This is a genomic window from Paenibacillus sp. FSL K6-1318 (genome assembly GCF_037976905.1).
Lineage (GTDB): Bacteria > Bacillota > Bacilli > Paenibacillales > Paenibacillaceae > Paenibacillus > Paenibacillus amylolyticus_A.
Map to the genome: position 1 here is coordinate 1,700,586 of NZ_CP150270.1, position 114,315 is coordinate 1,814,900.

Annotated in this window: 140 protein-coding genes, 1 pseudogene and 1 riboswitch (2 of these 142 running past the window's edge); of the genes and pseudogenes, 125 read left to right on the forward strand and 16 right to left on the reverse strand. The window is 42.5% G+C overall.

What is annotated here, in order from left to right; all coding sequences use genetic code 11:
- The 13 genes from NYE45_RS07435 to NYE45_RS07495 form a co-directional block, all read left to right on the forward strand.
- Positions 1–496 carry the 3' portion of an oxidoreductase gene (locus tag NYE45_RS07435; protein ID WP_340016209.1) on the forward strand. 110 nt of this gene lie to the left of the window's left edge, so 496 of the gene's 606 nt are visible here — the last part of the coding sequence; its start codon lies off the left edge, out of view; it ends in the stop codon at positions 494–496.
- 676 nt (positions 497–1,172) lie between these two features.
- On the forward strand, positions 1,173–1,859 hold the full coding sequence (locus NYE45_RS07440; RefSeq protein WP_340016210.1) for a hypothetical protein: 687 nt from the start codon (positions 1,173–1,175) through the stop codon (positions 1,857–1,859).
- 129 nt (positions 1,860–1,988) lie between these two features.
- Entirely contained in the window at positions 1,989–2,399 is a 411-nt protein-coding gene (locus NYE45_RS07445) for a hypothetical protein (protein WP_340016211.1), read from the forward strand.
- 85 nt (positions 2,400–2,484) lie between these two features.
- Entirely contained in the window at positions 2,485–2,793 is a 309-nt protein-coding gene (locus NYE45_RS07450) for a hypothetical protein (RefSeq protein ID WP_340016212.1), read from the forward strand.
- A 31-nt stretch (positions 2,794–2,824) separates the two neighbouring features.
- Positions 2,825–2,968: a hypothetical protein gene (locus NYE45_RS07455; protein WP_340016213.1), complete on the forward strand. Its 144-nt coding sequence runs from the start codon at positions 2,825–2,827 to the stop codon at positions 2,966–2,968.
- Between the two features lie 89 nt (positions 2,969–3,057).
- Positions 3,058–3,387 carry a hypothetical protein gene (locus NYE45_RS07460; protein WP_152683023.1) on the forward strand — a complete coding sequence of 110 codons (330 nt, stop codon included), beginning with the start codon at positions 3,058–3,060 and terminating at the stop codon, positions 3,385–3,387.
- 356 nt (positions 3,388–3,743) lie between these two features.
- Complete coding sequence (locus NYE45_RS07465) at positions 3,744–4,244, forward strand: hypothetical protein (protein WP_340016214.1); 501 nt, start codon at positions 3,744–3,746, stop codon at positions 4,242–4,244.
- A gap of 439 nt (positions 4,245–4,683) precedes the next feature.
- Positions 4,684–4,851, forward strand: a complete 168-nt coding sequence (locus NYE45_RS07470; protein ID WP_340016215.1) for a hypothetical protein — start codon at positions 4,684–4,686, stop codon at positions 4,849–4,851.
- Positions 4,852–4,963: 112 nt separating this feature from the next.
- A complete protein-coding gene (locus NYE45_RS07475) occupies positions 4,964–5,344 on the forward strand; it encodes a hypothetical protein (protein WP_340016216.1) in 381 nt (126 codons plus the stop codon).
- A 13-nt stretch (positions 5,345–5,357) separates the two neighbouring features.
- Positions 5,358–5,813, forward strand: coding sequence for a hypothetical protein (locus tag NYE45_RS07480; RefSeq protein WP_340016217.1), 456 nt, complete (start codon positions 5,358–5,360; stop codon positions 5,811–5,813).
- Between the two features lie 47 nt (positions 5,814–5,860).
- Entirely contained in the window at positions 5,861–6,316 is a 456-nt protein-coding gene (locus NYE45_RS07485; protein WP_340016218.1) for a hypothetical protein, read from the forward strand.
- 110 nt (positions 6,317–6,426) lie between these two features.
- Entirely contained in the window at positions 6,427–6,801 is a 375-nt protein-coding gene (locus tag NYE45_RS07490; RefSeq protein ID WP_340016219.1) for a hypothetical protein, read from the forward strand.
- A gap of 111 nt (positions 6,802–6,912) precedes the next feature.
- Entirely contained in the window at positions 6,913–8,718 is a 1,806-nt protein-coding gene (locus NYE45_RS07495) for a serine hydrolase domain-containing protein (RefSeq protein WP_340016220.1), read from the forward strand.
- A 188-nt stretch (positions 8,719–8,906) separates the two neighbouring features.
- Here the strand turns inward: NYE45_RS07495 and NYE45_RS07500 are convergent, their stop codons facing one another.
- Entirely contained in the window at positions 8,907–9,293 is a 387-nt protein-coding gene (locus tag NYE45_RS07500) for a hypothetical protein (RefSeq protein WP_340016221.1), read from the reverse strand.
- 331 nt (positions 9,294–9,624) lie between these two features.
- Between NYE45_RS07500 and NYE45_RS07505 the strand changes: the two genes are divergently transcribed.
- From NYE45_RS07505 to NYE45_RS07550, 10 genes are all read left to right on the forward strand, one after another.
- Positions 9,625–10,323: an FRG domain-containing protein gene (locus tag NYE45_RS07505; RefSeq protein WP_340016222.1), complete on the forward strand. Its 699-nt coding sequence runs from the start codon at positions 9,625–9,627 to the stop codon at positions 10,321–10,323.
- Positions 10,324–10,490: 167 nt separating this feature from the next.
- On the forward strand, positions 10,491–11,207 hold the full coding sequence (locus NYE45_RS07510) for a hypothetical protein (RefSeq protein WP_340016223.1): 717 nt from the start codon (positions 10,491–10,493) through the stop codon (positions 11,205–11,207).
- A 224-nt stretch (positions 11,208–11,431) separates the two neighbouring features.
- Entirely contained in the window at positions 11,432–12,304 is an 873-nt protein-coding gene (locus NYE45_RS07515) for an aminoglycoside phosphotransferase family protein (protein WP_340016224.1), read from the forward strand.
- Positions 12,305–12,984: 680 nt separating this feature from the next.
- On the forward strand, positions 12,985–13,254 hold the full coding sequence (locus tag NYE45_RS07520; protein WP_340016225.1) for a hypothetical protein: 270 nt from the start codon (positions 12,985–12,987) through the stop codon (positions 13,252–13,254).
- Between the two features lie 191 nt (positions 13,255–13,445).
- Positions 13,446–13,640 carry a hypothetical protein gene (locus NYE45_RS07525; protein ID WP_340016226.1) on the forward strand — a complete coding sequence of 65 codons (195 nt, stop codon included), beginning with the start codon at positions 13,446–13,448 and terminating at the stop codon, positions 13,638–13,640.
- Positions 13,641–13,660: 20 nt separating this feature from the next.
- Entirely contained in the window at positions 13,661–14,206 is a 546-nt protein-coding gene (locus NYE45_RS07530; RefSeq protein WP_340017332.1) for a hypothetical protein, read from the forward strand.
- A gap of 151 nt (positions 14,207–14,357) precedes the next feature.
- Complete coding sequence (locus tag NYE45_RS07535; protein ID WP_340016227.1) at positions 14,358–14,909, forward strand: hypothetical protein; 552 nt, start codon at positions 14,358–14,360, stop codon at positions 14,907–14,909.
- A 144-nt stretch (positions 14,910–15,053) separates the two neighbouring features.
- Entirely contained in the window at positions 15,054–15,707 is a 654-nt protein-coding gene (locus NYE45_RS07540; protein ID WP_340016228.1) for a hypothetical protein, read from the forward strand.
- Between the two features lie 147 nt (positions 15,708–15,854).
- Positions 15,855–16,838, forward strand: a complete 984-nt coding sequence (locus NYE45_RS07545) for a hypothetical protein (protein WP_340016229.1) — start codon at positions 15,855–15,857, stop codon at positions 16,836–16,838.
- A 185-nt stretch (positions 16,839–17,023) separates the two neighbouring features.
- Positions 17,024–17,893, forward strand: a complete 870-nt coding sequence (locus NYE45_RS07550; RefSeq protein WP_340016230.1) for a hypothetical protein — start codon at positions 17,024–17,026, stop codon at positions 17,891–17,893.
- 99 nt (positions 17,894–17,992) lie between these two features.
- On the opposite strand, the gene NYE45_RS07555 is transcribed toward NYE45_RS07550, so the two are convergent.
- The gene (locus NYE45_RS07555) at positions 17,993–18,238 is read right to left on the reverse strand and encodes a helix-turn-helix transcriptional regulator (protein WP_222216031.1); all 246 of its coding nucleotides are present in this window, start codon (positions 18,236–18,238) and stop codon (positions 17,993–17,995) included.
- 164 nt (positions 18,239–18,402) lie between these two features.
- Here NYE45_RS07555 and NYE45_RS07560 point away from each other — a divergent pair, with 164 nt between their 5' ends.
- Together NYE45_RS07560 and NYE45_RS07565 are read left to right on the forward strand one after the other, a co-directional pair.
- Complete coding sequence (locus NYE45_RS07560) at positions 18,403–18,588, forward strand: hypothetical protein (protein ID WP_047842110.1); 186 nt, start codon at positions 18,403–18,405, stop codon at positions 18,586–18,588.
- 36 nt (positions 18,589–18,624) lie between these two features.
- Entirely contained in the window at positions 18,625–18,927 is a 303-nt protein-coding gene (locus NYE45_RS07565) for a hypothetical protein (RefSeq protein WP_340016231.1), read from the forward strand.
- A gap of 124 nt (positions 18,928–19,051) precedes the next feature.
- On the opposite strand, the gene NYE45_RS07570 is transcribed toward NYE45_RS07565, so the two are convergent.
- The 3 genes from NYE45_RS07570 to NYE45_RS07580 form a co-directional block, all read right to left on the reverse strand.
- Entirely contained in the window at positions 19,052–20,731 is a 1,680-nt protein-coding gene (locus tag NYE45_RS07570; protein WP_340016232.1) for an ABC transporter substrate-binding protein, read from the reverse strand.
- Positions 20,732–20,876: 145 nt separating this feature from the next.
- Positions 20,877–22,487 (reverse strand): response regulator, encoded by a 1,611-nt coding sequence (locus NYE45_RS07575; protein WP_340016233.1) that lies wholly within the window; start codon positions 22,485–22,487, stop codon positions 20,877–20,879.
- Between the two features lie 309 nt (positions 22,488–22,796).
- Positions 22,797–24,608, reverse strand: coding sequence for a histidine kinase (locus NYE45_RS07580; protein WP_340016234.1), 1,812 nt, complete (start codon positions 24,606–24,608; stop codon positions 22,797–22,799).
- 275 nt (positions 24,609–24,883) lie between these two features.
- Between NYE45_RS07580 and NYE45_RS07585 the strand changes: the two genes are divergently transcribed.
- The 4 genes from NYE45_RS07585 to NYE45_RS07600 all read left to right on the forward strand — a co-directional run bounded on the left by NYE45_RS07585 (position 24,884) and on the right by NYE45_RS07600 (position 28,247).
- Positions 24,884–25,741 carry an ABC transporter permease subunit gene (locus NYE45_RS07585; RefSeq protein WP_179087181.1) on the forward strand — a complete coding sequence of 286 codons (858 nt, stop codon included), beginning with the start codon at positions 24,884–24,886 and terminating at the stop codon, positions 25,739–25,741.
- A gap of 16 nt (positions 25,742–25,757) precedes the next feature.
- Positions 25,758–26,630, forward strand: a complete 873-nt coding sequence (locus tag NYE45_RS07590; protein WP_340016235.1) for a carbohydrate ABC transporter permease — start codon at positions 25,758–25,760, stop codon at positions 26,628–26,630.
- Positions 26,631–26,882: 252 nt separating this feature from the next.
- Complete coding sequence (locus tag NYE45_RS07595) at positions 26,883–27,122, forward strand: hypothetical protein (RefSeq protein ID WP_340016236.1); 240 nt, start codon at positions 26,883–26,885, stop codon at positions 27,120–27,122.
- A gap of 483 nt (positions 27,123–27,605) precedes the next feature.
- Positions 27,606–28,247 (forward strand): FusB/FusC family EF-G-binding protein, encoded by a 642-nt coding sequence (locus NYE45_RS07600; RefSeq protein ID WP_340016237.1) that lies wholly within the window; start codon positions 27,606–27,608, stop codon positions 28,245–28,247.
- A 97-nt stretch (positions 28,248–28,344) separates the two neighbouring features.
- Here the strand turns inward: NYE45_RS07600 and NYE45_RS07605 are convergent, their stop codons facing one another.
- Positions 28,345–28,932: an NAD(P)H oxidoreductase gene (locus NYE45_RS07605; protein WP_340016238.1), complete on the reverse strand. Its 588-nt coding sequence runs from the start codon at positions 28,930–28,932 to the stop codon at positions 28,345–28,347.
- A gap of 245 nt (positions 28,933–29,177) precedes the next feature.
- On the opposite strand from NYE45_RS07605, the gene NYE45_RS07610 reads away from it, so the two are divergent.
- The 16 genes from NYE45_RS07610 (at position 29,178) to NYE45_RS07685 (ending at position 39,250) form a co-directional block, all read left to right on the forward strand.
- Positions 29,178–29,576, forward strand: coding sequence for a helix-turn-helix domain-containing protein (locus NYE45_RS07610; RefSeq protein WP_340016239.1), 399 nt, complete (start codon positions 29,178–29,180; stop codon positions 29,574–29,576).
- Positions 29,573–30,067 (forward strand): NUDIX domain-containing protein, encoded by a 495-nt coding sequence (locus NYE45_RS07615; RefSeq protein ID WP_340016240.1) that lies wholly within the window; start codon positions 29,573–29,575, stop codon positions 30,065–30,067. The genes NYE45_RS07610 and NYE45_RS07615 overlap by 4 nt, the downstream gene beginning before the upstream one ends.
- A gap of 60 nt (positions 30,068–30,127) precedes the next feature.
- The gene (locus NYE45_RS07620) at positions 30,128–30,517 is read left to right on the forward strand and encodes a hypothetical protein (protein ID WP_340016241.1); all 390 of its coding nucleotides are present in this window, start codon (positions 30,128–30,130) and stop codon (positions 30,515–30,517) included.
- Between the two features lie 185 nt (positions 30,518–30,702).
- Positions 30,703–31,566, forward strand: a complete 864-nt coding sequence (locus tag NYE45_RS07625; RefSeq protein ID WP_340016242.1) for a DUF4085 family protein — start codon at positions 30,703–30,705, stop codon at positions 31,564–31,566.
- 36 nt (positions 31,567–31,602) lie between these two features.
- Positions 31,603–32,040 (forward strand): oxidoreductase, encoded by a 438-nt coding sequence (locus NYE45_RS07630; protein WP_340016243.1) that lies wholly within the window; start codon positions 31,603–31,605, stop codon positions 32,038–32,040.
- Positions 32,041–32,058: 18 nt separating this feature from the next.
- Positions 32,059–32,346: a hypothetical protein gene (locus NYE45_RS07635; protein WP_340016244.1), complete on the forward strand. Its 288-nt coding sequence runs from the start codon at positions 32,059–32,061 to the stop codon at positions 32,344–32,346.
- A 22-nt stretch (positions 32,347–32,368) separates the two neighbouring features.
- A complete protein-coding gene (locus NYE45_RS07640) occupies positions 32,369–32,587 on the forward strand; it encodes a hypothetical protein (RefSeq protein WP_340016245.1) in 219 nt (72 codons plus the stop codon).
- A 77-nt stretch (positions 32,588–32,664) separates the two neighbouring features.
- Positions 32,665–33,528, forward strand: coding sequence for a phosphotransferase (locus NYE45_RS07645; RefSeq protein WP_340016246.1), 864 nt, complete (start codon positions 32,665–32,667; stop codon positions 33,526–33,528).
- Positions 33,529–34,098: 570 nt separating this feature from the next.
- A complete protein-coding gene (locus tag NYE45_RS07650; protein ID WP_091033235.1) occupies positions 34,099–34,515 on the forward strand; it encodes a MerR family transcriptional regulator in 417 nt (138 codons plus the stop codon).
- A 25-nt stretch (positions 34,516–34,540) separates the two neighbouring features.
- On the forward strand, positions 34,541–35,512 hold the full coding sequence (locus tag NYE45_RS07655) for an aldo/keto reductase (protein ID WP_340016247.1): 972 nt from the start codon (positions 34,541–34,543) through the stop codon (positions 35,510–35,512).
- A 189-nt stretch (positions 35,513–35,701) separates the two neighbouring features.
- Positions 35,702–36,238, forward strand: coding sequence for a hypothetical protein (locus tag NYE45_RS07660; RefSeq protein WP_340016248.1), 537 nt, complete (start codon positions 35,702–35,704; stop codon positions 36,236–36,238).
- Positions 36,239–36,894: 656 nt separating this feature from the next.
- Complete coding sequence (locus NYE45_RS07665; RefSeq protein ID WP_340016249.1) at positions 36,895–37,167, forward strand: hypothetical protein; 273 nt, start codon at positions 36,895–36,897, stop codon at positions 37,165–37,167.
- A 60-nt stretch (positions 37,168–37,227) separates the two neighbouring features.
- Complete coding sequence (locus NYE45_RS07670; protein WP_340016250.1) at positions 37,228–37,719, forward strand: hypothetical protein; 492 nt, start codon at positions 37,228–37,230, stop codon at positions 37,717–37,719.
- Positions 37,688–38,476, forward strand: coding sequence for an ATP-grasp domain-containing protein (locus NYE45_RS07675; RefSeq protein ID WP_340016251.1), 789 nt, complete (start codon positions 37,688–37,690; stop codon positions 38,474–38,476). Before NYE45_RS07670 ends, NYE45_RS07675 begins: the two co-directional genes overlap by 32 nt.
- Positions 38,477–38,507: 31 nt before the next feature.
- On the forward strand, positions 38,508–38,891 hold the full coding sequence (locus tag NYE45_RS07680; protein ID WP_340016252.1) for a hypothetical protein: 384 nt from the start codon (positions 38,508–38,510) through the stop codon (positions 38,889–38,891).
- Between the two features lie 62 nt (positions 38,892–38,953).
- Positions 38,954–39,250: an SHOCT domain-containing protein gene (locus tag NYE45_RS07685; RefSeq protein WP_339785242.1), complete on the forward strand. Its 297-nt coding sequence runs from the start codon at positions 38,954–38,956 to the stop codon at positions 39,248–39,250.
- 138 nt (positions 39,251–39,388) lie between these two features.
- Here NYE45_RS07685 and NYE45_RS07690 read toward each other — a convergent pair whose 3' ends face one another.
- Positions 39,389–40,360, reverse strand: a complete 972-nt coding sequence (locus tag NYE45_RS07690; protein WP_340016253.1) for a cation diffusion facilitator family transporter — start codon at positions 40,358–40,360, stop codon at positions 39,389–39,391.
- A gap of 293 nt (positions 40,361–40,653) precedes the next feature.
- On the opposite strand from NYE45_RS07690, the gene NYE45_RS07695 reads away from it, so the two are divergent.
- From NYE45_RS07695 to NYE45_RS07730, 8 genes are all read left to right on the forward strand, one after another.
- Positions 40,654–41,331 (forward strand): response regulator transcription factor, encoded by a 678-nt coding sequence (locus NYE45_RS07695; RefSeq protein ID WP_340016254.1) that lies wholly within the window; start codon positions 40,654–40,656, stop codon positions 41,329–41,331.
- Positions 41,328–42,704, forward strand: a complete 1,377-nt coding sequence (locus NYE45_RS07700) for a HAMP domain-containing sensor histidine kinase (protein ID WP_340016255.1) — start codon at positions 41,328–41,330, stop codon at positions 42,702–42,704. Before NYE45_RS07695 ends, NYE45_RS07700 begins: the two co-directional genes overlap by 4 nt.
- 67 nt (positions 42,705–42,771) lie before the next feature.
- Complete coding sequence (locus NYE45_RS07705) at positions 42,772–43,902, forward strand: ABC transporter permease (RefSeq protein ID WP_340016256.1); 1,131 nt, start codon at positions 42,772–42,774, stop codon at positions 43,900–43,902.
- Complete coding sequence (locus NYE45_RS07710) at positions 43,899–44,576, forward strand: ABC transporter ATP-binding protein (protein WP_340016257.1); 678 nt, start codon at positions 43,899–43,901, stop codon at positions 44,574–44,576. The genes NYE45_RS07705 and NYE45_RS07710 overlap by 4 nt, the downstream gene beginning before the upstream one ends.
- A 163-nt stretch (positions 44,577–44,739) precedes the next feature.
- Complete coding sequence (locus NYE45_RS07715) at positions 44,740–45,279, forward strand: NUDIX domain-containing protein (RefSeq protein ID WP_340016258.1); 540 nt, start codon at positions 44,740–44,742, stop codon at positions 45,277–45,279.
- A 48-nt stretch (positions 45,280–45,327) separates the two neighbouring features.
- On the forward strand, positions 45,328–45,837 hold the full coding sequence (locus NYE45_RS07720) for a DUF4275 family protein (RefSeq protein WP_340016259.1): 510 nt from the start codon (positions 45,328–45,330) through the stop codon (positions 45,835–45,837).
- Positions 45,838–46,037: 200 nt separating this feature from the next.
- Positions 46,038–46,286 (forward strand): hypothetical protein, encoded by a 249-nt coding sequence (locus tag NYE45_RS07725; RefSeq protein WP_340016260.1) that lies wholly within the window; start codon positions 46,038–46,040, stop codon positions 46,284–46,286.
- A 50-nt stretch (positions 46,287–46,336) separates the two neighbouring features.
- Positions 46,337–46,630 (forward strand): RNA polymerase alpha subunit C-terminal domain-containing protein, encoded by a 294-nt coding sequence (locus NYE45_RS07730; protein WP_340016261.1) that lies wholly within the window; start codon positions 46,337–46,339, stop codon positions 46,628–46,630.
- Positions 46,631–46,649: 19 nt separating this feature from the next.
- Here NYE45_RS07730 and NYE45_RS07735 read toward each other — a convergent pair whose 3' ends face one another.
- Positions 46,650–47,588, reverse strand: a complete 939-nt coding sequence (locus NYE45_RS07735) for a hypothetical protein (protein ID WP_340016262.1) — start codon at positions 47,586–47,588, stop codon at positions 46,650–46,652.
- 357 nt (positions 47,589–47,945) lie between these two features.
- Between NYE45_RS07735 and NYE45_RS07740 the strand changes: the two genes are divergently transcribed.
- The 38 genes from NYE45_RS07740 to NYE45_RS07925 all read left to right on the forward strand — a co-directional run bounded on the left by NYE45_RS07740 (position 47,946) and on the right by NYE45_RS07925 (position 75,497).
- A complete protein-coding gene (locus tag NYE45_RS07740) occupies positions 47,946–48,452 on the forward strand; it encodes a DUF2569 domain-containing protein (protein ID WP_340016263.1) in 507 nt (168 codons plus the stop codon).
- Positions 48,453–48,573: 121 nt separating this feature from the next.
- Complete coding sequence (locus NYE45_RS07745) at positions 48,574–49,188, forward strand: histidine phosphatase family protein (protein ID WP_340016264.1); 615 nt, start codon at positions 48,574–48,576, stop codon at positions 49,186–49,188.
- A gap of 507 nt (positions 49,189–49,695) precedes the next feature.
- The gene (locus tag NYE45_RS07750) at positions 49,696–50,271 is read left to right on the forward strand and encodes a GNAT family protein (RefSeq protein ID WP_340016265.1); all 576 of its coding nucleotides are present in this window, start codon (positions 49,696–49,698) and stop codon (positions 50,269–50,271) included.
- A gap of 294 nt (positions 50,272–50,565) precedes the next feature.
- Complete coding sequence (locus NYE45_RS07755) at positions 50,566–51,522, forward strand: radical SAM protein (RefSeq protein ID WP_340016266.1); 957 nt, start codon at positions 50,566–50,568, stop codon at positions 51,520–51,522.
- Between the two features lie 302 nt (positions 51,523–51,824).
- A complete protein-coding gene (locus NYE45_RS07760) occupies positions 51,825–52,838 on the forward strand; it encodes a phosphodiester glycosidase family protein (protein ID WP_340016267.1) in 1,014 nt (337 codons plus the stop codon).
- Positions 52,835–53,848 carry a bifunctional glycosyltransferase family 2/GtrA family protein gene (locus tag NYE45_RS07765; RefSeq protein WP_340016268.1) on the forward strand — a complete coding sequence of 338 codons (1,014 nt, stop codon included), beginning with the start codon at positions 52,835–52,837 and terminating at the stop codon, positions 53,846–53,848. The genes NYE45_RS07760 and NYE45_RS07765 overlap by 4 nt, the downstream gene beginning before the upstream one ends.
- Positions 53,849–53,984: 136 nt before the next feature.
- Positions 53,985–54,311, forward strand: a complete 327-nt coding sequence (locus NYE45_RS07770) for a DUF962 domain-containing protein (protein ID WP_145146610.1) — start codon at positions 53,985–53,987, stop codon at positions 54,309–54,311.
- Between the two features lie 88 nt (positions 54,312–54,399).
- Complete coding sequence (locus NYE45_RS07775) at positions 54,400–55,110, forward strand: AAA family ATPase (RefSeq protein ID WP_340016269.1); 711 nt, start codon at positions 54,400–54,402, stop codon at positions 55,108–55,110.
- 68 nt (positions 55,111–55,178) lie between these two features.
- Positions 55,179–55,673: an isochorismatase family cysteine hydrolase gene (locus NYE45_RS07780; protein WP_340016270.1), complete on the forward strand. Its 495-nt coding sequence runs from the start codon at positions 55,179–55,181 to the stop codon at positions 55,671–55,673.
- A 483-nt stretch (positions 55,674–56,156) separates the two neighbouring features.
- The gene (locus NYE45_RS07785; protein WP_340016271.1) at positions 56,157–56,678 is read left to right on the forward strand and encodes a GNAT family N-acetyltransferase; all 522 of its coding nucleotides are present in this window, start codon (positions 56,157–56,159) and stop codon (positions 56,676–56,678) included.
- A 24-nt stretch (positions 56,679–56,702) separates the two neighbouring features.
- Positions 56,703–57,113 (forward strand): hypothetical protein, encoded by a 411-nt coding sequence (locus tag NYE45_RS07790; protein ID WP_340016272.1) that lies wholly within the window; start codon positions 56,703–56,705, stop codon positions 57,111–57,113.
- A gap of 307 nt (positions 57,114–57,420) precedes the next feature.
- Positions 57,421–60,144: an S-layer homology domain-containing protein gene (locus NYE45_RS07795; RefSeq protein WP_340016273.1), complete on the forward strand. Its 2,724-nt coding sequence runs from the start codon at positions 57,421–57,423 to the stop codon at positions 60,142–60,144.
- 197 nt (positions 60,145–60,341) lie between these two features.
- The gene (locus tag NYE45_RS07800; RefSeq protein ID WP_340016274.1) at positions 60,342–60,824 is read left to right on the forward strand and encodes a hypothetical protein; all 483 of its coding nucleotides are present in this window, start codon (positions 60,342–60,344) and stop codon (positions 60,822–60,824) included.
- A gap of 71 nt (positions 60,825–60,895) precedes the next feature.
- A complete protein-coding gene (locus tag NYE45_RS07805) occupies positions 60,896–61,360 on the forward strand; it encodes an NUDIX domain-containing protein (protein ID WP_339183250.1) in 465 nt (154 codons plus the stop codon).
- A gap of 44 nt (positions 61,361–61,404) precedes the next feature.
- Positions 61,405–61,782 carry a hypothetical protein gene (locus tag NYE45_RS07810; protein WP_340016275.1) on the forward strand — a complete coding sequence of 126 codons (378 nt, stop codon included), beginning with the start codon at positions 61,405–61,407 and terminating at the stop codon, positions 61,780–61,782.
- A gap of 40 nt (positions 61,783–61,822) precedes the next feature.
- Entirely contained in the window at positions 61,823–62,458 is a 636-nt protein-coding gene (locus NYE45_RS07815; RefSeq protein WP_340016276.1) for a hypothetical protein, read from the forward strand.
- 53 nt (positions 62,459–62,511) lie between these two features.
- Positions 62,512–62,790, forward strand: coding sequence for a hypothetical protein (locus tag NYE45_RS07820; RefSeq protein ID WP_340016277.1), 279 nt, complete (start codon positions 62,512–62,514; stop codon positions 62,788–62,790).
- A gap of 132 nt (positions 62,791–62,922) precedes the next feature.
- Positions 62,923–63,375, forward strand: coding sequence for a hypothetical protein (locus tag NYE45_RS07825; RefSeq protein WP_340016278.1), 453 nt, complete (start codon positions 62,923–62,925; stop codon positions 63,373–63,375).
- Between the two features lie 33 nt (positions 63,376–63,408).
- Entirely contained in the window at positions 63,409–63,912 is a 504-nt protein-coding gene (locus NYE45_RS07830; protein WP_340016279.1) for a DUF4188 domain-containing protein, read from the forward strand.
- Between the two features lie 39 nt (positions 63,913–63,951).
- Positions 63,952–64,440 carry a hypothetical protein gene (locus tag NYE45_RS07835; protein ID WP_340016280.1) on the forward strand — a complete coding sequence of 163 codons (489 nt, stop codon included), beginning with the start codon at positions 63,952–63,954 and terminating at the stop codon, positions 64,438–64,440.
- Between the two features lie 168 nt (positions 64,441–64,608).
- Positions 64,609–65,007 carry a hypothetical protein gene (locus NYE45_RS07840; RefSeq protein WP_340016281.1) on the forward strand — a complete coding sequence of 133 codons (399 nt, stop codon included), beginning with the start codon at positions 64,609–64,611 and terminating at the stop codon, positions 65,005–65,007.
- Between the two features lie 29 nt (positions 65,008–65,036).
- Complete coding sequence (locus NYE45_RS07845; protein WP_340016282.1) at positions 65,037–65,429, forward strand: hypothetical protein; 393 nt, start codon at positions 65,037–65,039, stop codon at positions 65,427–65,429.
- Between the two features lie 168 nt (positions 65,430–65,597).
- Positions 65,598–66,317 carry a methyltransferase domain-containing protein gene (locus NYE45_RS07850; RefSeq protein WP_340016283.1) on the forward strand — a complete coding sequence of 240 codons (720 nt, stop codon included), beginning with the start codon at positions 65,598–65,600 and terminating at the stop codon, positions 66,315–66,317.
- Between the two features lie 25 nt (positions 66,318–66,342).
- A complete protein-coding gene (locus NYE45_RS07855) occupies positions 66,343–66,804 on the forward strand; it encodes a hypothetical protein (protein WP_340016284.1) in 462 nt (153 codons plus the stop codon).
- Positions 66,805–66,866: 62 nt separating this feature from the next.
- Positions 66,867–67,706, forward strand: coding sequence for a hypothetical protein (locus NYE45_RS07860; protein WP_340016285.1), 840 nt, complete (start codon positions 66,867–66,869; stop codon positions 67,704–67,706).
- Between the two features lie 220 nt (positions 67,707–67,926).
- Positions 67,927–68,085, forward strand: coding sequence for a hypothetical protein (locus NYE45_RS07865; protein WP_340016286.1), 159 nt, complete (start codon positions 67,927–67,929; stop codon positions 68,083–68,085).
- A 58-nt stretch (positions 68,086–68,143) separates the two neighbouring features.
- Complete coding sequence (locus NYE45_RS07870; RefSeq protein ID WP_340016287.1) at positions 68,144–68,710, forward strand: histidine phosphatase family protein; 567 nt, start codon at positions 68,144–68,146, stop codon at positions 68,708–68,710.
- 95 nt (positions 68,711–68,805) lie between these two features.
- Complete coding sequence (locus tag NYE45_RS07875) at positions 68,806–69,321, forward strand: nucleoside deaminase (RefSeq protein WP_340016288.1); 516 nt, start codon at positions 68,806–68,808, stop codon at positions 69,319–69,321.
- 30 nt (positions 69,322–69,351) lie between these two features.
- Positions 69,352–69,894: a GNAT family N-acetyltransferase gene (locus NYE45_RS07880; protein ID WP_340016289.1), complete on the forward strand. Its 543-nt coding sequence runs from the start codon at positions 69,352–69,354 to the stop codon at positions 69,892–69,894.
- A 20-nt stretch (positions 69,895–69,914) separates the two neighbouring features.
- A complete protein-coding gene (locus NYE45_RS07885) occupies positions 69,915–70,580 on the forward strand; it encodes a Type 1 glutamine amidotransferase-like domain-containing protein (protein WP_340016290.1) in 666 nt (221 codons plus the stop codon).
- A complete protein-coding gene (locus NYE45_RS07890) occupies positions 70,573–71,469 on the forward strand; it encodes a PhzF family phenazine biosynthesis isomerase (protein WP_340016291.1) in 897 nt (298 codons plus the stop codon). Before NYE45_RS07885 ends, NYE45_RS07890 begins: the two co-directional genes overlap by 8 nt.
- A gap of 15 nt (positions 71,470–71,484) precedes the next feature.
- Complete coding sequence (locus NYE45_RS07895) at positions 71,485–71,937, forward strand: GNAT family N-acetyltransferase (protein WP_340016292.1); 453 nt, start codon at positions 71,485–71,487, stop codon at positions 71,935–71,937.
- Positions 71,938–72,041: 104 nt separating this feature from the next.
- Positions 72,042–72,374, forward strand: a complete 333-nt coding sequence (locus tag NYE45_RS07900) for an HIT domain-containing protein (protein ID WP_340016293.1) — start codon at positions 72,042–72,044, stop codon at positions 72,372–72,374.
- Positions 72,375–72,551: 177 nt separating this feature from the next.
- Positions 72,552–72,695: a hypothetical protein gene (locus tag NYE45_RS07905; protein ID WP_165790066.1), complete on the forward strand. Its 144-nt coding sequence runs from the start codon at positions 72,552–72,554 to the stop codon at positions 72,693–72,695.
- 108 nt (positions 72,696–72,803) lie between these two features.
- Entirely contained in the window at positions 72,804–73,583 is a 780-nt protein-coding gene (locus tag NYE45_RS07910; protein ID WP_340016294.1) for a hypothetical protein, read from the forward strand.
- Between the two features lie 135 nt (positions 73,584–73,718).
- Positions 73,719–74,399 carry a zinc dependent phospholipase C family protein gene (locus tag NYE45_RS07915; protein WP_340016295.1) on the forward strand — a complete coding sequence of 227 codons (681 nt, stop codon included), beginning with the start codon at positions 73,719–73,721 and terminating at the stop codon, positions 74,397–74,399.
- An 87-nt stretch (positions 74,400–74,486) separates the two neighbouring features.
- Positions 74,487–74,909, forward strand: coding sequence for a hypothetical protein (locus tag NYE45_RS07920; protein ID WP_340016296.1), 423 nt, complete (start codon positions 74,487–74,489; stop codon positions 74,907–74,909).
- Between the two features lie 54 nt (positions 74,910–74,963).
- A complete protein-coding gene (locus tag NYE45_RS07925) occupies positions 74,964–75,497 on the forward strand; it encodes a GNAT family N-acetyltransferase (RefSeq protein WP_340016297.1) in 534 nt (177 codons plus the stop codon).
- A 102-nt stretch (positions 75,498–75,599) separates the two neighbouring features.
- On the opposite strand, the gene NYE45_RS07930 is transcribed toward NYE45_RS07925, so the two are convergent.
- The 5 genes from NYE45_RS07930 to NYE45_RS07950 all read right to left on the reverse strand — a co-directional run bounded on the left by NYE45_RS07930 (position 75,600) and on the right by NYE45_RS07950 (position 80,535).
- Positions 75,600–75,923 carry a YxeA family protein gene (locus NYE45_RS07930; protein WP_340016298.1) on the reverse strand — a complete coding sequence of 108 codons (324 nt, stop codon included), beginning with the start codon at positions 75,921–75,923 and terminating at the stop codon, positions 75,600–75,602.
- Positions 75,924–75,938: 15 nt separating this feature from the next.
- Positions 75,939–77,867: an ABC transporter permease gene (locus NYE45_RS07935; RefSeq protein WP_340016299.1), complete on the reverse strand. Its 1,929-nt coding sequence runs from the start codon at positions 77,865–77,867 to the stop codon at positions 75,939–75,941.
- Complete coding sequence (locus NYE45_RS07940) at positions 77,864–78,643, reverse strand: ABC transporter ATP-binding protein (protein WP_340016300.1); 780 nt, start codon at positions 78,641–78,643, stop codon at positions 77,864–77,866. Before NYE45_RS07940 ends, NYE45_RS07935 begins: the two co-directional genes overlap by 4 nt.
- A 166-nt stretch (positions 78,644–78,809) precedes the next feature.
- The gene (locus NYE45_RS07945) at positions 78,810–79,847 is read right to left on the reverse strand and encodes a sensor histidine kinase (RefSeq protein WP_340016301.1); all 1,038 of its coding nucleotides are present in this window, start codon (positions 79,845–79,847) and stop codon (positions 78,810–78,812) included.
- Positions 79,848–79,857: 10 nt separating this feature from the next.
- A complete protein-coding gene (locus NYE45_RS07950; RefSeq protein WP_340016302.1) occupies positions 79,858–80,535 on the reverse strand; it encodes a response regulator transcription factor in 678 nt (225 codons plus the stop codon).
- Positions 80,536–80,710: 175 nt separating this feature from the next.
- Here NYE45_RS07950 and NYE45_RS07955 point away from each other — a divergent pair, with 175 nt between their 5' ends.
- The 8 genes from NYE45_RS07955 (at position 80,711) to NYE45_RS07990 (ending at position 88,057) form a co-directional block, all read left to right on the forward strand.
- A complete protein-coding gene (locus NYE45_RS07955) occupies positions 80,711–81,208 on the forward strand; it encodes a PH domain-containing protein (RefSeq protein WP_340016303.1) in 498 nt (165 codons plus the stop codon).
- 5 nt (positions 81,209–81,213) lie between these two features.
- Positions 81,214–82,767: a PH domain-containing protein gene (locus NYE45_RS07960; RefSeq protein ID WP_340016304.1), complete on the forward strand. Its 1,554-nt coding sequence runs from the start codon at positions 81,214–81,216 to the stop codon at positions 82,765–82,767.
- An 82-nt stretch (positions 82,768–82,849) separates the two neighbouring features.
- A complete protein-coding gene (locus tag NYE45_RS07965; protein ID WP_340016305.1) occupies positions 82,850–83,626 on the forward strand; it encodes a Cof-type HAD-IIB family hydrolase in 777 nt (258 codons plus the stop codon).
- Positions 83,627–83,734: 108 nt separating this feature from the next.
- Entirely contained in the window at positions 83,735–83,905 is a 171-nt protein-coding gene (locus NYE45_RS07970) for a YHYH domain-containing protein (RefSeq protein ID WP_094030640.1), read from the forward strand.
- 36 nt (positions 83,906–83,941) lie between these two features.
- Positions 83,942–84,604 carry an HAD family hydrolase gene (locus NYE45_RS07975; protein WP_340016306.1) on the forward strand — a complete coding sequence of 221 codons (663 nt, stop codon included), beginning with the start codon at positions 83,942–83,944 and terminating at the stop codon, positions 84,602–84,604.
- 257 nt (positions 84,605–84,861) lie between these two features.
- Positions 84,862–85,386, forward strand: coding sequence for an NUDIX hydrolase (locus NYE45_RS07980; protein ID WP_340016307.1), 525 nt, complete (start codon positions 84,862–84,864; stop codon positions 85,384–85,386).
- Complete coding sequence (locus NYE45_RS07985; protein ID WP_340016308.1) at positions 85,373–86,044, forward strand: DUF3298 domain-containing protein; 672 nt, start codon at positions 85,373–85,375, stop codon at positions 86,042–86,044. Before NYE45_RS07980 ends, NYE45_RS07985 begins: the two co-directional genes overlap by 14 nt.
- A 225-nt stretch (positions 86,045–86,269) precedes the next feature.
- Positions 86,270–88,057, forward strand: a complete 1,788-nt coding sequence (locus NYE45_RS07990) for a cellulase family glycosylhydrolase (protein WP_340016309.1) — start codon at positions 86,270–86,272, stop codon at positions 88,055–88,057.
- 136 nt (positions 88,058–88,193) lie between these two features.
- Here NYE45_RS07990 and NYE45_RS07995 read toward each other — a convergent pair whose 3' ends face one another.
- Positions 88,194–89,351 carry a glycosyltransferase family 1 protein gene (locus tag NYE45_RS07995; protein WP_340016310.1) on the reverse strand — a complete coding sequence of 386 codons (1,158 nt, stop codon included), beginning with the start codon at positions 89,349–89,351 and terminating at the stop codon, positions 88,194–88,196.
- Positions 89,352–89,564: 213 nt separating this feature from the next.
- Here NYE45_RS07995 and NYE45_RS08000 point away from each other — a divergent pair, with 213 nt between their 5' ends.
- The 7 genes from NYE45_RS08000 to NYE45_RS08030 all read left to right on the forward strand — a co-directional run bounded on the left by NYE45_RS08000 (position 89,565) and on the right by NYE45_RS08030 (position 97,313).
- A complete protein-coding gene (locus NYE45_RS08000; protein WP_340016311.1) occupies positions 89,565–90,134 on the forward strand; it encodes a hypothetical protein in 570 nt (189 codons plus the stop codon).
- 26 nt (positions 90,135–90,160) lie between these two features.
- Positions 90,161–90,445: a hypothetical protein gene (locus NYE45_RS08005; RefSeq protein ID WP_264930305.1), complete on the forward strand. Its 285-nt coding sequence runs from the start codon at positions 90,161–90,163 to the stop codon at positions 90,443–90,445.
- A 221-nt stretch (positions 90,446–90,666) separates the two neighbouring features.
- The gene (locus NYE45_RS08010) at positions 90,667–91,122 is read left to right on the forward strand and encodes a PTS sugar transporter subunit IIA (RefSeq protein WP_340016312.1); all 456 of its coding nucleotides are present in this window, start codon (positions 90,667–90,669) and stop codon (positions 91,120–91,122) included.
- On the forward strand, positions 91,122–91,439 hold the full coding sequence (locus NYE45_RS08015) for a fructose PTS transporter subunit IIB (RefSeq protein WP_017689749.1): 318 nt from the start codon (positions 91,122–91,124) through the stop codon (positions 91,437–91,439). Before NYE45_RS08010 ends, NYE45_RS08015 begins: the two co-directional genes overlap by 1 nt.
- A gap of 29 nt (positions 91,440–91,468) precedes the next feature.
- Positions 91,469–92,587, forward strand: a complete 1,119-nt coding sequence (locus NYE45_RS08020; RefSeq protein WP_036610325.1) for a PTS fructose transporter subunit IIC — start codon at positions 91,469–91,471, stop codon at positions 92,585–92,587.
- Between the two features lie 27 nt (positions 92,588–92,614).
- Positions 92,615–95,293 (forward strand): mannosylglycerate hydrolase, encoded by a 2,679-nt coding sequence (gene mngB, locus NYE45_RS08025; protein WP_340016313.1) that lies wholly within the window; start codon positions 92,615–92,617, stop codon positions 95,291–95,293.
- 52 nt (positions 95,294–95,345) lie between these two features.
- On the forward strand, positions 95,346–97,313 hold the full coding sequence (locus NYE45_RS08030) for a BglG family transcription antiterminator (RefSeq protein WP_340016314.1): 1,968 nt from the start codon (positions 95,346–95,348) through the stop codon (positions 97,311–97,313).
- Between the two features lie 336 nt (positions 97,314–97,649).
- On the opposite strand, the gene NYE45_RS08035 is transcribed toward NYE45_RS08030, so the two are convergent.
- The gene (locus NYE45_RS08035; protein ID WP_340016315.1) at positions 97,650–98,423 is read right to left on the reverse strand and encodes a sporulation protein; all 774 of its coding nucleotides are present in this window, start codon (positions 98,421–98,423) and stop codon (positions 97,650–97,652) included.
- 183 nt (positions 98,424–98,606) lie between these two features.
- Between NYE45_RS08035 and NYE45_RS08040 the strand changes: the two genes are divergently transcribed.
- From NYE45_RS08040 to NYE45_RS08105, 14 genes are all read left to right on the forward strand, one after another.
- A complete protein-coding gene (locus NYE45_RS08040) occupies positions 98,607–99,284 on the forward strand; it encodes a class I SAM-dependent methyltransferase (RefSeq protein WP_340016316.1) in 678 nt (225 codons plus the stop codon).
- Between the two features lie 6 nt (positions 99,285–99,290).
- Positions 99,291–99,731 carry a hypothetical protein gene (locus NYE45_RS08045; protein ID WP_340016317.1) on the forward strand — a complete coding sequence of 147 codons (441 nt, stop codon included), beginning with the start codon at positions 99,291–99,293 and terminating at the stop codon, positions 99,729–99,731.
- A gap of 17 nt (positions 99,732–99,748) precedes the next feature.
- Positions 99,749–100,294 carry a hypothetical protein gene (locus tag NYE45_RS08050; RefSeq protein WP_340016318.1) on the forward strand — a complete coding sequence of 182 codons (546 nt, stop codon included), beginning with the start codon at positions 99,749–99,751 and terminating at the stop codon, positions 100,292–100,294.
- The gene (locus NYE45_RS08055; protein WP_340016319.1) at positions 100,291–100,833 is read left to right on the forward strand and encodes a GNAT family N-acetyltransferase; all 543 of its coding nucleotides are present in this window, start codon (positions 100,291–100,293) and stop codon (positions 100,831–100,833) included. Before NYE45_RS08050 ends, NYE45_RS08055 begins: the two co-directional genes overlap by 4 nt.
- A 48-nt stretch (positions 100,834–100,881) precedes the next feature.
- The gene (locus NYE45_RS08060) at positions 100,882–101,406 is read left to right on the forward strand and encodes a YfiT family bacillithiol transferase (protein ID WP_340016320.1); all 525 of its coding nucleotides are present in this window, start codon (positions 100,882–100,884) and stop codon (positions 101,404–101,406) included.
- Positions 101,407–101,440: 34 nt separating this feature from the next.
- Positions 101,441–101,959 (forward strand): GNAT family N-acetyltransferase, encoded by a 519-nt coding sequence (locus NYE45_RS08065; RefSeq protein WP_340016321.1) that lies wholly within the window; start codon positions 101,441–101,443, stop codon positions 101,957–101,959.
- Between the two features lie 51 nt (positions 101,960–102,010).
- Positions 102,011–102,092: riboswitch (ZMP/ZTP riboswitch) on the forward strand.
- 337 nt (positions 102,093–102,429) lie between these two features.
- Positions 102,430–102,903, forward strand: a complete 474-nt coding sequence (locus NYE45_RS08070) for a GNAT family N-acetyltransferase (protein WP_340016322.1) — start codon at positions 102,430–102,432, stop codon at positions 102,901–102,903.
- A 175-nt stretch (positions 102,904–103,078) separates the two neighbouring features.
- The gene (locus NYE45_RS08075; RefSeq protein ID WP_062833361.1) at positions 103,079–103,462 is read left to right on the forward strand and encodes a VOC family protein; all 384 of its coding nucleotides are present in this window, start codon (positions 103,079–103,081) and stop codon (positions 103,460–103,462) included.
- A 217-nt stretch (positions 103,463–103,679) separates the two neighbouring features.
- Positions 103,680–104,399 carry a class I SAM-dependent methyltransferase gene (locus tag NYE45_RS08080; protein WP_340016323.1) on the forward strand — a complete coding sequence of 240 codons (720 nt, stop codon included), beginning with the start codon at positions 103,680–103,682 and terminating at the stop codon, positions 104,397–104,399.
- A gap of 48 nt (positions 104,400–104,447) precedes the next feature.
- Complete coding sequence (locus NYE45_RS08085) at positions 104,448–105,212, forward strand: SDR family NAD(P)-dependent oxidoreductase (protein WP_340016324.1); 765 nt, start codon at positions 104,448–104,450, stop codon at positions 105,210–105,212.
- 186 nt (positions 105,213–105,398) lie between these two features.
- Positions 105,399–106,088: a response regulator transcription factor gene (locus NYE45_RS08090; protein WP_340016325.1), complete on the forward strand. Its 690-nt coding sequence runs from the start codon at positions 105,399–105,401 to the stop codon at positions 106,086–106,088.
- Complete coding sequence (locus tag NYE45_RS08095) at positions 106,085–107,089, forward strand: sensor histidine kinase (RefSeq protein ID WP_340016326.1); 1,005 nt, start codon at positions 106,085–106,087, stop codon at positions 107,087–107,089. The genes NYE45_RS08090 and NYE45_RS08095 overlap by 4 nt, the downstream gene beginning before the upstream one ends.
- A 116-nt stretch (positions 107,090–107,205) precedes the next feature.
- Positions 107,206–107,961, forward strand: a complete 756-nt coding sequence (locus tag NYE45_RS08100; protein WP_340016327.1) for an ABC transporter ATP-binding protein — start codon at positions 107,206–107,208, stop codon at positions 107,959–107,961.
- Positions 107,958–109,883 (forward strand): ABC transporter permease, encoded by a 1,926-nt coding sequence (locus NYE45_RS08105; protein ID WP_340016328.1) that lies wholly within the window; start codon positions 107,958–107,960, stop codon positions 109,881–109,883. Before NYE45_RS08100 ends, NYE45_RS08105 begins: the two co-directional genes overlap by 4 nt.
- Before the next feature lie 87 nt (positions 109,884–109,970).
- Here NYE45_RS08105 and NYE45_RS08110 read toward each other — a convergent pair.
- A pseudogene (locus tag NYE45_RS08110) lies at positions 109,971–110,249 on the reverse strand (SRPBCC domain-containing protein); the annotation flags it as partial.
- Positions 110,250–110,456: 207 nt separating this feature from the next.
- Here NYE45_RS08110 and NYE45_RS08115 point away from each other — a divergent pair.
- The 5 genes from NYE45_RS08115 to NYE45_RS08135 form a co-directional block, all read left to right on the forward strand.
- Complete coding sequence (locus NYE45_RS08115; RefSeq protein ID WP_340016329.1) at positions 110,457–110,894, forward strand: GNAT family N-acetyltransferase; 438 nt, start codon at positions 110,457–110,459, stop codon at positions 110,892–110,894.
- Between the two features lie 36 nt (positions 110,895–110,930).
- On the forward strand, positions 110,931–111,365 hold the full coding sequence (locus NYE45_RS08120) for a GNAT family N-acetyltransferase (protein ID WP_340016330.1): 435 nt from the start codon (positions 110,931–110,933) through the stop codon (positions 111,363–111,365).
- Between the two features lie 108 nt (positions 111,366–111,473).
- A complete protein-coding gene (locus tag NYE45_RS08125; protein ID WP_340016331.1) occupies positions 111,474–111,896 on the forward strand; it encodes a hypothetical protein in 423 nt (140 codons plus the stop codon).
- A 173-nt stretch (positions 111,897–112,069) separates the two neighbouring features.
- A complete protein-coding gene (locus NYE45_RS08130) occupies positions 112,070–113,290 on the forward strand; it encodes an RtcB family protein (protein WP_340016332.1) in 1,221 nt (406 codons plus the stop codon).
- Positions 113,291–113,539: 249 nt separating this feature from the next.
- Positions 113,540–114,315, forward strand: the 5' portion of a protein-coding gene (locus NYE45_RS08135) for a DUF4272 domain-containing protein (protein ID WP_340016333.1). It continues 403 nt past the right edge of the window; the window shows 776 of its 1,179 coding nt (coding positions 1–776); its start codon is at positions 113,540–113,542; its stop codon lies beyond the right edge, outside the window.

The following is a 114,315-nucleotide window of genomic DNA, read 5'->3' on the forward strand; positions in this document are numbered from 1 at the left end:
AAAAATGAATCATGGAACTGAAATTGGTATAAAAGAATCCATCTACAATTTAGATAATGTGATAAAAAGCTTAGAGGACGGCTCTTCCAAGGAAACAGTCATACATGCCTTAGGAAATGTGGCGGTATCTTTGAAAGTCGGTGAAGAATCATTCGTCTTTCTGAATTCCGACTTCAGGGAAGATCAATTATCATCAACTTATTTAATCTATAATGTGTTTAGAGATATGTATACGCATATAAGAGTAGAAATCATAGGCGAAATTTTATCGAATAAGATATCGCTAGAAAAAGAATCGAGAAATCAACTGATTAAGGATATAGGAGTGCTTAAACAAGATTTGGAGTATATCGATAGTCAATTTAACGAGGATATTCTGAAAGAACAAAGTCCTAAGTGGATTGAAAATAAATGGAAAGAGTTAATTGGAGAGATTGTAAATCGAGATACGGAATATAAGTTATATGAAAGAATGAAAACGAAATACAATCTATAAGTGTTTTGTGGAAGATAATTGACATCTAAATAACAACATATCTACGCTATGTTGCCTCCACTTCTTTGTATACCGAGGGTTTCGAAGAAGTGGAGGTAGCAGGTAACCCTGAACTACCTTATTGAATTGCGACAAGTCGCTGCACTCTTTAAGGTAGTGAGGGTTAGTAGATATAAGAACACTTTATGAAATTCTCGATAAAACTTTTTTGGGGAGAACTGATGAAACCATTACAAATTATCAAAATGCCTCCATACTTTAAGATTCTAAATTGTAATATCACCGAGGTTCCTAGATGGATTACTAATAGAAGATAATTCTATTTTATTTTTAGACATTTACCATGAAGAAGATCTCGATACCTACTTATCTAAAAATAAAGTATTAAAGTTAGATAATGTGATACAAATAATAGATAACTCAAATAAGATGAGTTTTATACCATATATCAAATCCAAGAAAGATTTAATAGATCAATACAGGTATCAAGACTGGGACTTTTCTTGTATTGTCTTTGATAAAAATTTAAAGTGTCTTTTCTACATAAGAGGAATAGAGGACACAGGAGAGAATGGAATTAGAATAAAAGAAATGGAGCCAAACTTATATAATAAATATTTTTATAATTATCAAGAATAGAAAGTAACTCTTATGTAGATGAGTAAGGAGGGACATTATGAAGCTTTTTCGTGGAAAAGAAGCCTTAATTCAAGGTACTGATCTTATAAAACCTTCAATATATACGACTCTAGGAACAATTGAACTTTCTCTTGCTGTCTCCAGCGAATGTTATCTTCCTACTCACTGTGCTCAGCTCAAACATGGCGGCACACTATACCAGTATTACTACGACTCGTTTGATTGCGAGTTATTGCTCTGTAATCTGGACCATAATCTTTCTTTACCTCAGGAAGTAGACGAGTGCTGGGGAGCCGTATTTAGAATCAAACCCAATGCGTATAATCAGATAAGCACGTGTAGCTTTTCTGCTTCGTGGAAAGAGGGATATAGCTGGGAAGATTACGGAGCTGACACTGGAGAAAATCTTGAAGCTGTAGAATATGAGAATGAACAATACCGTCTACACATAGGAACTCAAGAAAAACCACTGATAGTGCGAAAACGAAACCAAGGTGATATGATTCCTAAATCTCTTGCTTTAAACTCTGATTTTGAGAAGTATAGTTTTGTCTTACATTCTGATCAAGGTATTGAAGTATCTATGACAGAGATGGATTGCCGTGAGATATGCCAAGTACATTTTTTGATAGCGTGGAAGAGAAAAATAGAAGAGGATATTTCTACTTGGTTAGCTGTAGATCAACCTACGAAAGAAATCTTAAAGGGAGAAGATATTTGGTAAGTTTGCTCGAATTGATCATAGTCTATCGCATTATTACGTTCCGTTCGTCCTGAATACTAGCAGTCGGTAGGGGCTTGAATACAAGGAACATTTGATCAATACCTACCACATAACCTATAAGGAGAAACTATGAACGAAAAAGTTAAAGGGAAATTAAAAAAGCAATTGCTACTCATCGTTTTATTTATTTTTATAATAGGAATTCAATTAGCTACTAGATACTTGGCATATCATCCTCCTGCATGGACAACTGCATTATCAATTTTTAGTTTTCTTATATTTTGTATACTGGGCCTTGTAACTTATCTTGATCTCAAGAAAAAAGAGCAGTTCATAACGATCGGACAAATTGTAGATGTGAAGAAGAATAAAAATATCATTATAGTTAAAGGATTGGGACGAGGTAATAGCAAAGTTTTAATCAAAGATAGTCCTACTCTGAATATGATGCAGCCAAATGATCTGATTGAAATCACTAGATTAAAATATACAAAAATGATAACGAGAAAAGTGTATAAGGACCAAGAGATACAATTTTGAGCAAGTGATGGAAGAGTTGTAGTACTTTACATAAAAATAGAGGATGAATTTTGATATACGTCTAAGGTAGAAGGAGAGAATATAAATGAACAACATAAACTCTCATAATTGCAACCTAAATATAAGGTATGATCTGCCTGATGAAGTGTGGGATAAAGTTTTTAAAGTATATGAGACTATGCCAGGGTGGATTGGTTATAAAAGTGGAATTCCATATTGGTTTGGAACTGAAGAGGATGATGTTTTCATTGAAGCATCCGTTGAGCCTAGTGGATTATCATTTTATGCACAGATGAATAGCGATGTATGGATGTCTTGGATAGAAACGTTTAAGTTGGAAGCGACAAAAGTGTTGGGTTTTGATGTTGGTGAACCTGAAGATGGGTATGTGTGATGAAAGAAGGAGGGGGTAAGATTCATGGGCAGTGAATACCGCCGCAGGATGGCATAGGTGTCTGGATGTGTTGGTGCAGATCATCAATGGTAAGCCCATTCAGTGGCAAGATAACTCAACTGAGCTGCGTAAAATCTATAGTGAAGCATTTAAGGTGGAGGATCTAAACCAATAAAATGATCTAAAAAGGATAAAAAGAAAAAAATGATAAACTCTATTAGCATTGATGAACGGAATGGGACCACATTTAATGAAGAGATCGTTATGAATCCTACATGGGCAGACAGTTTACGTTTTTTGAGAAAGCTCGATGGAGATAAATTTACATTAGTTTTTTTTGAGGTATTAGACACAGGTTCAGCATTAGTTGGAGGCGGACCGGAATATTTTGTAGTGTCTATTACAATGGATGAACATATATATACGCTTATGAACGATAAGCAGGGAAATAGTGAAATTTCTCTAGTTATCGGTGGTCAGTTAGGAAATTATTGCGATAACATTTGTATAGAATTAATACCCATGCTGGAAGTGCTAAAGTATTTTTATGAAACTGGTAAACTACACGAATCACATCAATGGAAGAAAGAATAGTATTGACTTTGAAAGTAACTTGAAGAAAATTGGTTTTATCTAACATTAAATTCAACATATTCGGTTGAAAATGCATTTCTAAGGAGCAGATTCACCGGGGAGAGTAGCGGATGCAGAATAATTGCCAGATAAGTCGGAAACATCACACTGTATTTTTAGGTAGATCATAAAGTAATTGAAAATTTTTCGAGTGAAAGCTTTGTTTATATGAAATGACTTGGCTTGTTTTACTGAAGAACAAATCAAGAGCAAGACCGATAACTTGGAGAACGACAAATCATCTTAGCAAGTACTACTCAACACAGGAACGTTATCTGAATTCCAGAAAACTATACATTCATGAAATGAGTGATTTTATGAATATACAAGATTTAAGGGATTGGTCGGACAAGCACAATGCAAGAAACCGGGCAATCGAGGCTTTTTGGCATAACTTAGAAACCTATAGAGTTGAAGATCCTGAGGAGTTTACAGAGGTATTCTGGGATTATGACAAGAAGTATTTGAAGATTTGGATAGAGGATATATCAATCCATATCAAGAGTTTGGAGTACCTGGACCCAAGTAATAAAGAGCATGAATATATTGAAGTGAAGGTCAGAATTGAATATCGAGCAAATCATATAGGTTATTACAGAATTATTTTCGGTATAGACGGCCAGGTGGAAGATGATTATTTTATTTCGGATTGGACCGGGCTAAGACTATATCAGACAAGGAGCTTGTTAGAAGATATGAGAGAAGAGATCGAAAACGACCTAATCAATGGGGAAATAAAAGAAAAAGAAGCTATGAAATTAATGAAAATCATAGAAGAGAAGAAAGAAAAAATTCGAAACAGCTATGATGAGTCGTGAGCATAGGACGTTATTGATATCATAACGGGAGAGCTTAGCTCAGCCGGAGGTGCAGAAAAATATTAGTTCTTTTTACCTTTAGCACCCTGAGCTCGGCATTAGAAAGATATTTTTCAATTATTTAGATTACTCTGGATATTTCCTTGAGGAAGGTCGACTGATTCCTTGTGGGATGAAGAAGGGCCTTCCTTGTTTGTTTTTGTCATCACAAAGAAAGGTTCCTTTGATTCACTTCATATTCGCATCCCATACAACCCAACATATACTGAGCGTTTAAAAAAAACATTGGACCATATGGACATGTGAGATTAAGTATCCTAATAATTATCCCATAAGATGGTTTTTCTCTTTATTTCACTTACAGAATTTTGGCGTAAGTGTTGAATATCCGGACACTGGTGGAGAAACGCCTGCAGAACTAGATAAAGAGTCAAATAACGTGAGTAATAAACTGATTAAACTGTTGGAAGAATTCTTTGAAGGGTCAAATGTTAAAACTCATAGACTGGTAACAGAGATTGAATGGAAAGATGAGTTTGATTGGGAACAGATTTATTTTGCGATAGGTGATGATGTATTTATTTTAGATTTATATCAGTGGGGTTAACGGACAACCTTACAAATCTCAGTCTGTCGAACGATTCCCGTTAGTTTTTAGTAAGCGTTACAGGAAATTAACAAGTCAAAAAAAATAAAATAATGATAACTTGCGAGGCATTATGAAACTAATAAAATTAAAGGGCAGTAGAACTGAAGAAGATATAAGAAGAGAATTAGTAGGATCGCATGAGTCATTATTTAATGATGAAATAAGATCAGGATTACTCTCTGTTATTAAGAGGTTTTTTCCACAAATGAAAACCGCTTATATACTATTCTGGACACCTGAACAAGGGGAAGACATTTTTTTGTTGCTGATTAATAACGATATAATTGCAAAAGTAGAAATCGATCGTTACGACCACGATATTGAACCTATAATTGAAAGCAAACAACTAGACAATACCTATTTAAAAGGACTTAGGAAATATGCACGGATTAGATTAGCGATTGCACTTGAACTTGCAAATATAGATCTTAAAAATGAAGAGAAAAATTAAAGGAGTTCCTGAATTGAAGAATCAAAAGCATGCAATGATTTTAATATTTCTTTTAATGATACTAGCCCTAAGTGGTTGCATTTCATACAGTGTGAAGACGGATAAAATTGTTGAGGGCGGGTTGATAATTAACTCAAGTTCATTTGGACTGGGAGAGAGCGAAGAAGATGCAGGTATTACAGTCGTAACATACAATTTCAATCTTCGAAATAGAACCAATAAATCAATAATGTTAAAAACAGTTGAACCGATCTTAAGTAAGGATATTCAGGAGCGATTAATTGATAGAGATATTAAATTGGATATAAATATGAAAATTGATGGTAATAGCTCGGAAGAACTGACAGGTACTTTTAAATTAGATACTAAAGGGCTGGATAAAGAAGGAATAATCAATTTAAACATTAATGTTAACGAATTTAATGTAGCAATTGAACAAGTCATAGGAATGAATGAAGTCAATAACTAATTTGAGATATCTCCAAGAAAACATATCAAACAAAGAGGTGTATCTTTATGGAAAGAAAAAAAGATGAAAACAATGAGATGGCTGTAATTCCAGAGCACCATAGCCCTGTTCGACATATCCTTAATGAAGCAAATGGACAACCGAACAATCAGTTTATAGATAGTTTTAAGAAAGCTCTGGATACTCCAGATGCATATGTAATTATGGAGGGTGATTATGGAGGACAAATCTATTTGTCTTGCCCTATGAAACTAGTAAACTGCAGTGAAGAGACATTACATACTCTATTAAAAGATTTAGATACCATTGCATGGGGCTGTAATGAGGGAGAAGGCCGAGGAATATATTTCGAAAAACACTTTCCTGGTGATGGAATTGGTGGAGGTATGGGGGGAGGAGATGTTGAGGAAGGACTATGGATTCATAACGAATTTATAGATTTACAATTATATGATGAAATTCATGAAGTCATATCAGGCAATAAAGAAAGATTAACAAAGTAATAAAATGAATGATCATAAGGCCTATCAACATCGGATAACAAAGTGTTCATGTGGATGGGCAAACTGTTGAAGTACTGCATACAGAGGAAAAGAAATATGCGAGGTGAGTTATGGGCGAAAGAAAAAAATATAAACGTAAAATTGTTCGCTCCAATCGATTATTTTATTGGTATGTTGAACCGGATATAGACGATGAAGGGATAATCAAATTACATATCGTTTCTGAGGATAAGAAGTTAATCGTCACTTATGAAGTGGGACAACACAGTATTAAGAACAAGATCCCATTTATAGTCATTATCGGAGAAGAATTCGAAGGCTGGACGACAGAATATATAGGATACAGAAGAGTACTAACACCGCAATGGAGCGATGAGATCATAACGCCAAAATTGATAGGTGAAATCATTGATTGGTGCCTCTTGAAAGACAAAGAAATAAACATCGTTAATTGGAAAGGTGAACTTCTTCGATCTCTCTCCTGAATGGAGTGTGATTGCATTTGAAAAAAATTTAGATTCGTGTGGACTCTTTTGAAAACGCATACGCGAAAACAAGAAATTTAATTAACATTTAATATAAAAGGAGAGAAGCTAATGCAGATGAATTGTAGACATCACACGGTAAACAAAGTAATCGCTTGTGTTCTGTCATTCATATTTATCATGATGGCAATAGCGGTACCCGCCCACGCTAAAGAGAAACAGGTGGAGACTACACCATCCAGGATTCCTTTATCCAAGTTAGAGGAAACGATTGATGCTTATGTTGCCTCATATGAGAAGTATACCGCTGCCGTTTCGGTTGTGGCTATCAAAGACGGTGAAACTATTGTGAATAAGGCATATGGTTATGCAGATATTGAGAATCAGCGAAAGGCGGATACCTCTACTGTGTTTGAATGGGCTTCCATCTCTAAATTGTTAGTCTATACGAGTGTGATGCAGCTTGTCGAACAAGGAAAGCTTGATTTGGAGACGGATATCCAAGAATATCTGCCAGAGGGATTTTTTAAAAAGCTGAAATATGATGATCCGATTACGCTAATGAACCTGATGCATCACAATGCGGGTTGGGAAGATCAAACAGCGGCCGAGGTATTTTATTACTCCGAGAATGAAACGTTAGAATTAGGAGAAACGTTGCGTAGAAATGAGCCGAAACAGATCTATAAACCGAATAGCATAGTGGGTTATTCGAACTACGGCGTTGGCTTAGCCGGTTACATCGTGGAAGAGATAAGTGGCCAACCTTTTTATGAATATGTCAATCAACATATATTTAAACCGCTTCATATGAACGACACCTCGATTCATCCAACGGGGCAAGATCATCCAGACCTAGTACAAAGAAGGAATGAGATTGAAGGGTATACGAAAGATCTGAAACTGATCCCTGAGAATAGAGGATACGTAACATTTTATCCTGCCGGTGCAGCGATTGGGACAGCAGAAGATTTAGGCAAATTCCTTGCAGCGTTGATGCCAGTAGATGATAGCAATGTATTATTTAAGAACAGGGATACGTTAAACGAAATGTTGTCAACAAGTCTATATTATGACGGGACTTCTACTCCGCGATTTGCGCATGGGTTCGTTGAGATGGAATACTGGGTACCTACACTGATGCATGAGGGGAATCTGAAAGGGTTTTCCAGCAAACTTGTCTTTGATCCCGAATCTAAATTTGGAATGGTGGTCATGACAAACCAGTCTTTTGAGGAAATTTATTATTATGGACTTATTAAAGAAATTTTCGGTGATAATGCCAATTCTAATATAGTTACTTCGGAGGGGGGAGGATATTTTCAATCCGCACGACGGGCAGCATCTAGATTTACTAATTTATTTACGGCCCTTGATATCAGGAAATTCACAAAAGCTGAATTAAGTAGTTCTTATCATGTTGTCGAGCATAATGGTGTTGTTGATAAAATTTCCTTTACTCCTTACATTGATTACTTGCCTATATCGAATGTAAAGGTAAACTTGATAAAGATATCTTTTATTCCTGCTGTGCTTGCCGCCATTTTCACTATAATTGCTTTGATCGGCTATGTAATCCGGCAGCTTCTTAACAAACTAAATAAACGAAGAAAATCTACCACCAATTTTAATAAATACCATCTTGCAATTAACTTTGCAGGTGTGGCACTCCTTCTTAATCTTTTCATCTTACAAACGAAGTTGAGGTTTCCAAATTATCCTGGTTATTCTTCGATACGCATCAATTTAATGTTTAACCTACTATATGTGGTTCTAGCAGTGGTGTTTCTTGGCTTGCTTATCTACAAATTGCGGAAGAGCAGTTACAGCAAAAAGCAAAAGGTGATGTACATCATGTCTGGCATCTCGGCGTTCATCTTGGCTGCTTTTGTTGTGGGATGGCATTTGTATGTTTAGAAGGGCAGAAGCTAAATATAGATATTTCAAACATTACAAAGGCTTGCGGATGACTCCTATATATCATTGATATTATAAGTGGGGAAAATTAAAAAAATAAAGGCAGCAGTTCCTTATGTGGGACTGCTGCCTTTGTGTTAGTATGCCCTTTGGCAACTTGTGCCTCGGCATATTGAAGAAGATCAAGATCATCCTATTTTTTTGTCTCTCAAAATAAATAATTTAATAGAACCGTAAATGATTACTAGAATATTCAATAATAATAGACCTATATATCCATCCGTTAACTTTGTTCGTTCAATCCACTTGTTCACTAACTCTCCCGAGAGAGCCTGTTTTCCTAAATATTTGTTTATATCATTTTGATGTATCTCATCCATATATATAAGTGGAAACTCCATGCTGTTGGAAGAAGCAGCTAGCGGCGGATAGAAATCTACCCATTTCTGACCTGCCCATCGATCATACTTATAATGAAAGTCTGCGCTGGATTCAAGATTGTCCCATCTGAGAAAACCCAATATGAGTAGAATACAAAGTGTAATGACGCTAAATATTAACTTCTTGTTATTCAAATAAACCCCATCCTTATGTTTTTACTATTAACAATACCGTAGCATGAAAACAACTTCATCATTCGTATATTCTATCAGCATTTCCGTTATCTGTAAGTAGGTTGTTTCATTGCAAATGAAATGAGCGTATTCAAAGCCCATTGGACGTATGGACATGGGTAAATGATAGAAAACTGATAAATATCCCTTATTCGGCAATTTTTTCTTCGCAAATATCACCGCATAGGTTATCATATACGTAATTCAGATATCACGCGGGGTGTGTGGTATTTACGAAGTACATAGATTAGATGTTAGCTAAAACTACTCTAAATCAAAAGGAGCGATAAGAATGAAAGAAATACATATAAAAAATTTTAACGAACTGCATAATGTATTTTCAAACTACAGAAAAAATAATTTATGGCTTTTTAGAGGTCATAGCAATGTATCTTGGGAGTTAATTCCCAAAGCAGGACGAGAACCATATTGTCATATCGATGATAAACGCTTTTTTGAATCTTGGAAAAGACGAGCTGTTGAGTTTATTGATTTACATACAGAAAACGAATGGGACTGGCTTGCAGTTGCTCAACATCATGGACTAGCTACAAGATTGCTTGACTGGACCTTTAATCCATTAATCGCTGCTTATTTTGCTGTCGAAAATTATGAAGAATCGGATGCAATAATTTATGCTTACTTATTTAATAGGTCTATAGAAACTAATATTGTTAAAACATTTGAGTATGAAGGGATTGGAAGGGTTAAACCCAACGGAAGAATTCAACGTATTGTGCGTCAAGGTGGGATCTTTACAATTCACAATCCACCTACAACTAAACTGGATGATAACATTACTGGTGAAATGAGACTCGATAAAATAATAATAGATAAATCTTATCGGCAAGAATTAAGATTTGAGCTATCACATTATGGATACAACAGGCTAACTTTATATTCAGATTTAGACGGTTTATCAAGTCACGCAAACTGGTATATGGAGAATAGAAATTATTGGAATGGGGAAGAAATTGACTTTTTGGAGTAATTCTTTAACACATCCTAAAGAGATTCAAAGCAGTAGCATCAGCTAACATAATATTCACGCTGCGGACATACGTCCTTGGTCCGGCATTCGCCAGACACCCAGCATACGCCTGGGTCGTGAATACGGTAACGTTATCCGAAACATTATAATAATGAAGGGTGAGGCAATTGAAAGACAACATCAAAAAATATTTTAAAGAAAATACTCTGAAAGTACTTACCACACTCATTTTGGTTTTGTTGATTTTTCCTTTTTTGTTCAAGCTATCACAAGGAACAGAGGGAGGTTTTTGGGGAAGTTATCTAGGAGGAATACTTAGTGGCCTTGGTACACTGTTTGCGGTTTATATCACAACTATAGAAACCAGAAAAATTCAAAAAGAGACACGTGAAAATTTAGAAAATGAGAAGATGATTCGTCTTCAATACCAACGAAAAATATTTACAAACGAAGTCGAAAAATTGATTGCTGAATATATAACTGATTCTACAGAGTATTACTTCGCAAATCGTTACTATCCAATGGTCAAAGCTGAATTGGATAGATTACAACAGGATATAGATAAAAAAGACAAAGAAATAAATGAAAAACCCGAATTGATTGAGTTGTTAAAAAATGAAAAAGAGACTTTGTTATTTAGATATAAACAAAAAAAGGATGAACAAAGTTTATGGACTCATAAAAGAACGATAGCGATTCAAAATTTCAACTTATTAAAAATTAAACTCTATGGAATTAGAGAGGCATCAGAATTAATTGGACAAGTTAATAAAGTGCATAATACTTCATCTCAAGAAACAGAGTATGTTGAAGATTTCACTAAAGAAACAGAAGAATTAATGAGAACGTTAGCTTTATTTTCCGAAAAACACGTAAAAACTTAAATTTTTTATTTGAAATATATAATGGTTTGAAACAAGTGAATTTTGTAAGTTTCTAGGGAAAGCAGATGCATCGGATAACATCATATTCACGCTGCGGACATTCGTCCTGGGTCCGGCATCCGCCGGACACTCAGCATACGCTGAGTCGTGAATACGGGAACGTTATAGGAAATCAGCTAAAATTCAAGAAAGTAAAACATTTATTATCGAAGGAGCTTGTATATATGAACTCTAATTATGTTCGACGCATTCAAGAAGTTTACTCAGATTTACATATTCAAGATGTTAAACAAAACGAGATCGGTCAAAATAATGACGTATTTATTCTTAATCAATCTCTTGTCTTTAGGTTTCCTAAGTATAAGCAAGGATTAGAAAAATTAAAGCTTGAAACAGAGTTATTAGAAACTATTAGAAAGACTGTAACAATGCAGATTCCCTATCCAGCCTACAAATCATTTGATGAGCTGGAGGTGGGTAAGACTTTCATGGGCTATAAGCTGATTGAAGGCACTCCTTTTTGGAAGGAAGAATTAATAACTATTAAAAGCCAAAACCTTATAGAAACAATTGCCTCACAACTTGTTACTTTTCTTATTGAACTCCATTCTATGGACATACCGAAAGCGGTAGTTTCTCAGAAACAACATGAAAGTGTACATAGAATTATAGAAGATCTGTTTATTAATATAAAAGAGAAACTCTTTCCATTTATGCGATTAGATGCACAAGAAAAAGTAGTAGATAACTTTAATACATTCTTAAATAATACTCATAATCAGAATTTAGAGAAAACCTTTATTCATGGAGACTTCGGAGCAGGCAATATCATATGGAATCGAAAAGATAAAAGAATTACAGGAGTTATTGACTTCGGAGGCTCAGGACTTGGGGACCCAGCATATGATTTAGCAGGAATTCTTTCCAGCTACGGAGAAGAGTTTTTTGAAACATGCACTAATCTATACCCGAATGGAAGACAAATTTTAGAAAGAGCCCATTTTTATAGAAGCACCTTTGCTTTACAGGAAGCTCTACATGGAATAGATCATAATGACCCAGAAGCTTTTGAAGATGGAATTAAAGAATTTAGATAGAACAACTTAATTAATTATTCGTATTAGTGAATAACTTAGTGAAAGTGATTAATATTTAGTGTTTCAAAGAAGAGCTGACATCCTATAACACCATATTCGAACTGCGGTCCATACGGCCCTTGATCTGCCAGAAGTATGTTCGAGAAGAGTAATCAGGCAGATACATCCATTCCCCTAAGATAAGAGCTATCTAAAGGGAATGGACGTCGTGAATACAGGAACGTTATAGGAAATCAGCAGGAATAGAATAAATCTTAAATCACAAGATCCTACCATTGAGAGGGAGTTCTGAATGACTTTAATAGCAACAGCATATGCACATGAATGTATAGTTATGGGAACTGATACCTTGCTCCAGCGGACGGAAAACTATCAGACAAATAAAATAATCGGTTATGGCTCAATACAGAAGTTGTTTTTTATTCGAAAAACCGGAACAGGGATTTCTGTGAGAGGGAGAGCTTCATGGGGAGAAAAGACAATTAAACAAATTTTACAAAATTTCACCCACACAGTGGAATCTAGCATGCGACAGTGTGATGTAGCTGACGCTCTTCAATTATATAAAGTCAAATTTCCCACAGCTCGAAACGTCCTACCATATAGCGGGATATCAAGATACTGAGCCATTTATATATGATCTAGATTTTGATAGTGGACTCAATCTAGTAAGGGAGAACGTGGATCGTAAAGGCTTTTTAAGATATAGTGTGCTAACTAGAATTGATGATACGGAAGTTCGTAATCAAGTGTTACCATTGCCCGATTTTAGTAAGATGCTAGAAAACCAAGTTTTTGACTTCATGGAAACACTTTTTAAGCTAAAAATTCAAGCGGAGAACTTAAAACCAACACCATCTGTTGGATATCCAATAGATTATCTATTCCTTTCCCACGATCAAAGCAAGTTTGTGTCAAACAAGATTGCCAGTGATTTCTTATTGGATTGAATGTCGTATTATTGTGTGATTCAAAGAAGTCGATGACATCCTATAACATAATATTCAAGCTGCGGCTCCTGTCGGAGCCTTGGTCTGCTGGATGCATTTCGAGGAGGGATTTCAGCAGACAACCCCGTTGGGGTTCATGAATACAGAAACGTTAGCTGAAATCACTCAAATGAAATCAAGGAGATGAAATAATGGATTTCACTATGATACAAGCGGAAGAGCTTTTTGAAGAGCCTTTTTTGTCAGAGTATAAAGAAGAATTAAAATTCTTCTATTCTGAACTTGTACATCTTAATACGCAGTTATTCATTATAGAAAAAGTAATTCAATTTAGATTTGATTTATTTACCAATCCCAATCAGAGAATTTTTTTGACACTGTATTAAGTAGCTTTTTTGAGACGAGTATATTACGCATAGCACGTTTGGTAACCGATTCTAAAGACAATTTTAGAATCATAAAGAGTTTTAAAAACAAGATTAGGGATAGTATGAACATAGAATATAAAGAATTTTTCCAAAATACACTCAAAGAAAATAATTTCGAGAAGAATACGAGAGAATTGCAAAATAAAATTAAAGCTAGAAGAAACCAACGTATCGCACATATGATTCGTAATGTTGATGAAGATGAATTGCGTAATTCAACAATTTACCTGAGGGATTTATTCCATTTGCGAGATCAACTAAACTTATTACTTTCTCAGCTATCGTTCGGGACAACAAGGCTGATGCTGCCATTAGCTTACAGTGATCGTGTTGAACACCCAGTAGGTGTTGATAGTAGAACAGATATTGAAAGAATATTAGACCAAATAACATTTGAAAGTGAGCTTATAAATCTTGCGGAAGCTTGTCCGATAATGTGGGAAGCTCGAAAGAAAAAATTGGAGCAGCGTGATGTAGAAGAAATAAATAGATATAGAGCAAAGAGAGGATTACCTGATGCGTAAGTAACTCGAAGATGTAGGTGACTCCAGCTAACATAATATTCACGCTGCGAGCATTCGCTCTGGGTCCGACATTCGTCGGACATCCGGCATGCGCCGGGTCGTGAATACGGGAACGTTAGATGAAACTTAATAAAAGATGGGGTGCTTAATGATGAAGGATCTAAATACAATTTTGAAAAAGATAAATTTATTCTCAAACGCTTATAGAGAGCTTGATGAAATACAAAGGAAATCTAAGTTTCTTCCAGTGGGAGATCAGAAAACAGGAATAATTGGCGAATTATATGTGCTTGTTTACTTGAAGCATCTTCATAATGGATATGCTGATGTTTATTTAAGTCATAATCCTAGTAATAAAGTTTGGGACATTTGTGTGAAATATTTAAAAAACTCAACAATGGAAAAAATACAAGTTAAAACAGTTTCTGAATTCTCTGAATCTCGCTCAACTTCTCCAGTACACTCAGGTTGGGATTATATATATTTTGTATTATTAGACAAAGAATTTGTACCATCTGCTCTTTGGATAGGAGAAAAAAACGAGCCAGGCTTTCAAAGCAGTTTGCCCAAAAGGTTTACATTACCAAATCTAAAAGATACAAAAAAAGTAGGCTCAGAAGTATTTAAAAATAGAGAAAATGAATATTTGAAATTAATACACTCAATGGATACTTCAACATATATTTCAAATATTATTCTTTGATGACACAAAGATTAAGCATCATCTAACATAATATTCACGCAGCGGACATTCGTCCTTGGTCCGGCATTCGCCGGACACCCGACATACGTCGGGTCGTGAATACAGGAACGTTATATGAAATCCTAAAGATTGAGGCGAAAAGAAATGACAACACAATTTAATTTCAATAATTTGAATAACCTTTATGCAGAAGCTATCGCATCAGATGATAAAACGTTAATTTTTGAAGCTCAAATCGGAAAAGGAAGATTCTTATTTATGATGTTTTTATCAGAAGAAGATAAAGATTCAAAAGATAAATTATTTATATACATGAGAAATATCAATCTTATAAGGCCTATAAAGGTATACGGTAATCATAGTAGAGGGCAGTTTGAAGTGTACATAAAAGATGACTTAAAAGAATCTATGATAAAGGAATTACAGCTAAATTCGAGTACAGGTTCTTTTAACTTTATTGAATTTCTTCAACAGCTAAATAGCAAAATTCCTCAAAGCATAAATCGGAATAACAAAATTATAGAATTGAGAAAAAATAAAGATTTAATAAGCGAGTTAGGCGTAGTAGATGAAGCTGATAAAACAGTTTTAAAATGTGAAATGAGACTTCCTGAAAGCAAAAAACCTCAAGATAAAACACTAAGAAAATTATATGTTTATACTGATGGGAATGTTGAAGATATAGCCGAATTAATTCAATTACTTAAGAAATTTAATATGACTGTGGCCTGGACAACAAAAGACAAAAAAAATAACACTTCAAATGTGAAAGGACTGTTAGGCAAGTTGAATAACTAAACGGACTTCATATAACATAATATTCACGCTGCGGGCATACGCCGGACACCCGACATGCGTCGGGTCGTGAATACGGGAACGTTAGCTGAAATTACCGGAAGATCTCTAAAAGGCTTATTTGAGTATTCAAAGGAGAAATTTATTCTAATGAAACAGAACATTAAGAAAATTATGAGAATTTTATTGATTTTTAGTAAGTATGTTATTACAGAGATTTTGGTGAAGTTTATTTTTTGTTATTTAATTGCCGTAGTAGGAGTTGTCTGGGCTTTATCAATGGATGGGGGGAGCTTATTAAGAGGACTGTTAATAAATGTAGCATCTTCATTAGTATCTTTACCATTAGTGTTTGTTTTTTATGATTTATATAAAACTGCGCTTTCATTTAAGTCTACTAAATTGGTTAATGAAGTGATTGAAAAGGATATTAATAATATTTTTTTAAAGTTCACCTTTTTCACTACACATTTTTACAATGAATTCAGTTCTGAAAATAAAATCAATGCATATGAACTAGACGATGAGCTTAAGAAAAATGAGGAAGATATTTTTAAAAATATCTCTTCAAATATACATCATGGTTATTTTATTTTTAGCATATTTGATGATTTTGGTAGAGATATTAATGAAGTACTAAATTCTAATAGTAATATTAGATGGATTAATTTACAGGAACTATCTCTACTTCAGCAATTTATTAACGATTATATGAAATTAAAACGGTGCTTCAGTTGGATTACAAAAGATGATTTTATTAAATACGTAGAATTAAAAAATATAACTATTAAAGAGAGTGAATTTGCAAGTTCTACAAATGAAGATGAAATTTACTATGATATTAAGGAGAGGCTACAACCAGATAAAACAGTTACTTATTATTCTGCTAAGTTTAGTCTTTATGAAAGTCATGTATTAGCTACTGGATATAAGCTCTCAGGTAATAAAGCCAAAGAAATATCTAAATTGTTATTTCAACTATATTCAAGTATTAATAGATGGAAAAAGATTAGAAATATAGAGCAATTGAAATTTGATAATTGCTTTATATCTGCAAACAGACTCTATGTAGATGATAACATTACATTTAATGAGCATATGAAAAATAACTTCTCAATCCATGGTCATTTTTAATTTGAATGTCATTAGATTATTCGATGAAGCTGGTAAAATTAGCTAACATCGTATCTACACTGTGGGCCATGCGGCCCTTGGTCTGCAAGAAGTGTTTCAGAAAGTAATTTCAGCAGATAACCCCTTTGGGGTTCATAAATATAGAAATGTTATCAGAAACACTAAAATGTAAGGAGAGTATGCTTATGATGTTTGTTAATATAGATCCATTTGAAAGAAAAAGTAATATTATTAAGGCTCATCCAGAATTCGATAATATAATAAGATTATTTGATTATTATATTAAATTTATAGATAGAATTACTGATCTTATTGATAATACTATAGTCATGTTCATACTTAAGGAGAAAACGTATCTCTACCAGCACGATCATTTAGAGTCAGCTATGTATACATTGAAAAGTATAAAAGAGTGTGTTAGCATAGGTAATTTTTCTGATGCCAATATATTGATTAGAAAACTAAATGATGATTTGTTTTTTTATTTATTTGTGTTAGAGCTAGACAATAATCAACAAATACTATTTAGTGATCAAGTAGACAAAATAGAACATGAGTTATTCATGAAGAATATTAATTTTTTTATCAAGTGGAATAATGGCAACTTAAAAGATTTTTATATTAGTAGAAATGCATTATCATACATCAAGAATAATAACACTGTTAACGATTTAATCATCAAATATAAACTTGAAGAAGAATGGAAAAGAATAAATAAAAAGCTTAATAATTTCGTGCATAATAATGGAAAAAATTATTGTAGACAAAACTATAAAATTCTTAGTTCTAATGAAATAGATCAAGTATTTTTAGAGTTACGAAAGAAGATTAGTTTCATTTTAAATATAGTAAGTGTCTTAATTGTACTAATTAAACCGCATTACATTATGTCTATTGATCATATTATGTTTTTAGATTTAAATATAACACCACCCGAAGATAGTCAGTATTGGGTAGCTAGTTTTATTCAAGAATTTTTTGATGAACATCTAACACAATACAACCCTGAATTAAAGATATTTTTGAAAGAAAATACGTACATGGAGATATTATAGTGTGACTTCTGATAACAAAATAATCCTGTTATGTCGCGAGACGAATAGGTATTCATTTGAAACATAGAATTTCATCTTTAAATCAAAAACTAGTGGAGGTTATTCTTCCCCAAGCAAATATCCCACAGAAACCTCCAAAGCCTTAGCGATTACCACTACTTCGTAATCTTGAACAAGACGATATTGCCCCTCCAATCGTGAGAGACTCGTTTGACTGATATCCAAACCCAATGTTTGCAGTCTTGCTAGAAATTCTCGTTGTTTGATTCCTTTACTTTTACGAATAGCTACGACTCGGGAGCCGATGATGTTTTTGTCGCCAGGCGGTTCTTGTCTATGCTTCATTATGTACACCCCTCATTTCAACCAAATTGTATGAAAAATAACGGTTGTTTTAATGCGTATATCGAATTAAAATAAAATAAACCGATAATCGCATTAAAAATGACTGCTCACGTCTAGTGTTACCAAGACATGAAACAGTTTAGACCCATCAGAGAGGTGGATGTATGAGCCGGTTGCTTGACTTATTGGAAGAGGAACGGCGCAAGCTTAATCAGCTTGGTGAGGCATCCTTGAAGCAAGCGATTCCGTTGTGGGACAACCCCGAAGTGCAAGAACAGAGCCGAAGGGTGGACGAACTGGTGGCCCGAGTGGGTGAAATGAAGGCGAGACATAACCGAGTTGTACGATGATGAGTGAGGTACATAATGCGTAGGGGAGGAGAAGCAATGGATTTTCCACCGTGGTTGCAACAAGCGATCCAGGCAAGGTTAGATGAAGTATCTGCCCGAATCGAGCATGACCCTGAATTGAGTCGTGTACGTGAGGAAAAGGACGAAGCGTTCCAAGTTTTGTTTGCTGGCAAGGATATCGAGCAGACACCTGAATATGCTGAGTGGGAGAATCGTTACATTGTCAGCAAAAGCATAGAGAATGAGCAGTTGTACATGCAAGGACTGAGGGACGGCATTCAACTCACAGTATCCTTGCTAGGTGTGTCGATTCCGGAGGAGATTGATACGAAGGCTTGATCCACTAAAGCGAACGTATAAATCAGGGAAAGCGACCTTAATCTTCTACCTGAAAAAACCAGCCGAAGCGTGTAACTATCGCTTCGGCTGGTTTTTTAATCTCTACTTTTCCAAAATCCAAATCTTACTTCGCACTTACCGACTTAAACCAATCATTCACTTCTTGCGTGATCTGATCTCCGCCATTGGATTTCCAATTGGCGACGAATTGGTCAAAGGCATCAATTGGCAGATTGCCGTAGATGATTTTGTTGAAGGTTTCCATCTCAGACTGGCGAAGCAGGTTCCATTTGGATACCATGGTTGGTGTTGCAGCGCCAGTGAAATAGTTTTGTTTACGGACGTCGATCTGGGACATCACGACTTTACCTGCATACCAGTTTTCCGGTTTGCGGAATTCGGCCATTTGTTTCTCGTAAGGTGTTTCAGGCTTCTCGCCGTTGGCCAGCTTCACGAGTGTTTTCATGTACAGATCCGGGATACGTGCTGGGCCGGTCAGGAAAGGGAATTCGTTGGAGAAGTCTTTGATCTTCTCTTTGTCACTGGTCGGTTGTCCGTCAATGATATCCCAGTCGTACCCTTTGGCGAAGCCGTATTCATACTCACTGCCCGCTTTCGGGTTAGCAAGGTTATCGAGCAAATAGTTATAGTACAGGAAGATGGCTTCTGGATGCTTCGCATCTTTGTTGATCATGATACTTGCGTTGACACCAGAGTTCTGCCATTTCGTACCGATCTTGCCGTCTGGGCCAGCTGGAACAGGGTAAGCTTTATACTTTGATCCAGGTACGTTCTTCAGCAGGTCAGGTGCAGGCCAGTCCGGTACCCAGTTTGCGCCAGGCAGAATGCCCGCTTTGCCAGCTGTCCAGCTTTCAGCGGATTTGCCTTCGTCCCACAGAGCGGAGTCAGCGTGGATATAACCTTTATCCATCCATTCAGCCAGCTTGGCAAGGGCTTGTTTGGCACCCGGGTTAACGGAGCCGTACTCGAGGTTGCCGTTTGCGTCTTTGTTCCATTGCTCCTCGATTGTGCCGTATGCACCGAACAACCAGTCAAGCTGACCCATCCAGGTGTTGGTGTTATTTTTCAGCGAGATTGCCAGCGGGAATACTTTGTCTGGAGACAGACCGTCCGGGTTCTCGTTTTTGAATTTGTCCATGATGTTCTCAAGGTCTGCAATGGTTTTCGGAGCTTCCAGGTTCAGCTTCTCCATCCAGTCCTCGCGGAGCCAGAGCAGTGTATCGTCGTTATCGGTGTACTCCATGATCGGCATGTTGTATTTCTTGCCGTCCTTGGTGAACGGATACCACAGTTCAGGATGTGCAGCTGCGTGATCTTTCAGGGTCTGACTCGCGTACTTGTCGAACAACTCATCGATGGCGATGAATTGACCGGAGTCGATCAGCTGATTCGTCAATACCGCATTGGTGGGTACGGTGACGAAATCTGGCAGCTTCTCGCCAGAGGCGATCGCCAGTTGCAGCTTTTGTCTGTATTGATCGTCATTGGCCGGATACCAAGTATCTTTATGCTTCATACCCAGCGTTTCGAGCATCCAGCGATCGTGCACGTTATTTTCTTTGGTATCTCCTTGCACGTATTTCTTCGGCATCAATACCGAACTGAACTCGATGGGTGGGTCATATTTTCCTTTGGCAAAAGCAGCTTCTGCTTCAGCTGAGCCGACAGTTCCCGGCGTATTATTTCCATTGTCACTGCCTGTCTCGCCACTGCCGCACGCAGTGATCGTGATGAGCGCGATAACCATGAGCAGTGACCACCATGTTTTTTTGAATTTGATCATTGTTCAATCCCCCTACGATGTATGATCTTTACAGTGTAACTGTACCAATTTGTGCGGGAGTGCATCTATATGAGTTTGTTAGTTTCCATAGGACTCTATTAGTGAATGTTCAAATGAAGTTCGAAAAATTCGGTTTTCAGTCATGTTATTTGTGCTGGTCTCTGTATTCCTGCGGCGTAACACCGAATTGACGCTTGAACACTTTGATAAAATAAGCCGGGTCCATATAACCAATCTCCATGCTGATTTCATACACTTTTTTGGTGGTCGTGACCAGCTTGTGGCAGGCCCGATCCATACGCAGGCGCGAGATGTAATCACTGATGCCTTCGCCCGTTTCGATCTTATAGATCTTGGACAGATGGGTTGGGTGCAGGTTCACATGATCTGCGAGCACACGCAAAGATACATCCAGATGCAGGTTCTTATCTGTAAAATCCTGAATCTTCTTCACATACTCGGAACGAATGTCCTTGATCTCGTTGGACGTGCCTTCCTTGAGTTTGCCAAGCACACTGAGCGACCATTTCCGCAATTTGCTGATGGTAGCGAAAACTTCCCCACTTTGCAAATCCTCAACATCATTGCCCATTAAAGTAGTCAGAGTCAGCTTGTTCCGGTGGGCGATATTGGTGAACGAAGCCGTAATAAGAAAACCTGCCTCCATGCAGTGCTCCCAGGATTCCGACCATTTTTCATCCAGCTCAGCGCAGACCGCGAGGATTTTCTCTTCGGCGGCATCCCACTGTCCGCTTTCTAACAGGCTAATGAAGGTGGGCGGGGTGTACAGTACATCCAAAGGACCTTGTGCCGCAGGTGTCTCGACATCGCTGACACGCATGACAAATTCGCGTTCGTCGCCAACGATCTGCCGGAAATAAGCGGAAGCCTGACGGAAGCGATCGTAAAGCTGATCCGGAAAGGTGAACCACTCGGTGATAACGATGGAGAGTGAGCCTTTCAGAAACTGTTTTACTTTGGATTGAAGCTGAATGGACAGCTTCTCCAGAATGGTTTCTTTACCAATATCGCCTTTCCGTTCTTTCATTTGCAGTAGAAACACCAGATATCCGTGCTCCTCCTTCACGCCCCACACTTCCATAAACTCACCCATAATCTCTTCCGCCATATTGATGATCGCATATTCGATCAGGGTCTGATCATTGCTATCATAGTGTCCGAATTCTTCTTCCAAACGAACCAGCATTAAAGCAGCATCCCCGGTGTGAAAGGGGAGATTGTAATTAGCGAGCTTCCGATCCCATTCCGCAGCGGCGATTCGTTGTCCCTGTAAAGCCCCTAGGAGCAGTCGTCCCTGCAAATGGGGTAGATTCTCTCGCAACGTAAACTGCGTTCGTGTCAGTGAACTGACAAGTTCCCATTCGTTGTTCAATTGATCGATGGCTTTCTGCACAGCCCCCATTAATTCATCGTCTGTCGGCGGCTTCAGCAGATAGTCCACGGCTTCGAACTGGATGGCTTTTTTGGCGTAATCAAATTCGGAATACCCGGATAACAGAATACATTTTATCTTTTTGTCCCGGATGCGGATGCGTTCGATCAGTTCAATTCCCGTCATTTCAGGCATCTGAATGTCCGAGATCACGATATCGATGGGGTGGGTGTCGATCATTTGTAGTGCTTCGTGTGCCGAGTATGCTTTATGCACATGTTCGATTCCCAGCGTGTGCCATGGCTTGGTCATGGACAGGTTATCGACCCAGTGTGCTTCATCGTCTACGATCATCATGTGCATTATAATGTCTCCCTTGGTGGTTGGTATATAAGGCCAATAATTAAAATCAATGGATGCTTCTTGTGAACGAGGTCGCTACGGATTTGAAGGGTTCTTTCGATCGCTGTTCAAGCCCCATTTTCTGAATTAGATGATTATAAGGTTAAAATGGTGCTTGAAAGGCGAACACTTCGTTTCTACAGAATCCCTTCAATCCTTCGCTTGAGTTCACGTAAATTCTAATCATTTATTTTAAACAAGGCCTTATATAAATGTTCACGTGTAAATGGTTCGTTCAAAATCAAATATCAACTTATCGTTAGTATCGTATCAATTCGTATCGGTATTATCTTTATCGGAATTCGTGTCCTCTTTCGGTATCTCCCAGATGATTTCGGTTCGGAATCCGCCAAGTGGGGATGGGCCAAATAGGAGGTAGGAATGACTGCCGAACAGGTGCGTGATTCGTTGGTGCGTATTCCAAAGACCGCAGCCCATTTCTTCTTGTAAAGGTTCCTGCATCTTCAAGTTCAGCGCTTCGTACTGTTCCGGGCTTAGGCCGGGGCCGTCGTCGTCGATGTATATTCTGCCAAAACCATTCAAGCGCTCCCCGGTAATTCGGATTTCCCCGGATGAATAGGACTTCGCTACACCGTGAATCACGGAATTCTCGACCATCGGTTGAAGCATTAAACGTGGCACCGACTGAGAGAGCATATCCTCAGGGATATCAATGTGATACTCAATACGACCATTGCGCAGCTTCTGGATATCCAGATAGTTGATCAGCAGCTTGATCTCTTCTTGTAGCGACGACGTCTCCCGTTCCATACGGGTGGTGTAGCGATAATACGCACTTAGGTTATGTGCCATGGAGACGACGGCTTGCTCGTCCTTCATCTGGGCCATGTTGATGATATAGCCAAGACAATTATATAGGAAATGCGGATTGATCTGGGCCTGCAACTGCTTTAGCGTTGCTTCCCTGGCTCTAATTTTCTCATGGAATACATTCTCGATCAGATCCTGAATCTGATGGGACATATCGTTGAATCGGCGGAACAGGAATGAGAACTCATTCTGGGTTTTGCTATGCAGTCGGACAGAATAATCCCCTTGCTCGACGCGGCGTAAGCCTTTGATCAGCTTTTTGATCGGATATTGCACATTCCGGTACAGCAAGATTGAAGCAGAGATGCCCACCACCAACAGTAAAATCATACAGGTGTAGAACAGATTCTGACTCAGCGAGATGGGTTTCAAAATCTGATACAACGGGATCACGTCCACCAGGTGCCAATCCAGATAAGTGGACTTCACAGAGCTAACCAGATATTTCTTCCCGTTCAGCTTCACGACATCTTGCGTGGTATCTTCTGGAGAGTGTGTATCCAGATACTGAATGAGTTCTGCGGATAACTGCTTGTCCGCGCTGCGATTCAGAATGGGTGAATTTCCTTTGTGATATAAGAAAGGATCGCCTTGTCCGCCCGCCTTATACGTATCCAGCATATTTTGAATGTTCTCATAACTGAAGCTGGCTTCAATCACCAGATTACTTCCCGTGAGCATCCCCGGCTGTGCCAAGGAATCGGTATAGAACCAATAGAAGGATTGCAGCTTGTCTTTTGATTCCGCACCCTGGTCCCCATAGGTCCATTGTCCGCTCATATTCTTTTTCAAATACGCCTCATCATATCCTGTGGTTCGATTGTAGTTGGCGATGACATCTTCATTCTGCTGTGAATGCACCGCATATCGGGTGGGCCATATATCCGTAACGCCAGTTTGCAGCATCATCTTCTCTTGTATCACATAACGGGTCTGCATCCGGTCATATCGATCATCCCACATGTTAAGGCCGTTGAATGCTCTGACATTGGGATCTCGGGAGAGAATCAGGCTGAAATCCATCATCTGATTGATACGGGAGTCGATCTGACTGGACAGAAACGTGAGCTGCTTCGTGTTGGAGATCTGCAGTTCTTTGCTGACGACATCATAGGTGACGTTGTTCGAGTAGGTGTACATGATCAGAATGGGGATGAATAAGACCACAATTAACAAGTTTATTTTGGCAAAAAGACTGAATCGGGATCGAGTCTTGCTTTGAAAAGGGTTGAAGCGCTTCCATATATGCATAAAAAGTCTCCTTCTAATTCGTGTGTAAACAACCTCTTCCAATGATGTCCCTAACAAAACACTATCAAGCCTAACAATGTTATATAGCAGACCTCAGAATGGCTTGATACTATTTATATCAGAGAACCCGATCACACACAAAAACTTTTTTTGGGAACAGGAGAAGCGCTATGGAGGCTAAATTGGAGGGTAAGCGGATCCCACAGGCAAACGTTGGGAACAAGCTGGATAAAAAGAGAAAAAAACGCTACAAACAGCCATGGATTCTGCACTTCATGGTGTTGCCGGCGGCCATTATGGTCTTTATATTTTCATACATTCCGATGTCCGGGATTTTGATGGCATTTCAAGATTATAAACCTGCCCTGGGATTTTTCAATTCCGAATGGGTAGGGCTGAAGCACTTTAGGTATATGTGGGAAAATGATTACTTCCTGCAAATTACGTGGAACACGTTGTTCTTTGCCTGTTCCAAGATTGTCATGAATCTGATCATTCCGTTTGTCTTCGCCTTATTGCTCAACGAGGTACGGAAGATGGCGCTGAAAAGAACGATTCAAACGCTCGTGTATCTTCCACACTTTCTGTCCTGGGTTACGTTATCAGGCATTCTGATCGACATTCTGGCCCAGACGGGTATTGTCAATCAGTTCCTGGTTTCCGTATTTGGTATCAAGCCGATCTTCTTCCTGGGGGATGGCAGCTGGTTCCGGTTCACGATTATTGCGAGTGATGTCTGGAAAGAGTTTGGATTCAACACGATTATCTTCCTCGCGGCACTGTCCGGCATTAACCCTGCACTCTATGAAGCAGCTGAAGTGGATGGAGCAGGACGCTGGAAGCAAACGATGTATATTACCATCCCGGCACTGATTCCCATTGGGATCGTAATCGCAACGCTGGCACTGGGTAATGTGCTTAACGCCAACTTTGACCAGATATTTAACTTATATAGTCCGTTGATTTACCAACAAGGAGATATTATCGATACGTTTGTGTATAGAGAAGGTCTGCTTAGTGGGCAGTTCAGTTTCGCTACCGCTGTGAATCTGTTCAAATCGGTCATCAGCCTGATCCTGATTGTGATCTCGTACCGACTGGCTTACCGATTCGCCGGATACCGAATTTTCTAGAAAGGATGACTAATGAATGTACCATAAAACGATGCCTTACCGCATATTCAGCATATTCAACAATGTGTTCCTGACCATCCTTTCACTGCTCTGCTTGCTGCCTTTGTATCACTTACTGATGGTATCACTTAGCGCATCTGCACCTGCAAATGCGGGTCTCGTAACATTTTGGCCGATTGGATTCACACTGGAGGCGTATGCGAAGACATTTGCCAATACCAACTTCCTCTCCTCCTTATGGGTATCTGTGGAGCGGACGGTGCTAGGTACTGGACTTGCGTTAATCGTTAATACGATTGCAGCTTATGCACTCTCCAAGGAGACGCGGGTGTTCCGCGCACGTAACATCTATCTATGGTATTTTGTCATCACAATGCTGTTCAGTGGTGGCCTCATTCCGGGGTACATCCTGATTCTGAAGCTGGGACTGATGAACACATTGCTGGCCTTGATCCTGCCAGGATTGGTTGCAGTGTTTAACATTATTCTATTGCTGAATTTCTTCCGTACCGTTCCGAAGGACCTGGAGGAAGCTGCATTTATCGATGGTGCAGGACACTTTCAGACGTTTATCAAAATCTACCTGCCTGTCTCCGTACCCGTTATTGCAACGGTTTCGCTCTTCATGATGGTGGGGCATTGGAACGCATACTTTGACGGAATCATCTACATTCGTGATGCGGAAAAGCTGCCACTCGCGACATTCATGCAGACGATCATCGTGCAGGCTGACATGTCGAAGCTTGATCCGGAAGCAGTGGCGAACCTGTCCCAACGGACGATTCGGGCTTCACAGATCTTTATCAGCGCACTGCCGATCCTGCTTGTGTATCCATTCCTGCAACGTTATTTTGTAACGGGAATCGTGGTTGGGGCTGTGAAAGAGTAGTTGAATGTAGGGGTTAGAATAGGGTTGTAAAATGGAGTCACTGAACTGGGGAAGGCCAGGGAGGTGGCTTCTTTGTGTTAATAGGCGTTTGAGTAGAAGCATCAAAAGCCTTTATAAAGACTCTATTTACGTTGAATATTGAATTGGATAGTATTCTATTTTTCAATAATGACTAAAGGACAGATGAAACTTCAATGATTGGTGTATGTTTACTAAGTGGTATAATATCATCAAACGATAGGAGGAATGACTATGAAATGGCAAGAGGTTCAACAAATTTTCCCGAATCAATTCGTGAAGTTTGAAGTTCTTCATTCTGAAGAGACAGAAAATCAAGAAGTTATAGATGAGGTCGCTGTGATCGGTCCTGTAAGCGATGAAAAAGCAACCCAAGAATTACTGAATAGCCGGGATAATACCTTGGTCTATCATACTTCTAAAGATCAAGTCATTGTTAAGGTACGGAAGAATGTAGGTTTAAGTTGGCGGTAAGGAACATGCTTTTAGTAAGCGTGTCGAGGGAATACAGGTGGGAGATTTTGTTTTAAAGGATATTCCAATAGATTTTACTTCATTTAAATATCATAATATTAACGGTTTATTAGGACTGGACATACTTATAGAAGGCAAATTCAATGTAGATCTAGAAAAATTTAAACTATATCATCTATAAATCTAAGATAAAAGTATATTTTTATAATTGGAGATTGGAACGAAGCCCGTTGCCTATACTATGTGGCCCCTGCTATAATTCCGATATATCTATCGTATTGGGGGTTATGACGTGGCAATATGGATGATGCCGGATTGCTCGTTCGCTAGAAAGCCTTACGCAAAGCCTGAATAGGGGCGGACTTTGTGTAGGGCGCGACAAAATGAGATCGTTTGCCCTGGAATCAACATCAACATCATGGTTCAACCCGCAGACTTTGCACCTTACTTTATTTTTCTAATAAAAATAAGGGGCTGAACGCCATGCAAACACCATTTAGTCAGAATCATCAATTCAATTACATTCAAAAACAAGCTGATTTCCTGCTCAAAACGCTACGCTCGGTCGTGGACCCCAAAGTGTTGGATACGGTTCGTTATACCGTTAGCACGAATGCCATTGGCATCTTTAATGAACTCACTCCGGAGCAGAAGCAATTGCTGGAACAGCTATCCACGTATGAGACGACACATGAGTTGCAGACCTATCTGAACCAGCTGGAAGCATATCTGATTCCATTTCCGCAAGTATCCGCGAAGCAGATTCAGAAGCTGTTTCCCAAGGTAAAGAAGCTCAAGGTGCCGGATCTGGAATCCATCGATTACGCACGTACAACTTATCTGAGATGGACCGATATTGCTACCGATCGCTTGTTCATCGTGTATCCGTATGAAGGCAGGTTCCTAGGGATTGAGGGGCGAATTACGGCGACGAACAAGAAGGGATACTGTATGTTCTGTCATCGCCATCAGGAGCTCGGATTCTTCAACGTGAAGACCAAGAGTTATACGCCAGACAATATTTCTTCTGTAGCCCAGTACGTATGCATGGATAACACAGCTTGCAACCATAGCATCACCGATACCAGTATGTTGGAGAAGTTTCTTCTCTCGACAGTAAAATAATGCAAGACACACAAGTAGGGTCGCTCTTCGGAGCGACCTTTTTTGGCGTGTTCAAGCGGAGTTGGGGCGTTATAACCATGCAGCGCTATTAATATCTTTACAGCGTCGGAATGTCGTTGGCATAGTTCAGTCCCAAGTGATGTGCATGGTTCAGCAGTGCCTCATAATGCTCAGGCTTGGATTCCAACGTTTCATATAGAAACTCAACCTTCGATTGGGACACGCCGCAGTAATCAGCAATCCCCACATTAAGCAGATTGGCGATCGATTGCCCATAGTTGCGTTTATGCATCTGTTCTTCCGTTACGCCCGACAGAGCAATCCACAATATCTGTTGATGAGGAAGTTTGTTCGTGCCATAGGCAAACCCGTTGTTCATGACACGATCCACATAACCTTTCAACATGGCTGGCAGATGCCACCACCAGAGAGGAAACACAAAAGCCACAGCGTCGTGCTTCTTCAATCGCGCCATCTCCGTTTCAACCTCAGGCGAGAACACCTGATTTTCTTGGGTATAGTCTGGTTCATCCATCTCTCGGAGAATTGGGTCGAAGCCAATCCCATGCAAATCCAATATCTCATAACCGTGACCGGCCTCAGTAAGACCCTGTGCAAAACGTTGAGCTACCTGAAAGGTCAAGGAATCTTTTCTTGGGTGGGATACTACAACAAGTACGTTCATCTTATCTTTCACTACCTTTCTGGATTGCGGTCTTGTAGCCATAAATCAATGGCTGATGCTATTATAAACAGGTATGAAAACATCTGGAAGTACGCACTTTGATGTTCTATAGGAAGAATGAAGTGCCATAGGAACATTAAAGTACCCTAAATGAATGCTCGAAATGAGCTTAATAATATAAAGAAGAACAGCAAAAAGTTTATATTTTCACTTGGGATACAGCCTGATTATGGAGGGGTTCAAAAATGACGGAACATGGAGAAACAAGCATTCCAAAGAAATATAAAGTTGGTGTAGAAGCGGCCTTGGAAGTGATGGGCGGGAAGTGGAAGCCTTTGATTATTTACCACTTGATGACCGGACGTAAACGCACATCGGAGCTTCGACGATTGATACCGGACATTACACAGAAGATGCTGACAACACAGCTCAGAGGACTGGAAAAGGACGAGATTGTGCAGCGCAAGGTATATTCAGAGGTGCCTCCCAAAGTGGAATATGAGTTAACGGACTACGGTTGGGGACTCAAGCCTGCCCTGGATTATCTGTGTTATTGGGGAGAAGATCATCTGGACAAAATCCACGGGGATAAGTTTAAAGTTTTGGAGGACTTCGATTCTGAAGAGAAGGGGGCGAGAAATTGAATGGTACAGAGCACGTGAAACAGGCAGTTCCCATTCGTTGTGAAGGCGTGGCTGTAGTTCTGTTGAAGAAAAGCCTCGATCAATACCGTGTACTGATGCTGAAGCGGGCTAGTCGTATGTTGCATAACGAGTGGTGTTATGTGGGCGGCGGGATAGAAAAGGGCGAGAAGGCATGGGAAGCTGCACTTAGAGAAGTTCATGAGGAAACAGGTATTACGGAAGTCCGGTTGTATTCTGCGAATCAATTCGAACAATATTATTCACCCAAGGAGGAGTATATCTATATTGCTCCCGTATTCGTAGGCTATGTGGATGAAGACCAGCCTGTCCGGTTAAATCATGAACATACCGAGTACCAATGGATGACGTTTGACGAAGCCAGAGAAAACGCGGCATTACCCGGAATTGATGACATTTTGGATTTTGTTGAAAAGCATTTTGCCAGAAAAGCCCCTTCCGAGTGGCTTCGGATTAATGGAGAGAATAATTAGGAGGTGGAACTCATCACATACAAGACGATTTATCCAAGAGCATGGTTGAGCCTACTATGTATGTTGGTCATTGAAGCTATGTTTTTCAGAAATATTATTTATGATGAAAATGGTATTATGAAGTACTTCCTGATCGTTATATTGACCTTTATTCTCGGTTATATCGTTTTTCTGGTCTTGCGTTTATTTTTCACTAAACCCAGTATTACGCTGGAGAGCGATCATGTGATTTCAACGAAACATCAGAGATATGATGCATCTCAGATTGAGTGTATTTATATGAACTACAGACGGATTGGCATCAAACTCTATGGTAAACGGTTAGTGCCGATGGATCTATGTTTTTATTTTCAACGAGGTCAGGAGTCCGCAGGCCTAGAAGCTGTGCATGAATGGGCGGCGCGAAACGACAAAGAAATAAAACACAAATTGTTTCAAACCTTGGGGTAGACCAGTACGTTTGTTGAATATAAGGAATCGTTGAGGCTGAAGATTTTGGAGGAATAGCGGTGAAAACAATAGAGCAATTTCTAACGAGCTCGATCTGAAGTGGTCGAGGTGTTAGGATTTACGAGATCTGTTATCGCTAAGACGATTATTGAAGTAGATTCTAAAAATCAGTAGGAGAGATGCATATGAGATATTTAACGAAAGAATGGTATGAGCTGTGTCAGCAGACACATCTTCATTTTGGTTTAAGAGTACATAACGGAGCTTACGAGTTCGATGAGAATCTATTTTTAAGGCTGTATAAAAGAAAGGAAAAAGCGCATGTGAAGCAGGAGCGAGAGCTATATAACCTGGACCCACGTTTCATGCTGGAGCATGATGGTCAAGTGCTCACTCGCGTAGACAAAGCTTTCGGTGAGGAAGAAGTGACTGAAGAGGATCAGATCGTTTACCACATGCCTCCGGAAGAACGAGCGCATATCGAGAAACTCATTGCAGAATATGATATACGCCCTCCTTTTGATGAGAAGAAATGCAAGGAAGAGTACAAAGAATCGATGGAGTGGACTTTTCAATACAAGGCGGAGAATTTGCCACAGGAAATCGTTGAACAAATTGCGGATATTCGTGTGTTTACGTTGGATTATTGCACGAGAGAGATTTTACAGCAATTAAAGAAACAAAGTGCGGAAAATAAGAGACATGTGGATCACGCAGCGAAAGAATTTAGAGAGGTGATGATGGCGCAGGATATTCCCGATGAGATACATGGCAGGGTTCAATATCATGATTGTACAGTGACAGAACTGCTGACGGGTGATGAAGTGGTCTTCCGTTTTGACACCCGTGGGGGCTTTACCAATATAAATAAACTTACGCTGGTTGCACCCGAAATCATCAAGCAAGAGGGAGAGATTGTCGGCAGTTACTGGCTGTATCAAGAGCTGTATCGGATCGATAATGGATATGAACTTCATGTTCTATTTGGTGGAGAGAATATGCCTGAATTGATTGTTCGTTGTGCTGATATTCTTGTAGAGGAAGAGTGAGAGTGAGCCCTAAAGGCTGATTATGGAGGAATTGTAGTGAAAATTAGCATCTTAGAAACCAAATTAGCTTCAAGATACGACGAGTTCGATCCTGAACAGGACGGAAATAAAAACACGAAATTTGCTGACATCATTATTGATGGTAGATCCCTTTACCAAAGGCTGAAAAAACATGAATTGGTACCTTGTCTGGGATGGGGTAGCGATGAATATCAAAGACTTCTTATTGATTGTTTTTTACTTACGAAGCCACATGAAACTATGTATTATAGATATCCAATTTTAGTGTGTCCTTGGTGTGGGGATGAAGAGTGTGGATATATTTCTGTAAAGATTGATAGAGAGGATGATGTTGTGATTTGGAGAGACTTCTTATTGAATAAGAAGAAACTACAGGTAGGCCCGTTTTATTTTGATTGGGAAAATTATAAAGAAGCCATTGAAAATACGTTTGGTACAGCCGGAATTCAGTAAGGAAAAAGGAGGCTGATTATGGAGGAAATAGAGATGGAATGGACTACCAGTACCTTTGGTTATTTATCTACTCCCGTATTTGTCGTCGGCATTGCATTTTACTTCTTTCCTGACCTATTATACAAAATATTTGTTCTGATGAGATATCGAGAAATTAAACCGAATCACGAGTTTGAAGATAACCCTCCCAATAGTGATATCCCTAAACATATAGAAATAATATTAAAAGTGCTAGGAACCATTATGGTTATCCTGGGGATTATATGGTTTTGGTTTTCGGAAGAGTTTTACTATTTATTATTTTGACAGCAAGGAGTGGAACAACAATATGGAGTTTTTATGGGCGTTAATCATCGTATCACTTATAAGTTTTATTGTGGTTCTTATCTTTGCTGCAATTGTACGTTATGCGATAGATTCATCCAAAACATCGAAAAAGCTGGATGTATTGATCAAAGAAGTGCACCATCTGAAAACTGAAATCAAAAAACAGCAGTTCGATAAGCAGCGGGATGATAGCAAACATATTATTGATGAGAAAGTATAGAAAACAGAACGGAGGTACACCTGTATGAGCATAATTTACCAGATGGATCAAGATCCTAGTTACATGAGGAGAAGCATATGTTAATTAATCCAACGAAAAAAGAGATCAATGACCTATTCAAGATGCATCATATCAACGAAGAAATCACTGAAATTCAAAGTTTGTCAGGTACCACCGCCGGACGTGTTTATCGGTTGAGTACGAAACTGAATAAACAATACATTCTGAAATCGGATGAACTTGAGCAGATTCATATTGCCCAGCAGTTTCTGCACACGTATAAGAATTCTCAGTTATTGGCTGAAGTTTTGTTGACTGATCGGGACAACACATATTTTATTTATACCTATATGGAAGGCACGACCCATTTCAACCGTGGACAAAAAAGAGACTGGTTATCTCGTCTGGTGAAAGAGCTTTTCAATACATATGTACATTCTTCAGATACGGAATCATGGGGCAGAATAGAGCTCCCACAGAGGACCTGGAAAGAATTCAATCAGATTAGCGTTCATGAAGCAAAGATCAATCTTGGAAGTATTTTAACGACAGATGATTATAATCTGGTTCAATCTATAGTGGATCGCCTGTTTCATGAGCAAGAAGAGAAGTTTCTTTTGCATGGTGATACGGGTGTTCATAATTTTGTGTTTGCTCAAAATGAACTCATCGGCGTCATTGACCCATCTCCAATGGTTGGACCTATCCTCTATGATTTCTTATATGCTTTTAGCTCTTCGCCGGATGATATCAACACCGAAACATTATTTGCTGCGTTCGAACTTTTAGAGCAAGTAGATATGGATAAATCCAGATTGATAGAGAAAGCTCTGGTCCATCTATATTGCCGAATTGGGCTGAGTAACAAGCATCATCCGGATGATCTGCCTGAGTATTTAAAGGTATGGAATGAATGGAAGAGACTTTGTCAGGGATGTTAAAATAGTAAAGTTTTCACCCATATGACGTATTAGATCCAGCAGATGTGTATGTCATTAGTATGCGCACAGGTAGCCACTTTTGGTAATTTGTATTTCCGAAGTTTGTATTGTTACAGCGAGATATCATATCGAATCAAGACAAAGGTGGCAAGCGAGCCATACGTGTATATCCGCCTTGGGGCAATCCAACAAGTAAGCAGGCTCTCAAAACGCAACAGTGGCAGCTTGAATACTTCATGGATAGACTTTTTACAGAACCATTAAACTGTGATCAATCCAGGGTACTTTATGGCAATCAACAATTAAAGTAAGTGAAATAATTGCTCAGATCCCCTAAGTTTTTTTCTCCGAATCCTAGCTTTTCACCCGATCTTTTCGACATATCTCCTCTATTCGTTATTTCCCAGTACCGAAGCGTGTGCTATGTCCTCCATTTGTTAAAAATAGTGAACGTCAGTGAATTTAATTTTTTTTGAAATTAGTGCTTGCCTTAATGTGAACATTAAGCCTTAGGATGTAAAAGAACCGGCCAATACATCCACAAATGAATATAAAGGAGGAGTCAGCATTATGGCTTTCTCGATAAAAGAAGCTTCGGAGCGGCTGGGTTGTCCTGCACATAAAATTCGTTACTACGAGAAGGAGGGACTGCTCCCTTACATTCAACGGGATCAACATGGAAATCGGATGTTCGAGGAAGAACATCTGGATTGGATGCGACTGATGTCTTGTTTCCGGGCAACGGGGATGAAAGTATCTACACTGAAACATATGGTTAGTCTGGCGCTGGATGGTGACTCAACGATTCCACAACGGAAAGCGATCCTTCACGAATATAAAGAGGAATTACATCGCCGCCAACTTGAAATTGCCGAAGCACTTGCAGCGGTGAATAACAAATTGACCATCTATGAAGACATAGAAACAGGAAAGCTTCCATCAGAGAGCAAGTTGCTAGACCAAATGGAAAGCATCGGTAAAGACTAATATTAACGGATGGAGAGATGGAGAAATGAAGCAAAGAGTGCTGGGAAATAGCGATATCGTCGTATCTTCGATTGGACTGGGAGTTATGGGCATGTCTCCGGGGATGTACGGGGAAACCAATGATGAGGAGTCAATGAAGACCATACATCACGCGCTGGAGATTGGCGTTACACTGCTAGATACAGCAGATGTGTATGGGAACGGTCATAATGAGGAACTACTGGGGAAAGCGCTGAAGGGACGTCGGGATCAGGCCATTATTGCTACCAAATTTGGATACACTCCGAACTATGAAACGTTGAATGGCCATCCGGATTACGTGAAAAAGGCTGTAGAAGCAAGTCTTTGCCGGCTGAATACAGACTATATTGATCTGTACTACCAACACAGGGTAGATCCTCAGATTCCGATTGAGGAAACCGTTGGTGCGATGGCTGACTTGGTTAAAGAGGGAAAAGTCCGCTGTCTAGGCTTGTCGGAAGCATCGGCTTCCACTTTACGTCGGGCACACGCCATTCATCCGATCTCTGCGTTGCAGAGTGAATATTCCCTGTGGAGCCGGGATATTGAGGACGAGATTCTACCGACTGCGAGAGAATTGAATATTACTCATATTGCATACAGTCCATTAAGCAGAGGGTTTATCTCAGGTGAGATACGGACATTCGAGGATTTGGATGTTAATGATCTGCGCAGATATATGCCGAGGTTCCAAGGAGACAATTTCGCCAAAAATGTAGAAGTTGTGGATAAAATCAAAGAGATCGCGCTGGAGAAGAGTTGTACGCCTGCGCAATTGGCTTTAGCTTGGACCATGGCTAACAACGCATTGCCGATTCCGGGAACGAAACGAATCAAATATTTGGAGGAAAACGCGAACGCTGCAACGATTGAACTGACACCTGATGACTTAGCTCGTATTGAAAAGGTAAGCCCCAAAAATGAAGTCCATGGAACACGTTATATGAAAGAAATGATGACTCAGCTTAATGGGTAAATAATGTTTTTATAATTTGTTATTAGTAGTGAAGTAGTTGCTCAGTAAAATACAATATATAATACAAATAGAGACTTTCCTTTAGTGAAAGTCTCTATTTGTATTCATTTCCAATCACTCTTCATTTACATTTACAATGGAAAGACATCGTAATATGAAGGCATGACTGAAGAAAGAGGAGGTGAATTCATGAATATTTATAGTCATATTAAGAAGGCTAACGAAATACTTGCGACGTATGTAATATTTGAACAGGGGACGGTAAACCCATTGAAAGTTATCGAGGGGATACAACAATCCTGGCTTCACATCGAGAAATTTATAAAGAATACATATCCGGATTGGACAAAATGGCTAAATGATCAACTTATGCAGATGAATATTGAGGAATTAGTATTTTCAGACGACATGGTTGAGGAATCCAAAAGGTTAATCGCGAGAATGCAGATTGAACGAGAAGTGAAATATTATTCCCATCTGTATATTTCTTTGATTGGGAATTTTCTTATATTCCATAGATCATATGAAGAAGGGTGTGATGTTTGCGAGGGTGAGCTTCGATATTACACAAACTTAGGGAATGGTCATGTGGTTAAAGAGTGTAGAACATGCCGAATGTTTTATAGCGGACAGACAGGAGAACGAATTGGATTGCCCAATGACGTCGTCCTAAGACCCTCAAGAAAAAGTGAACTCGTAAGAGAAGGTATTATCGAAGATAATTAGAATGAGGTGATTAGATTTAGATGGTGATATCATATAATACGATAGATTTATTAAAACGGAAATATTCAGGTACGAGCAGTTTTTATTTTTCGTTATTTCGATACTCGAAGCCAATGGATTTTGCATCACACCAAAAGAACACAGATTTGCTGAAATGCTTGATATTAAGCGACGAGTTCATAGAAGAGTATTCTGACTTTTTGCCGATTAACGACGATAGACTGGACCAAGCAGTAGTGTTGAACAGGTATGAGTTTGAAGGTTCATTAATCAGCATGTTCCTCCAAGGAACGTGTACCGACCAAATAGTATCCAATGAGATAGAAGCAAGAGAATTAACAAAAACGCTACTTTCCGACCTTAAAGTTGATTTGGATCAATTGTTAATTTTTAAATTGGAAAATATAGATTGGTCAAAATTTACTATGGAAGCAACATTATCATGCTTTTATATTGTGTTTTACTCAGCACGAAGATGCTGGCTGATCCTAGGGTTCGATGATGTTTATTAGACAGATTCCGCTCAAGGTAGATTCATCAAAGAGCGGTTGCAAGAGCAACTCCAGCTGTTCCTATTGTGTCAGTTGTGGAATTGCTTACTGGATAATACGATTAACGAAATATGCAAACGATCATATGAATGGAAAACAGAGAAAATGTCGTATGATACGGCGGAATATCCTGCTGGCTTGGCTGAAGCTGAAGGTAAGGGCATCCTGGCATTCATGTCGGTTGCCGACGTTGAACTTTATCGGAATCCATACGATTCGAATGATAAGAGATTGGGAGCGATTCTGGGTGGAGGCACCGAATGGGACGCTGAAAATGGCATGGAGATCGTGATACTTGGCGATAAGGTACTTGAGGTGCGTGAGTATTTGGGTTACGGAGAATTTGCAATCTGGGCTGAAACGGATGAAAACGAATAGGAGCGGAAAAGAGGGCTGAGTACGGTGAACAGTATATCAATGCCACGGAATCTTGACCATATGTTTGAATCAATACGCATGTCTAACGGATTAATGTCAGTTTTTATAGAGGTGCTAACGATCAGTGGGTCAATGTTAGCCAAGTCGAATCGGGAGAGAGAAATGACGATCTGGCTGGCACAGCGAGATCAGTCTGTCGTGGGGATCGGTACGGTTGGTTTCGATATTGATGAGATACCATGGACTATAGACACCTTTGATGAAGAAAAAGAGTTTATGCTGCGCATGATTACTAATGCAATCACCGAAACAGGGTGGAAGAAATTAAGTTATGAACCACGTAAAGACTGGGTCATACAATGTTTGGAGCAGTTTAGGGTGATGATTTATGCCTTCGAAAAATATAATGTTAATCTGGATCATTATCTGCAATGGTCTGAGATTGAAGAGGATGATGATCAACCAACTATCCCGAGAGGGTACCCTAAATGTGGAAAACATGAAACCTATTTGTCATGCCATGGCTGCATTTTATGTAACAATGAAAGTTAGTGAGGAGGAGAATCCGATGAGAGCGTATATACAAACAAATAACAATGGGGACTTCTATAATGTCAATGCGTTTATTGCTAATGAAGGCTTTAGTTCATTGGGTTGGGAAACTATTAAGTTTTTTGATTTACGAGAGATCCAGGATAATAGCCCCGAAAGCCTACTGGTGGGAGGCATAGGCAATGTAAGAAAGCGTCTAGAACAATTAGGATGTGGAAGAACACAAGGAGAAATAGATTATCCAAATGCCTTAGCAGGTTACCTGGGAAGAAAAGTGTGGAGTACAACGATTAATGAACTTTTTCAAGATAAAGAAAGTTGGAATGTGTTCATCAAACCAAAGGATACGACCAAAAAGTTTGCAGGAACAGTGGTGAAAGAATACATCGATTTTATTGGACTTGTGGAGGAGAATGAGGATACTAGCATATGGTGTTCTGAGATTGTCGATTTCAAAACAGAGTGGCGCTGTTTTATTCGTTACGGAGAAATTCTGGATATCAGGCGCTATAAAGGGGCATGGGATTCAACGTTGGATGCTAGCGTTATCGAAAAAGCAATTACCGATTTTAAGGATGCACCGGCTGCATATGGAATGGATTTTGGCGTGGATCAAGAAGGGAATATGAAACTGGTAGAGATCAATGATGGCCATTCTCTAGGATCCTATGGAATCAGTTCAGTAAACTATGCGAAATTCCTCTCAGCCAGATGGTCAGAATTAACGAGTACCACAGATTATCTAAGAGCTTTATAACCAAATGGAAATTGCCGGAAAGGAAGAGAACATGCGAAGCAACAAATTCACACCGTATTTAAGTTTTATAGGTTTTGGTTTATTCATTCTGACTTTGAGTGTGAATGTAAGCTTTAAGCTAGGAATCGAGAAAGGTTTGGATGAAGGTTCCCTTATGCTGTTGTCAGTTGCTAATGCAGTACTACTGGTATATCCATTGGCATGGGGAGTATTTGCTATACTTGAGTTCTACATGTTATGGAAAGAAAAACAAAAGATGAAGTCCAAGCTGGAACGCGGAAAAATGAACAAAGAGGATTTATTAGATCAGATCAAGAAAGTTAAGACCAGCTTGGCAATCAACATCAGTTATATTGTGATTCTGCTGTTTCAGCTTGGATACGTCATAGTAAACTGGGACGAGGTTAATGTTTAGTCTTCTGACCGACCTTTCTGAAGTTTGAATAGAACATACATAACATTTAGGAGGAACATTCATTGAAAGCATTATCGATCGTTAGCCTTATTGGGTTCGTACTCAATTTTTTATTAATCGTAGTTTTTATAGATGGTTCGCAAGAAAGTGCGGAGGTAGCGGCAGGTTTGGGGATTTTGGGTGTCCTGTATGGTCTGCTTTTCTCAATTGTAGCTCTAATCATTTCTAGCAAGAGAAAAAAGGCCCCTGTAAATGTTCATGAACAACTGCTACAGTTGGGTGAATTAAAAGAGAAAAATATCATTTCGGAATATGAATTCGATCAGAAGAAAGAGAAGCTACTTTACAGATACAAGTAGTCCAGATTGCGACAAGGTAAAGAAGATATTCCATTCTCTGCTCATGCAAAAAGCTGAACTTCTGCAAACAAAAACAGGGCGTTCCCTTCACCGGGGAATCTGCCCTGTTTCTGTTTGCAGCTATATTTCATACAGATCTCAATGGTGATGATGCGCGTGGGCATCTGGTGCGTCGCCTTTGACGGTACATAGTACCGAGGTATCGTGCAGATGTTTTTCGGACTCGACTTGGAGCGTCACATGTTTGATTTCTTTATGCTCCAGCATATGTTCGATCTTCTGAACCAGGATCTCGGATGCATAGACATCCATCGTTCCGGCTACCACGATATGTGCGGTCAGCGCATTCAGGTTACTGGTGATGGACCAGACATGCACATCATGAACGCCTTTGACGCCATCGACTTGTTTGATGGTCTGCACCAGTTCATTCACATCGACATTGGCGGGAGTACCTTCCATCAAGATATGGAGGGATGACTTGGTGACATAGAAACCACTTCGCAATACCAGTGCCGCGACAATCACACTTGCAAGTGGATCGGCCCAACCCCAGCCAAAGAACATCATGAGCAGTGCCGCCGCAATGGCCCCAACCGATCCCAACATGTCACTGATGACATGGAGATAAGCACCACGCATATTCAGGTTATTTTCCGTATCGCTACCACGCATCATGATCCAGGCCACCAGAATATTGATGAGCAATCCAATGACGCTGATGATTAACATGCCTACGGTTGCCACTTCTGGCGGGTTGATAAAACGACCAATCGCTTCGTAGAAAATATAGAGTGCAATGGCGATTAACGTAATTCCGTTTAACGTAGCGGCCAAAATTTCAAAGCGTCTGTAGCCGTAGGTTTTGCCGGTATTTACTGCTTTTTCACCAAAAGTGAACGCCAGCAAGGCAATCCCGAGCGCAATGGAGTCGGACAGCATATGACCTGCATCCGAGATGAGTGCGAGACTGTTGGTGATGAATCCACCAATGGCTTCAACGATCATATAGATGGTAATAATAATGAAGGAAAACAGAAGTACTTTCTTATTATTGGTGGTGTGAGCGTGGTTGTGCCCATGGTTATGACTGTGATGATGTCCAGACATATTAAATCCTCTCCTTTGGAGCGAGGCTCCGTTATGTAATATGATTTCTAAAGTGGCTATAATTGATCCTTAGCGATGGTTAATCACTAACGAATGAATATATGAGCGCTTGTTCATATGTTATGAGTTTATTATAGTTGCGCCTCATAATAGTGTCAACCAGATTCATGGAAATGTAAACATGGCCGCGGTGTTTCAGGGAATGTATGCTGGCGAATGAGATTGCTTTTATGCTACCATCTGTGCAGGATCAAAGTGAGATGTACTCGTTACATAGAAGGGCGGACAAACTTATGAAACATCTGCTGCTGGCAGACGATGATGCCAATATTCGAGCACTCCTGCGGCATGTCATGACCAAGGAAGGATACCGGGTTCATGAAGCGCAGGATGGATTGGAAGCGGTCAAAATGATGCAAGAAACGCCGATCGATCTGGCGATCCTTGATGTCATGATGCCAGGCATGGACGGACTGGAATTATGTGATTTCATTCGGCAGCATTACGACATTCCAATCATGTTGCTGACGGCTCGAGATCAGCTATCTGACAAGAGAGATGGTTATTTGAAAGGAACAGATGAATATGTGACCAAGCCGTTTGAACCGGAAGAATTAGTCTACCGGGTAAAGGCGTTATTTCGTCGGTACCATCGCACATCCAGCGATATCATCCGTATGAACCGGATTGTTATTGACCGTAACAATGTGGAGGTTACCGATGGGCAGTCCATTCTCTTTTTGCCGATGAAAGAATTTGAATTACTCTCACAGCTTGCCCAGTTTCCGGGCCGTTTGTTCTCGCGGGATGAGCTCATTCGGCTCGTTTGGGGAGCAGACTACGAAGGAGATGACCGTACCGTTGATGTGCACATCAAGCGGCTGCGTGATCGTTTTGCCGAATATACGGACGATTTTGTCATTCAGACTGTGCGGGGCATTGGTTACAAGATGGAGGTGAAAGCACCTTGAGGACCTTGTACGTCCGGGTATTCCTCATTACGATTGCGGTGATTATGGTCAGCGGCATGCTCGGTTTTCTTTTGTCCAACATCTATTATCATACAAAGCTCAAGGATTTCAATGATGAGAAGCTGGTGGGCATCGCGACGCAAATGAAGCAATTTGTGGAACAGCAACCTGGCACGATGGAGCAGTATCTGAACAATGCCGCCGCACTCGGGTATGAAATCTATGTGACGGATGGAAAAGGCAATGACCAATTCTACGGCCGTGAATTCCGTGAAAAAGATCTGGACAAGCAAGCTGTGGAACGGGTGCTGAATGGTGAGGTATACCATGGCGTCGCCCAGTTTCCAAGTAAACCGTTCATTACCGGCTTCTTCGATAATCAATTAAGCAATACCGTGGGTGTTCATCTACAGCTAGGCAATGCGAATTACGCCCTCTTTATGCGTCCGGATGTAATCCTGCAATTCGGTGAGCTGCGGATCTTTTTTGCGCTGATTGGAGCATTGACGGTGGGCATTAGTATTCTGATCTTTCTGATCAGTACCCGCTATCTGGTCAATCCCATTGAACGTCTGTCCGAGGCGACCAAGCGCATTGCGCAAGGAAAATATAATCTGAAATTGCCTACCGCAAGGCGGGATGAGATTGGACAACTGGCCCAGCATTTCATGACCATGAGTCGTGAATTGGAAAGGGTAGATCAGGCGCGACAGCAGTTTGTATCGAATGTCTCGCATGAGATTCAATCGCCGCTGACCTCAATTCAGGGGTTTGCCCAATTGGTGGCGGATCGGGATCTCCCTGAACAGGAACGAGAGCATTATGCATCGATTATTGAGGAGGAGAGCCGTCATCTCTCTTTGCTCAGCAAACAACTGCTTCTCCTGTCCTCCCTCGAACAAGGAAACGAAGATCTGACCAAGGTAAAGTTCTCTCTGCGAGATCAATTCCGGCAAGCAGTTCAGGTGCTGCAATGGCAACTTGAAGAAAAAGAGCTACTGCTTCGGATTTCGGTGCCCGAATCCATCCAGCTGGTCGGCAATGAAGTGCTACTCATGCAGGTGTGGATGAATCTGCTGGGTAATGCAGTGAATCATCTGCCACAGGGAAGAAGCATCGAGATTCACGCGGAGCAGACAGATAACCAGTGTATGATTCAGATTAGGGATACAGGAGACGGGATTGCTGCCGAGCATCTGCCTTTCCTGTTCGATCGATTCTATCGGGTGGATCGTGCGCGGGAACGTTCTTCTGGACGAACCGGGCTTGGACTTGCCATTGTGCAGAAAATTATCCGAATTCATGACGGTACAATCGAGGTTTCCAGTTCACCTGAGGGTACGGTCTTTACCGTGACCCTTCCGCAGATGTAATCTGTTATTCATTTGCCGTTCATTTTCGCCTCCTATACTTGGGTTATCAAGAGGGAGGTCACAGAACATGTACTTGGCTATTCGGGAAATGAGGTATGCCAAAGGGCGGTATGCCTTAATTGTTACAATCATGGTACTGGTTTCATTTCTGGTGCTGTTTGTTACAGGTCTTGCACAGGGGCTGGCTTATGATAACGCAGCTTCGGTCAAAAATATGGCAGCAACCCACTTTGTGCTGGAACAGGATTCGAATCATCGGTTTACCCGGTCACAAGTGGATCAGGATCAACTTAATCAAGCTCGCTCCGTGGTAGGGGAAGAGAACGCTGAGCCGCTGGGTGTGAAAATGACAACCGTCAGTCCAACCGGCGACACGAAAAAGATCGATGTCACGCTGTTCATGGTGAACCCAGAAGGTTGGCTCGCCCCAGCGGTTACGGAAGGATCTCCGATTACAGATCAGATGAACGGGCAAGTTGTGGTGGACCATAAGTTGTCTGAATCTGGCGTCACGATTGGCACCGTTCTGGTCGATCAAGCTTCGGGAACGGAGTGGACTGTGGGTGGATTTGTTCAAAATGAGTCCTTCAGTCACTCCCCGGTGGTATTCCTGAATGAACAGGAATGGTTTACGCTTCAAGGAGGTTCACGAACTTCGCAAGGATCAGCCGACACCAATGCTAATGCTCCTGTGTACAATGCCATTGCGATTAAGGATGCAGGCGAGCAGGTAGACGGCCTGAGTGCTGCATTGCCTAATACAGAAATCATTACGAAGTCTGATGCCGTATCGGCCATCCCTGGATATAAGGAAGAGCAGGGATCGTTGCTCATGATGATCGCTTTTCTATATGTCATCTCGGCGTTTGTGCTTGCGGTATTCTTCTATGTCATCACGATTCAGAAAACGAGTCAGTTCGGGATATTAAAAGCCATCGGAACGCGGAATGCTTATCTGGCGGGTAGTGTTTCGTTACAAGTTTTGGTTCTGTCGGTTGGCAGTCTGGTGATTAGCGTACTATTGGTTCGACTGTTCGAGTCCATTCTTCCTGCATCGATGCCGTTTCAATTAGGCTTGTCCACCCTTGCTCTGACCTGTGTGTTATTCATACTCATGTCTGTGGCGGGTTCGTTATTCTCGGTGTGGAAGGTTACCAAAATTGATGCACTTGATGCGATTGGGAGGACAGCAGCATGAGAAACCGATTGGTATTACAGGGAATTACACAGACCTTTGAAGATGGTGGCAGTAAACGGACGATTCTGGACAAGTTGCACCTTGAGGTTGCTGAAGGGGAACTTGTGGCTGTGATGGGGCCTTCCGGCTCGGGCAAAAGTACATTCCTGTCCATTGCTGGAGCACTTCTTGAACCAACGGAAGGACAGGTTTTTCTGGACGGGGCTTCTATTATGGGCAAAAGCAAACAAGATATATCCGATGTACGGCTTCAGCAACTCGGTTTTATCTTTCAAAGTGCCAACCTCATTCCGTATCTGAAAGTAGAAGAACAACTCATGGTCGTTGCAAAGCTCGCCGGAACGGATAAAAACAAGGCGGAGAAACGAGTGGATGAGCTGTTGGATACGGTAGGGTTGACCCATCGGCGGAAAGCGTATGCGGAGAAGCTGTCTGGCGGAGAACGTCAGCGGGTCGCCATTGCACGGGCCTTGATGAACGATCCGGCTGTCCTGCTCGCGGATGAACCAACAGCGAGCCTGGATGCGGAACGTGGGCTGGATATTGTCGGCATGATTGCACGGCTCGTGAAAGAGCAGGGCAAGAGTGCAGTGATGGTTACGCATGATGAGCGGATCTTGCCGCTCTGTAGCCGGGTTCTTTTTTTGGAAAACGGAAAGCTGGTGCAGCATTAGAACGAGAATGGTCTGAGAGTCTGGAGAGAACACCGATCCAAGGCTTAAGGGCAGAGAGTATAAGAAGAGGGTCACGTATTCCCGGTGGGAAGGTGGCCTTCTTTCTGTGTTTTCGACTATAATTGGAAGAATAGTGGAATTAGATAGAGAGGAACGGGTGCGGATGAGTAGCTTAAGTTCGGAATTATTTCCGGCGCTGAGTACGTCAATTCATTGGGGAATTATTGAGGCGGAGTTCAGATTAAACGAGATCGTGGATGAAACGCTGGTGAGCAATATTAGCATCATTCCATTTGTTGGGGATCAATGTGTCGTCTTTCAACTGGATAATGGAGATTGGGAGCTGCCTGGAGGGACGCTTGAAGCAGGTGAACAGTATATGGATGGACTGAAGCGCGAACTGATGGAGGAACTTGGGGCAGAAATGCGGTCCTATCAGATTTTCGGTCAATTCCACTGTACATCCAGTGCGTTGGAACCGTATCGACCGCATATCCCGCATCCCCATTTCGTACGAATCATCGGATATGGAGATGTAGAACTTGTCGGTGATCCGCTGAATCCGGAGGATGGCGAGCGGGTGGTTGCAGTTGAAGTGGTAGAGATTGATGAGGCGATCCGAAGATTCCAGGAACAGAACAGGCATGACATTGCAGAAATGTACAAACTGGCTCATATGCTGCGAGAAGAAGCTAAACAGTGAGAGGCAAGGACCAGGTATTCTAATTCCAGATAACTTACGGAGGTAATGATGATTCGAGATAAAATTAACGAGCTGCTGGACACTTTACCCGAATTGGAACTGAACCAAGCATATTGGGGGATTGAGCGTATCCATCAGGAATATATGTTCAAGAAGAAGTTGCAGAATAAGGGAGTTATCGTGTCCGAACTGTACGAGGAATCCGAAGGGATTGTACAGCAATGGGACAGCGTATTTGCCCATAATATCGATGATGTGCTCAAAGAGTCTATCCATTATAGCCAGTACAAGTGGCATATGTTCAGTTATGAACAACAGAAATGTCAGACAAATGATGAAGCACGAGATGCTTTCGATGCCGAGCCGAAAGATGAAGTATATGTGATGTATGAAAGTGGTGGTTGGGTGCTTTTATACGAAAACGCGAATCGGGTCATTGCAGCGGATTTTGATTCGGAGCAGGATATCTATATCTTCGACCGAGCGTTTACATGGACGTACGTGTATACGCACGAATCCATGTGTGGCCCTTATTTTTATAAAATAGAACGAGCATGATTCTGAACAAAAGGGGAGTGATATCTTATGCAGAACCTTTTTAGGAAGATCTTCAATACAGAAGTCAAACCCGTAGTTGCCAAACACGGTTATTCCAAGAAAAATCTGAATTTCTACAAAGCGGATGGAAACCTCACATATAAGATCAACATTCAAAGAGCAAAGGTTAACACCAGTAGTCAAGTCTAGTTTTATGTTAATTGTGGTGTTCATTCCACCGAGCTCCCGGAGTTGCATTCCGTGGGATTGAATGGAGACATATTGGAGTACGTATCTCATTTTACCTGCCGAATCAGAGAAATAGCCCCTTCCGCTTCCTGCTAAAAGCCGGCGATACGGAAGTAGCCAAGTATTATTTACAGGAACTGCACGCCGAATACGGAGCCGAAAAGCGCTGGGCGATATTAGAAGAGAAATATTCAGCCGTATTTGCCGAGTATGGATTGTAAGCTTATCCAAATGTAGCATAGCAATACTTAATTCAGAAGGAGACATCCACATGGCAAACGATAAAGGAACACTCAGAACATGCGAACAAGGACATTCGTATTATAAAAAAAGTGACTGCCCAACCTGTCCGACGTGTGAAGCTGAACGTAAACCGACAGAGGGATTTCTAGCCGTGCTGTCTGCTCCTGCCAGACGTGCCTTGGAGAATGAAGGCATTGCGACACTAATGCAACTTGCGGAGTACACGGAGAAAGAGATCTTGAAACTGCACGGAATCGGACCATCTGCCATGCCTAAACTGCGAAACGCATTGGAAGAAGAGGGATTATCTTTTAAGAAATAACCCTCTTCACTCCTTTCCTTTAATCCAAAACGGAAGTGATCTCCTCCATCGGTACCTGGTACAGCAAGTTACCTTCACTAAGTAGCAGACGATGTTGGCGAAAATCCTGCCGTGCCTGATTGAAGGGCTGACCATCTTCATTTAGCAAATCAATCTTCTGTCCTTTGCTCAATCTTCCGGGCTTCTCCATTTTCTTAAGGACAAACGTCCCATGTTTACCGTACCCGGCATCGAACAAGAAATGATAACCATCCGTACTGAAGCCGGAGGAACCGGAGATGTTTGGATTCATCAATGTAACGCTGGATTCACTGGTGCCCCCTGAGATACTACCGAGTTCAAAATCGGTATAGAAGTAGAACCAGACCTGCTTCTCATTCACCACATTGAGTGCGTAACAATCCGCAATATCAGCTACGCGGTTTTCGTACACTTTATTTCCGTGGTCATCCCAGGCCAGCAGTCCACATGATCCAATTGGATCGGCCCATCCGTAGTTCCCAAATATCCCTTCATCGAAGTAGCTGGTCCAGATCGTTCCCTGTTCTGTGACCTGTACACTCTGAATACCGTCTCCCAGCAAAAAATCGCGGATCGTATTTCCGTCTAAATCACACACTTTGGCATTCGGATCAAACTTTTCATTTCCATAATTCGCACACCGTGCTCCGACGAGCAGCAGATGATCATGTAATGGTTGTACGTAATGATAATTAAACGTCTGTCCCCAAATGACAACTTCCTCGATAGTTTGATCTGTCACAATAAGCACTTTGTACGTATAGCTTTGCTTCAATTTACTTTGGACGAACATACCTCGCTCTCTTTCGGAGATCTGATTCATCAGCAGCACATAGACAAGGCCATCACCGCCCCACTGGGTGGAAACGATATCGAAGCCCTCAACATAATTTGAAATATCGGCAAAAGGTAAAAGTTTTACTTTGGGATTGGTCATATACATATCCTCCTTCGTAGTCTAATGCAGAGTCACCATCTGCATCTATATAAGAGCATTATGACGTACGTGTACTTTGCTGAACATGGTGGAAGTATAGCGAAGGCCTTCTTTAGCCTTTACGGCATATAAGTATGATGTTTTGAAATGGATGCTTTGCCCTTGACACGCGTAGTACAATAAGGAAGTTGTGTAAAATTATATATAATAGGAAGGCGGAGAGATCGCTATAAGGAGAGTGTGAGAATACATACAACGCACGTGAAGTAAGGTGAAAGTATCACCCGTAGATTCAATTTGCAATTACGATGAAGACTCATCTCAGAAAAACAAAACGGGTTAAGGAAGTGTTACGAGGTGGAACCACATATTCAAGAGCAAAAAACAGACTACCGTCCACTAGGCGTGTCGGGATTGGGTGGTTGGCTGATTCTCATCCAGATTGGATTATTTCTTACGATTATCCTGCTCGCAGTACAGTTGATGCAAAACACGTTACCGGCATTAACATCCGAGATGTGGGACTTATTTGTTTCCAAGGACTCCGAATACTATCACGTTCTGTGGGGGCCATTAATTATTTTTGAAGCTATATATAATGTGGTCTTTTTATTGTTCACCATATATTTAGTTGTGACTTTTTATAGAAAAAAAGCAATCTTACCCCGGTTAATGATCATCTATTACAGTGTGAGTTTGGTTCTCTATATGGTTGATTATATACTCGTGCTTCAGATACCTATGATGCGGGAATTGGAAGATGGAAGTGGGATACAGGAGATTGTGAAATCTGTCATTACTTGTGCCATCTGGATTCCTTATTTTATCAAATCCGAGCGAGTTCATAACACATTTGTAAGATAAATGGGTTGCAGGAAATGCCCGATCTTGGATAGAAGCTATCTGAGGTCGGGTTTATTTGATACATACGAACGTAGTTATAGATGTTAAGTTAACCTGTTCAATGTGAAAAGGAGGAGAGATCTTGAAGATTTACCTGGTACGGCATGGGATGGACGAGGAAGGATATCGAGGCGGATGGAGCCAGCGCGGACTCACGGAACAGGGGATCAATCAATCGAAGAGACTGGGAGAGCATTTGCATCAGCATGCTGAGGAGTACGACATACACACGATCATTAGCAGTGATCTTCCTCGTGCAGTGCAGACAACACGGGAAATTGAGAAGAAATTAAACATGCAGGCTAGCTTAATGAAAGATTGGCGGGAGATGAATAACGGAGAATTGGCAGGCATGCTCCATAAGGATGCGGAAGAGCATTACCCAGGGGTTTATTTCAACAGCCTTGAGATGAATTCCCCTTTTCCGGGAGGAGAAAGTCCAAGGGATTTTTATAACCGGATAAGCACAGCTTTCGAGAGTCTTTTCAGAGGTTTAGAGGAGAAAACAGTAAAGTCCAATGTTCTGTTAATTACTCACGGCGGCGTAATTAACATCCTGTATTATCTGCTTGAGAAGAGGGAATGGAGCAATAAGTCCAGCTTTTATCCCATGAACAACACCAGTGTTCATACCGTTGAAAAGGGAAGACTTGGTTGGAAACTTAGCAACGAAAATGGTTTGAGTCATCTAGATTAGTTGATCAGGAAGTGCAGACTCTTCACGCAACCTTATATCCAGAACATTTCAAAGCATATGATTATGATGCGGTTAATCATTTCTTTAGTTCTATAATGACTAACGTGAATTTCCAGTTCTATGTTCTTGAACAATGCCGAGTTGCAACATATCCGAAAAATTGAACTAGATTACTGGTCGAGGAATGATCAAGCGAAAGGCATCTTTGATAATACGTAGGAAAGGGATTATTTTATTGTTGATAAAAAGAATTACAAATGTAGTGTTAGTCGTCTCGATTTTTGTGTATTTCTATTATTTGTATATTATGCTTGTTCATCCGCCAACAGATGGTTTGGAAATAGCACAATTAAAAATTAGATCAACTGCAGCAATCGGAGTTACAGCAATCGCTGCGTATATTAGATTAAAGTTATAGAGGCCTTGATTGTACAACAGATGAGGTAGGCGATAAGGGCCAAACTGCTGTGTGTTTCTTTGTCCTAACAATCTCAGGAGGGTGAATCCATGAAACCGATTGAAAGTTATTTTGCCCCATTTCCGATATTAGAAACCGAACGAACGTTACTCCGGCCGCTTACCTATGATGATCTGGAGGATATGTACAGTTACTGCGCTGTACCTGCTGTATCGGAATTCACCACCTGGGACGCGCATCAGAGCAAAGAAGACACCAAAGCTTTTTTAGATTTTGTCATGAGTCGCTATGAGACCGATCTAATTGGCCCATGGGGGATTGAAGATAAACAAACCAAGAGGCTGATTGGTAGTTGTAACTATCTAGGTAGTGATACCGATAACAGGAGAGTCGAGCTGGGATATGTGTTATCTGATCAATATTGGAATCAAGGCTACATGACCGAGGTAGTGAAACGAATCATCCAATTTGGATTTGATGAAGTGGGGGTTGAGCGAATCCAGGCCAGATGTTTAGTGAAAAACACAGGTTCCGCCAAGGTCATGGAGAGGTCAGGCATGCAATTCGAAGGTGTGCTGAGGAAGTACATGAGGGTGAAAAATGAGCTTCAGGATCTGAAGATGTATGCTATTTTAAAAGAAGACTTCTATACTCGTGTTAAATAAAGAACGTGTTATTGAAAGGGCGTGTGTCATTTATCAGTGGTACACAATAAAAGCAGAAGTAAAAAGATCTTGAAATGCTGCATCAAACGGTCAAGGTTATCGTACTTTATATTGTCTAATTCAATAATTATATGCCAAGCTTTGACCCATTCCTGATCATTGAGGAAATGGGTTTTATTTTTGTTTTTAACAACCAACGTACATAATGTCATATCTTGAACCGGGTGCCTTCCGCTATAATCTTCAAGTTATCCAAACGTGGAATCAATGAAGGAACCAGGGAGGTACAACGAATTGATAGCCAAAAACAGATATAAATCACTCGAACTGGAGACCCCCGGCTTATACGAGCTGGAAGGGCTTGAGGTGGGAGTGACATCGAACTGCAATTATAAATGCGACTATTGCTGCGCCTACAATCGGGATGATGGAGCGTGCATCAATAGTCAGGAAGTCATCCGTATTATTAGTGAGTTGCCTCATCTCAAGCGAGTGCGATTGTCAGGGGGAGAAGTTACTCTGAAATATCAGGATTGCCTGGAGATTGTGACGTACTGTGCAGCACATGGCATTGATACGCAATTGAACAGTAATGCCAGTCTGCTGACAGAAGAACGGATTCTTGCATTGCGTGATGCAGGCTTGTCCAACATTCATATCTCTTTCAATTATACGGATGCGGAGGCCTATGCTGCGTACTACCGTGTGCATCCTCGCATGTATGAGAGACTGGAGCAGAATATCCGTTTGTGTACGGAAGCTGGTCTGGAGACGGTATTGGAAACGTTACTGTTTGAAGGTAACCAAGCGAACATGCAGGCCATTAGCGATAAGGTGTATGATCTGGGTGTGCGCATCCATGAGATCCAGAATAGCATTAAGATGCCGCATACCGATTGGAGTCAGATTGTATCCAGAGAATCCCTCATTCGATCTGTAACGGAGCTGATTGAACATAAAAAGCCAGATACAACGCTCTATTTTACCTGTATGGACCGGTTCGCTGAACAGTTGAATTTGCGTGAACAACCCGGTGTGTATTTCTCGAATTGCGTGGATGGCACGAAACAGCTGCACTTGCACGGTAATGGGGATATTCTCATCTGTGAGTTATGCCATCCTGTTGTGATTGGCAACATCTACAACGGAATGTCGTTGAAGGATATCTATGCCCAACAGCCACCGGCGTTAACGGAATTTTTGGAAAAGCGGCCTTGCCCCGCGTACGATGCTCTTTTTGCAAACGCATAACAGAACAGGAAGACCAGTTGAAGATATGTGATATGAATGTTGAACGAAATATGTACACGATAACAGTGACATTTAGGGTTCTATAGATTAAAAAATCAAGGTGATCTGATTTCCTTAATAGGAAAACGGATCACCTTTTTTGATTGAACTATTCGTTTACACAATAACAGCGATTGGAGGGTTGTTCTGTCATCGTTGTGTCAGTGTGAATGTTCTTTAGTTCAATTGATATGGTTTCAGATTCATTTAAGCTACTCGGCCTAATATGGCTTTAAGAACTTAGATGAAGAGGTGAGCTTCACATGATGAAGATCTATGAGAAACCAACCCGGAAAGACCCACATAAAAGGCCCATTTCCCCAAGAAAGCGCAGATGGCTCATCATCACACTTGTCATCGTGCTCGCAGTAGGTGGAATCCTGTATAGTCTGGCTGACCGTTACCTGATCCGGCATGTACAGGTGGTTGTAGCGGATGACAACACGGCAACGGCAGCACCTAGAAACGCCAATGATTCTACCAGCACTTCAACCACCGCGACGGAAGTGAATGCAACATCAGATGATTGGAATTATTCGAGTGATGATATGAAAGTCAGTATTGAAAAGGTACAGACTGGTTCAGGCTCGGATCAGATTACGTATTATGTCGCTGATGTTCAGCTAACGGATGCAAGCAGCCTGCGAACTGCGCTGGCAGACAATAGTTTTGGAACGAATATTACCGAAAATACGTCAGAGATTGCTGCTGCCAATAATGCGATTTTTGCCATTAATGGTGACTACTATGGATTCCGCGACGATGGTGTCATTATCCGCAATGGAACATTGTATCGTGACAGCCCAACCCGGGATGCACTCGCCCTGTTCAACGACGGTACGATGAAAACATATAACGAGAACGAGATTTCTTCCTCGGAACTGCTGGCCGAAGGTGCAACCAATACGCTATCCTTTGGACCGATTCTGATTCAGGATGGCGAGATCGTCAGTGATTTTAGCAGTGTGAAAATCGATAACAACTTCGGCAACCGCTCCATCCAGGATGCGAATCCAAGAACAGCGATCGGCATGATTGCTCCGAATCATTACGTCTTCGTAGTGGTGGACGGACGGCAGGACGACAGCCGTGGCATGACTCTGGCAGAACTGGCCGATGTCATGAAAGGCCTCGGAGCAACTGAAGCCTACAATCTGGACGGCGGCGGTTCATCCACGATGTATTTTATGGGCAGAGTCGTCAATAATCCGCTGGGACGTAACCAGGAACGTGGCGTAAGTGACATTCTATATCTGACGGAGGGACAAGGATCATGACGATATTAATTCCATCATATGAACCCGATGTGCGTTTACTGAATCTCGTTCTGCAACTGCAAACATTTAAACTTGGACCCATTGTGATTGTGGATGATGGTAGCGGCCCCGGTTACCGTGGAATTTTTGAAACGGCAGAAGCCTATGGCTGTACGGTCCTGACACATCCCGTCAATCTGGGTAAGGGCAGGGCGTTGAAGACAGGATTTCAGTATATTAAGGAGTACGGACCTCAGGGCGGTGTGGTATGCGCAGATAGTGACGGACAGCATCTCCCACATGATATTAAGCGTATCTTCGAAGTGCTGCTCGCACAGACGACACCAGGAATTGTACTCGGCAGCCGTCGCTTCAGCGGTAAAATTCCAGCACGCAGCCGTTTTGGCAACACAGTCACACGGGCGGTCTTTTCACTCACGACAGGTACCAAAGTATATGACACGCAGACCGGTCTACGTGGTTTTCCCTACGCCATGCTGGACTGGTTGAACCAGATTCCCGGGGATCGGTTTGAATACGAGATGAACATGTTGTTAACAGCACACAAGGAAGGGTATGAGATTACGGAGGAGTTTATTGATACAGTGTATCTGGATCACAATGAGTCCTCTCATTTCCGCCCGCTGGTTGATTCATTCCGGATCTATATGCCAATCTTGATGTTCAGCACATCTTCGGTACTATCCGCTCTAATTGATTTTGGATTACTATTCATCATCCAGTATTTCACGCATAATCTGTTTCTGTCGGTAGTCGCAGCAAGACTGTGCAGCTCCATCTTCAACTATACGATTAATCGGAAATATGTGTTCTCCACAGGACGAACCTCGAAAATTCGGCAGTCTTTGCCCAAATACTTCTCACTTGTCATACTCGTACTGCTATTAAACTATGGTTTACTGTATTTTTATAATGAAAAACTGATTATCCCGCTGCTCGCAGCCAAGCTATTGACCGAGGTGTCCATCTTCCTGTTCAGCTATTGGGCGCAGCGCAGATTTGTATATTAACCTGAAGAGAGAGTGAGCCTATGGCTTGCTCTTTTTTTGGTTGAAACGGTTTCATGTGAACCCCGTTATAGGGTACGATGGAGAAGAGTGAACGAAAAGCAGTGATCACAGATCAAGGTGAAATGGACGTGAACCGATGTTGAATCGTGTGCGCAAGGACTTGCGTTATTACCTTCAGGAGCATCAGGATCGGAACAACCGCATTTTGCATTATTTCGCGTTTTTGTCGGCCTTTGTGGCATGGATTTTTTTGTTTATTGATATCAAACTCACGCTGCTACTCGCTATCATTCATTACGCTTTATCCTGGATTGGGCACTTCTATTATGAAGGCAATAAACCCGCAGCTTTTCGTTATCCTCATATCGGTTTTTATGCCGGGTTTACCTGGTTTTTCATGAAGACAATGGAGATCATAACCCGCAAGGATATCATTCGTCCGTGGCTTGACCAATCAGAGTGAACTGAATGTGAATAGGAAGATAAGTGCGAAGTTGGTGTGTAAATATTCTTTAGTTGAACTTATATAAAATAAAGGTGGGAGGTTGATTATGTATCTTCGAAGTGTGGAACTCATGTCGGCCAAGATCGAGAATCGAGACCAATATCCTTTTGACATCCCCACGATACAATCCTTGGAACGCTTGGAGTTTACGAATAACATTACTTTTTTTGTAGGTGAAAATGGTTCTGGGAAATCTACGCTGCTGGAAGGCATCGCTCATCAATGTGGATTCAATACCGCAGGGGGCGGCAGGAATAATGCTTATGAGACACATGCTTCGGAATCCTCGCTGGGGAATTACTTAAGACTGGCATGGCTGCCCAAAATAACGAATGGCTTCTTCATGCGCTCTGAATCTTTCTATCAATTTGCATCACATGTGGATGAGATGCCAGAGTCGCTTCAATATTATGGCGGGCGTTCATTGCATGAACAATCCCATGGGGAGTCTTTTCTCAACCTGTTCGTCAACCGCTTCAGTTCCAAAGGCATCTATCTGCTCGACGAGCCCGAAGCCGCTTTATCTCCAGCGAGGCAACTGTCCTTGTTGCGTATTCTCCACGATCTGTCAGGCACTTCGCAATTCATTATTGCGACGCACTCACCGATTTTGCTGGGATATCCGGGGGCGGAGATTTTAAGTTTTGACGATAGCCATATTCAAGAGGTAGCCTATGAGGATACGGATCACTACCAGATTACCCTCAGTTTTCTGGAGAACCGCGACAGGATGCTGAATGAATTATTTAAGGATTAAGTTCTCAGTTTAAACAAAGGAAGTTACTAAGCCATGAGACGTACAATTTATTATTGAGGAGAGATAGGATGAAAGCAGGTTTGCTGATTGTTGATATGCAAGAGAGTATTGTGCGGAAAAAGATGGACCAGACTTCGATAGACCATGCCTGCGAGTACATTAATCATGTGGCTAATGTGCTGCGCTCGAATGATCATACGGTCGTTCACGTGCAGGATGTGGAGGGCATGGAGGAGGCAGCGTCAGATGAGTATCGCATCATTCCCGAGGTGGATGTGAATGAGAAGGATCTCACCGTTACCAAGGAAGCCTCCAATGCCTTCTGGCAAACTGACTTGGAGCAGGTGTTGAAGAGTCATGGCATTGAATTGGTGATTATCGCCGGGTTTGCTGCAGAGGAATGTGTTCTATTCACCTACAACGGAGCGATGGAGCGAGGTTTCCGGCCGGTGATGTTGCAAAATGGAATTCTTAGCATCCATCCCGAAGCGGTGGCTTCAACGTACAGAGATCGCAATGTGATCTCATATCCTGTGGTTGATTATCTATATAAGTTCAACTAAAGAGGTTTACACTGAGCACTCCAATGACAGAACAACCTTCCGATCGCTGTTATCCCCAGATTTTTTTGATTCCCTTTTTAAAGGGCAAATCCGGTGATAGCGTATGCTTCCGATGCAGCTTTCTTTCAGAAAGCTTTCAGGCGAACTTCCCGCTTCTTCAGGTTATTTCTGTCCTCTCCGTTTTTGTGTAAAAAGTTTAGTTGAACTTATATAATTCAATAATTATTAGCTAAGTGCTAATGGATACTTGGTGAAAAATAAAGATAAGAACGATAATCGGACTCTTTAGGGAGTCTTTTTTTTGTACAAATGTATATTTTCACTAATACAGTCAAAGGTTACTTCACGGTTTAAACCAAACTTTGCCTATATCTGCTGGGGTTGAAACGATATATTGAAAGCAGGGCACAGGAAAAGCACTGTGGACATCGGTAAGGTCGTGTATGGATCGCTATCTAACTCATTAACTAAGGGAGATGTGTAATGAAAATGAACGTGCAAATCACGAGTATTTTGGCAGAACAGAAGGAATTGTTTCTCAACCTGTACAACTTGTACTTATATGATCTGTCTGAATTTTCTGGTGAGGATCTACTTGAAGAGGGGAAATATGATCCAACGAACACCTATCTATATTTGGAACGCGATGAATTACATCCGTTTTTGATTCAGTATGAAGGGAAGGTTATTGGATTCGTACTGGTGTGCTCACCTCCATATGTGCCGGAAGACGTGGATTATACGGTGCAAGAGCTGTTCTTGGTGAAAAAATATCGCGGACAGGGGCTGGCAGCACAAGCGGTTGACTTGGTTTTTGCTCAATTTCAGGGTACATTCAAAGTAGAACAGCTCGCTAACAATGCAGCAGCAGTTTCGTTCTGGAAAAGATATTATGAGCAACATCATATTGAATATACTGAGTCTGCATATAGCATTGAAATTGACAACATCGCTGGCAGCCACCGGATTTTGTCCCAGACTTTTGTGCGTGGAAGAGAGAAATAATATTTAACTTAGAAGGTGAATAGCTTGTTTATTATCGTAGCAACTAAGGGGAATTTGAAGTGGGTTTCAGGTGTATTTCAGGCAGAAGAGGTAGCTAGACAGTACATGGATCTAATACCTGATGAGCTTAAGGAATACCAGGAATTCGTTCAGGTAGAGAAAATCACATATCCTTTTTATATTATAGAGCGTCAGAAATCTCCATTTAGGTTTCTCTGTAAAGATGAAGTGATTTCACTTTTTGATCATACGGAAGTATCTGAGGATGAAGATGAGGTGCACTTCAATATCTACACGGTGGATTCAGATTATAGACCAAAGAAGCCAGGTTCAGACTATATGGGCATGCTGAGACATGATCATGTAACCAATGAATTTATAGAAATGTACCGTAAAGAGAGAACAGCGTTTCTAGATAAACGAAGGATTTTCTAAATGAGAGAACTCGGGAAACCCAGAAATTCAACGAAGTAGTATACGACCTAATTTAATACATGAGGATACCTAGGGATACGACAATGACGTGTCCTTTTTTGTTATATGTCAGTTGCAGATTATGTTAGGGAAGAGCCGAATAAAATGTATACTGTATGCACTAAAAGTAGAGCTATAAACACTTAACAGACTGGGTTTTGTATCCATATTTCATGGTCAGTATTTTATGTATACTATTGCTGATCTTTGTGATAAGTTGAGACGAATAAGATCCAGTAATCATACTATGAGTGAGAGGACTAATATCATGAATTGTGCTAAAAAGCTTGTGACCACTCTATTGATTACAGTTATGTTGTTTTCATCGTTTAATGTAGTATTTGGTGCCGCCGCGTCTTCGGTATCAGACATCGAGGGAAACTGGGCAGAAAGCCAGATCACGAAATGGATCGACAAAGGTTTTATTCATGGTTATGAAGATGGCAGCTTTAAACCGAACAATACCATAACAAGAGCAGAGTTTTTCTCATTGGTTAATCGTTCATATGGATTTACTGAAACAGCATCTGTATCCTTCAAGGATGTTACTTCATCTAACTGGGCATATGCTGAGGTTTCCAAAGCTGTGAAAGCTGGATACATAAAGGGTTATAGGGACGGTACAATCGGTGCCAATAAACCCATTAGTAGACAAGAAGTTGCAGTTATTATCAATGATCTTCTAGATCTATCGAATGAAGCTAGTACTGGGGAGCACTTTACGGATTCGAGTGCAATAGCCTCATGGGCTAAAAATTCGGTGGATGCTACTGTAGCTAAAGGGATCTTGCAGGGCTACGATAATAACTTCAACCCGAATAAACCGATTACTCGTGCTGAAGCAGTCGTTGCGCTGGATCGTTCAGTCAATGCAAAAGCAACGGATTACAGCTTAGCTGGAACATATGGCCCTGAGGCGGGAACGAAGACCATTGATGGGGATGTGCTCATTAGCGCGGCTGGGGTTACATTGAAGAATATGACCATCAAAGGGAACCTATTATTTAGTGAAGGTATCCAAGAAGGAGATGTACACCTTACGAATGTTACGATCAAAGGTGTGACTCGGGTAGAAGGTGGGGGCGTTAGTACCATCTATTTAAAAAATACCGTAACATCTACCCTTATCGTTGATAAGAAAAAGGGACCCGTTCTCATTATTGTAGAAGGTTCAACGACAGTAGGAGAAGTAACCATTCAATCCCCTGCTACGCTACAAGAATCGGATACTACGGGGAATGGTTTCGGCAAGATTACGTTATCTGAGCGATTACCTGTGGGTTCGAAAGTGGGTTTAAAAGGAACATTTGATTCCTTAACCGTTAAAGGCAGCGGGGTTCAGGTAGATATTCCTGAAGGCCGTGTTAAGGACGTTATCGCGGCAGTAACAGCAACGGGGACGACACTTAACTTAGGGACGGACGCAACTATTGTAAATCTTTACTTAGATGCAGTAGCTAAGATTCTAGGCACGGGAACTATTGAAAAAGTGACGTTAAGTTCCGTAGCTAAAGATGGTACGACTTTTGAAACTACAATTCGACTGTTGGATAAAGTTATAACTACAATTCCTCCAACTACTTCTACAAATGTACCAGTGACTGGACCTTCCACTGGAGGAACGGATACAATCGCTCCTACATTGTCCAATGTAACGAGTGGTCATATTGCAGGTGGAGATTCTGTGGTAGGTAGAAGCAATGAAAGTGGATATTTGTATCTGGTTCCTTCCACAACACCGAAAACAGTTACAAGTTTAAATCAATCTGTTGCAGGATTGTTAGGCAAGAAGCAATCGGTAACAGCAAACGTAGATGCCACAATTAATACGGCAGGTTTAGCGTCAGGTACGTACGTCGTATATGCCGTTGATCTCGCGAACAATATATCGATGGCTTCGGCAGAGATCGTTATTGGTACAAATCAGTTAACCGTTTCGAATCCAGTACTCTCAACCGAGAAGATGTATGATGGAACGTCTTCGGCTACAGTAATAGCAGATTCACTAACCGGAGTTGCTGCTGGAGACCATGTAACCGTAAGTGCAGTAGCTAGTTATAATGATGGAACAATAGGTACAGGTAAAACAATTACTGTAGTTTATACGTTGGGTGGAGCAGATGCAGCCAAGTATATTGCACCTGCAAACTATACGATTCATACAGGAGCCATTACAGCCGCACAGTTGACGATCGGCGAACCGATGTTGACTCTTGATGAGATAAATGGAGATTCATCCTTAGCCATATCTGCCGGTTCATTAGTTGGGGTTGTTTCAGGTGAGGATGTGACTGTGAGTGCAGAGGCGGTATATGATACAACTTCCCCGCCTAAAGCGGCGCTTGTATCTGTGGTTTACACATTAGATGGTATGGATAGTGGCAAATATATTGCTCCGGTTAATAATACGAACTACACTGCTTATGTACAATTTAGTGCGGATACAGGGACGATTATAGACATAATCACCACTTCCAAAGTGTATGATGGAACAACAGAAGCAACTGTAATAGCCGGTTCTAGAGTTGGATCTTGTGGAGTAGGTGAACAAGGTATTTGTCCTGGGGATGACGTAACGGTAAGTGCTTCAGGAGATTATAATATTAAAAATGTAGGAACAAATAAGAAGATAAAAATATCGTATACTCTATTGGGACCACCTGTAGAAGTAGGGAATTATTTACCGCCAGACGGTATTGAAGTGAATACAGGTGTAATAACTGCAAAGCAATTAATGATCGATGCTCCTATATTAACAATCTCCAAAGTGTATGACGGAACTCTTACAGCAAATGTAACACCAGGTTCATTAACTAACGTTATTTTTGGAGATGACGTACAAGTAATTGCTGTCGCGACATACAATAATGCATCTGTTGGTACCAGTAAAGTAATAACAACTAAGTATACTCTTACAGGGCTTGATGCAGGAAATTATATTGCCCCAGCAACTCAGACGGTTGGTACGGGGGAGATTACTGCTACACCTTAATATTTATGTATGAAGACCATTTTCATTAGTGACTTTTCTGATGAAAGTATATAAGCAAATAGAGTCTCCACTGTCAAATAAGACTGTGGAGGCTTTTTGATGTTTTCGATTCAAAACAACTTCGCATTTACCAATACATGGGTTATGATGAATTAAGAGGAGTCTATGGGAGTGAAGCGTGTGAGGGGGGCATAAGCATGCCGAAGCATCATTTTGTTATTGAAAACAAAGCGGAAGTGAACGAGTATATCCATGCTTCCTACTCTTGGGACTCTCACGGCAGGAAACATAAAAGTGGGTTAACGCCAGAGAAACATGCGACCCTGGAAGACGAATTTATTGCATACATCTATGATTCCCTTCAATGGTTGGATACATGGAATCCGTCCACCTGTACGAGATGTAGTGGACTGAACAACTATGGAATAACCGTTATTGAAGAACAGAATGCATTGTTGAAGTTTCAACAACTGATTCAAGTCTGGATTGATCTATTTAGCCATGCGACTGATCCGATTGTTCTTACAGGGAATTACAGTATTGATGGAGGAGATCAGAAGGGAAACTACGAGAAACTCGTATACAATAAGGTAGAATTAATCAACGAACTATACACGCTTGCGAACATGGCAAAGTATGCTGAGATAAATGGGAAATGCATTGTGCATTTTGGGATATAAATCGATAGAAAAGGTTCCTGATTAAAATCGTAAGCTGTTGAGAAGCAACCCGACAGAGAGGAGCGAGAGTAATGACTAGTCGTATTGTTGTTACGGGTGGAGCTATTATTCGAGATCATATGGGGAGAGTACTGCTGCAAAAGAGATCAGATTATGGGGATTGGGGATTACCTGGTGGTGGTATGGAGCCAGGTGAACGAATCGAAGAAACCATGATTAGAGAAGTGAAAGAAGAAACAGGGCTTGAGGTGAGTTCTTATGAATTGGCCTCCATCTACACGGGCGAGAGGATGCACTATACGTATCCGGATGGAAATGAAGTAGTATTTGTAATGTTTTTATTTGACGTTATTGCGGAGTTGGAAGGAAAACTCTGTGATGATCAAGTAACTCTTTTATTTGAAGATGAACAAAAGGAGTCATTACAGCTTGTTTTTAAAAGTCTGGATGAGATTGATATTTCCACAATTAACAATGTGCAGAAGCCTATATTTGTAGACTTGAAACAAGGAGAGTCTAAATTACTACGCAAGTGACAGCGTTAATAGAATAACTCAAAATGAATAGAGGTTAGATCATAATGAAAAACTTGGAATTAATTCAACCTCTTATTCCAGCATTTTCTGTTCAAAATTTGGAGTGGGTTGCCGGGTTGAATCTGTATATAAAACAAGACAAATATTATGAAAATATTTCGATAGCAGATATTACATTTCTAATGAAAATCTCAAATGTTACATATGAATTACTTATTAGATTCACTAATATTGAAAGTTTTCGTTATGATCCTCATGGAGTTCTAGTACAGATAAGTGGGTTTAATATTAAAGATCTGAAAGACCACGGATATCATCCGATGAAATATTTCGTTGAGGACTACGAGGACGGAATATTAGGATTCTATTGTGAGGATATTGAATTGATACATGTACAAGAGAGTGAGCACTTAGCTTTGTAGTTCATAGAACATCAATTTATTATAGAAAGGAGTTTTTTTATTGCCTTGGCCGATGGTTCATTTTGCAATTGCATCCGAATTAATATCCAAGCCTTCTCCTGAATTGTTATTGGGAAGTCTCGCTCCTGATTCGATCCATGTAAGAACCAACACCCGTACCGAAAAAGCAAAAACTCACCTCATGGCAGAGGCAGGAAGATTCGCAACAGACGAAGAGCTTGAAGCCTTTTTTGAGTCCAACAAGAAGTTGGCTTATAGTGATCCCAAATTCATGCAATATCTGTGCGGTTACATCGCCCACATCTATACGGACCGTGTGTGGACATTCGATATTTACCCTGCATATGAAGCCAACCCCAATGGAAGAAGCGTGTATACGCAGGATGTCACGAAGCTGGAGTTTATGATTTTACGGAATTGGAACGGGGCCCATGAATGGTTAAATGAGCTGAATGTGGGAAGAGCATTTGATTTAGGTGGATTGCTGGAATCTGAGGTGTACCAGTATAGGGGAGAGAAACTTGAGTTTTTAGCTAATCCTGACAACGAACCCTTGGGAGACTTAAACATTTTATCTATGGAAGCTACGGAAGAGTTCATACATACAATAGGATTGGCGCTAAAGCATTTGTATACAGAATGGAATGTGTATCAAGATTTACGCATCAATATGTAAGCAAGGGAGGGATTTACCTGAAGGTATACAGGAAACAAGTACGCAAAATTGTAGTGAATGATACACTGTTCCTGTACGTTGTGGATGAGCAAGCTTACGATATCGTCATTCGGGTTTATTCGAATGCGCTTAAATCTACATTTGTAGAGTTCGATGTTGCTTGGGAAGATACATGGGATATATTTGTCTATGAACCCAAACTGATATCCAACCTTATTCAATATGCTATAAAACAAGGGTGGGACTACCAACAGAAGAATAACAAAATGAAATTTAACAATGCGACCAGCATTGTAAGGATTCTAATGGCAGAGAAACAAACACGATCATAAGGAACTTGAACACAAATTGAAAGCACGTCTACTGCTCCACAACTCACCTAATTTTAAATTAGAGCTATCTGAAATGAAAGGCAAGGTCTCCAGTTAATTCTGCATCATAGAATCACATAAAGGAGGATGGCTATGGACATCGTTATGACGCTTGAACCGCACGGATGGCTGGATATCCTGGTTCAACCTGATCAGGGAGAACAGATTGAGATTCCGGTTTCTTTTTTGTCGGATGCGGTTGAGGAGATCGCACGTCAATTCGTTGCATTACACAAAGGAGCCACGGAGGTAACCATGACCATGCAGACCGAACCTGGAGAATATCGATTCTGGATCAAGAAACGTTCGCAGGTAATCGTTCAATTTATGGTGTATGAGATGAGTGATAACTTTAGCACGGAAGCCGTTACAGAGGGGCGATTACTTATGTCCGAGGAGCTAACCCTGGTCAAGTTGACCAAGCTGTTCTATAGAGAATTAAGCAAATTAAAGGAAATGGGACCCGAGGAATATCACAAACGGTGGAGTTTTGAGTTTCCCCTGAATGCCTATGAGCGGATAGGCAGGGTCGTACAAATCCGATGAAATCGGATGTTTTTGACGAGAAGGAGGGGTGACATGGCGAACATACATAAGGGGAGATATTCAGCTCAGATTGAGGGCGAATTCGTTGTTTTTATCATCGGCATGAGGATCAATCGTCTGTGGGCTATACATAAATGGTTGCCTGTCTTTAAGTCTATGGGCCCGATGATTAAAGAATTGTATATGAATCCGGAGACCGGATTTCTGAGTACAGAGTATTTTATAAGCTGGCGTGGGGTGACTCTGTTACAATACTGGCGCTCTTACGATGAATTGGAGAAATACGCACGAGGTGGACTGCACTTGGAAGCTTGGAAGAGATTCAACCGCTCCATTGGTTCCGATGGAACCGTAGGGATCTATCATGAAACATACAAGGCTAATTCGGGTTCCTTCGAAACCATATACGCCAACATGCCCAAATTCGGATTAGCTAAAGCGTCTGAACATGTACCAGCGACAGGCAAGATGGAGACATCCAGACGCAGAATGGGCGGAGAGAATGACCCGGCAGTGGAAGCACCAGAGAATCCTTAAAGGCGTTGAACAGAGAGGGGAATGTTATTGAAGGCTAGAGTGCGAACAGAAGATATTCATTCAAAGCAACTTAGCTGGCTGTGTATTGAACCGATGCTTGTTTCGGTACGGGGCAGAGATATTGCCGCCAAGACAGAGATATACCGACAGTTACACGAAGGGCAACAAGCCTTATTTTTGTTCTATTCCTATCACAATCACACTAAAAGTCTGGCAGAATTTTATTGGTTTTCGGCATATAACATCATCGAGATTAAGAGCTGGAATGGAATTAAAAAGGGGATGCATTTTTTTCGTTTAGATGAAATGGTGAATGTACTGGACCAGATTGAAAGTCTGATTACGGACAAAAACAGAGTGGATGAAGCGTGGAGTGAGGTGCTGCCAACGGATCTGGAGAAGGACCCGATTTTGCTTCAAAGAACAGAGGCATTATATTCTACCTATCAGACTGTGGCACAAGCAGCTATTACACACATGAATGAAATGATTCTGCAAAATCAGGAGATGTATCTGGAGGTCGAATAAGGTTAATATGAAAGATGCATAGGGAGCTACTCATGACTGAGTAGTTCTTTTTATCATGTATGAGAACATTGGCTGCACGTCATCGCTTTTTATTTTTATGCTAGAATGGATAGCAGGAAAAAAGCGGAAGAGTTAAATAACATTCTGAAGTAGGTAAGGAGAACAAGTATGAACGAGGAAGAAATGTTGGAGTTATACGGATTGGAGCCTGATGACATCCATCGAGAGCCGATCCGAGAACTGTTGAAGCAAGAGATTGAGAACCGAGAATCACAGGATAACGAGCTTTTGAAACTGCTGTGCATCATGTTATTCTGTATTGGAAATGTGGAGGACACCACGCTGATCTGGCAAGCCAAACGAAAGAATCAGGATGCGGGCAGTTATATTGATGTGCAGTTATTATGTGGTGCGGGATATGAGAAGACTTTATTTTATCTGGAAAATATGGACCGGGAACAGACGCATGAAGAGTTGCTTTACCTTAGACAGTGCGAGCCGTATGACTTTGTTGATTTTTCCAAAGCGGAATGGGTCTCAGACTATAAACAATATTACGGTGTTTGATATATGAGCACACCAGAAGGAGAGATACTATGCCAAGTTTGCATGACAATATCATATTAAGTTACGAAGTCGATTTAGAGAACGAAAGAATCAGGATGCATACTCGTTCGAGTCATGAGGTGCCGAAAAATATGGATGTTTTATTCTCTGGTGTAATGGCCCATGCGTTTGATACACCGCTGTATGGGAGTATTATTTTGGATCTGGATGAGAGGGACATAGAGCATTTTGTTCCTCATAATCGAGAGTTGTTAGAGTCAGGGAAGGGTCAGGGTTGGCCTGTCAGTTATGATTCCTATGACGAATTGCAAAATCAGCTGATAGAAGAGAAATACAAGTACATGGTGATCTCTTCCTCGTATGGATTGAGTGGTTGGATTTTGGCCAAGAACGTAGAGATTTCTGTTCAAGAAACGGGGTAAACGGGATGAAGCGTGAGCACAAGCAACATAAGAGTTGGCTTACTTCGTTTATTCGCAAATCCCACATTATGGGTTATGATGTACCTTGAGAGAAAATTTTACATACATAGGAAGTCTTCTTCTTTTAAAATAAAAGCAAGCAAAGTCATAACCGGGATGGTGTGTTCCGTGGATGAATTGAAGAAACATTTGAGTACGCATCGGGCAGGGCAGGTATTGGACGTAGGCACGGGATCTGGGAGATTTATTCCTACTTTACTTGAACTATTCAGTGGTATCGAACAGATTACTGGAATGGATACGGATATGGATTCATTACGTCAAGCAGAGGCTGCTTACGCGGGTCATGGAAAGATTCAGTTTAAGCCGATGGATGCGGGTAACATGGAGTTTGCAGATGGGACGTTTGATACAGTTTGTATTTCGAATGCTTTGCATCATTTACCGCCAGGTGCACAGGTTCTGGAAGAAATGAAGCGAGTTGTGAAAAGAAACGGTCTGTTTCTCATGAATGAATTAGTCAGTGATGAGCCGAATGAAGCCCAGCTGACTCATATTTTATATCATCATTTCAGTGCGGATATAGATCAGCGTTTGGGAATATATCATCATCACACGTACACACGTCAGGAAGTCAGGGATATCGTTACTGCCAGTGGTATAAGTATACAGTGGACATGCGAATACAACGAACCTAAGCCGGATGTTATGGCAGAACGGGATATACATTTGGTTACTAATGCCTGCAAACAGCATATGGAACGGGCCAAGGCGTTTGAAGATTATGCGGCTTTTGCAGAACAAGGTAATTCTATCATTGAACGTTTGAAAACAGTCGGAATTCAGCGCCCAACGCAGCTCATGATCGTGGGAGATTTGGAAGATTAGACGAATGCTGATCGGAGGATGGAATATGAAGAAGTTAATGATAGTTTCATTATTATTGCTACTTCTTGTGGCCTGTCAGAACAAAGGAAACACTGAAGATGCACAGCAGGATGAAGAAATAACGACATCCCAAGAGACGGAAGATATCCCACCTGAGTACCTTGATGAAACAAACTATACAGGGGATGAATTGGAAATCGTCAAACTTATGAATGCCCGGGTGCGTTATTTATACGAAAAGGATGAAAAAGCATATATGAATCTTTTTGATCCACAGTCTCCTATATCGGGCATGGGAAGATACAAAGTTCGCAAGATTATTTCCATAAGCGATATTATCATTCAAGAGCAAAAGAAACTTTACCAGGGAGCTGTAACGATTACTGAATTAAGAGAGAACGACAAGGAATATATAAATACGATGGTGTTTTGGAAAAAGAAAGAAGATGGCGATTCTGCGCAATGGGTTATTGCAGATATTGATTGATAACATCGTGGCTGATAGATGGAAGATCCATATCATCACACAAAATGAAGGATGATGTAATGATGGCTAGGAGATTAATACTCATTGAAGGATTACCGGGTTCAGGCAAGTCAACGATTGCCAAAATGGTTTCCGAAATCCTGATAGGTCAAGGCAAGCAGGTACAACTATTTCAGGAAGGAAACCTGGATCATCCTGCTGATTACGAAGGCGTTGCTTGTTATCATACTGAAGACTTCGAGGCTTTATTGAGCACGCATGAAGATTACAGAGAGGTTCTGGAAAGCCATGCGATTGCCTATGATCAAGGTTTCCTGATTCCATACCGTAAGATGAAAGAACAGTGGGGAATAAATGTTCCTGACCATGTCTTACAGGATATATTCAGACGGGATATTTACGAAATTCCTTTTGCACAAAATGTAAAGCTGATCACCGAGAAGTGGCAAAATTTCACTGAAAACCTGTTAAGCACGAATGATGATTCCATCACGATATTTGAATGTTGTTTTATCCAAAATCCACTGACCATGGGTCTTGTCAAATGTAATCAATCCAAAGAGCAGAACGTGCAGTATGTATTGGAACTGGGCCGTATCATTCATGCTCTGAATCCGCTTCTCATCTATATCGACCAGAAGGATATATCATATACATTTGATAAGGCGGTCAGTGAAAGACCAAAGGAATGGTCAGAGGGCTTCATTAATTATTATACGAATCAGGGATTCGGGCAAGCGCAGGGTTATCAGGGTGTTCCGGGTACAGTAGAGGTTTTGCAGGAAAGAAAAAGGTTAGAGTCCGAAATCTATGGCTTACTTCAGATGGATAAGGTATGGCTGGATAATTCGGATTATGACCGCGAGGCTTCAAGGCGCAAACTAGAAAAGATTCTGGAATAACCATAATGAAATACGAATACATACCGGAGGACAGTTCTATGACATTTTATGAAGTAGCCCTAATTGCAACAACCGCAATCTTAATTATTATAGGTGTTCGAAGCAAACGGAAAGTAATTCTTAGATGGGGCATAGCCAGTTTGATTTTATTGCTCGTACTTATCATCCCATCATTCATCATGGGATTCATGAATGGATTATCTGATGGATGGTCAGCGAGATGAGTAATTCAGAAAACAAAAATATATCGTATGAGCAGCATAATAACAAATTCAACTTTCGTGTGGCAGGTATTGTGATAGATAAGGGAAGAGTTCTTTTGCATACGACTGGAGCAGATGGAAGTCTATCCTATGTTTTTGAGAAAGGAACTGACTAATCTTCTTGATGCAAAAGGAATCAAACACTTCATTCAGGAATAGAGGAATAGAGGTCTTATGGATATTACATTTATTCGTCATGGTCATAGTGAACACTTGATAGATTACCCTAACCAATTAAATTGTCTGCACCCCGGCCTCACTGAATTGGGGAAAAGTCAGGTCATAGCGTTGCGTAAACAAGTGGTTTTTACGCCTGAGGACGTCATTTTGGTAAGTCCAACGAAACGTACTATTGAAACTGCACTCCTTCTAGCCTCAAACACCAATCTTGCGTTCAGCCCGCTGGTTGGCCCAAGAATGTTCCCTCAGAATCCAGAGTTCGTTCCTTTCGTCTGCGATCAGACCTACTCCAAGGAAGAACTTAGTAATCAGTATAGTGACATAAAAATGGTTGAACTGGGTTTGGATTGTTGGAAAGAAAGTATTAATCAGATGGATGCACATCGGTTCCAGATATTAGCTGAAAAGCTTCTTGAGTGGTGCAGGCAACAGAGCGGCAATACGTTTATCATTTCCCATGATGGTACAATATCGAACTACAGGATTTTACTCGGAGAAAAAGGGTTAACCAAAAGTGATTTTCTTGGTGAAGCAGGGCAGTACACGATCAAGAACTTTTAACGATTAAAGGAGATACCGTCAATCTTTTCTTTACACATTACACAAGGCATCTGTTTTGGTAAGTGGTCAATAACTGTACTTAGGAGGACTTTAAAATGAAGTTATCGGATTATGAATATTTAACTTTAGCTCTGGAAGAAGCAGAACAATCATTTACTGAAGGAACGTATCCGATTGGTGCGATAATCGTGGATGTGGATGGGATTGTCGTGAGTAAAGGCAGAAACCGAGTTTTCTCGGATTGCGACCCCACCGCACATGCTGAGGTGGATGCCATTCGTCGGGCAGGAAAACATTTGCTGGATGTAGAGAAGAAGAAATTCTCGAAGAAGAAAGACTTGACGCTTTATACTACCTGTGAGCCTTGTCCCATGTGTTCGTGCACCATATTAATGTCGGGCATTAAAAAGATTGTATGGGCAGCAGATGATGAAGCGTATGGAGGGCTTCGGCGTTTCAAAGAAGGGCCGCATTTTATCCATATGTTTGACACGTTATCCTGTGTTGCGGCTCCCTATCTTGATTTGGAAAATAGACAAAGAGCTTTACTCGCCAAATGGAATATTGGTAGAGGGATGCTTAATACAGAGTGGGAGATTCCAAAGCAATGATCATAATCCAAAGAAAGGAGATGAAGCCACATGGAATTCGTGGGAGAGAAGGTGAAAATAACAACAGTCACCGAACAGGACCTCGACTTCATTTGTCAACTTGAATGTGACACAACGATATGGAGTTTTGAAGAGAACGTTGAAACGGATGAGGAGAAGGTCCGTGAGAAATATCGCAGCCATTTTGCTGTCGCAGATGAGAAACCGTATGCCTATGATTTCGTTTTACGCCGCTTGAATGATCCGGAGGGTACACCTCTTGGTATTGTTCAGATGTGGAGTTATGTGGATTACCGAAAAAGCTGGGAACTTGGATTCGCTGTACTTTCGGAATATGCAGGTAGAGGATACGGGAGTGAAGGTACCCGACTTTTACTACAATTTGCATTTCAAGAGTTACAAGTTCATAAGGTCGTCGGCATGTGTAATTCACAAAACGTTCGCTCAGCCGCACTGATGAAGCATGTGGGTATGACACGGGAGGCCGTTTTCAAGGAAGAACTATGGTGGAACAATCAGTGGACAGACCAGTATTTTTTCTCGATTTTGGATAGAGAGTTTAAGCCAGTCTAATAGGTACGGGAGGAAATAAGATGACTACGTTGGTTCTGTTAAGTGATTTGCTCTTAGAGTCTAGCGATAAATTGGATCAGAGAATACGAAGCTTATTCGACAGTGAACAGCCTTCCATCGGATATATCCCTTCATGTTCCGACCCGGACCGAAAGTATTTTGAACACACTAAACGTTACTATAATCAAATAGGAATAGATAACATTCAATATTATGATCTTGATCTGGAGTATGAGGAGAGCACATTTGGCGCTATTTTCGAATGTGATGCGATTCATCTATCCGGCGGAAATACGTTTTATTTTCTAAGTTTATTACAGAAGAGAAATGCGCTTGGTCTGTTAAATTCCTATGTGAAGAGTGGCGGCATTCTTATTGGGGTCAGTGCAGGCAGTATTCTGACTACACCTACGATTGAGATAGCCGGGTATGGTGAAGATGCAGATGAGAACGATGTGGGATTGGATGATATGAAAGCACTGGGGCTTGTTGATTTTGAGTTTGCACCGCACTGGGACGGTTCTGAAGATACCCTGAATTCATTAAGAGAATACACGCGTGTTAACCGTACAACGGTCTATGCGTGCCAAGATGGTGGCGGGGTTGTAATGGATGGTGAAAGTGTAGAGTTATATGGAAATGTACGTCTCGTAGATTACAGAGAGAGTGGGTCTGATCATGAGTGATGTTAAGGTCTATCATTATGATGCTTTCTCCACAGTTCCCGGCCAAGGTAACCCTGCAGGAGTGGTTTTTGAAGCGGATCATTTAAGTGAGACGGAAATGCAGCAGATCGCTTATAAGGTTGGTTTTAATGAGACGGTATTTGTGTTGAACTCTGAAGTAGCTGATGTCAGATTACGTTATTTTACGCCGGGTCATGAGATTAATCTGTGTGGTCATGCCACAATGGCATCACTGTATGGTATGAGGACGCGTGGGATGTTGGGTGACAAAGAGTTAATCGCGATTGAAACCAATGTAGGCATATTACCCATACGATTTGAGCGGAATGCCGACACCATTTACATGGAAATGAAACAGGATCAGCCGCAGTTTGTACCGTTCCAGGGTGACATCGAGAAGCTGGTAAGCGCCATAAACCTCACTCTGGATGATGTCGACCATTCTACGCCAATCGTTTATGGAAGTACAGGAACCTGGACGTTATTAATCCCAATTCGTGAACTAAGCTCTTTTATGAAAATGAAACCGGATTCTTCCCTGTTCCCTGGTATTTTACTTGAAAACCCCAAAGCTTCGCTACATCCCTTTTGTTTCGAAACCCGTGATTCCGGTGCGATGATGCATGCGAGACATTTCTCTTCACCGTACTCAGGTACGACGGAAGATCCAGTGACTGGAACAGCCTCCGGGGTCATGGGTGCCTATTATTTAACGTATGTGAAACCGGAGATCGATGAGGTACAGTTTGTGGTAGAACAAGGGCATGAGATTGGAAGAGATGGAAAAGTTCAAGTGAGTGTGATTCGGGATGGTGAGGATATGGATGTCAGAATGAAGGGGACGGCTGTTTTTGTGCGTGAACTGAACGTTGAAAATATAAAAGTATGAAGGGAGATTAACATTTTGCAAATTATTGATATTCGGCAGAAGCCGGACGTGCTGCAAGAAGCAGTACAGTATTTTTGGAAACAATGGGGCTCGGAATCTAGCTTCCATTTCTATCGAGATTGTATAGAGCGTTCTGTGGATACAGAGAGTGATGTGCCAAGATTTTATGTGATGTTGGATAGAGACCGAATTATCGGTGGGTACGCATTATTACGAAGTGATCTGAATAGCAGACAGGATCTCTTTCCCTGGTTTGCATGTCTTCATGTTGATCCAGAATATCGGGGCCAGAACCTGGGTGGTCAACTCCAGACCCATGCAATGAATGAGGTGAAAGCGAAAGGGTATGACAAGCTCTATTTGTGTACTGATCTGACCGATTATTATGAAAAAAATAACTGGGCCTATATCGGTAAAGGATATCTGCTGGATGATGAAGAGACGAGAATCTATGAATGTAAGATTTGATAGTATAAATGGAGCAGTTGCGTCAGGGAAAACAGGTATGATTTTTCATAACTTCAATACGCATTAAGGCAAGATATATTAGAACTGAGTAGAGAGGGGAGAGCATGATGACGCAGGACTTCTATTGTAATGAGGTGCTCAATGGTAAAACAAAAGTAGATGTTGTTTGGGAAACAGATCAAGTACTAGCTTACCACCACACCCGACCATACTACGATCACCATATCGTGGTGATTCCCAAGATTCATATTCAGTCATTCATTTCCCAAGAAGAAGAGAATAATGATGAACTTTTATGGGAAATGATGCGTGTCATTAAAAAGATTGCTGCTGACATGTTAGCTCAGACAGGCTCATCGAAGATTGTAACTAACTTGGGCAGTTATCAAGACTCGAAGCATCTGCATTGGCATATAGTCAGTGGTGAACGAACTTAGGAAACTGTATATCGGATTAACAAACTTCCACCGTTCACATACGGATGTGGAAGTTTTTTTGTTTTGAAACAATAAGCACACCGAAGGACTTTTACATCCACCATAAAAGTTAACTGAGGAAAAATATGCTAGAATAGGGAGTGGTAGTTTAATAGGTTCATAGGAGGAATAACAATTATGATTACGATATTTCTAATGTTGATTAATGTGCTGTTATACGGACTGGGTGTGTATGCACTGATCCTGTTTATTAAGCTGGCCCGGCGTGGGATTCAGGCACTGGATATCTACCTGTATGAGAAACGCGGAGAGCGCTTCTAACGTTCACCATCTCATACTCGAACAGAATTATCATTTTTCTCTCAGTGTTTTATCTTTTCTATTCTAGTATGATTAACGCATCAATCCAGTAAAGAGAGGGTTAATGACATGGATGCTTTTTTAGAACAAATTAATGAGTTAAACGAACTTCAGAAAGGCTTGGTTAGCCTACATCCTTTGTTTGCAGAACATTATCCAGTGGTTGTAGCCTATGAAGCTTTATTATATATCTATGATTATTCATCCAAAACGCAGCAATATGAGTGGGTGAAGACGGTACCGGACGATTTATATATTCCAGATGAATGCCTTGCGGCAATGCCGGTGCATCATATGGACGGAAGAATGTGTGCGATTGTAACGGATGCAGCGTTCAAAGATCTGGAGCAGAAAGTCTATCTGTTCCACGAATATGTTCATTGTTATGTATATGAGAAATATGATGAACGGATCGTAAACCGTCTTCAGATTAAGCACAAAATGGACCAACTGAAGCGCGTAACATGGGAACTGGATTATGAATTTCCGTATGCAGATGAAATCGTTGTGGAGCGGATTAACTCATTGTTGTCTGCTTTGAAGAGTAAAGACCTATCGAAAGTACAAACAGCTAGAAAGGTGTTGTTCCGTTCATTAAATGAAGAACAAGCTGAGTACTGGAGCTGGCTGGAGTGGAACGAAGGTTACGCAAGGTATGTTGAGAATCTGATTCGGGCAAAATTTGGACAGGAAAGTAATCATTTTGGAGATACAGCTCCGTTCAATCGTCTGGTATTCTATGAGTGCGGATCGGAATATATTAGCCTGCTCGTGAAGGAACAGCCGGAGTATCATACGGATTTGGAGCAGCTGTTTGACCGGATGCAATTGGAGAGAATAGAGGGTTAATCACGAACTTACGGTGAAAAAAGGTGGAAAATAGCGGAGTCTCACTATTCCAGTGATCTGTACGTTGCACCAGTAGGTTATATCGTTTTATCCTAAGTATAGTAGAATACTTCCCGATAAAAGGAGATTATTTCTATGCCGTTACCTATGGTTCATCTCAATATTGCTAATCGGATTGCAGAATCTCTGCAAATGCAGGCTGGTCGAGATTCATTCTATCTGGGGAACATCGCCCCGGATTCCATACATATGCGTGAAGGCACAACCAGAGAGGACAAGGAATACACCCATTTTAACCCGAAAGATAATGCAGATTACATTGGTGGACTGGACGAACTTTACTCATCCTATATGCAACAACTCACCGATGAAGGATGGAAGTGGTTTGTGCGAGGATACTTTATGCATGTGCTGACAGACTATTACTGGTTCCGAAGTGTGCATCCTGAATTCGTCGAACGGGTCAATAAGGCAGACCAACACTCAGGCAATAGTAGATCGAAGGATGAACTGGCGCGTTTATATTACCAGGAGACGGACCAGATCGATTTCAATCTCTATCAAGGTTCAAGTTGGAGTGAAGAAGTGTGGCAGGTGCTCAACAGTTCACCAGGCTATGACATGACGAATCGTTTAACTGCGGATGAGATTATTCGCTGGCGGGACCACACGTTTTCATTTCTAAATGGGGAAGAACCGGGAATTACTCCTGAGTTCATTACGGGTGAGAGGGTTCAGGTATTTGTGGAAGAGACCGTAGAGCGACTGATCGCTATGTTGTCTTCATGGGACCCGGAGTTGCGTAACTGGATATGACTACGGATATTTAGATAGTTCAGTTGAGTTACTAGATGCTGTAATCGTTACTTCTCTATTCATTACGAAGTCAGGGAGGCAGGTGGTATGGTGAAATATGTAGGTTTCTTGATGGTGCTCGTCATTGCTACGTCCATTACAGGATGCAGTCAACCGAATGAACCGGACTCGGAAGAAGGGCTTCCTGTGCTGATCACTTTAACGTGTAATCCCAACCTCGCCTCGGAACCATGCCAAGATGTTGAGTTTGATCGAGCTGACGAGATTCGAATCATGATGGAGGCCATACATAAGGCAGAGCATATGCCGGGTATTATTGATTATGGTACGCAGTACAAGATGAGTATTAATAATGCAGATGGTTCGGTTACACGGTATGATTTCTCATTGGGAATGGATCCCAAGATGCAAGGCTTGTTAGTAAACGAGGAAGACACGCATACTGGATATAGTATATCCCTTGAGGATGCTAACCAATTAAGAAGACTGATCCAGCGACGTACAGATTAAGAAGGTATATGGAACGGAGAAGAACCTGTGGATTACAAAATTACCATTGAACCTATGACACGATCGGATGCAGAGGGAGCGTATCGGGTATTCGAGACAACGATCCCGGCAGCATTCGAACAGGAGGGAATAGGCTCGTTACTGGATGATATTCAGGATGAAATAACACACAAGAGAGCATTAATTCACACTGCATTGCAGCCAGATCATAACAAGGAAGCAAATGTATTTTTCCTCGTCGCCAAAATGGGAGATGTGATTGTAGGCACAATCTCGTATGGACCTTGTGGTGAAGAGATTCGAGAATGTACAGATCATCGGTTGAATGATATCGGAGAACTGGGTAGCCTGTACGTTTTGCCCGAGGTTCAAGGTCAAGGGATTGGTTCGGCGCTCATTCTAGCACTGGTTACTGAACTTCAGCGGCGGGGTATTCAGCAATTCTGCTTAGATAGCGGCTATCAAATTGCACAGCAGAAGTGGCAACGCAAATTCGGTGAACCCTATGTGGTGGCGAAGAACTACTGGGGCGAAGAAACAGATCATATGGTTTGGTTGTGTAGAGTGCAGGATTTTGCTGATAAATAAACAGATGTATAAGATGACCACCTGTTTGGCAACAGGAGTCATCTTTTTTATTGCCTTCATCTTGGAGAATCCACCTTGTTACATGTGATCGTTCTTATTTCCTTATTTCGATGGCATTTCATTTTCATCGATCAATTCATATTTTTCAGTATAGGTACCTTTGGCGAGCACTTTTAAGAAGGTGCCTTGATTAAGTGTACTGCTGGTGGTAAATACTACTCGTTTAATTTCTCCGCTTTCGGTGATTCCTTGCAGCCTATATTTATATCTACCGTCATCATCTACAGGTTCATCTTGAAGCTTAATATATACATATTCCTCTTTAATCATTGGATTAAAACGATCAAATGGCTCACGCATGAAGAGATAGAGGCCAGCAATCATAACAATTACAACGAGACAAGAAATAAATATCCTTTTTTTCATCATTTCTCTTCCTTTCTATAGAGCATTGGTGACGATGTTTTTGTAATACCGGATGGTAACGACGGTGAACACCAGATAAATAAGAACATATACTGCCATACTTATGAGGATTGGAGTTAGCATGCTTGCTGCAAGGAGTATAGAGCTTACCTTCAAGGCAAAAGCAGCATGGGTTAATCCAATACCCAGCGGAATTAAATAAACAAAGAGCTGTTTACGGATAATGCCTTTCATCATATCGCTTACTTGAAATCCGAGTTGTCGCAGTGTCCGATAATGGTTTTTTTCTTGTTCAGCTTCTGTCATTTGTTTGAAATACAAAATACTTCCCGTTGAGAGGATAAATACCAAGCCTAAAAATCCAGCAATAAAAATGAGCAGCCCGAAGTTTTGACGCGATCCCTCGTATGTGGAATAAAAGTCCCTGAGTAACAGGTCACTGTCCACACTCGTTCGAAAGATGTCCGAAGCGGTATCAGTTTTCTCACGATCTAACACGTTAAAAACCTCAAAATTCAAAAGTTGTTTGGATTCATCCTCCTGAATGCTGCTTCTCATTCTCTCGAAAGTTGCTTGAGAAACAAGTAATTGATAGCCATAGTTAATGTAATTCATCATATTATTAAGCTTGTACTTGGAGACAGTGAGTAGATTTGTTTCATCATTTGATGCGTATTGCACTTCTTTTGGAGATGAAATCTCCATTCCTTCTATAATGGCTCGCGAACTATGATAGATGGCTTCACCATTTCGGGGACGCTCAAGATCTACTCCAACCTGCGTCATCTGCTCTGCTGAGAAAAGCAAAAACGGTCTATTACGATGGCTTGGTTTTGAATTCTGATTCTGATCCACCCATGCGCCAATGAATCGGATGGCATCCACTTGATAATGATCGAATTCAATCTGCGCATCTCTTAACTTACTTGATATCACAGCGGCTTCCTCCGGCATATTTTCCACTGCAAAATCAAAAGGCATCGCCAATCTTACATCCTTTTCGATGGAATAATATAAGGAATAGGAAAGAGAAATCATCGTAATCGTCATCGCAGACAGTATCGTGATTAAGGTTAACGAATTGGCGTGACCTTTCATTCTGTGCATTAATGGTGCTACCGAAAGGCTATTAATCAAGCCGAGATTCCCATTTTTCTTTTTTCGATAAACATATAATATCCAGCTTATGGTTGTATGGAAGACTAAATAGGTTCCAAGTATGGTACTGACGAGAACGATTAACATCAGAAAAATGAGAGCATCTGCATTGTATCCAATAAAGGTAGACACATAATAACCAAATCCGATCAGACTTACGCCTGCTAAGCCTAAAATGCCTGAAACGATGCTTGGACGTTTGACAAAGGCCTCATTTTGATGAGTAGCCTGAAACAATTGCAGTAATGTACTGCGATACACTGTCCATATCATTTGTACGGATGTAACGGCAATCAGGCAAGTAAACACAGCAATCGTTTGAATGAATGCTTGGGTAGAGAAGGTTAAGTCAAACTTAGCATCAAGCCCTAACAGGTTTATTAAAAGTAAGAGAAACAGTCGCGAGAGCAAAGTTCCAACTGTTGTTCCGATCAATAAAGCGCCTAGACCAAGAATCGTGTGTTCCAGGATCAGTATCCGAGCGACCCAAGCCTTGGACAAGCCAATTAACTGATACAATCCGATTTCTTGACTGCGCCTTCTAATAAAGATGTTTGTCGCATACATCGTAAACACAATCGTAATAAGAATGAGTAATATACCTGCGATTTGAAAAGCCGTTGAGAAGTTCACGCTAGATTGAACCGTTTCAACAACGGTTTGATCATTTTGCAGGGTAGAAAAGATAAAATACAAGCTTATGCTGAAAATCATCGCGAAAAAATAGAGATAATACATTTTGATGTTTTTCCGCATGCTGCGCATCACTAGTTTACGTATGTTCATTTCGGGCTGCCTCCTCCAAGAACGGCCTGCATATCCAGAATGTCTTTGAAGAAAGATTCTCTCGTTTTCTCTCCCCGGTACAATTCAGCAAATACTTTGCCATCCTTTAGAAAGACCACCCGGTTACAATAGCTAGACGCTAGCGGGTCATGAGTAACCATGACAATGGTGACTTGTCGTGACTGGTTGATCTCATGTAAATTTTCTAACAGATTGGAGGCTGCTTTGGAATCCAAAGCACCGGTAGGCTCATCTGCAAAAACAAGTGAAGGCGAATGAATTAATGCTCGCGCCGCAGAGGTACGTTGCTTTTGACCGCCCGAAATTTCAGTAGGATACTTATCAGCTAATTCTTTAATGCCTAAAATTTCTGCAATCTCATTAAACTCATGTTCAGCTTCGGTTTTGCTTATTCTGGTTAAAGACACAGGCAGCAAAATATTCTCTTTCACCGTTAACGTATCGAGCAAATTGTAATCTTGAAAGATAAAGCCCAAATGTTGACGACGAATATCGGAAAGTTGCCTATCCTTCATTTTAGAAATCTCGTGCTCCTGTATAAAAATCTTGCCATCTGTGGCTCGATCAATCGTCGCTAACGTATTTAGAAGAGTGGTCTTGCCTGAGCCTGAAGGTCCCATAATGCCGACAAACTCACCCTCTGTCACGCGAAGGTCGATTCCTTGTAACACCTGTTGAGCAGTTCCCTTTGAACCATAAGATTTACGTACGCCCTCAGCATTTAAAACGGTTTTCAGTGTCATTTGATGTGTCATTCCATACACTCCAATCGAGTTGTTCTATATACAGTGTAGTTCTTTTAAACCTTCAGGTCGTAAGTTCTAGATGATAAAACAGGCTCGAATGTGATATTTTCGTCACATTGCAACGAAAAAGCAGTCAGGCTTTATAAATATCCTGACTGCTTTATGATTACCCGGTTTATAGTAATGTTCGTCTAAGCATTTCAAACGGATTATCACTCGTGAATACCATCGAAATAGATGTTCCTTCTCCAACAGCCGAATCAACTTCAAGTCGAACATGTAACTTCTTGCATATTTCTTTTGCAAGATAGAGTCCCATTCCAGTCGCTGAGTTCTGTATCCTCCCATTTTCGCCCGTAAAGCCCTTATCAAATATGCGAGGCAGGTCATGTGCCTGAATGCCAGGTCCTTCATCTTTAATGGTTACGATCACGGACTCATTTTCATGGAGACCCGTGTGAATGAATAGTTTTCCATGGGTAGGACTGTACTTAATCGCATTCGTTAAAAGCTGTCTTATCACAAACCTACACCACTTTTTGTCTGTGTACACGGCAGACACCGTGTCTGCCGTCAAATCAATGGATATATTTTTTTCCATACACCATGTGGATAGCTCACGAATCTCTTCTCTTAGCAAATCTTTCACTTCTAGCTTTTCGGGGAGTAAGTCGGAGTCCAGGTTGGCTAATCGCGAAATGTATAGCTGTTGATCAATTAATAAGTGCATTCTAAGCCAAGACGCATTTAACCTTTGAGCTAGCTCATTAGAACGATGAGCATCAATGGTGATCTTCATCGCTGTGAGGGGTGTTTTCATCTCATGAACCCATGAAGCAAGATCCGTATGTTCCATGAGTTGGGTAGACTGTTCCTCACGACGCTTGTTTTGATGATGTTGATGAATGTTTTGTAAAAGAATATAAACCATTGGGTCAGGAAAAGAGCTGTGAGGTTTGGGCACATCTTCAAACCAGTCCTCTCCGACATCATCAGAAAGGGTACGAAGGGATTTATAATAGGCGGTTTCCTTGTTATACCTCCAAATAAAGAAGCCCAAAGTGATAATTAGGAACAACGAATTTAGATAGATGAGAGAATGAGGCTCCACACTTATGCCAGCATCCAATTGTATTAAAGCATTGGTGAGCAGAAGTAGTAATCCAATCAAGACAATCCAACTTTTTTTATACATGAGATAAGCGATAAACAATAGGAACCTCCTAAAGAGTAACGGCCATATACCCCAGACCTTTTTTAGTCACAATCCCATCAGCTAAGTTGAGACAGGAAAGCTTTTGACGTAATCTTGTGATGTTGGCTGTAAGCGTATTGTCATTGATGAATTGATCATCATCCCAGAGCATTTTCATCAGTTCATGACGTGAGATAATTTTATTATTGGATTTAACCAAAACCGATAGTATAAAAAATTCATTTTTTGTCAGGCCAATGGTTTGCCCATCCTTATGAATTTCACCGCTTTTTAAATCAAGAATCGCTTGATTCCACTCCAAGACATCGGAGGAAGCCTCTTCATATGTATAGGTTCGACGAAGAATAGCCTGTACCTTGGCGATCAGTACATCCATATGAAAAGGTTTAGGAACGTAATCGTCCGCCCCTAAGTTCATCGCCATCACCATATCCATGGGATGATCTCTTGATGAAAGAAAGATAATCGGAACTTTGGACACGGCACGTATTTCTCTACACCAATGAAAGCCGTCAAACTTGGGAAGCTGTATATCAATAATCACTAAGTGAGGCTGATAATCTACAAAGGAATCCATCACATATGAAAAATCAGTGGGGCTACTTACCTCATATGACCACTGATTTAAACTTTCTCTAAGCGCTTCCAAGAGGAGAGAGTCATCCTCAATAATAAAGATATTCATGTTCAGACATAGCCCTCCTTCAGATGCCACTCCAGTATATCAACGGTCAGTTCGAATTGCCAGAACGGAGTCTTGAGACACGCCCTAACTGAATCTTTCTGAATCGATCGTGGACGATTGTTCGTACAGTGTAACATGTGTGTTTTTATGTACCCGAGGAAAAAGGAGTGAACATATGTCAATACAGTGGAACCCACCCGAGCAACGGTTATCTCCTCATGCAGTACACCTGTGGAGAATTAGCGCCATCATATGGAATGTGATAGGTCTTCTGATCCTTACCGTACTGTTAGTACTCGATTCAATCTATGGATGGAAGACGTGGATTGGTTGGATTTTGTGGGGGGTTACGGCCATATCTGTGCTCTATGCGGTGTGGGATATTTTCATCCAGCCTTCATGGTTATACAAGTACTGGTATTATGATGTGAATGAGGAGTTCCTGCAACTGAAGCATGGGGCGCTAACGAAGGTACATCAGATCATCCCCATGGCAAAAGTGCAATCGGTTACAACGAATCAGGGACCTTTGATGCGAAAATACGGACTCTACTCCGTATCGGTTGGCACGATGGGTTCATCTCATGATATCCCGGCATTGCCAGAGGAAGTCGCGCTCGCACTCCGTCATCAGATCGCATCCTATGCGCGGATTAATGAGGTGGACGAATGATCGATATGAAACGACATCACCCATTAGCCATGCTGTGGAGCTTGTGGAAAATGGTGAAGAATTGGTTCGCGATCATCCTGTTTTTGTTTGTCTTCCGTCAGGACTCAGAGTCCCAATGGCTCTTCTATGGAAGAATTGCCTTTTATGTAGGTATTTCAATTGGTGTGATTTCGATCATCTGGAAGTGGTTTACCTCTCGTTATACAGCAGATGATACGGCCTTTCATATCTATAGTGGTGTGTTCAACCGTACTAGAAGAACTATCCCGTATACTAAAGTCCAGAATGTGAATCGTCATACGACAGTGTTTCATCGGTTGTTCCGCGTGACGTCCATCCGTTTCGAGACGGGAATCAAGGGAGAAGATGCTACTTTTCAGTTACACGTTGTTTCACTTTCCGAAGCAGAACAGTTGGAGAAGGTTGTAGCAGGTTATATGGCAGAAGACGCAGAAACAGTAGAAGCAACAGAGGAACCTGTTACGTTGGATGTAGATGAGCCCATGGAAGAGGAAGAAGCGCAATCTGAACCTGTTATACCGGATAAAGCCATGTCTCTGCCTGCAAAAGTAAAACAGGAACGGGTTGTTCATTATCATTCCACCCGGAAGGATATATTCAAAGCATCCTTTACCTCGCTTAGTTTTCTCGTACTGATTCCGGTCTTGGCTACGCTCTATTCCTGGGTGAAGGACTTCTTCCCCGATGAGGAAGTAACGGAAAGTTTGTTATTAACCTGGCTCGATTCCTGGTGGATTGCTGGTTTGATGATTTTGGTTTTATTGATCATATCTATTGCTCTGGGCATTGTCAGAACCTTTGTGAAGTATGGAAATTTCCAGATCACCTCGGATGCCAACCGCATCTATATCACGAAGGGCATGATGGAGCAAACGTCATTTTCAATCCTGAAAGAACGCGTTCAGGCCGTGAAAATTACACAGTCTCCAATGAAAAGGCTGCTTGGACTAGCGGAAGTAGAACTGACCACTGCGGGGAGTCTGGGGGAGTCCGAACATGAGGTGAACTCGCTCTATCCCTTCCTGCCTGTGAAGCAAGCCTATACCATGATTGAGGAGATCCTGCCATCCTATCGAGTTACGCAAGAGATGGAAAAACTTCCACGAATATCACTATGGCTGCGCCTGCTCAAACCAAGCTTTTTTTGGATCGTGATCACGGGTTTATTGTGGTATTTCAAACCATTTGTGTTAGGGCAGAAGCATGCCTGGTGGATGATTTCGGCGATTCTGTTAGTATGGATTGCAACATGCAGAGTGGTGGACTTTTTCCATACCCGATACATCTTGAATCAGAATTTCATTCAACTTCGAACCGGCGCGCTCACTTCAACACTCTTCATCTCCAAACGTGAGAAAGTCATCGAAGTGCAGATCACCCGTAATGTGTTACAGCGTTGGTTAGGTGTTGCTTCCATTCATACCGTGAACCGTGCCAAACCTGTTCTGCATCATCGGGCACATGACATTCCCCTGGTTATGGCGGAATCATTTCAATCATGGTACATGGGACGTACCCAAGATGTTCAGACCCGTTAAACACAAGAGCAAGTGCAGGAAGACCGCATCAGGTTATTCTGTGCTTGCTCTTTTTACTTGAAGACAGAGGAGGAAGAACATTTTGATGAAAGCTGTGTTCTTTGATGTGGACGGTACATTGCTGAGCGAAATAGATCGGAGTTTATCACCACGTACAGCAGAGTCGATCCAGAAATTAATTCGTAAAGGCATCCAAGTCGTACTTGTCACAGGTAGGCCCTATAACTTATGTAAAGAATTCAGAAATCTTGGAATCGATACGATTATTTCGGCTAACGGAGCATTGCTCAAAGCAGGTAATGAAGTGATACATAAGTCTGTACTGTCTGCACAGATGGTTAGAGCATTCAGTGAGTTTGCCGAGTTGCATGGGCACAGTATTTCATATTTTACCGAGTCTTTTGAGACGAACGGGTTGTGTACAGCAGATGGTCGTGTTACTGAGGCAATGCGAGATACGCTGGGACTGTTGGATTTCCCACAGAAAATCAGCACGTTGGAACAGGACGTATATTGCATTTGCTTATATGCGGATGAGGCGGAGACGGAGAAATTCCAGTCCAGATTTCCTTCTTTACGATTCGTGAGATTCCATCCGTATGTAGTGAATGTGCTGGAAGCGAGTGAAGTCAGCAAATCTACAGCCGCAGAGAAAGTTCTCGACTACCTGAAGATATCCAGAGAGGATACAATGGCCTTTGGCGATGGGGAGAATGATGTGGATCTGCTAGCGTATGCGGGAATCGGAATTGCCATGGGAAATGGCGGAGAACGGATTAAACAAAGCGCCGACTATGTTACCCTGCGGGCAAGTGAAGACGGAGTTACCCATGCGTTGAAGCAATTTAAAATTTTATGAGATGTATGCAATAAATAGATGAAGGATATCCCAATTGTGGGTTTTCATGTAGAATGATATAGCACGTATTAAGCCCTAAAGCATAGGGTGTTTATCGAAGGGTGACTTATGAAAAAGGTTGTTATCGTAATCCTGTCTCTTGTCGTACTTGTTGGTGTATCCTCTTCCGCTTATGCTCATCCAGGCAGACTGGATAAGAACGGTGGACATAACTGTTCAGCCAAATCCAAGCAAAAGGGCCTGTGCACGGGTTATCACTATCATAAAAAGAAAAAATAAGCATGACTTCATATTCTTTAACTGGGGGAAAGAGCGATGGATCATATTAAAGCGGTTATTTTTGATTTGGATAATACGATTCTGAACAGAACGATGACTTTTGACGGCTTCACGCAGAGTTTGATTAACACTTATTTTGGTCATCTTGAGTCAACCGAAGATATAAGTAAGCGAATTATTGAGCTCGACCAAGATGGTTATAAGGACAAATCCCTTCTGTTCAACGAGTTGTTGCATGAACTCCCTTGGGCAGAGCATCCGCCCCATGCAGAATTGATGGCCTTCTATGGCAGAGAGTATGTGCGAAGTTCAGTTCTGATGGAACAGGCGCGAGAAGTCGTTCAGCATCTGCGGGGGAAATATCGAACCGGGTTAATTACCAATGGGCAGACCGATATTCAGTATGGGAAAATCGATCAACTCGGTATCCGGGAGGATTACGACCATATCATTGTTTCAGAAGAGGCGGGAGTCAAAAAGCCCGACCCACGCATATTTCAGCTTGCGCTCGATCATTTCGGTCTAAGACCAGAGCAATGCATCTACATTGGCGATCATCCGGTGAACGATATTGAAGGAGCAGCAAGCGTAGGCATGAGCACCATCTGGATGAAGGTCAACCAGCCGTGGCAAGACAGCATTACGTCGGGTCCTTTACATACGATTGAACATCTAAGTGAGTTGAAGAAACTGCTTTAGAAAGACGGTTATATAAATTGAATATAACATTTACACAAAACGTAGAGGACAGAAATAACCTAAAGAAGCGAAGCGTTCGCCTTTATCCCCGGATTTTTCCCCTTAGGAAAGGAATCAAAAAATCTGGGGATAACAGCGATCGGAAGGTTGTTCTGTCATCGGAGTGGCTAGTGTAAATATTCTTTAGTTCAGTTTACATAGATAAAGATTACTATAAACAAAGTCTGGAAAGCGAGGTACATATGGAGATTAGACAGATGGCTACAGCGTTTTTGAGCAACGGCTCAGACATGCTGATGATGAAGAAGGTAGGCAGCAGACTGTTTGATTTTGAATTTTGGGGCGGCATTGGCGGGCATCTGGAACAAGGAGAACTGAACACGCCCATGACCGCCAGCTATCGGGAGATTGAAGAAGAGACCGGATTCAAGCCAGAGGATGTAGAACACTTTCGACTTCGATATATTCTGTTAGAGGTTAGTGGAGGTGAGATTTGGCAGCAGTTTGTCTATTTTGGTGAGACCAAGCATCGACGGTTTGTGCCCTCGGATGAAGGGGAGTTATTCTGGATACCGCTGGATGAGGTACTGGATTTACATGCGTCTATTCTGATCAAAGCGACACTTAGGCACTATTTACAACATCCGGGAGCAGAGGATATCTGGATTGGCAACGTTCAGAACGGAACAGACCTAAAAGGTACACCACAGGTAATATGGAAAAGAATGCAGGAAACGATATCTTTTGAGCCGAAGGGGGGGATCAATAATGTTGAAATATAGAACGGAAAGAAAAAAATTGAGATGGATAAATTATCTGTTGATCACTGTACTGATTGCTATAATTCTTCCGATTAGTCATGTAGAGGCAGGCTACACGATTACAGTGCAAACGAAGGTCCAATATTACAAAGGACAGCCATACATACATCTAACAGGTGGAAAGAAATCTGTGACGGATAAGCTGAACAAGACATTTAAACTCCACGCAGTGAAAGCAGCTCGCCTGGACAAAGAAGAAAAGCAATCAAACAAAAATTATTTCTACATTACCATGGCCAGTGTAAAATACAATGCCAAAGAAAAGTTATCTGTGGTATATGAAGATCATGTGTACACTGGCGGAGCACATGGAATGGATGCGACAAAATCATATAACTATGATTTAAGAACGGGGAAAGAACTGAAACTAAGCGAGTATGTTAAAGATGATACTCAGATGGAGAAGGTAGAGAAATCAATCTCCAACAGTCTATTAGCCATGTATAATGCAGGAGTTTCTATTTTTGAAGAAAATATTTATGATTTTGAGCTTGATCAAACATCTCAATTCTTTTTATATGACAAAGGAATCGTCATCCGATTCCATCCTTATGAGGTTGCACCCTATGCTAAAGGGTTTGTAGATATCAAAGTTCCATACAGTAAATTCAACCAATAGATTGTATGTAATAAAAGACATGATCCAGTTCGATGAGGTCATGTCTTTTTATATAAAATATTTTAAAATAATCTAGAAAATTCCAACATTTTCTGACATTTTATAGTATATTAAGAGTGTCCGGGAGGTGAGTGATGAGATAATCCATGTCGTTGATCTGTTCGGCTTCTATGTGTCTACATACCGTGTGAATAGCTTAACCCATCCCAAGAAGGAGGTTTTGTTATGAAGCGTATTGGAAACATGTTTCGTAAAGCAATGCTGTTCTCTCTATCATTAATGCTGGTGTCTATCGCGTACTCACCTCATCCAGCTTCCGCTGCAAGCGGGCCTGTCAAAGGTTTTCATGTAAGCGGTACCAAGTTATTGGATGCTACAGGTACACCTTTTGTCATGCGTGGGGTGAATCATGCCCATACCTGGTTCAAAAATGATCTACAAGCGGCTATTCCGGCTATTGCTGCGACAGGTTCCAACACCGTACGTATTGTCTTGTCCAACGGAAGTCGCTGGACAGCAGATTCACTGGCGGATGTAAAGCAGATTCTGGCGCTGTGTGACCAGTACCAACTAACCGTTATGCTGGAAGTACATGATGCCACCGGGTCGGACAGTATTGCGGAACTGCGGAAAGCCTCGGATTATTTTATCAGCATCAAGGATGCCCTGATTGGCAAGGAAGATCGCGTGATCGTGAACATTGCGAATGAATGGTACGGTTCATGGGAAACCGCAGTATGGGCGGATGGATATCAACAAGTGATTCCTGAACTCCGTCAGGCCGGCATCAAGAATACGCTTGTCGTAGATACCGCAGGTTGGGGGCAATACCCTACAGCGATTTTTAATCGTGGACTGGATGTGTTTAATGCGGACCCACTGGCAAATACCATCTTCTCCATTCATATGTATGAATACGCAGGCGGCGATGCAGCAACGGTCAAAAGCAACATTGATCATGCGCTGGCCATCGGCGTACCTGTTATTGTAGGCGAATTCGGATTCAAGCACACCAGTGGTGATGTGGATGAAGCGACGATCTTGAGCTACGCACAGCAAAAGGGAGTTGGCTGGTTGGCCTGGTCCTGGTACGGTAACGGTGGCGGTGTAGAATACCTTGATCTGAACAACGGTCCAGCAGGTTCCCTGACCGATTGGGGACAGACGGTGGTTAATGGACCGAACGGTACGCTGGCAACCTCTGCGCTGAACACGATCTATACAACCCCTGGATATCAACCTGTTCCAGATAACGGTAGTGGGGGAGTTGTCACGATCCCGGCTGCGCCGACAGGTGTAACTGCCACGCCGGGGAATGGACAAGTAGCGCTGAACTGGAGCGCATCACCCGGAGCAGCGAGTTATATTGTACAGCGTACGACAACGAGCGGAGGAACATATACGGATGTAGCCACGAATGTGAGCGGCACAACCTACACCAATACGTCTTTGACGAATGGAACCACGTACTATTACAAAATCAAAGCCGTGAACAGCGCGGGCTCCAGCCCAAGCTCGGTACAGGTGAGTGCGACACCACAAGCGGGTACAACCACGCCAACGTCGAACCTGGTTCTGCAATATCGTGCGGCAGATACCGATGCAACGAACAATCATATCAAGCCCTACTTTAATATCAAAAACAATGGTACATCCGCTGTGAACTTGAGTGGTCTGAAGATCCGTTATTACTTTACGAAAGATGGCTCCGAGGGACTGAATACGATCATCGATTGGGCGCAGATCGGAGCAGCCAACATCACGACCAGCATTGGAAGTGTGACGGGCACGAATGCAGATACCTATGTTGAGATTGGTTTCACATCGGGTGCAGGGTCTCTGCCAGCGGGAGGTCAGACGGGAGATATTCAGCTGCGTATTCACAAGGATAATTGGGGCAATTTCAACGAAAATAACGATTATTCCTACCGTCCAACGCAGACTGCCTATGACGTGTGGAACAGGGTAACCCTGCATCAGAATGGTACCTTGATCTCAGGCATCACACCTTAACGCAAAGCGTATCCGCTATTCAGGCTGACCGTAGCAACGTGTACATGCTGCGGCAGCCTGAACGGGCGAACGGGTTTAACTTTGCACAGGGCAGAGGCTGTTGTTATAGGTTGTTGGAAAAGCCCATTTCGTCAAACTAAGCTGTAATAATTCGATCTTTCGTTCGTCGATTCCGATGTTCTATCGCTTCCTCATAGTCCCCGATCAGTGTATCAAAAATATGCTCCCACGACCGCTGCTCAGCCAGCTTTCTGCCTTCCAGTCCCATCATCCTCAATTGGTTCCCGTGATTTCCCCAGAGACATATCTCCCGAATCAGTGCATCAGCCTGACCTGGCTCGAATAATACACCATTGCGGTGATGGGATACCAGATCCTTTACACCTCCGGCATTGGCCGCCACCACTGGGAGTCCTGAAGCCATCGCTTCCAGTACCACATTTCCAAATGTCTCCGTAGAGGAAGGAAACACAAACAGATCTGCCGAAGCATACATAACAGCAAGTTCTTCGCCATGCATATAGCCTGTAAAGGTGACATTCGATGGGGTTTGCAGACGCATTTTGGGGAGAGATGGGCCGTCGCCAACGATAATCCAGTGTACACGGGACTGCATTTCCTGTGGCAATTGCTGCATGGTAGTCGTGAGTGTAGCGATATCTTTTTCCGGGGCAATGCGTCCAACGTAGAGTAAAATAAGGGGAGCGGTGATGTGGTATCGTTCACGGATATCTGAACTGCGTTTATCAGGAGAGTACAGGTTGCAATCAATCCCGCGGGACCAAAGCTTCAGACGCTGAATGCCTTGAGCTTGCAGGGTGTTTAACGTTTCCTGCGATGGGGTGAGTGTTGCATCACAGGCACGGTGGAACCATTGGATATATTTCCAGTAGAGCGGAATCATGCTTTTCAACCGGTAGTATTCGAGATAACGATCGAAGTGGGTATGGTAGGAGACAACGTGGGAAAGATGATGTTTGAGCGCATACCTCAGGCCAAGCAGCCCCATATTAAAAGGCGTGGCGATATGCAGCAGATCGGGCTGAAAGGCTTGTAGCTGCTTGTGGGTGTTTGCTCTGTTGGGTAGAGCGATGCGGCATTCGGGATACAGAAAAAAAGGGATGTTAGCAACCGATCTGACTTGAGTCTCATGGCTTCCTTCAATGACGGAGTTCGGAGTAAACAGCAGATGTTCAATTCTTCTGCGGTTCAGATGGTTACTCAAGCGGTGGAGCGTGCCAGCAACACCATTGGTTTCCGGAAGATAGGTGTCTGTGAACAAGGCCAGGCGCATCATTACCCCTCCCAAGACTCGTGATGCCAAGATCATAACAGCGGAACATTTTCCAGAGGTCAAGTGCACGTTAACTTGACGATATTCCCTGTAAATTTGTTAAAGGATATACTATACCAACTTCCATAAGTTCAACTTATATAGCGTATTCTGCTATGATGTAATCACGTGTCGGCGTATATATAGACAGAGAGATACAGGAGGCAGAGAAAGATGAACAAGTTACAAGAAGAATTGCAGGAGTTGTTACCACTCGATCAGCTTGAGGAGATGTCAGGTGAAGAAGTAGTGGGGAGTGTTGCCATGGACCTTTATCGGGCTGAGTTTGCGACGATTCGAGAGAGTGGACCGGAACTCCCGCAAGTATTGCGAGATACCATTCTAATCATTGATCTGGATACCGAGCTGTCCATGAACGGAATGACTGGTTTCCTTGAGAATGCCAGCGGGCAGTATCTCGGTGAGACAATAGCAGCGATGGAGCGGATCGGCAATGAGGCAGATGCCGTGATCCTGAGGAAGATCGAGCAGATATTGTCCGAGAGCGGCGTAACGCACGGGCAATTACGAGATAATGTGAATGGCCTGTCCGAAGATGACATCACGACAAGCCTGCAAACACACGGGGAACAGATTCATGAGGTATTGCAGCAAATTGAGCTGGAAGCCGGCAATATAAGCATGCAATCCGATAACGAAGAAAGTTTCGACCTGTTGTATCAGTATGTGGATGCGAATAAAGATCGTCTGAGACAGGAGATGCAGCACTTCTTGTCTAATTGAATGGAAAGAGGAGGCAAATGACAAGCATGAACAAACGATTAGCGATGGAATCCGTTCTGGTTACTCTGTTATTCATCATCGGTTTTGTAGCCTGGAATGTCGTTCAAGGCATGATGATGACCATGAATTACGTACCTGATCTGATGAACACCGCTTCATCCGGTACCCCATTGCAATCCAAGATTGCTTTTGGAACCCTTGTTCAATGGAATATAACATCCATGATCATGGCTGTTGCCGGATTCATTTTGCTCGCCGCTGCATATTACGGTCTTCGATCAGGAATGCAGCGCTGGACACAGCGTTCCTGAAATTTGTCCGCTTAGGCCCCACATTCAGTATACTTACGTTATCGATGTAACACACCATTTACAACTGCCCTGAGTCCATTAGACTCAGGGTTTTTACTATGGCTAATGTTTTTCCGCTTCGAAGGGGAAATTTTCTAGATCCAAGGTTGAGGAGGAATCCGTTACAATGATCTTGTAAGCGCTTATCGTTTTGGATAGAGAGAGGAGGAGAGACAGAGATCATGATTACAACCAATCAGATTTATCTCGATCAGACATTGCACAGCAAAGAGGACGTATTTGATTTCATATCTGCGGAGGCAGAGCGTTACAGCATCACTACAAACCGTGAACAACTTACGGCTGATCTGTGGGAACGCGAACGTGTCTACTCCACCGGACTTCAGGATCACTTTGCGATTCCCCATACCCAGAGTGAAGTTGTAACACGTCCGGCGGTGATGGTCATTCGGTTGCGGGAGTCCATTGATTGGGAATCACATGACGGCAAGCCGGTAAAATATATTTTTGCCATCCTTGTGCCTAAAGGTCATGTAGACGTATCCCATCTGCAAATTATCTCTTCACTTGCCACCTTATTGCTGGAAGATTCATTCAAAGAGGCCATCGCAGAAGCGATGCAGCCGGAAGATGTATATGCGTTGCTTCATCAATATACGGAAGGACTGGTGTCATAATGAAAATCGTAGGTGTTACGTCATGTATCGCAGGTCTCGCCCATACTCCGATGGCTGCCAAAGCATTGGAGAAAGCAGCTCAACAACTGGGATATGAGATCAAAGTGGAACAGCAGGGGGCTATGGGACAAGTCAACAAGCTCACGGAAGAAGATATTGCTGCAGCGAATTTTGTACTAATTGCAGCGGATCAAACGGTGAAGGACATGGATCGGTTTGGCGATAAAAAAGTCGTGCGTGTCAAAATCGGTCATGCGGTAAGTCAGGCAGAAGCCGTATTAACCAAAGCTGTTGAGGCTGTGAACGCACAAGCTTAACCCCACCTTCCACATGAGGAGAGAGTACGATGAGAAAATGGTTCGGTGAAGCAAAAACACATCTAATGACAGGTATCTCCTATCTGCTGCCGGTCATTATCGCGGGTTCCCTGGTCGTTGCCATCTGTAAAATTATCGCACTATCGATGGGCATTACCGATCTTGATCCGTACAAAGATGGAAGCGGATTCTTGCATATTTTATATCTCGTGCAAAATGTAGGATGGAGCGGCATCGGACTATTGACGATTGTCCTGTCCGGTTATATTGCGTACTCCATTGCCGACAAACCTGCGCTGGCCGCAGGGCTGATCGGCGGGGTGCTGGCACAACAGACCAACGCCGGTTTCCTCGGCGCGTTGATCTCAGGCTTCTTTGCCGGATATATCACCTTGTGGGTTAAAAACAAAGTCAAGATTACAGGTCCAGCCGCTGGCTCGGTACCGTTAATCATTTTACCGCTGATTACCGTCGGTTTAACCGGATTTCTGATGGCGGTCATTCTGGGTGGCCCGCTGGGCGCACTGAATGAGTATCTGATTGCTTGGGTTCAAAACATGAGCCAGAGCGGAACGAATACCGTTGTGCTTGCCATTATTCTGGGAGCGATGATTGGGTTCGATCTCGGTGGACCCGTCAACAAAGCGGCATGGATGGCAGGCAACGCCCTGTTCCTGTCCGGTGTATATCTGCCGAATATTTTTATCAATATTGCCATCTGCATTCCGCCGCTTGGTTATGGCTTGGCGACATTGCTGATGAAGAAACGTTTTTCCAAAACCTATCAGGAAGCGGGCAAAGGTGCAGTGATTATGGGCGTGATCGGCATCACTGAAGGTGCTATCCCGTTCACACTGCGTAACCCTGCCAAGATGATTCTGGTCAACATGTTTGCCTGTGCAACGGGCGCTGCTCTGACTGCATTGCTGGGAGCACATATCATCATGCCACCGATCGGTGGGTTATATGGAGCTGTATCGGTAGGTACCCCAATCGCGTACCTTGCCGGAGGCATCGTCGGCGCACTGATCGTGGCGGGAGGCACCATGCTGGTGAACTTCCGTGATGAAGAGGAGAAACAGCCTGCCAAGACTCAGGAAGCTTCGGTGAAGAAAAACGGGGAAGAAATCGAACTCGTTTTTGACTAAAAAAAGCATCTGGAGGGATATAGAGATATGAGTGAGAGCAATCGTACCAAAGTACATGTGATTCCACATACGCACTGGGACCGGGAATGGTATTTTACGACCTCCCGTTCCAAAGTCTATCTCGTCAAACACGTCAAGGAAGTATTGAACGCACTGGAGAATATCGAAGGATTTCATTATTACCTGCTGGATGCACAGGGCTCGCTGCTGGATGATTACATCCGCTGGTGTCCCGAAGATGAGGAACGTATCCGCCAACTGGTTTCAGCCAAACGACTGATGACTGGACCCTGGTATACACAGACGGATCAATTGGTCATTTCCAGTGAATCCATGGTCCGAAACCTGTATTATGGTATGAAAACAGCACAAAAGTACGGACATGCGATGAAGGTCGGTTATGTCCCGGATGCATTTGGACAATCGGCACAGATGCCGCAGATCTATCGCGAGTTTGGCATTGAACGTTTCCTATTCTGGAGAGGCGTATCAGATAATACAAATCCACATACCGAGTTTACGTGGGAAGGATCAGATGGCAGTCGTGTGTTTGCTGTACAGATGCCATTCGGATATTACTACGGCGGTAACATTCCAGAGAATGAGGAAGATCTGATCCCTTATCTGGAGAAACAGATTGGTGCGCTTGAACGGAAAGCCTCGACCAAGCATATCTATTTCCCCAATGGGTTTGATCAGGCACCTGTCCGGTTGAACCTGCCGCAGTTGATTGAACGCTTCAATGCGCTGGATACAAAACGCGAATATGTGATGAATGAACCGGAACGTTTTCTGGCGGAGATCGAAGCGGATAGTCAGGATCTGCCTGTACTTCGGGGTGAATTAATGGAAGCCAAGCACATGCGCATTCACAAGTCCATTTTTTCCACCCGTGCGGATCTCAAGCAACAGAATAACCAGATTGAGAATCTGATTGCCAATACGCTCGAACCTGTGCTTGCCATTAGCCATTCTCTCGGGCATGATTACCCGCATCGCATTGTTGAGGACATCTGGAAGCTGTTGTTTGAGAATGCGGCACATGACAGCATCGGTGGCTGTAACAGCGATACAACGAATCAGGACGTTGCGTTCCGTTATAAACAGGCCTATGATATCGCACTGAATCTGCTTGACCTGCATATGCGGATGATTGCTTCAACGATACAGCAGGAGGAGACATTTGCGTTCACCCTGTTCAACACGCTACCGTATGTGCGAGGCGGGGTTACCGAGATCGAAGCTTATATTCCGGAAGAATCCTTTGTGATTCGGGATACGAAGGGACGCGAGCTAGCCTATACCATTTTGGAAAAAGTAGACCAGACCGATTATGTGCTTGGACAGCACATCGATCTCAATCCAAGTCGCAAAGTGCATCTGCCGGAACGGGTATATCGCGCGAAATTGCTGGTGGAACTGCAAGAGGTTCCGGCGATGGGCTACACCCAGATTATCTTTGATTTCAGTCAAGGTGCTGCACCCGTCATGGAGCGGCGTAACGGGGACACGATTGAAAATGAACATTTCACCATTGCGCTGCAAGCGAACGGCACCTTGCAAATTACAGACAAGCGATCAGGCCGAGTGTATGCGGACCAGATGGTCTTCGAAGATAATGGGGATGACGGAGATTCCTACAACTATTCTCCACCCGAGCGGGATCTAATTGTTTCTTCGGCAGGCAGCCAGATGAGTGCGACTACTACCCAAACGTCAGTATCCCAGACACTGTCCCTGCGTTTCACGCTGGATGTTCCCTACGATCTGGAAGAGCGGGCCGCAGGCATCACATCGGGTGCACTGCCAATGCAGGTGGAGATATCCCTTCGCAAAGGAGAGGAGCTGATCCGCTTCCACGTTCAGGTGCAGAATGAGGTGTTCAGCCACCGTCTGCGTGTCCTATTCGATACAGGAATTGCTTCCGCCCTATCCATTGCAGATCAGCCTTTCGGTGTGATTGCTCGTCCAACCTCATTGCCAGAAGTGGAGGTATGGGAGCGCGAACAATGGCAGGAGAAACCGATCACCATTGAAGCGATGCAGAGTTATGCAGGGTTGAACAACGGTTCGCATGGTATGGCTGTGATGACGGAGGGTGTACGTGAGTATGAGATTGTTGGCGAGCAAATGGATACCATTGCCCTGACCTTGTTCCGTACGTTCGGTTTCATGGGTAAGGAAAATCTGTTGTATCGTCCCGGACGGGCTTCCGGTGAGAAAATTGTAGCAACACCAGACGCGCAATTGCTTGGCGAGCTCTCCTTTACCTTTGGCCTGCATATCCAGACTTCTGGATTCGACGAAGCGAATGTAGCCCGTGCTGCGCGTGAATATTTAACACCGATCAGCAGTTATCAGCTGTGCGACTTTTTGAATGGACGACTGATCTTTGCTTTCCGTGATGAGGAACGTGTGCTGGAACCCGACTACAGCCTGATGTCGTTCAGCGACGATTCCAACGTGGTGTTAAGCAGCTTCAAGAAAGCAGAGCAGAGTGACGGATACATTGTACGTGTCTTCAATCCGTATTTGTCACAGTCTGCTAACGTGAACATGCACTTTAATCAGTCTGTACATGCAGAGCGTGTATCTCTTGGTGAACAACCCCTGGAGCCTCAGCAGAGGTTAACCGAGGGAGAAGAGGTCGTTCGTTTGCCGGAACTCGCACATTGTAAATTGATGACTGTACTTGTATCGATATAAGGTGAGCTTTAGTTATACACAATCCTGATCAGAAGGGAGGTCGGATATCGGTATGATTTTTCCAACTAAACGGTTGAAAAAGCTGTTCCACCTTATTCATGGTGAAGGACAGGAACAGGCTTGGACGAGTCAAGCACTTGCAGACAGGCTGGAAGTTACGGTGCGTACCATTCGGGATGATCTGAAAAAGTTGGATCATATCCTTGCGGGGCATGGCGGGAGCCTGGAGTCTAAGCGCGGACGGGGATATTCCATTCGTGTGCATGATGCGAAGCGGTATAATGAGCTGTTGGAGGAACGGAAGGATGATGGGCAACAAGGTGCGCCAGTACCTGGATCGCCTGATGAGCGTATCCGTTATGAATTGTTCAAGTTGCTTGGTGAACCGGGTCATATTAAGATGGAAGACCTCGCTGATCAGCTGTATATAAGCCGTGCAACAATGAACAATGATCTGAAAATCATTCGTCAGATTCTGGAGAACTACCAGCTTCAGCTTCAGATCAAGCCAGGACATGGTGTGAAGGTCGTCGGAGACGAGCAAAGGTTCCGTTATTGTCTTGCCGAGTACGCCGATGCGCGAGATGAAGAATTGGGACCGGAGGGAATGACTGCTGCACAGGAACGTTTGCTGTATCCAATCGAACCTGCGCACATCCGCGAGATCGTCATTCGCCATGTAGGCAAACAGGATGTTCGTATTGCAGATGTGGCGCTGAAAGATCTGATTACGCATCTGGCTGTTATGGTATTGCGCATTAAACAGGGGCATGAACTGGAGCGATTCGAGAAAGTGGAGGCGAACCTGCAGGATCAGCAACTTGCACAACACATTATTCAGGATCTGGAGTCGTTATATTCCATTCACTGTCCAGTCGGAGAGCGAGATTATCTGTTGCTTCATATTGTTAGTAAAAAAATGACCGCTACCGATTGGAATGGACTCCGAAGTGACCCATTATATGTTGCTGTACAGCAGATGCTGGGTCATATCTATGATCGGTACACCTATGATCTGCGAGATGATGACCGCTTACCGAATGATCTCTATGCCCATCTGAAGCCCATGATTACGCGGTTGGAACATGGCATGAATATGCGGAATCCACTGCTGGGACATATACGTAAATATTATCCACTCGCTTATGAGATTACGATAAGTGCAGTGAAACAGCTACAGACATATGTACCTCATGAAATCAATGACAGTGAGATCGGTTACCTGGCTCTCCACATTGGGGCAGCATTGGAACGTAAATACCAGATTCCTCATCGCAAACGGAAATCCGTATTGCTCGTCTGTGGATCAGGATACGGCACAGCCCGTATTCTTGAATCGAGATTGCGTTCTTTATTTGCAGAGTTGGAGGTTTCACGTGTAGTTTCGCTACGGGAGTACGAGGAGATGGGGAGTGTGCCCGAAGATTTGGTCATTTCTACGATCCGGTTACGGGAGTCCAAAGGCAAGCCGTCAGCTGTCATTGCTGCGATTCCATCGGAACGCGACATGGCAACGATCACGCATCTGGTGCGAACCAGTGATGAGCAGGAGGAAATGACGCTGCTGCGTTACTTTGATCCAGCGTTGTTCGTATTTCGGTCCGATCAGCCTGACAAAATGACACTTATGGCTGAGATGAGCGGGGCACTGTTGGAGAAGGGAATTGTAACGGAGCAATTCTGGCCCGCTGTGCAGGAGCGGGAAAAAATGGCTTCAACCGCGCTTGGAAGAGGTATGGCCATTCCGCATCCCATGGAGCTGAGTTCAACCCGTACGACCGTATCGGTATGTCTGCTTGAGAAGCCGATTCCGTGGGATGAGGAGAATGAAGTACATGCTGTATTTATGTTATCCATCTGCAAAGAGGATTACGAACAGGCGATGGGGATTTATGATCTGTTTGTAGAATTGATCCGGCAGGAGGAGCAGTTGGAAAGCCTACGATCCTGCGGCAGCTTCGATGCCTTTGCCCAACTTGTATGCGAAACGTTGAGTCTGAAAAGTACCGAAGTGTATTAATATATATGTTCACTAAGGATAATACCACTGTCACTCCGATGACAGAATAACCTTCCGATCGCTGTTATCCCCAGATTTTTCTGATCCCCTTTTCGAAAGGGGAAAATCCGTGGATAAAGGCGAGGCGTATGCTTCCGAAGTAGCTTTCTTTCAGAAAGCTTTTGGCTTTGCTTCTTCAAGTTATTTCTGTCCTCTCCGTTATCGTGTAATTATTAAAGGGAACATATATAGATCAGCTCGTTACTATGTGAAACTGACCCAACCTAAAAACCGTCCTTCATCAGATTTGATTTGTCTGATAGAGGACGGTTTTTATTCGTTTACACAAACTATAGATTAGATATGTTTGGATATGACCTCTTCCAGTCCTTGAGCGACAGAATGCGGACCCCGCGCCAGATGTCGTTCATACAGATGCAGGCGGACGAAGCTCTCATCCGTTCCCATCGCTTCGGAGAATATTCCACTGAGTCCACGAGCGCGGCGATCGATCTGTAATAACAGTTCCAACGAATCTCCCATCGGATAGAACAGAACTTCCAGTTCATCCAGATGCCCACGGAACTTGCTCGTTGGCACAAATTCGAATTCCTGCACAAATGGCAGATTGCCGCCCAGCTTCGGCGCATAGTCGTTAGTCACTTCGCGTAGCTTGAAGCCAAGGATATCAATTGCATCGAGCACGGTGTTCATGTCTTTGCTAGGAACAACATGCAATCTGTCCCGGTCGGATGGGTCCACGGCGCTTGAGATATCGAGGCCCGTTTCTACCCACACTTCTGCACGATGCAGTGTAATAGGCAGATTTTCTGGCAGGTCAAATGAGAAGTCTTTCTCCAATTTGGCTCCAGGCTGCAATGTGAAACCTTCGGTGAGCAAATATTTGGCTATAACGGCTGTTTCTTTTACTTTGCGATCATCGCGCTCCCGTATGTAATGGGTTTTGATTGAAAGATAGATTCGATCTACGTTCTGTTCCACATCTCCACCCTCAATGTACACGACCCCCGAGATGATTCCTCCAGGCGTGACCTCTGGTGTATGCAATTCCGTATTTACTTTGGCTGCTCCAACACCTACACTGGCTAACATTTTCTTGAAAAATGACATGCGCTCAACCTCCAGATCAGATGGTTTACTATTTGGGGATAAATACGACTTCGACCTTAATACGGAAACTGGAAGAGAAGCGTTTCAAATTTTAGTAAAAGATATCTCCCTATCAAAACAGGAGAATCGACTTACCTATGTCGAATATTTCGGGAGAAGGAAGTTTTTGTCAGGAGGTCCTCTATGGGCATGGAATGGTACGATATGATCGCAAAACGTAATGGGGGTTACAGGAGCAGAGCTTTGTTTACGCTGGAAGGTAACTCTGCTGAAGATACTTTTGAAGAACGGTTGATTAAGTTTCTGCCTCAGTATAGATCCGTGCTCGATGCAGGCTGTGGACATGGTGAGTTTACGTTGAAAATGTCGGCATACACCGATCATATTACAGGGTTCGATAACTCGGAAGAGATGATTAAGATTGCCCGAAGTGCTCTTCATTCAAGTTTGATTACGAATGTGGAATTTGTATGCACTACGACTAAAGAAAAGATGCCCTTTGCAGATGAGCAGTTCGGTCTGATCTATGATCGCAGAGGTCCAACTTCCATTATTGAGCATGAGAGATTACTGCAAAAGGGTGGGGTTATGATTGGTATTCATACGGATATAACCAAGGTGCGAGAGCGATTGGAAAGAAATGCGTATGAGGAAATCAAGATCGAGGAATTTAACGAGGCACTCATGATTTTCCCGGATGAAAAAGAGTTTGCCATCTTTCTCTCCGATATCCCCGGAAACCCGGATTATACACAGCATGAGTACCGGGGACAGCTGGAAACCAAGCTGGAGGAGAACCGGATTAACGGTAGACTTGCTGTGAGAGAACGCAAGTATATCTGGCAAGCCGTAAGGAGCTGAAGTCGAGTGAACACAGAATTTTCAGAAAAGAAATATGGTGAAACTGGTGTCAAAACCAGCTTCGAGCAGATGGCGAACGGGGAACAGAAATATAAAATGATAGCAGAAGATGGCAGTTATTATTGTAGAACAGTTGCTTCTTCCCACGGAGCATGGCAAAACAGTCATGTACACGTCAGTGTAACGGAGTTTTATGTGGTACAAACCGGATGGATTGCTTACGCCAGTTATGGGGACGATCAGATGCTTTCCATCCGAGTGATGCGTGAAGGAGAGCACATCGTTGTCCAGCCGGGAGTCCATCACAATGTATATATGTCAGCCAATAGCGTTATCCATACAATTAAATATGGGTTGAATACACATAGTGATTGGTCTGCTTCTCCGGAATTAGACTGCGTTACACAGACATTAATGGAGAGCGAAATGCTTCAAACTTACGGATAATATTGGGGGTTAAATACATGCGTAGAAGTACGATATGTTGGCTAACTGGCATTGCGATTGTTATTGTAGCAACTTTCATTGTATATAATAATTTGACTCCGAGCGTTACAGAGCAGGATGTTAGCTTAAAGGGCACGATTCGGCAGACCGCTTCGGAGAAATACGAGGTACAATTATCTATTACACGCAGAAAAGAAGATAAGAGTCAGCATACTGTATATCCCGTTGTGCCTGGCTGGGGCTCAATAACTTTTAGTGATAATAAAAAGGACAACCGATTTATTCAACCCGTTTCCGTCGGCAGCACGGGTGCAATGGAAGGAATTCTTCGTCAAGCGTTACAGAGGCAGTCATCCACGGCAATGACTGAATTTTCAGGGTTCTCCATACCTGATGCAGCGGGCACGTACAAGATGCGTTTTACCATTCATCCTTTGGATGAGAAAGCAGAACTCATTCAGCATCCCATGATCTATTATGTTCATAAAGAAAATGTTCTGGGCAAAGACCTGAGTTGGGTCTCGGGAACTCCACTTGAAATCATTAAGGAGTACGCAGAGTGAATAATGTATATGAATCGAACGAAATCGCCGTACGTTTCTTGAAGATTGAAGATGAACACCACTTGGTGAAGTGGCTGTCTGACCCGGAAGTCCTTCAATACTATGAAGGCCGTGATCGGCAGCATAATCTGGAACTGGTAAGAGAACATTTTTACAATCAGGATGATAATGCTACTCGTTGTATCGTTGAGTATGGAGGAAATCCGATTGGATACATTCAGTTCTATGAGCTTGAGGAAGAGGAACGAACGGAGTATGGTTATGGAGACACGGATGAGATCATCTATGGAACGGATCAGTTTATTGGTGAGGTAGATTACTGGAATAAAGGTATAGGTACACAGTTGATGCAATCCATGCTGAATTTTCTGATTAACGAAAAGCATGCTCGAAAAATAGTCATGGACCCTCAAGCCTGGAACTTGCGAGCGATATCCTGTTATGAGAAATGTGGTTTCCAAAGGATTAAGCTCTTGAAAAAACATGAGCAGCATGAAGGACAAATGCGAGACTGCTGGCTTATGGAATATGCCCTGTAGATACTGTTTAAAGTTATTTTGAATCATACAAAGAAGGAGGAATAATGGATGGATGAAAGATTTCCGATAGGACCATTTGTACACACGGGCGAGGTTACGCCTGCACAGAGAGAGCAGTGGATTCAGGACATTGCTGAGCTGCCTGAACGCGCGCGCGAAGCAGTAAAGGGACTGAGTGAAGATCAATTAAGTCTGCCGTACCGAGAAGGCGGATGGATGCTCAAACAGGTGATTCACCACATGGCAGACAGCCACATGAACAGTATGATTCGTTTCAAGTTGGCACTGACAGAGGATACACCAACGATTCGACCTTATTATGAAGAGCGCTGGGCTGAATTGAGTGATTCAAGAGACCTGGATGTTGAATTCTCGCTTCAGATTCTGGATGCCCTCCATCGTCGTTGGGTGTTTCTGTTAAACGCGCTGACAGATGCAGATTATGCCAAACAATTTTATCATCCCTCATCGGAAGAAACGACAAGACTGGATTACAATCTGGGCATGTATGCTTGGCATGGCAAACACCATGTTGCTCACATCACATCGCTTCGGGATAGACTTGGAATCTAAAGAACCAATAGATCTGTTATGAAAGGAGTGCATCATGACGAACATACATATACGGCTCTTAAATGAGAATGATCCATTTGTAATCTCGCAGGCTTTTCAAGCACAGGGATGGCATAAATCTGCCGAACAGTATCTTCGTTACTTGGCTGAACAACAGAATGGGGAACGCGTAACCTTGGTAGTTGAGTTAAATGGAGAATTTGCCGGATACGTTAATGTATTGTGGGTATCATATTATCCAGCGTTCAAGGAGCAGGGGATTCCTGAAATCAACGATTTCAATGTGCTGATGAAGTACCAGCGCCAAGGTATTGGTTCACGGTTGATGGACCGCGCAGAGGAAGTTATTCAGGAACGAACGGATGTAGCAGGCATTGGTGTAGGCGTATTTTCCGATTATGGCAAAGCGCAAATTCTATATGCCCATCGCGGATACATACCAGACGGTCAGGGTGTACACAAGCACGATCATTACATTCAGCCGGGTGAAGAAACAATTATGGACGACGATGTTGTACTTTATCTTACGAAGAAGTTAAAAGCCACGCAATAATTTCATAATATATACAATGATGAAAGATGTCATGTATACTAGTTGTAAATATCTGTTATGTGTGCCTGGCGTAAACGTGGATTGAACCACGAGGGAGCACATATATTATATGCCGTACGCCTGGGCAAAGTGTTTGATCTTTTGATCAAACACTTTATTTATTATTCAGGGAATGAAAGGAGCGGCAGCAGCAGGTTTCCTGAATGGAAAAAGGGCTACTACCAACTCATCTGCTTATGATTTTTTGACTCCTTATTGTGCAGAAGTAATTTCAGCGCGTGTAGTGCGTGATGGTAATACGGTAACTGGTGCGGGGTTACGGCTTCCATTGACCTGGGACTATACTTGGTCGAAATGGTAACGTCTATGGAGATCGTCCTTCAAGTTCAACAAAAACTAGAGTATCCATATTATGAAGCTGGTAATTTAAAAGATGTCTACATGCACACTAAAGGGTAGGGGATAAAAAGATGACTATTCGCCTTTTTCAAGCAATTGATCAGCCAGCCGTGCTGAAAATGATGACGGATCATCATTTTCAATTTCCTTCGTTTATACGCGATCAGTATCCTGCGCGCTGGGATTCATTTTTAAAAATGACGGATGAACGTATCAGTGCTTATTATGTCATGGTTGACGAAGCAGATGTTGTCATAGGTCATGCTGGTTATATCTTTCAGTCTACTGTTAACCGGTATGAAATCGTTGGCGTTGTTACATGCAAATCACACCTTCGACAGGGAGTAGCACGTACACTAATTACAAATATATGTATAAAAATAGCTGGATTTGGATGTAGTGATGTAATGCTTTACACACTGGATCATGAAGAAAATAAAGCGGCGCTTGTATTTTATGAACGAATGAATTTTCAAAAAGAAGGTGTCGATATGAATTATTATACCTCGGGGTTTCATAGACTTTCCCTTGTTAGAACCCTATAAGGGAACTCCAAGAAACTAATTGTATTGGAAGCATAAAAGTGTACTTCAGTTTAAGTTGCATGTACCACGAAAGAAAGATGATAAAAAAGCTGTCCTGCATGTTATACTCTATTGGAATTTGAGGAATGATAAGCAGGATGTTGAGAGATTAGATGATTAGAGGAGTGAATGATGCATGTTTAGCAAAGTCGGCCAGATTATGTTGTATGTCAACAATCAGGATGAATCATTGGCATTTTGGACGGAAATTGCGGGGTTCCATATTGTGGATGAAGTAAACCTTGACGAGGGTATGAGATGGATTGAGATTGCGCCTACCCCAAATTCGCAGACGAGCATTATTCTTCATGACAAGGCGTTTGTGGAGCGGATGTCGGCGGGTATAAATCTGGGCACACCTTCGTTAATGTTCTTCACCGAAAATCTGGATCAATTATATGCCGACTTGTCTGGTAAACATGTAACGGTTGGAGAGATTGTCGAGATGCCAACGGGGCGTGTCTTCAACTTTGCCGATAACGAAGGAAATTACTTTGCAGTACTGGAACGGGCGAAGTGAATTACAACTTAAAACAGCACTATTGCAAGCGATCGACATCCCATGTCGGTCGTTTTTTGTTGGGAAAAAGCTTATGTTTTCGAATATAAAACACAAGAAAAATAGAGAACTACTGGGTAAAAATGTTATAATAGAGTGTGGATGATTTAATGAAAATAACAAGAATTTGATAGCGGAAAATGAGGAGTGGAACGGGAATTTAAGGAGGAATGTGGTTGTGGAAAAGACAATTAAAAGTGTACAGGATCTATATGATATGCTCGATGCGGACTTCAGATCTGCCAAGCAATTTTGGGAGCCATTCTATGAGGATCGGAACAGACCCATCCCCTTTTTCCCAAACAAACCGGATGAGAATCTGGTAACGCATGTGAATGCAGGTCTGCTGACAGGTGGCAAGGCATTGGAACTGGGTTGTGGCCCGGGCAGAAACGCGTTGTATTTAACCCGCCAAGGCTATCAGGTAGATGCTTATGATCTTTCGGAGACAGCGATTGCCTGGGCTAAGGAGAGGGCGGCAGAAGAGCAATTGGACGTACACTTTGAATGTCGCTCAGTGTTCGAACTGAACCCAGAGCAAGAATATGATCTTGTCTACGACTCAGGTTGTTTGCATCATCTGTTACCACATCAGCGCATTCCCTACATAGATATGATCCATAATGCACTCCGTCCAGGAGGAACTTTTGGAATGACTTGTTTTGCTCCGGGTTTTGGCGATATTGGTGGGCCGGAAACCGTTATGAATGATTGGCAGGTGTATCAAGAGAAGTCGATGCGAGGTGGTCTTGCGTTCACGGAGGAGAAGCTTCGCTACATGCTGGAAGATGGCTTTGAATGTGTGGAGTTCCGTGCAATGAAGGCGATGGAGCAGCATGAACCATGTTTTTGTGTACCTTTTCTGTGGGCCACGTTGTGGAGAAAGAAAAACTCGTAAGAGTAGGGGAATTACATGCATTGAAAATAGAGGAGGAGTGGTATCAGAATGGGAACGCAAACAGGAAGAAGACACTTTATCATTACAGGCACATCCAAAGGGATCGGTTTACAACTTGCAGAGTTATTATTGGCTAAGGGGGATTACGTTTACGGTATTTCACGCGGGCGTTCGGATCTGTTGGAATCAGGCGAGGAATGGAGCGGGCGTTATCGCCATGTTCAGTATGATCTTGCCGACCTGACTGGGATTGATGATTTGATTACACGTGTATTGAGCCAAATTCCGTCTCAGGAAGCCGATTTCATTGGACTCATTAATAACGCAGCGATGCTAGAGCCTCTAAAACCTATCGATCAATGCAGTGCGGCAGAGATCAGTCAGAGTCTTAACATCAGTCTCGCAGCGCCAATGATATTGAGTTCCTCTTTTATTCAACAAACGAATCACCTGTCCGCCAGGCGTAAAGTTGTCAATCTCTCATCCGGTTCGGGAAGTTATCCCGCGCCTTCAATGGCAGTGTACTGTACATCCAAGGCAGGTATGAACATGTTCACCCAATGCGTATCCTTGGAACAAACGGGCAAACAGAACCCTGTTGAGATTATTGCTTTTGATCCGGGGATGGTTGATACGGAATTACAGGCTGTTGCACGAGGCAAAAGTGCAGAGGAATTTGCGCTGTCTGGGCTATTCACCCAAGTATATGAAGCAGGACAATTAAGATCGCCTCGAGACGTAGCGATGCAGTTGATCGAGCGGATCGATGAACACAGTGATGCAAGCCATGTTATACACGCTGTTGAGAGTTAATATGATATATGTATTTCGGTTTGTATTCTTTACGAAGTGTGAAAACCTTTTTGATATAAGCCCAACTTCCCTGTACACTGATAACAGCGATCGGAGCAACGATTCGTATTCGTAACGGTGACCCTGTAACAACGGAGTCTAATTACCTTATTCAACCTTAGAAGATCAGAAACGTGGTGAACTCTCTTGTTTAAAATTATGCTCATTGAAGACGACGAATCGTTATTCAGTGAAATCAAGGAACGCTTAACCCAGTGGTCGTATGACGTGTATGGTGTGCAGGACTTTGGCAAAGTATTGCAGGAGTACAGCGTGATTCAGCCGCAACTGGTCATTATTGATATTCAATTGCCCCAATATGACGGGTTTCACTGGTGCCGGATTATTCGTTCGCACTCCAATGTGCCGATTATCTTTTTGTCCTCACGGGATCATCCTGCGGATATGGTCATGTCCATGCATTTGGGTGCAGATGATTTTATCCAGAAGCCTTTTCACTTCGATGTATTGATTGCCAAGATCCAAGCGACTTTGCGGAGGGTGTACAACTATAATACAGAGCATATTGAACTCCGGACTTGGCGCGGTGCTGCTATTGAATATGTGAAGAATACGTTGACCTGCGGGGATGAATCTGTCCTGTTAACCAAAAATGAAATGTTCATTCTTAAAGTGCTGGTCGAGCACAAAAATCAGATTGTTACCCGTGAGGATCTCATCCGGAGTTTGTGGGATCATGAGCATTTCGTAAGTGATAACACGCTGACGGTTAACGTTAATCGGTTACGGAAGAAACTTGAACCCATTGGACTGGAGCGTTTCATTGAAACCAAAGTAGGTCAGGGCTACATGGCAACGGAAGAGGCGGAAGCATGATCGGCAAGTACATACGGGAAAAGGCTAGTTGGTTATGGCTGTTGGTAAGCATGCAGCTTATTATCTTATTTGTGGCCTACATGGACTCGTCCATTCCATTCCAATCTGTGATGTATATCGTAGTATTGAATGTAGTGGTATGCCTTGTTTTTATCTGGGCGAGATACCTGAAAGAGACCCGTTTCTATAAAAAATTGAGCACCTGGGATCATACCTATGATCTGAGAGAACTCGAGATCGCCGAAAGTCCATATGAGCAGATTGTACATGAGGCCGTCAGTTCCCAGACACAGCGGTATCGTAAGGAGTCGTCACATCATTTTATCGCTCTGGAACAGGAGAAGGACGAGATGTTGTCTTGGATTCATGAGGTGAAGACCCCACTAACAGCGTTGCAACTGATGATCGAGCGCTTGCCAGATGACAAGCTACAGAGCCAAATGACATATGAATGGTTACGAATCCATCAGTTGCTGGATCAGCAGCTTCATCAGAAGCGGATTCCATTTATGCATAATGACTTATTCATCGAAGAGACGGAACTTGAACCGGTGCTGAACGGAGAGATTCGAGCCCTGAGATCGTGGTGCATTTCCAAAGGCATTGGCTTCGATGTCTCCCTCACGGTTACTCGCGTGCTGACAGACAGCAAATGGTTAGGATTTATTATCCGACAGTTGCTGAGCAATGCGGTGAAGTACAGTGATTCATCGGATATCCTCATTGCAAGTCGGGAACAGGATGGACACCTTGTGCTGATCATTCAGGATCACGGGCGAGGGATTGAGGCTCAAGATCTGCCACGTATATTTGATAAAGGATTTACGTCCACCCGAGGCAGAATGGATGGGTCGGCTACCGGGATGGGTTTGTATTTGGTTCGTCAGGTGGTCCAGACGCTTCATATGAGCATTCATGTAGAATCTTTTCCTGGCGAGGGCACAACCGTCGCACTTACTTTTCCGCGAAAAAACGACATGGTGCATCTTTCAGGCGTGTGACAACAATGTCACATGCTTTTTGGTTTTGTTCGGTGAATCGCACGATAACACTGCACATCCCGCCTATGATATAGACATGAGCATTTTGCAGAAGTTCAAAGAGGAGTGAGTGGGATATGTGGATACTGGAAGCCAAAAAAATTCATAAAGTCTATGGTAATAAACTGAACAAACAGGAAGTGCTAAAGGGGATTGATCTTGGGGTAAGCAAGGGAGAGTTTGTCGGTATTATGGGGCCTTCGGGTTCGGGTAAAACAACGCTACTTAATGTACTTTCCTCCATAGATCGGGTGAGTCAGGGCACGATTGATATTGAAGGCAAGGAATTCACCGGAATGAAGGAGAAACAGCTGGCTGAGTTCCGCAAACATCATCTGGGCTTCATTTTTCAGGAATACAATCTACTGGATACCCTTACGGTGAAGGAAAATGTATTATTACCGCTCTCGATTACGAGCATTCCAAAGCAGGAGGCACATCGGAAGTTTGAACAGATTGCCGGTGAACTGGGAATCTACGAATTAAAAGACAAGTATCCATCTGAGATTTCGGGTGGACAGAAACAGCGAACGTCCGCAGCACGAGCATTTGTCCACGAGCCGAGTATCATTTTTGCGGATGAGCCGACAGGAGCGCTGGATTCCAAGTCGGCTTCGGATCTGCTCAGCAAGTTAAGTGATATGAACAATGCACGAAAGGCGACCATTATTATGGTTACCCATGATCCGGTTGCCGCAAGTTATTGCAGCAGAGTAATCTTCATTCGTGATGGTCAGATCTATACCCAACTGAATAAAGGAGACGAGTCCCGGCAATCGTTCTTCAACGATATTATCAAAACCCAGGGCGTGTTGGGTGGTGTGCAGCAATGAGCTTGAGTTATATCATCTTCCGCAATCTGAGGAAAAATCTAAAGAATTATTATCTCTATGTATTTGCGCTCGTGTTCAGCGTGGCCTTATATTTTTCCTTTGTGACGTTGCAGTATGATCCTTCCATGGATGAGGTAGCTGCTTCAACGAAAGGTGCGGCCGCCATAGGCACATCTTCGGTACTTTTAATCGTCATTGTCGGCATCTTTTTGCTCTATGCCAATACGATCTTTATCAAGCGGCGCAGCAAAGAAATTGGGTTGTTTCAATTGATCGGACTGACGAAAGGCAGAATTTTTGGCATTTTGAGTGCGGAGAACAGTATTCTCTATTTTGGCTCCATGGCTGTCGGTGTGTTAATTGGGTTTCTTGCGTCCAAGCTGGTATTGATGATCTTGTTTAAAATTCTCGGTGTCGATGCGATTACGAAACTGTACTTCTCGCCAATGGCCTTGCTGCAAACGGTCATCGTCTTTACGGTCATATACCTGCTCATCATGCTGATGAACTATACCTTTATCAAGGGGCAGAGTATCCTCACGCTCTTTCGGGTATCGGCCACTTCGGAACAACAGGTGCAGAAGATGTCTGTAGGACAGATGATTATAGGCGTCTTGGGTATTGCCTTGATTGTGTATGGATACTTCTTGTCTGCACGGCTGTTCAGCGGCGAGGCAATGGATATGCAGCAGTTAATGTATACGATGCTTCTGATTCTGTTCTCGGTCATATTGGGGACATATCTGTTCTATAAGGGATCGGTAAGTTTTATTTTTAATCTGATTCGCAAAAGTAAAAACGGGTACCTTACCATTCATGAGGTGTTGTCTTTATCTTTAATCATGTTCCGCATGAAGTCCAATGCACTGCTACTCACGATTATTACAACCGTGTCGGCGCTTGCTATTGGCATGCTGTCGCTCAGTTACATTTCGTATTATTCGGCAGAGGCGCAGGCCAAGGAAAGCTTGCCGGAGGATTTCTCTTTTGCTCAGGTGGATGTAAAAAATCGCTTTGTAGCGGAGTTGGAACACAAACAGATTCCATATGAGGAGAATCATAGACAGCCCATTTACATTGAAATTGATGCTCATGAGGTGATGGATGAGTCCATGGCGGACCAGTACCTGCTCAGTAGTGTGGTGAGTGACAACATGGTGGATAACATTAATCTGAAGCCAGGTGAAGTGGTTTTCATGGGATATGGAAATGCCATTAAGCAGTTGATTACCATTCAGGAGAAAGGTCCAATCGTCTTGCATGGATTGAAGCGAACGCTGGACCAGCACCTGATCGGAACCACCAAACAGGGAGTGCTTCCTTCGTACTATACAGGGGGTACGCCGGTTGCGGTGGTGCATGAAACGGTATATCAGCAGCTGCGACAGGATCTCGATCCCGAGCTTCAGAAACCCGAGCGGGCTGACTACTATGGTGTGCGTATTCTGAACGAGGGGCAGGCTGAAGAGGCATATGCCGTATATAGGGAGCAGCAATTGGAAGCCCCAAGTTTCTCCCAGATTGAGTTCAGAAATAACCAACGTAACAATATGGGCTTGATTATGTTCATTGTTGGTTTTCTTGGTTTAACCTTCTTAATCACATCGGGGTGTATCCTGTACTTTAAACAAATGAATGAGAGTGAAGAGGAGAAGGGCAATTATACCATTCTTCGTAAGCTTGGATTCACGCAAAGCAATCTGTTGAGAGGAATTCAGATCAAGCAGTTGTTCAACTTCGGTATTCCGCTTGTGGTGGGACTGAGTCATAGTTATTTTGCCGTGAAATCAGGTTGGTTCTTCTTTGGTACGGAGCTGGCGACACCTACGGTCATTGTCATGATAGTCTATACATTGCTATATTCAATTTTTGGTCTGTTGTCCGTGTGGTACTATAAGCGGGTGATTAAGGAAGCTTTGTAGAATTGGGATCAGGAGTATGCTGATATAGCAAAATAGGTTGAGTAAAGGGCAGCTGTAATGTGTACAGACTGCCCTTTTTCTTGCTTTCTATCCCTGCTCAGAACCGGTGTTATATTCACGGATTGCTTTTTCAATATCGTCTCCAGTCCATCCTTCTTCATGGGGAACGATAATCTGTTGTGTGAACGTCATCTCGTAACGCTCTCCATGAGAAGTGACTTCAACGGTAATCGTATCAACAGTTTCGCTAAACTGTGGCATCTCAAATGTAAGCACCAATCGGCTGGGTGAATCAATCTCCAGGTATTCTCCAATAGCTCTATAATCTTTCCCCTCACGATGGTCTACGATTTCCCAAGTACCGCCGACTTTGGGTTCATTCTATACAACTTTATTTGTCGTTTCGCTGGTGAACAACCACTTCTTCATGAGCTTAGGATTCAGCCAAGCAGCTGAGACCTGGTTTGCAGGCACATCAAAAGAACGTTTCATCGTTAATAGGGTTGTCGATATGTTATGAGTCCATGAATCTGATTCATGTATAACAGTGTAACGAGGGGAGCAGAAAAGAAGATGTCTCAGTTAAACATCAATCAAAGTACTTCAGAAGATTCCGCATATGTTCGCCAGCAATTAGTCGCATACAATGCGACCCATGTGAGCGAGGAATTAAGGCATCGGTACGAAGAATTGAATTTCAATATCAAAAATGAGGCTGGCGAAATTGTCGCAGGAGTGCTCAGTACACTTTGTTGGAACTGGCTGGAACTTGATATTCTTTGGGTGGACTCCGATCAGCGGCATCGGGGATACGGATCCCAATTGCTGCTTGAGGTGGAGCGCATTGCGCGCGAGAAATCCTGTGATTTTATTATGTTGAATACATTCTCATACCAAGCACCGGAATTCTACAAGAAGCACGGATACCAATTGATCACAACCATCAAGAATGCTCCAACAGGGCATTGCCATTATTATTTTAAGAAGGACCTCAATCAAGATAAAATATAGAATACCAAATAAGAGAGAACGTCAGGGGGACATAGTATGGTTACGATCAAAGCCATTGAACTACAGGATCTGCCGGGTTTAAGCAAATTGTATGATGAGTTGATAGGAACACCTTCGAACGAGCAGCAGATGAAAAAGATGTTTCATTACATACAGCAGAATGGTCATTATCACGTGCTTGGGGCATTTTACAATGGCAAATTGGTCGGGTCCGTTATGGGCATTGAGTGTATGGATCTGGTGGGTCCATGCAAACCGTTTATGGTTGTGGAGAATGTGATTGTGTCGGATCAGGTGCGCAGACAGGGGATTGGTCAGAAGTTGATGCTCCAGATTGAGCGGATTGCCAGGGATCTCGGTTGTGATTACATGATTCTAGTGTCTGGCGATCAGCGCAAGGAAGCGCATATATTCTATGAGAAACTAGGCTTCAAGGATGAGAAGGTTCAGGGTTACCGGAAGCATTTCTAATTAAACGATCAGATGAAAAGTTCTTACACAAGTGGAAGGATTACTTAATGAGCATGGCGAATAAGGCATAGTCTTAATAAAAGAGATGAATAAGAGGGAGGCACTCTCGTGTTCAAAAAATGGGCTAATGTCTTCATGATTCTGAGCCTGGTATTCGCCGTCTGTTCCCCCACTTCCCATGCGGCTGCCAAAACGGTCAAGGTAACCGTGACGCTGGTAAGCGCAGAGCTTGTGGAGAATAACTCTGTCGGCAACGAATGGGCCATCGGAGCAAGTGTGAACGGCAAAGATTTGGAAGAGGGCTCGTCGGTTACATTAAACCTGAAATCCACAGGTACATTGAAACTGGAAGCCATCGCCGAAGAACAGGACAAGATTCCTGACTATGGGAGCAAAAGCACCAACGTCAAACTATCTTCGTTCTCCAAATCAACCAACAAGACACTTTCCGTGGTGGTCACCGAGAACAGAGGAAGATATTCTGGTAACACAGCGACTTGGGCGTTCAAGTTTAAGATTAGCAAAAAGTGAATAGGAATCAGTGTGAGAAAGGGAGCTGAGCTCTCTTTTTTTTATGTGCAGATAATGGTGAACTGTAGGAAGACGACGTTTCGAGCAACGCTGATCTTTGTTAAACTAATGAAAGAAATGGATAAAAATATAAGATGAATTTTTAAAATAATACATAGGAGGCTAACACAATCATGCGTATCGTAGATAACATTAAAGTCTGGGGGGAGCCGCTGGAGAATGCCGTAAGTCAGGCGGTGACTTGCTCGCAATATGGAGATGTATTGGGTGTGGCTCTGATGGCCGACCATCACAAAGGCTACTCACAGCCCATCGGCGGTGTTGTCGCTTATCGGAATATGATCAGTCCGTCAGGAGTCGGATATGATATCGCCTGTGGCAACAAGGCTGTGCGCACGAATCTGATGTGGGACGATATTCGGGATCAGATTGCAACGATCATGGATGATATCAATTCGACTATATCTTTCGGCGTGGGCCGCAACAATCCAACACCTGTGGATCATGACTTGTTCGACGATGCGAGCTGGAAGCTGTTTGATACCATCGAACCGGGATTACAGCATAAGCTGAAGACACTTGCACGCAACCAACTCGGAACCGTAGGCAGTGGCAATCATTTCGTGGATATTTTTGTAGAAGAGGCGACGGGAAAGGTATGGATCGCGAATCATTTCGGCAGCCGCGGGTTCGGACACAAAGTGGCGAGTGGATTCCTTAACCTTGCTGCCGGACGTGAGTTCAGTGGCAAAGCTCCGGGTGAATCGATGGATCAGCCACCTACATTGTTTGACCTGAACAGTGAAATGGGTGATATGTATTGGGACGCAATGACCTTGGCGGGCCGATACGCCTATGCAGGACGTGACTATGTCATTGAACAGGTGCTCGGAATTCTCGGGGCAAGTGCCGAATATGCCGTACATAACCATCATAACTTTGCTTGGAAAGAACAACACATGGGTGAAGAGGTAGTCGTGGTCCGCAAAGGTGCAACGCCGTTGGCACCCGGACAACTCGGTTTTGTCGGAGGAAGTATGGGCGATATCTCGGTAATTGTGGAGGGAATCCATAGCGAGGAGAATACCGAATCATACCGCAGCACTGTGCACGGAGCAGGGCGTACGATGAGTCGAACCCAGGCGGCTGGCAAAATGAATTACAAGCTTCGCACACGCATGGGCGGTGAGATTAGCGAAGCACAGATGCATGAGGCAATTCGTGCCTATGGTGTCGAGCTGCGGGGAGCGGGCACAGACGAAAGTCCGTTTGTGTACAAGAAGCTGCAAGACGTACTGAACGCACATGCGAATACGCTGAAAATCAACCATGTGCTGCGTCCCGTTGGTGTCGCCATGGCCGGAGGTAATGAATTCGATCCGTATAAAGATTAGTCATATATGTTCAACTGAACATTTACACGATAACGGAGAGGGCAGAAATAACTTGAAGAAGCGGAGCGTTTGCCTAAAAGCTTTCTAAAAGAAAGCTACATCGAAAGCATACGCTATCACCGGATTTCCCCTTTCAAAAAAAGGAATAAAAAAATCTGGGGATAACAGCGATCGGAAAGTTATTCTACCATCGGAGTGCCAGTGTAAATATTCATTAGTTGAACTATATGTAGAGAGAGGGTGAACTTCATGAGAAATTGTGCGATATATAGCTCTCAGTTTGACCTGGATCAGCTGTTTGAAGTGGTTCAATCCATTTATCCAGAGGATACGATTGAGCGGCAAGAAGACAAGACACATATCCAAGTGACTCAGAAGAAATGGTTCAGTAAGAAAACAAAGGGCTTCAATATCATGACGAGCCAGACACATCCTGAGGAATTTACGACCATGATTCAGGGGATGCTTGGATTTTTGAGTCAGATTGAGGGGCGCAATGCTGCGCTCCAGGAAAAGGTACTGATCAAATGTTCCACACTGAACATGGTGATTGGTATTGAGACGGAAGAGGATATCACGGAAGAATTCTTTGGCGAGTTATTGCGTTTGGCTGATGCGCTGGATGCCGTCATTTTCTGGGGAGGGGGATCTCTGCTCAACGCACAAGGCCAGCTACTGCTGGATGTGAATGGAGAATCCGAAGTGGAGGATTACACGGTGACAGCGCACACCAGTTTCCTTGACGATTCCAGACCCCAATCGGAGTCTGCGATTCAACGTAAAGCGCGGTCAGAGCAACTGTTAACGGAACAAGGAGTTCCGTATAATGCGAACTTGCCCGCCAGAGCCGGAGACGAGTACACGACGATTCGAAGTGAAGCGGAAGTCGCGCGACGTGCGGTTGCTTTGTGTCTTGCTGCGCTTAAGGGGGAGTGTCTGGGAGCTGGTGAAAGTGCGGAAGATACCGCAGCGTTGGTTCAGGAAGTGATCGACAAGTATGAGGCGACATCTTTCTTTTCCCCCGT

What these genes read in the sequence shown, in the direction of transcription:
- NYE45_RS07440 (WP_340016210.1), top strand. Translation starts at nt 1,173, where the DNA reads ATGAAGCTTTTTCGTGGAAAAGAAGCCTTAATTCAAGGTACTGATCTT.
- NYE45_RS07445 (WP_340016211.1), top strand. Translation starts at nt 1,989, where the DNA reads ATGAACGAAAAAGTTAAAGGGAAATTAAAAAAGCAATTGCTACTCATC.
- NYE45_RS07450 (WP_340016212.1), top strand. Translation starts at nt 2,485, where the DNA reads ATGAACAACATAAACTCTCATAATTGCAACCTAAATATAAGGTATGAT.
- NYE45_RS07460 (WP_152683023.1), top strand. Translation starts at nt 3,058, where the DNA reads ATGAATCCTACATGGGCAGACAGTTTACGTTTTTTGAGAAAGCTCGAT.
- NYE45_RS07465 (WP_340016214.1), top strand. Translation starts at nt 3,744, where the DNA reads ATGAATATACAAGATTTAAGGGATTGGTCGGACAAGCACAATGCAAGA.
- NYE45_RS07475 (WP_340016216.1), top strand. Translation starts at nt 4,964, where the DNA reads ATGAAACTAATAAAATTAAAGGGCAGTAGAACTGAAGAAGATATAAGA.
- NYE45_RS07485 (WP_340016218.1), top strand. Translation starts at nt 5,861, where the DNA reads ATGGAAAGAAAAAAAGATGAAAACAATGAGATGGCTGTAATTCCAGAG.
- NYE45_RS07490 (WP_340016219.1), top strand. Translation starts at nt 6,427, where the DNA reads ATGGGCGAAAGAAAAAAATATAAACGTAAAATTGTTCGCTCCAATCGA.
- NYE45_RS07495 (WP_340016220.1), top strand. Translation starts at nt 6,913, where the DNA reads ATGCAGATGAATTGTAGACATCACACGGTAAACAAAGTAATCGCTTGT.
- NYE45_RS07505 (WP_340016222.1), top strand. Translation starts at nt 9,625, where the DNA reads ATGAAAGAAATACATATAAAAAATTTTAACGAACTGCATAATGTATTT.
- NYE45_RS07515 (WP_340016224.1), top strand. Translation starts at nt 11,432, where the DNA reads ATGAACTCTAATTATGTTCGACGCATTCAAGAAGTTTACTCAGATTTA.
- NYE45_RS07525 (WP_340016226.1), top strand. Translation starts at nt 13,446, where the DNA reads ATGGATTTCACTATGATACAAGCGGAAGAGCTTTTTGAAGAGCCTTTT.
- NYE45_RS07535 (WP_340016227.1), top strand. Translation starts at nt 14,358, where the DNA reads ATGAAGGATCTAAATACAATTTTGAAAAAGATAAATTTATTCTCAAAC.
- NYE45_RS07540 (WP_340016228.1), top strand. Translation starts at nt 15,054, where the DNA reads ATGACAACACAATTTAATTTCAATAATTTGAATAACCTTTATGCAGAA.
- NYE45_RS07545 (WP_340016229.1), top strand. Translation starts at nt 15,855, where the DNA reads ATGAAACAGAACATTAAGAAAATTATGAGAATTTTATTGATTTTTAGT.
- NYE45_RS07550 (WP_340016230.1), top strand. Translation starts at nt 17,024, where the DNA reads ATGATGTTTGTTAATATAGATCCATTTGAAAGAAAAAGTAATATTATT.
- NYE45_RS07555 (WP_222216031.1), bottom strand. Translation starts at nt 18,238, where the DNA reads ATGAAGCATAGACAAGAACCGCCTGGCGACAAAAACATCATCGGCTCC.
- NYE45_RS07560 (WP_047842110.1), top strand. Translation starts at nt 18,403, where the DNA reads ATGAGCCGGTTGCTTGACTTATTGGAAGAGGAACGGCGCAAGCTTAAT.
- NYE45_RS07565 (WP_340016231.1), top strand. Translation starts at nt 18,625, where the DNA reads ATGGATTTTCCACCGTGGTTGCAACAAGCGATCCAGGCAAGGTTAGAT.
- NYE45_RS07570 (WP_340016232.1), bottom strand. Translation starts at nt 20,731, where the DNA reads ATGATCAAATTCAAAAAAACATGGTGGTCACTGCTCATGGTTATCGCG.
- NYE45_RS07575 (WP_340016233.1), bottom strand. Translation starts at nt 22,487, where the DNA reads ATGCACATGATGATCGTAGACGATGAAGCACACTGGGTCGATAACCTG.
- NYE45_RS07580 (WP_340016234.1), bottom strand. Translation starts at nt 24,608, where the DNA reads ATGCATATATGGAAGCGCTTCAACCCTTTTCAAAGCAAGACTCGATCC.
- NYE45_RS07585 (WP_179087181.1), top strand. Translation starts at nt 24,884, where the DNA reads ATGGTGTTGCCGGCGGCCATTATGGTCTTTATATTTTCATACATTCCG.
- NYE45_RS07590 (WP_340016235.1), top strand. Translation starts at nt 25,758, where the DNA reads ATGTACCATAAAACGATGCCTTACCGCATATTCAGCATATTCAACAAT.
- NYE45_RS07595 (WP_340016236.1), top strand. Translation starts at nt 26,883, where the DNA reads ATGAAATGGCAAGAGGTTCAACAAATTTTCCCGAATCAATTCGTGAAG.
- NYE45_RS07600 (WP_340016237.1), top strand. Translation starts at nt 27,606, where the DNA reads ATGCAAACACCATTTAGTCAGAATCATCAATTCAATTACATTCAAAAA.
- NYE45_RS07605 (WP_340016238.1), bottom strand. Translation starts at nt 28,932, where the DNA reads ATGAACGTACTTGTTGTAGTATCCCACCCAAGAAAAGATTCCTTGACC.
- NYE45_RS07610 (WP_340016239.1), top strand. Translation starts at nt 29,178, where the DNA reads ATGACGGAACATGGAGAAACAAGCATTCCAAAGAAATATAAAGTTGGT.
- NYE45_RS07620 (WP_340016241.1), top strand. Translation starts at nt 30,128, where the DNA reads ATGTTGGTCATTGAAGCTATGTTTTTCAGAAATATTATTTATGATGAA.
- NYE45_RS07625 (WP_340016242.1), top strand. Translation starts at nt 30,703, where the DNA reads ATGAGATATTTAACGAAAGAATGGTATGAGCTGTGTCAGCAGACACAT.
- NYE45_RS07635 (WP_340016244.1), top strand. Translation starts at nt 32,059, where the DNA reads ATGGAGGAAATAGAGATGGAATGGACTACCAGTACCTTTGGTTATTTA.
- NYE45_RS07640 (WP_340016245.1), top strand. Translation starts at nt 32,369, where the DNA reads ATGGAGTTTTTATGGGCGTTAATCATCGTATCACTTATAAGTTTTATT.
- NYE45_RS07645 (WP_340016246.1), top strand. Translation starts at nt 32,665, where the DNA reads ATGTTAATTAATCCAACGAAAAAAGAGATCAATGACCTATTCAAGATG.
- NYE45_RS07650 (WP_091033235.1), top strand. Translation starts at nt 34,099, where the DNA reads ATGGCTTTCTCGATAAAAGAAGCTTCGGAGCGGCTGGGTTGTCCTGCA.
- NYE45_RS07655 (WP_340016247.1), top strand. Translation starts at nt 34,541, where the DNA reads ATGAAGCAAAGAGTGCTGGGAAATAGCGATATCGTCGTATCTTCGATT.
- NYE45_RS07660 (WP_340016248.1), top strand. Translation starts at nt 35,702, where the DNA reads ATGAATATTTATAGTCATATTAAGAAGGCTAACGAAATACTTGCGACG.
- NYE45_RS07665 (WP_340016249.1), top strand. Translation starts at nt 36,895, where the DNA reads ATGTCGTATGATACGGCGGAATATCCTGCTGGCTTGGCTGAAGCTGAA.
- NYE45_RS07670 (WP_340016250.1), top strand. Translation starts at nt 37,228, where the DNA reads ATGTTTGAATCAATACGCATGTCTAACGGATTAATGTCAGTTTTTATA.
- NYE45_RS07675 (WP_340016251.1), top strand. Translation starts at nt 37,688, where the DNA reads ATGGCTGCATTTTATGTAACAATGAAAGTTAGTGAGGAGGAGAATCCG.
- NYE45_RS07680 (WP_340016252.1), top strand. Translation starts at nt 38,508, where the DNA reads ATGCGAAGCAACAAATTCACACCGTATTTAAGTTTTATAGGTTTTGGT.
- NYE45_RS07690 (WP_340016253.1), bottom strand. Translation starts at nt 40,360, where the DNA reads ATGTCTGGACATCATCACAGTCATAACCATGGGCACAACCACGCTCAC.
- NYE45_RS07695 (WP_340016254.1), top strand. Translation starts at nt 40,654, where the DNA reads ATGAAACATCTGCTGCTGGCAGACGATGATGCCAATATTCGAGCACTC.
- NYE45_RS07705 (WP_340016256.1), top strand. Translation starts at nt 42,772, where the DNA reads ATGTACTTGGCTATTCGGGAAATGAGGTATGCCAAAGGGCGGTATGCC.
- NYE45_RS07710 (WP_340016257.1), top strand. Translation starts at nt 43,899, where the DNA reads ATGAGAAACCGATTGGTATTACAGGGAATTACACAGACCTTTGAAGAT.
- NYE45_RS07715 (WP_340016258.1), top strand. Translation starts at nt 44,740, where the DNA reads ATGAGTAGCTTAAGTTCGGAATTATTTCCGGCGCTGAGTACGTCAATT.
- NYE45_RS07720 (WP_340016259.1), top strand. Translation starts at nt 45,328, where the DNA reads ATGATTCGAGATAAAATTAACGAGCTGCTGGACACTTTACCCGAATTG.
- NYE45_RS07730 (WP_340016261.1), top strand. Translation starts at nt 46,337, where the DNA reads ATGGCAAACGATAAAGGAACACTCAGAACATGCGAACAAGGACATTCG.
- NYE45_RS07735 (WP_340016262.1), bottom strand. Translation starts at nt 47,588, where the DNA reads ATGACCAATCCCAAAGTAAAACTTTTACCTTTTGCCGATATTTCAAAT.
- NYE45_RS07750 (WP_340016265.1), top strand. Translation starts at nt 49,696, where the DNA reads ATGAAACCGATTGAAAGTTATTTTGCCCCATTTCCGATATTAGAAACC.
- NYE45_RS07760 (WP_340016267.1), top strand. Translation starts at nt 51,825, where the DNA reads ATGATGAAGATCTATGAGAAACCAACCCGGAAAGACCCACATAAAAGG.
- NYE45_RS07765 (WP_340016268.1), top strand. Translation starts at nt 52,835, where the DNA reads ATGACGATATTAATTCCATCATATGAACCCGATGTGCGTTTACTGAAT.
- NYE45_RS07770 (WP_145146610.1), top strand. Translation starts at nt 53,985, where the DNA reads ATGTTGAATCGTGTGCGCAAGGACTTGCGTTATTACCTTCAGGAGCAT.
- NYE45_RS07775 (WP_340016269.1), top strand. Translation starts at nt 54,400, where the DNA reads ATGTATCTTCGAAGTGTGGAACTCATGTCGGCCAAGATCGAGAATCGA.
- NYE45_RS07780 (WP_340016270.1), top strand. Translation starts at nt 55,179, where the DNA reads ATGAAAGCAGGTTTGCTGATTGTTGATATGCAAGAGAGTATTGTGCGG.
- NYE45_RS07785 (WP_340016271.1), top strand. Translation starts at nt 56,157, where the DNA reads ATGAAAATGAACGTGCAAATCACGAGTATTTTGGCAGAACAGAAGGAA.
- NYE45_RS07795 (WP_340016273.1), top strand. Translation starts at nt 57,421, where the DNA reads ATGAATTGTGCTAAAAAGCTTGTGACCACTCTATTGATTACAGTTATG.
- NYE45_RS07800 (WP_340016274.1), top strand. Translation starts at nt 60,342, where the DNA reads ATGCCGAAGCATCATTTTGTTATTGAAAACAAAGCGGAAGTGAACGAG.
- NYE45_RS07805 (WP_339183250.1), top strand. Translation starts at nt 60,896, where the DNA reads ATGACTAGTCGTATTGTTGTTACGGGTGGAGCTATTATTCGAGATCAT.
- NYE45_RS07810 (WP_340016275.1), top strand. Translation starts at nt 61,405, where the DNA reads ATGAAAAACTTGGAATTAATTCAACCTCTTATTCCAGCATTTTCTGTT.
- NYE45_RS07825 (WP_340016278.1), top strand. Translation starts at nt 62,923, where the DNA reads ATGGACATCGTTATGACGCTTGAACCGCACGGATGGCTGGATATCCTG.
- NYE45_RS07830 (WP_340016279.1), top strand. Translation starts at nt 63,409, where the DNA reads ATGGCGAACATACATAAGGGGAGATATTCAGCTCAGATTGAGGGCGAA.
- NYE45_RS07840 (WP_340016281.1), top strand. Translation starts at nt 64,609, where the DNA reads ATGAACGAGGAAGAAATGTTGGAGTTATACGGATTGGAGCCTGATGAC.
- NYE45_RS07845 (WP_340016282.1), top strand. Translation starts at nt 65,037, where the DNA reads ATGCCAAGTTTGCATGACAATATCATATTAAGTTACGAAGTCGATTTA.
- NYE45_RS07855 (WP_340016284.1), top strand. Translation starts at nt 66,343, where the DNA reads ATGAAGAAGTTAATGATAGTTTCATTATTATTGCTACTTCTTGTGGCC.
- NYE45_RS07860 (WP_340016285.1), top strand. Translation starts at nt 66,867, where the DNA reads ATGGCTAGGAGATTAATACTCATTGAAGGATTACCGGGTTCAGGCAAG.
- NYE45_RS07865 (WP_340016286.1), top strand. Translation starts at nt 67,927, where the DNA reads ATGAGTAATTCAGAAAACAAAAATATATCGTATGAGCAGCATAATAAC.
- NYE45_RS07870 (WP_340016287.1), top strand. Translation starts at nt 68,144, where the DNA reads ATGGATATTACATTTATTCGTCATGGTCATAGTGAACACTTGATAGAT.
- NYE45_RS07875 (WP_340016288.1), top strand. Translation starts at nt 68,806, where the DNA reads ATGAAGTTATCGGATTATGAATATTTAACTTTAGCTCTGGAAGAAGCA.
- NYE45_RS07880 (WP_340016289.1), top strand. Translation starts at nt 69,352, where the DNA reads ATGGAATTCGTGGGAGAGAAGGTGAAAATAACAACAGTCACCGAACAG.
- NYE45_RS07885 (WP_340016290.1), top strand. Translation starts at nt 69,915, where the DNA reads ATGACTACGTTGGTTCTGTTAAGTGATTTGCTCTTAGAGTCTAGCGAT.
- NYE45_RS07890 (WP_340016291.1), top strand. Translation starts at nt 70,573, where the DNA reads ATGAGTGATGTTAAGGTCTATCATTATGATGCTTTCTCCACAGTTCCC.
- NYE45_RS07900 (WP_340016293.1), top strand. Translation starts at nt 72,042, where the DNA reads ATGATGACGCAGGACTTCTATTGTAATGAGGTGCTCAATGGTAAAACA.
- NYE45_RS07905 (WP_165790066.1), top strand. Translation starts at nt 72,552, where the DNA reads ATGATTACGATATTTCTAATGTTGATTAATGTGCTGTTATACGGACTG.
- NYE45_RS07910 (WP_340016294.1), top strand. Translation starts at nt 72,804, where the DNA reads ATGGATGCTTTTTTAGAACAAATTAATGAGTTAAACGAACTTCAGAAA.
- NYE45_RS07915 (WP_340016295.1), top strand. Translation starts at nt 73,719, where the DNA reads ATGCCGTTACCTATGGTTCATCTCAATATTGCTAATCGGATTGCAGAA.
- NYE45_RS07920 (WP_340016296.1), top strand. Translation starts at nt 74,487, where the DNA reads ATGGTGAAATATGTAGGTTTCTTGATGGTGCTCGTCATTGCTACGTCC.
- NYE45_RS07925 (WP_340016297.1), top strand. Translation starts at nt 74,964, where the DNA reads ATGACACGATCGGATGCAGAGGGAGCGTATCGGGTATTCGAGACAACG.
- NYE45_RS07930 (WP_340016298.1), bottom strand. Translation starts at nt 75,923, where the DNA reads ATGAAAAAAAGGATATTTATTTCTTGTCTCGTTGTAATTGTTATGATT.
- NYE45_RS07935 (WP_340016299.1), bottom strand. Translation starts at nt 77,867, where the DNA reads ATGAACATACGTAAACTAGTGATGCGCAGCATGCGGAAAAACATCAAA.
- NYE45_RS07940 (WP_340016300.1), bottom strand. Translation starts at nt 78,643, where the DNA reads ATGACACATCAAATGACACTGAAAACCGTTTTAAATGCTGAGGGCGTA.
- NYE45_RS07950 (WP_340016302.1), bottom strand. Translation starts at nt 80,535, where the DNA reads ATGAATATCTTTATTATTGAGGATGACTCTCTCCTCTTGGAAGCGCTT.
- NYE45_RS07955 (WP_340016303.1), top strand. Translation starts at nt 80,711, where the DNA reads ATGTCAATACAGTGGAACCCACCCGAGCAACGGTTATCTCCTCATGCA.
- NYE45_RS07960 (WP_340016304.1), top strand. Translation starts at nt 81,214, where the DNA reads ATGAAACGACATCACCCATTAGCCATGCTGTGGAGCTTGTGGAAAATG.
- NYE45_RS07970 (WP_094030640.1), top strand. Translation starts at nt 83,735, where the DNA reads ATGAAAAAGGTTGTTATCGTAATCCTGTCTCTTGTCGTACTTGTTGGT.
- NYE45_RS07975 (WP_340016306.1), top strand. Translation starts at nt 83,942, where the DNA reads ATGGATCATATTAAAGCGGTTATTTTTGATTTGGATAATACGATTCTG.
- NYE45_RS07980 (WP_340016307.1), top strand. Translation starts at nt 84,862, where the DNA reads ATGGCTACAGCGTTTTTGAGCAACGGCTCAGACATGCTGATGATGAAG.
- NYE45_RS07985 (WP_340016308.1), top strand. Translation starts at nt 85,373, where the DNA reads ATGTTGAAATATAGAACGGAAAGAAAAAAATTGAGATGGATAAATTAT.
- NYE45_RS07990 (WP_340016309.1), top strand. Translation starts at nt 86,270, where the DNA reads ATGAAGCGTATTGGAAACATGTTTCGTAAAGCAATGCTGTTCTCTCTA.
- NYE45_RS07995 (WP_340016310.1), bottom strand. Translation starts at nt 89,351, where the DNA reads ATGCGCCTGGCCTTGTTCACAGACACCTATCTTCCGGAAACCAATGGT.
- NYE45_RS08000 (WP_340016311.1), top strand. Translation starts at nt 89,565, where the DNA reads ATGAACAAGTTACAAGAAGAATTGCAGGAGTTGTTACCACTCGATCAG.
- NYE45_RS08005 (WP_264930305.1), top strand. Translation starts at nt 90,161, where the DNA reads ATGAACAAACGATTAGCGATGGAATCCGTTCTGGTTACTCTGTTATTC.
- NYE45_RS08010 (WP_340016312.1), top strand. Translation starts at nt 90,667, where the DNA reads ATGATTACAACCAATCAGATTTATCTCGATCAGACATTGCACAGCAAA.
- NYE45_RS08015 (WP_017689749.1), top strand. Translation starts at nt 91,122, where the DNA reads ATGAAAATCGTAGGTGTTACGTCATGTATCGCAGGTCTCGCCCATACT.
- NYE45_RS08020 (WP_036610325.1), top strand. Translation starts at nt 91,469, where the DNA reads ATGAGAAAATGGTTCGGTGAAGCAAAAACACATCTAATGACAGGTATC.
- mngB (WP_340016313.1), top strand. Translation starts at nt 92,615, where the DNA reads ATGAGTGAGAGCAATCGTACCAAAGTACATGTGATTCCACATACGCAC.
- NYE45_RS08030 (WP_340016314.1), top strand. Translation starts at nt 95,346, where the DNA reads ATGATTTTTCCAACTAAACGGTTGAAAAAGCTGTTCCACCTTATTCAT.
- NYE45_RS08035 (WP_340016315.1), bottom strand. Translation starts at nt 98,423, where the DNA reads ATGTCATTTTTCAAGAAAATGTTAGCCAGTGTAGGTGTTGGAGCAGCC.
- NYE45_RS08040 (WP_340016316.1), top strand. Translation starts at nt 98,607, where the DNA reads ATGGGCATGGAATGGTACGATATGATCGCAAAACGTAATGGGGGTTAC.
- NYE45_RS08050 (WP_340016318.1), top strand. Translation starts at nt 99,749, where the DNA reads ATGCGTAGAAGTACGATATGTTGGCTAACTGGCATTGCGATTGTTATT.
- NYE45_RS08060 (WP_340016320.1), top strand. Translation starts at nt 100,882, where the DNA reads ATGGATGAAAGATTTCCGATAGGACCATTTGTACACACGGGCGAGGTT.
- NYE45_RS08065 (WP_340016321.1), top strand. Translation starts at nt 101,441, where the DNA reads ATGACGAACATACATATACGGCTCTTAAATGAGAATGATCCATTTGTA.
- NYE45_RS08070 (WP_340016322.1), top strand. Translation starts at nt 102,430, where the DNA reads ATGACTATTCGCCTTTTTCAAGCAATTGATCAGCCAGCCGTGCTGAAA.
- NYE45_RS08075 (WP_062833361.1), top strand. Translation starts at nt 103,079, where the DNA reads ATGTTTAGCAAAGTCGGCCAGATTATGTTGTATGTCAACAATCAGGAT.
- NYE45_RS08085 (WP_340016324.1), top strand. Translation starts at nt 104,448, where the DNA reads ATGGGAACGCAAACAGGAAGAAGACACTTTATCATTACAGGCACATCC.
- NYE45_RS08095 (WP_340016326.1), top strand. Translation starts at nt 106,085, where the DNA reads ATGATCGGCAAGTACATACGGGAAAAGGCTAGTTGGTTATGGCTGTTG.
- NYE45_RS08100 (WP_340016327.1), top strand. Translation starts at nt 107,206, where the DNA reads ATGTGGATACTGGAAGCCAAAAAAATTCATAAAGTCTATGGTAATAAA.
- NYE45_RS08105 (WP_340016328.1), top strand. Translation starts at nt 107,958, where the DNA reads ATGAGCTTGAGTTATATCATCTTCCGCAATCTGAGGAAAAATCTAAAG.
- NYE45_RS08115 (WP_340016329.1), top strand. Translation starts at nt 110,457, where the DNA reads ATGTCTCAGTTAAACATCAATCAAAGTACTTCAGAAGATTCCGCATAT.
- NYE45_RS08120 (WP_340016330.1), top strand. Translation starts at nt 110,931, where the DNA reads ATGGTTACGATCAAAGCCATTGAACTACAGGATCTGCCGGGTTTAAGC.
- NYE45_RS08130 (WP_340016332.1), top strand. Translation starts at nt 112,070, where the DNA reads ATGCGTATCGTAGATAACATTAAAGTCTGGGGGGAGCCGCTGGAGAAT.